This is a genomic window from Elusimicrobiota bacterium (assembly GCA_016218575.1).
Lineage (GTDB): Bacteria > Elusimicrobiota > Elusimicrobia > UBA1565 > UBA9628 > JACRDN01.
In genome coordinates, this window is sequence record JACRDN010000020.1 from 55,862 (window position 1) to 168,555 (window position 112,694).

The following is a 112,694-nucleotide window of genomic DNA, read 5'->3' on the forward strand; positions in this document are numbered from 1 at the left end:
TTGAGCTTGAGCGCGGCCCCCATGCCCATGCTCACGAAATCCTCCTTGTTGGCCGAGGTCGGGATGGAGTCCACGGAGGCGGGATGGGCCAAGACCTTGTTCTCCGAGGCCAAGGCCGCGGCCGCGACCTGGGCGATCATCCAGCCCGACTCAAGGCCGGGATTTCGGGCCAAAAATGGAGTTAATTTCGGGGCTTGCCCCGAAATTAACTGAAAGATTCTTCTTTCTGAAATATTTCCCAAGGTTGTCAAAGCTATTCCCGCCATGTCGAAGGCGAAACTCAGGGCCTGGCCGTGGAAATTGCCCCCGGAAACGGCCCGGCCATCCACCAGCAGGGGATTGTCGGTCACGCTCTGGAGCTCGATTTCCAGGGTTCGCAGAGCTTGATTCAAGAGGTCGAGGGCCGCCCCATGGACCTGGGGCATGCAGCGCAGGCTGTAGGGGTCCTGGACCCTGGGGTCGTTCTCCCGGTGGGATTCCCGAATGGCGCTTTCCTCCAGGAGCGTGCGCAGCTCTCGGGCGGCCTCGATCTGCCCGGGATGCGGCTTCAACCGCTGAAGCCCCTCGTTGAAAGGAGCGGGAGTCCCGGTCATGGCCTCGAGACTCATGGCCCCCGCCAGCTGAACGGCCCGGAACACGCGGAAAGCCTGGTGGAGGGCCAGGCCCCCCACCGCCTGCATGGCCTGGGTTCCGTTGAGAAGGGCCAGCCCCTCCTTGGCCCCGAGGTCGAGTGGCGCGGCATGGGCGAGCTTGAGGGCCGTGGCCGCGGGGATTCGCTTGCCCTGGCTAAGAGCCTCGCCCCGCCCTAAGAGGAGGAGGGCCATGTGGGCTTGCGGCGCCAAATCTCCGCTGGCGCCCACCGAGCCGCGGCTGGGAATCAGGGGGGCCACCCCCGCGTTCAAAAGCCCGGCCATGAGCTCCACGACCGCGGGGCGCACCCCCGAGCGTCCGCGCGCAAGCTCGTTGGCGCGCAGAAAGAGGATAGCCCGGGCCTCCTTGGGGCTCAGGGGCTCTCCCACCCCGCAGGCATGGCTCAAAACCAGGTTGCGCTGGAGGATTTTGAGCTGGGTCTCGGGAATGCGGCGGGAAGCGAGTTCCCCGAAGCCCGTGTTCACGCCGTAAACGGCCTTGCCGCCGGCCGCGGCCTTGAGGAGCGCCTGCCGGCCGTTTTGGAGCCTCTTGCGGATCTCGGGGCTTAGGGCGACCGGGCGGCCGGAAAAACAGACAGAGACAAGGTCCGATAGGGAAGTTTTGGAGCCCAGGACGAACGGCCTAGACTTTTTCGATGGCGACCGCAACGGCTTCCCCGCCCCCGAGACAAATTCCCGCCACCCCGCGCTTGAGGCCTCGCCGTACCAAAGCATGGGCCAAGGTGACGACGATGCGGGCGCCGCTGGCGCCCAAGGGGTGGCCGAGGGCCACGGCCCCGCCGTTGACGTTGATCTTCTCCAAGGAAAGGCCGGCGAGCTTGGCCACGGCCAAAGCCACGACGCTGAACGCCTCGTTGACCTCGAAAAGGTCCACCGACTCCTTGCTCCAGCCGAGTTTTTGGAGAAGCTTGTCCACGGCCCCCGCGGGAGCCGTGGTGAACCACTGCGGCTCCTGGCTGTGAGTCGCCCAGCCCGCGACGCGGGCCAAAGCCTTCTTGCCGGCCGCCCCCTTTGCGCTCGAAAGGACCAAGGCCGCGGCCCCGTCGTTGAGCTTGGAGGCGTTGGCGGCCGTAATAGTTCCATCGGGCTTGAAGGCGGGCTTGAGCTTGGCCATTTTGTCGAGCCTGGCCCGCCCGGGCTCCTCGTCCGCGGCGATCCCGTCCACCGGGCAAATTTCCGCGGCGAAATCGCCGTTTTTCTGGGCCTCGAGGGCTTTTTGATAGCTGCGCGCCGCGTACTCGTCCTGCTGGACGCGGGTGATCCCGTATTTCGCCGCGCACATCTCCCCGCAATCGCCCATGTGGACTCCCGAGTAGGGGTCCATGAGCCCATCCCTCAAAATCGAGTCGACTAGGACCGAGTTGCCGTAGCGGTAGCCCGAGCGGGCCTTGTCCAGGAGAAAGGGAGCCTTGCTCATGGACTCCATGCCGCCGGCCAAGCCGTAGTCCTCCTCCCCGAGGCGGATGGACTGGCTTACCATCATCACGGCCTTGAGGCCCGAGCCGCAGACCTTGTTGACGGTGGTCGCACCCACCGAGGCGGGGATGCCCGCGAAGATCGCGGCTTGCCTGGCCGGGGCCTGGCCGATGCCCGCCGAGATCACGTTACCCAGCACCGCCTCGCCCAAATCCTCGGGCTTGATTTGGGCCTGGGAGAGCGCCGCGGCCGCGGCCTTGGCCCCAAGTTGGGGTGCTGTGTAGCTGGCCAAAATCCCGTTAAGGGAGCCTATGGGGGTGCGGCAGGCCGAGAGGATCAAAACCTCGCTCATTTCAGTGATAGTATATCATACGGCCCGCCAGCCCGCAGAGCGCCGCGATGGAGCCCCCCAGGTAGAAGCTGACCCAGGAAAGATCGAGCAGGCGCTTGGCCCTCACGAAGTGCATGAAGGCGATCCACCCCAAAGCCAAGAGGAGGAAGGCTTGGCTCGGAACAAGGAAACACAGGCTCAGAACCAGGCGCTCGAGCATGGTCGCGCATTTCTCCTGCAGGCCGGGAAAAGCCCGGAATTGGATGTCCTTCTCGATGAAATAGACCAGGACCGTCGCCGCGTGAGTGGTCAGGACGAAAAGGCAGCCCAAAATCGGCCATTTCTCGGGGATCAAGGCGAATCCGGCACTCTTCAAGCCCATGGGGATCACCGCGAAAATCACGGCGTAGTGGATTATTTGATCCCAAAGAAAATAAAGCGTATTGTCGGGGGTGTTGTACTTGAATATGGTGAACACCCGCCACTGATCCTCCAGAAAATGGGCCGCGAAGACGATCAGGATGCAGGCCCAGCCCCTGAGCGAGAGGAAGGGGAGGTCCACCCAGACCTCATTAAGGTAAGGATAGGCCAAAGCCGCGTAGCACAGCGGATGCGTGGCGCAATGGATGAGCATTCCCCAAAGGCTTGAGCGCTTCCAACGGTTGATGAGGTCGGTCTGGAAGGTGAAATCGGCCAGGAGGTGGCCGAAGAGGAGCCGCCAGAAAATCGTCATTTGCCGGTCAGTTGGAAAACCCCGTTCCAGCCGGCGGGCGGGGGTTCTTGCCGGAATTGCCGCGATTTTTCAAGGTAAAATAGGCTCGGTCCATCATCCGGAAAAACCTCCAGGGCTCGCGCGAAGGCCGCCTCGGCCTGGACGTAGTCGCGAGCCTGGAAGCGAGACATCCCTTCCTCATACGCAGGCAAGGCCTTCTCCCATTCGGCGGAAAGACTTCCTTTCCTCGCCAAGAGCTCGTAGACCTGGACCGCGGACTCCTTACCCACCACCTGGATGCGGCCGAGCGGGCGGGCCTCGACGGCCTGCCGCGCGCCCTCGTACATGTTCTGGCTCGCCATGATCCGCGAGCCGAAGAATTTGTTGGCCCCCTCCAAGCGCGAGGCGAGGTTCACCTCGTCTCCAATGACCGTGTACTGCAGTTTCTTCTGGCTCCCGGTCAGCCCCACCGTGACCATCCCAGAATTTAAGCCGATGCGAATGGCCGGGGTCAAGGGGAAAGATGAGTCCAGGCCCTGGTTGAGCTTCTGGAGCACCTCCTGGCATTCCACGGCCGCCAGGCAGGCCTTGGCCCGATGGTCCTCCAAAGACAGGGGGGCGTTCCAGAAGGCCATGATGCAATCACCGATGTATTTGTCCACCACGCCCTGGTGATCGTGCACCACCTGGCTCAAGGCGGAAAGATAGCGGTTGAGGAACAGGATCAGGTCTTCCGGCGGCATTTTTTCGGAAAGGTCCGTGAAATGGGCTATATCCAGGAAGAAAATGCTCATGTCCCGCTTCTCTCCACCGAGACGCACCTTCCTCGGATTGCGGGCCAGATCGTCCACCACCTGGGGAGCCACGAACTGGCCGAAGAGGTTCTTGATGAATTTCTTCTCCTGGCCCTCCCGGCGCACTCGATGGACGGTCTGGGCCAGGAAGCAGGAAACCAGCGCGGTGAGCGGGGCCACGAAATCCACGCGCAGGCCACGCCCGAAGCCCCAGTAAGCCAGCGCAAACCAAGCAGAAGCCAGCGCGGCCGCCGCGGCCGCGCTGGCCGGGGGCGGCGTTCTTAGGAGAAAATAAGGGGCCCAAATCATCACCAAAAGGATGAGAAGAGTGTAAGCCCTCGGGACGGGCCTTAAGAAGTCGCCGTTGAGGATATTGTCTATCACGTTGGCATGGTACTCGGCCCCCGGAGCCTGGGGGAGGAAGGGCGTCGGATAATGGTCGAAATAGCCGATAGAGGTGGAGCCCACGATCACGAGCGCGCCCTTCAGGCCCGCTTTTTGCTCGGAGGAGAGCTCCCCGCTCAAGATATCCATGGCGGAAATCCTGGCGTAAGGGGAGGAGATCTCGGGGAGATTGGCCACCTCCCCCGCGAGCTTGCCATCCCGAAGGGGATGGGCCAGCCATTGGCGCGGGGCGCGGAAATTGAGCAGGAGAAGCCGCGGCCACGGAGAGGCGAACTCGCCTTCCAGCTTCTCCAGGGGCTTGTCCAAGAAGCTCGCCAGACCCGCCGCGTCCAGGCTCGCCGCCGAGCGGCCGGGGAATTGCGGATTGAAATAGCGCCGGTCGAAGAGCTTCGCCCGCCGCAAATGGCCGTCCTCGTCTAGGACTTCGTTCACGTCCGGGTAGGCCAAATACTGGGAAGCCTGGGCCAGGCCGCGGATGGGGAGGTTAAGCTTCACCACCTCCCCGGCCGTAGTCTCCTCGGTCTCGGTGTGGTACAGGTGGATGACCCGACCGAACCGCTTGGTCGCCGCGATCAGCTCCGAGTCGTCCTCCCGCGGCTCCAGGAACATCACATCGAAGACCACGGTTCTAGCGCCGTACGATTTCAGGCGGTCCAGGAGACGGGCGTGGATCCGGCGCGGAAGGGGGAAGCCGTATTTCTTCCCGGTCTCGGCGTCCAGGGCCGCGATTAGGAGGCGGGGGTCCCCGCCTCTGAGCTCCGAGCGGCGCATCTTGAACAGCCGGTCCTGCCACAAGTCTTCAAGGCGCCGAAAAGCGCCTGGATAAGGAAGCCCCAGCATGCCCGGCCAGTACAGGAGGAAGAAGAGGACGGTGAAGAGGAGGGAAAAATATAGAGGGAACCGGCTCTTAAGCCCGGCCTTGAGCGCCGCTGGGTTCACTCGGCGATTCTAGCAGATTACAGCCCGAGGACGGACCGCGTCTAGAACTGGGCCCAGGGCCTATCCGACATAGGCCTTAAGGCCGGAGACATCCTGGCCCGTCCTCCGTATAATAGTAGTAGTCGAAATTCGCGATTAAAGGAGCCCTTCATGTTGCGCGAGATTTTCTTCATGGTAGCCCTCTTTCCCATTTCGGCCCGCCTCGGCCACGCCGGCTCGCTCGAGCAGATCAAGGCGCAAGACTTCGGCCAAGGAGTCGCCGTTTCCCTGGCGCTCAAGAGAAAGCCTGTGGACGTGCCCGCGGCCTGGGTCGAGAGAAGCGTCTGGGGCGGATTCAAGACGGAAAAAGTCCCGGTCTACCTGGGCAAGCCTATAGGCCGCTACCGCTATCTTCCCTCGGCCCTGCATTATTTTGATTCTCCGAAGCCGGGAACCTTCGTCATCGTCAGGAACGGGAACAACGACTTTTCCCTCTACCAATCCTTCTCGGATCTTTCTTGGGTCGAGGGACATAGCCCCAATGGGGGTTGGCTCGAGCTCGATTCAAAGCGCTTCCCGGCTTCCTATGATCTCGCCGAAATCGTGACCATAGTCATCCGCAAGCCCTCCGCCCGCTACATCCTACGCTCTCCTTTCCGGCTCAAGCCCGTCGCCGAGAACGAACTCGAGGCGGCGGCCAAAAGCGACGTCAAGCGCGCCCTCGTCATGCTGGGGGATTCCCAGCGGGAAGACGACTACTATTTCGGCATCGTGGCCAAGGCCCTGGCTCGACAAAACCGCCTGGAGGAAGCCTTGGGGCTGGGCGCCGAAGCACGAAGAAAAGAAAACGTGATAGACGAAATCGTCCTTGGTCTCCTTGAAAGCGGCTCCATCGACGAAGCCTCATCCTTGATGTCACGCTACTACGCCCCCGACTCGATGAGATGGCTCACCGTCGCTCGAGCCTATATGGGCCGCGGCGACCTCGACAAGGCCGTCCAAGTCCTGGCGGACTACGAGGCAAGACTGCCTCGAGAATCCCTCCTGCGTCACTCGGACGTCGACGCCATCAGATACGACATTATCGAAAAGCTATTGGCCGCGGATAAATTCGACCAGGCCTATCTGCTCGCCCGCGCCATGGACGGCCGGGGCGATGGCACGATCAGCGGCGGCTCGGAGAGTTACACCGCCCATCCCCCGCACAAATCCCTGGCCTACGCCAATCTGATCAAATATCTGATCGCCCACGGCCGCGCCAAAAAGGCCAACGATATCTGGGAAGAAGCCCAAAAGCCCCGGAGATAAGTCGTCGGATATCGAAGCCGTCCCCTTGAGCGCCCTCCGATCAGGGTTTATTTGAACGACCCCAAAGCCGCGGAATTGCGCACTATGGTCTGCTCGCGGCTCTGGCCCACCGAGACGATGGCCACGGGAACGCCGAGCCACTTCTCGATGCGCTGGACGTAGTCGCGGGCCGAGGGCGGCAGGACCCCGAAGCTTCGCGCGCGGGAAACGTCACCGCTAAATCCCGGGAAGGTCTCGTAGACGGGCTCGACCTCGAGCTGGGCCCGGCGCGAGATCGGGAACTCCGCGAGGCGCTGACCGCGATAGCGATAGGCCACGCAGACCTTCAGGGGATGGATGTTGGCCAAGGTGTCGAGCTTGGTCATGGCAAGACTCGTCATCCCGTTGACCCGGATGGCCGCGCGCAGCTGGGGAATGTCGAGCCAGCCGATGCGCCGCGGACGTCCGGTCGTGGTTCCGTACTCCTTGCCGACCTCTCGGATGTAGGTCGCCACCCGCCCCTCCACCTCGGTGGGGAAGGGCCCGAGGCCCACGCGCGTGGTGTAGGCCTTGGTGACCCCCATCACGGCATCCACGGCCTGGGGGCCGATCCCGGCGCCCACGCAGGCCCCGCCGGCGATGGGATTCGATGAAGTCACGAATGGGTAGGTCCCAAAATCCAAGTCGAGCATCGCCCCCTGCGCGCTTTCAAGGAGCAGCCGCTTGCCGGCCTTCACGGCCTCGCTCAAAAGCTCGGAAGTGTCGCAGCAAAAGGGTGCTAGGTAGCGCCTGAGCTTGTCGTAGTCTCGGAAGACGTCCTCGCGGATGGCGGCCAAGGGCTTGGCCCGCGAAAGCTCGGCCGCGCGCACCTTCAAATTCTGGCCGACCAAAGCCTTGAAGGTCTCCGGCTCCAGGAAATCGCAGACCCTGATCCCGATGCGGGCGACCTTGTCCTCGTAGCAGGGCCCGATGCCCTTCTTGGTCGTGCCGATGCCCCGCCCCCCCTCCTCGCGCAAAGTGTCAAGGATGATATGGTAGGGCAGGATCACATGCGCCGACAGGCTGAGGAAGAGCCTTCCGCGCACCGTGATGCCCCGGCTCTCCAGGAGGCGCACCTCGGAGGCGAAGGCCTGGGGGCTCACCACCAGGCCGTTCCCGATCACGTTGCGCGCGCGAGGCAGGAGAATGCCGGAGGGAATGAGGTGCAGGGCGAAGGATTTCCCGTCGAAGACCACGGTGTGCCCCGCGTTGTTGCCCCCCTGGTAACGCACCACGAAATCCGCCTTGCGGCTCAAATAATGGACGATTTTTCCCTTGCCCTCGTCGCCCCATTGGGCCCCGACCACCACTAGTGCCATGCCGTTTATCCTTGGAAGAATCTCCTCCACCAAGGGAGGGTGTCTGTCTTTTGCCTGTGCAAAGTGTTGTGGAGAACCTTGAGCCGGCAGTCACGCTTGAGCTCCACGTCGCCGCAAACACCAAGGGAGAAACGGACCCGCGCCAATATCCCCGCCTCCGTGGCCTCGAGGGCCTCCACCGGGACCAGAATGGGAATGGGCCCCTTCTCGGAAATGCCGCCAAAGAGCTTGCCCAGGTACTGCGCGATGTCGCGAGAGTCATCGATGCGGGCCATCACCGTATCCCCGGCGCGCAGGTCCGCCGCGGCCGTGCCCTGGCCGTCCTCCTCCAGGGCGATCTTGAGGATGAGAAGATACTCGGCCCTGGGCTGGGAGCGGGGCTGGGGCCGCCTCAGGCCTTCCGGGTCGTTGCGCAGGGACTGGAATTGGCCGAGGTTCAAGATTTCTCGCTTCATGGATAAGCGAAGGTCGGAGCTGCGGAAAAAAGACTGGAACACGGCCAAGACCTCGGCCTCGAGAGCGTCCTCGGCCGTCCAAGCGAGCTCCGCCCCGTGAATTTCCAGGGCCTTGCGGAAATAATGAGAAAGCCGCTGTTCCATCTCCAGGCTCTCGGCCGGCAGGCTCCCTTCCCAGAGGCGGCAGCCGTAGAGCTGCTTCTCGAACTCGAACCAGTTTTGGCCGATGGAAGCGGTGTAGACCGCCGGGTTGAAGGACAGCACGGCGCGGCAGCGCATGAGGACGTTGGATTTCACGTTCAATATGCCCAGGATCAGGCCGTACTGGCTCTCTCCGTGGTGGGCGAACTTGCCCTTGACCACGACGATGTTCTTGATCAGGCGCGGGATGGCCTTGATGGCCTCCTCCACGACGTAGCCGCACATCTCCAAGGCCAGCTCGGCCTGGCCGCGGTCGCAGCCCGTCTCCTCCATCAGGAGGCTTATTTTCTCCTGCATGCTAATCCTCTTCGGGCGCGACGGCGGGATGGGCCTCCTGGTAGACTTTCTTCAAGTGATCCAAGGAAATATGAGCATAAATTTGAGTGGTCGCCAAGCTCCTGTGTCCGAGCATTTCCTGCACCGAGCGCAGGTCGCAGCCTCGGTTGAGAAGGTGGGTGGCAAAGCTATGGCGGAAGGCGTGCGGCGTGACGGACTTAAGCCACCTGGCGCCGCGCAGCCAGTTGCGCACGGCCAACGCCACGCCTTGGCCGCTCAGCCTCTCCCCGCGCGCGTTGACGAAGAGAGGCGCTGACCCGGACTCGGGGCGGCCTCTCGGGAGAGTCTTAAGGTAGTCCCTCAAGGCGCCCAAGGCGGACGTTCCCGCGGGAACTAGACGCTCGCGAGAGCCCTTGCCGAATACCCTGACGAAGCCCGCCATGAAGTCCACATCCCCCGCGTTGAGGGAGGAGAGCTCCGATCGCCGCAGGCCGCTCGAGTAGAGCAGCTCCACGATGGCCCGGTCCCGGGCGCGGGAAGGCGAGCGGGGATCCCCCCCCCGGGATAAGAGATCCTGCATCTCCCGCTCACTCAGGAACTTGGGCAAGCGACTCTCCTTCCTGGGCAAGGGAAGATTAAGGAAGGGATCGCTCTTCAAGGCACTCTGCCGGCGCAAAAATTGACAGAAGCTGCGCAGGGCCGAAAGACGCCTTAAAAGAGAGTTGCGCCTGAGACCCTGGTCCTGCTGCAAGCGGGCCAGGTATCCCCGGACATGGGAGCGGTCCAGGCGCTCGGTCTTGAGCTCGGGATGAGCCGCCAGGAAATGCGCCAGATCGGATTCGTAAGCCCGCAAAGTGTGGGGGGAGTAATTGCGCGAGGCGCGCAGGTCCGTCAAGAACTTTTGCATCCAGACTTTCACGGGCCTTAGGCCCTGTCAAGTAATAATATGATCAATTTGGAGGCCCGAGCTTGAGGCGAGTTCGAGGCGCGACGAGGGAGCATGGCGGTAGCTATGTGACCGAGGAGCAACGAAGAAATCGGCCAAGCTCGGGCCTCCCCGAAGGGGCCGAGCGCTTTTGGGCTGCGACCGCGTCGCTCGTCGCTCACATACCGCTGCGGGTATGCTCGCTCCTTGCTCCTTGTCTCGCTCCAAAATCGCTCGGCCAAATTGATCATATTATTACTTGACAGGGCCTTAAGTGCTTCTTTGCGCCTTGAGCTGGGCCAGAAGCATCTCGGCCTCGGCGCGGAGCTTGCCGCCCTCTTCCTTGGAAACGGGCCTTAGATTGCGGCACTTGGGGAAGCCCGAGCAGGCCAGAAAATAGCCCCTCTTGCCTTGCCTGATCCAAAAGGGGCGCTGGCACTTGTTGCAGGGCCGGGACGTGGCCAAAGGCCGGGAGCTCTCGATTTTCTTGCCCTCCGCATCCAAGGAAAACGTGGTCTTGCAGGCGGGATAGCCGGAGCAGGCCAGGAAGCGGCCCTTGCGGCCGGTCCGGATCACCAAGGGCTTGCCGCACATGTCGCAGAGCTCTCCGGTGGTCTCCAGCACGACTTTCTGGCCCTCGGCATTGAGCTGGATCTTGCCCTTGCATTTTGGGAAGGCCGAGCAAGAGAGATACTTGCCGAAGCGGCTCTCCCTGATGAGCATCATCTCCCCGCAAAGGGGGCACTTCTCGTCCGTCTTCTGAGGCTCCAGTTTTGAAACCTCCATCTCGCGCGACGCGGCCTCGAGCGACTTAAGGAACGGGGCGTAGAACTCCCGGACCACGCGGTCCCACATCTCCCGACCCTCGGCGACCGAATCAAGCCTCTCCTCAACCTCGGCGGTGTAGGTGAGGCTCACGACTTCCGGGAAATATTTCTTGAGCTTTTCGGTGACCAGGATGCCTAGCTCCGAGGGGAGGAGTTTGCGGTCCTTTATCCCGCGCCGGACGTAGCCCCGATCGACGATGGTCTTTATAGTCGGCGCGTAAGTGGAGGGCCGGCCTATGCCGTGCTTTTCCATGGCCCGGATTAGGCTCGCCTCGTTGTAATGGGGCGGGGGACTCGACTGGTGCTCCTCGGGCTTGAAGGAAACGAGCGAAACCACGTCTCCCTGGACCAGGAGCGGCAGGCGCCCCTCCTCCTCCTCGGCGGCCTCGGACTCATCAGTCTCCTCCTGGGAAGAGAAGTTGCCCATGAAAACGCGCAAAAAGCCGTCAAATTTCAGGCTGCGGCCGGTGGCGTGGAACAGGGCCGGACCGCTCTCGATGTCCGCCGAAACCGTGTCATAAAGGGCCTCTGTCATTTGGCTGGCCGCGAAACGCTTCCATACAAGGTCGTAAAGCCGGCTTTGGTCATGATTAAGATAGGGCCGCACCTGGTCGGGGGTGCGCAGAATGCTGGTGGGACGGATGGCCTCATGGGCCTCCTGGGCGCGTTGGGCCTTGGTCTGATAAACTGGAGGCTCCTTGGGCACGTAGGTTGGGCCGAACTTCTCGCGGAGGAAGCGGGCCGCCTCCTCCGCGGCCGATGTCGAGATCGAGAAGGAGTCCGTCCTCATGTAAGTGATAAGCCCGACCGGATCGGGAGTGCCCAAGTCCACGCCCTCATAAAGGGTTTGGGCCACGCGCATGGTGCGCTCGGCCGCGAATCCCAGCTTCTGGGAAGCGGCCTGCTGCAAGGTGCTGGTGGAGAATGGCGGCGAGGGTCGGCGGCGGACCTCTTTTTTCTCGACCTTGACGACCTTGAAGACGCCCTTGGAAATGACGTCCTGGATTTCCTGCAGCTGCGCTGGCTTCTGCAGCACGGTCAGGCGCACCCGGTATTGCTCCTCGAACAGGTCGAAGGTCTTTGTGACCTCGATTTTCTGTCCCTTCCAAAGGATGAGCTTGGCCTCGAAAGCGGGCGGGGTCCCCGCCTTCTCCAGAAGCGCGGCCAAGGTCCAGAATTTCTCGGAGGCGAAGTCCTTGATTTCCTTCTCGCGCTCGGTAAGCAGCCTCACGGCCACGGACTGGACTCTCCCTGCCGAAAGCCCGCTCTGGATCTTGGCCCAGAGAAGAGGGGAGAGCTTGTAGCCGACCAACCGGTCTATGACCCGCCGCGCCTGCTGGGCCTGGACCAGATGCTCATCAATGAGGCGTGGGCTCGACAAGGCCTCTGATATGGCCGCGGCCGTGATTTCATGGAAAGTAATGCGGCGTATCTGGTCCTCGTTTAAATGGAGCATTTCCACAAGATGCCAGGCGATGGACTCCCCTTCGCGGTCGGGGTCGGTGGCCAGATAGACGTACGGGGAGCGGCTGACCAAAGATTTGAGTTCGGAGAGGATTTTTTTGGCCCGGGGCAGGACCACGTACTCCGGGGCAAAGCCCTGGTCCACCTTGACTCCGATCTTGCGCACCGGCAGATCGCGCACGTGTCCGAAGGAGCTCTTGACCACGTACTCTCCCTTGAGCAGGCGTGAAATGGTCCTCTCCTTGGCCGGAGACTCCACCACCACCAAAGCCGGGCCCACCTTTCCCTTGGAAGGGGAGGCTTTGGGCTTGGTCGAAGTCTTCTTAGAAGGCTTAGATTCCTTTTTTGGCATAGCGCTGTCCCGGAACAGAGGAAACCAAATCCGCCAATTCCAACTGGCAAATTATATGGGATAGCCGGGATAAGTCAATACCCGTGGCGTTGCCCAGCTCATCCAGGGTGTAGGCGTCAGGACCGAGATATTGTAGGATTTTTTGGTGTTCCGGAGCCAATTCCTCGTTGGAACGGTGCCCCTGAAAGACTCGGCGAAAGCCGGCCCGGGCGGCCGGAGGAAGCTCTTCTTGGATGTCGTCCAAGGACCGGGCAAGCCTAGCCCCCTGGGAGATCAAAAGGTGCGGGGCCTCGCTCAGGGGCGAGTCGGCCGGCCCCGGCACCGCGAAAACCTCTCGCCCCTGGCTAATCCCCAAGCGCGCCGTGATCAGAGAGCCGGAATGCTCCCGGCCCTCGATCACCACCACCGCCCAACTCAAGCCCGAGACGATCCTGTTCCTTCGGGGAAAATGAGCGCCTAGGGGCGGGGCATCGAGCGGGAATTCGCTGATCACCGCCCCGCCGGAGGCCTCTATGGACCTGGCCAAGGCCTTGTTCTCGGGCGGATAGACCCGGCCGAGCCCGGAGCCCAGGACCGCCCAGGTAACGCCGCTTTCCTTAATAGCCGACCGATGAGCTTCCGTGTCTATGCCCCGGGCAAGCCCACTGACCACCGTATGGCCGCTGGCCGCGGCCTGCCCCGCCAGCCTCTGGACCATGCGCCGGCCGTAAGGCGTGGGGGTTCGGCTTCCCACGAAAGCCACTGGGAAGCCCTTGGCGCAGTCGAGATTCCCCCTCACGTAGAGGACAAGGGGGCTGTCCGCCGTGGATCGCAGGAGCTCCGGATACCCTGGCCGGCCGGAAACGAGGAGGCCAACGCCCTGCCGACGGCAGGCCTCGAACTCGGAGGCTGCGTCGAAGCCCCGAGCGCAATCCCGGAAACGCTCGATGGCATCCAATGAAAGCCCGGAAAGGCCCGCCAAATCCCGGGGCGGGACCCGAAAAATTTCCTCCATAGGCACGCGGCTCAGGAGCTCCCGGACATCGTCCGGGCCGAGTACGGGCTGGGCGTTGAGGCGCAGCCAGATTGCCAGCACCTCCTCCTCGGTCACAGAAGCTCCTCGCCTATATCATCCCTCAGCAGCCGGCGAGCTTGGCTCAAAATCCTAGGATTTCCCAGCAAAACCCGCCATTCGCTCGGCAGGCGCCCCGTGGAGAGGATGAGCTCGACCGGGTCCAATTGGAGCACCTCGGCCAAGCGCCTCAGAACCGCCTCGTCCCAGGGCGGGCTACGCTTGCCGGCCAAGACCTTGGAAAAGAACGACGGATCGAGATCAGCGGCCCGGCAGAGGCCCCGCAAAGTGAGCCCCTGGAGCCCCATGGCTTGTCCGACCTTTCCTTCAAAAGTGTCCGCGTTCATGGCTAAGCCTCATGGGTGGTGGTATTTGATGAGTTCCAGCTTCTTCTTCATGGTCTCGGCCTTCGGGTTGTCGGGGTTCTTATCAATGAAGCGGGAGAGCGCGGCCTTGGCCGCCTCCCAGTCGCTGTTGCGCTCCGCCACCTCGGCCAAGTAAAGCAGGGCCTTGGGGGCGTACTGCGACGTCGGATAATCCGTCAAGAGCTGGGTGAAGGCCTCCTGGGCCTGAGGATATTCGCTGCGCTGGTAGTAGGCCATGCCCACGTAATAATCCAGGCTCGGCGCCCACTTGGCCTGGGGATTCTTCTTGGCGTACTCCAAGGAGTCGTGAAACTTGAACTGGACCTTCCGCGTCGCGTAGTAGTAAGCCCCCCACAAGGACAACACGATTAAAACGTAGATTCTCATTCAAACCTCCGAAGCCAATCCCCAACCTGGACCGCGTCGCTGGACTTAAGTATGAGGAGCTTCCAACGCCCCCCTCCCAAGTCCTCCCGAACCTCGACCCGTCCGACCCTTTGCAGATACAGGGCGTCCTGGTCCTCGTCGAGCTCCTGGGGAGCGTCCCGGCGGTACACCCCGAGCCGATGTCCCTTGGACACCCCGGCCTTGCCAAGTAGCTTGCCGGTCACCATGTCTCCCTCCGCCGACATGGCCTCGCGGCCCTCGAACTCGACCACTTCCCCATCCCGTGCCCAGCCCGCAGGAGCCTTGAAGCGGTCCAAGGAGGGGTACTGGCCGGCCATGGCCGGCGGCATTTCGCTGGAGATGTCGTCCGGCGCGGCGGCGGCCGCGCCGGACTGGGCAATAGTGTCATCCTCTTCCTGCGCAAATACGGAGGATGCTGAAGAGGGCCTTTTTTCTCCTTTTTCTTCCACTCCGGGAACTACCAACATCTGCCCGGGAAATATCAGCTCGGGATTCTTCACCGTGACGTCGTTGGCCCGGGCGATTTCCTCCCAGAGGAAAGGGTCTCCGTAGTATTTTTTAGCCAGGTTCCAAAGGCACTCATTTTTCTTGACGGTGTGCCGCTGCGCCGGCCAGGCGGGAAGCGCCAGCCCTCCGGATAATGCCGCCGCTAAAACTATTTTTTTCATACCCCTCCTAACAGCCTTTCCAGACCCTTGAATTGCATGGCCTCGGCCAAATGACGGACCTCGATCCCGGGATTTCCCTCCAAGTCGGCGATGGTCCTGGAGACCTTGAGCAGGCGGTCGAGGCTGCGCGCGCTCAAATTCCACTTGCGGCTGGCCTTCTCCAGCAGGCCCAAGGCTTCGCCTTGCAGGCGACAGCGGCGCTGCAAGTCCTTGGCCGGAATGTAGGCGTTGAGGCCCCAGACGCCCGCGAGGCGCTCCCTTTGGATGTCCCGGGCCTTGGCCACGCGCAGGCGAACCTTCTTCGTGGTTTCACCTGCGGACGCCGTGGGCGATGAGGCCGCCCATTCCTCGAAGTCGAGAGGAGCCATCTCGACGTGCAAGTCGATGCGATCCAAAAGGGGGCCCGAGAATTTCGCCAGATACTTGCGCAGCATGGCCGGGGTACAGACGCATTCCTTCCTGGGATGGCCGCGCCAGCCGCAGGGGCAAGGGTTGGTGGCCGCGGCCAGCAGGAAGCGGGCCGGATAAATCAAGGCCTCCCTGGCCCGGGTCACGGTCACCTCGAAGCTCTCCAAGGGCTGGCGCAAGGCCTCCAGGGCCGGCCGGGAAAACTCGGCCAACTCATCGAGGAAGAGCACCCCGGCGTGAGCCAGGGAAGCCTCGCCTGGCCTGGAGGCCGGACCGCCCCCGGTCAAGGAAACCGCCGAGGACTGATGGTGCGGGGCCCGGAACGGCCTTTGACGGACAAGCCCCCCGCACGGGAGCTTGCCGCTGACGGAATAGATCCTGGAAACCTCCAAGGACTCCTGCCGGCTTAAAGGCGGAAGCAAGCCGATGAGCCTGGAAGCGAGCATGGACTTGCCGATTCCCGGCGGGCCGATGAGAAGCAGATTATGCCCCCCGGCCGCCGCGATCTCGAGGGCTCTCTTGGCCAAGACCTGCCCTTTCACGTCGGCGAGGTCGCCGCAGGGGCTCGCGGAGTCCTCCAGGGCGTCCTCCTCGGAGACTTCCTCCTGGGCCGGGGAATCCCCGGTCATGCGCGCCACCGCCTCGCGTAAATGCCTTATTGCGTAAACCTGGAGCCCGGAAGCGGAAGCTTCCCTCGCGTTCCCCAAGGGCACGACCAGGACCTTGAAGCCCTTGGCTTTGGCCTCCAGGGCCATGGCCAGCACACCCGGCACCGGCACCAAGGCCCCGTCCAAGCCGAGCTCTCCGATAAAGCAGTAGTCCTTGGAGCAAGGTCCCATCAAAATTTGACGCGAGGCGGACAGCAGGGCCAAGGCGATAGGGAGGTCGTAATGCGTACCTTCCTTGCGCGATTGGGCCGGAGCCAGATTCACGGTGATGCGCTTGGAAGGCATGCGGTAGCCGGAATTGCGCAAGGCGGAAACCACCCGCTCGCGAGACTCGCGCACCGCGTTGTCCGGCAGTCCGACCGTGGTGTAGCCCGGCAGGCCGTTGGCCAAGTCAAGCTGCACGAGGACCGAATAGCCCTCGACTCCCTTGACCCCGGCGGAATGCACGCAAGACAGCATCAGTAATCCTCGGGTGAAAGCTCTAGAATTCGGTAATCTGAATCCAAGGACCGCACGCTCCAATGGAACTGCCTGAGCTCCAGTATGGCGGCCGCAAGCTCATCGACGGACGCCCCGCCGGATAGAACCATGATCCTGGCCTGCCCGGCATCGCGCGATTCAAAGCGCGCCGAGGCCACCCGGGGCAGGGCTCGCAGAGCTTCCAAGAAGCGCCGTATCTTGTCGAGACTCGCCGGCCCCTGGACCACGACCGCCATGTCGCGCCGCTCCGGAACCTGCTCGGCCAGCAAAGCCGCGAGCTTGCCGCCCGCCAGCTCCCCGGCATTCGCCGCGGCCTTCTCCTGGGCCCCCTCCGCGGTGAGGTCCACGGCCGAGGCGGACTCGGTCCATTCCTTGAGGGGAACGGAAGGCTCAAGGCTCCGAACCTCGAGCCGAAGTCCGGCCTCCCATGAAAAATAGCCCTCGAGCCCATCCTTGCGGACGGATTCGGACTTGCCGGCCACGAGCCAACGCGCGCCGGCGCGCCGGGCCAGGGTCTCGGCCCCCTCTCGGCTGGACGCCCTGGCGGAGCCATCCGGGTCCTGCAGGTCCACGGCTTGATAGCCCCGCTCGAGCAGAGCCAGCCTCAAGGCCTCGCGCGCGCCGGGCTGCGCCCCTTGTATCCAAAGCGCGATCTTGGGCGAGCCCACGGCTCCGGCGCGCGCCAACACCCCCCAGCGCTCCAAGTCTCGCCCCAAACGGCCATAGGAGACCTCGAATATTCCCCCTCCGGCCTTTCGCGCGTAATCCCCGCAATGGGGATAAAGCTTCTCCTCCAAGGCCCGGGCCTCGGCGGGGCCGGGAACGGAAGGCAAATAAAGCTCGAGGGCGGGCTTTAAGGCCTGGCAGGGCTCTTGCGCTTTCACCATTTCCTTTTCGGGCCCGGCCTGCCCCCCGCCTCGCAGGCCCGCGCAGCCCGAAAGCTGGAGCAGGCACCAAAAACCGAGCAGGAGCATAACCACATCCCTTCTTATACGACGATCCCCCCGAAAAAGTTCCACTTCAAAGAAGGGGACGAGACATGAAGTCCAAATGAAGGCGCAGAAAATTGCTCAAGGACATGGTGCCGCGATGCGGGATCCAGCCCGGCCGGACGCCGAAGCTCTCCAGGACGTGCCCGACCGCGTGGGAAAACTCGACCTCCTTGGCGGCCAGGCTCGACTCGCCCGCAGGGCCCATGATCAAAGCGGCCTGGGCGCCCGCCTGGCGGCATTTTTCCGCGATTTCAAACGGCGCCCCAAAAGGCTGCTCCGAGTCGTAAACGTCGCAGAGCACGGTATGATAGGAAACCTTGAGCCCGAACTTCAGCGCGGACTCATGAAGGCGCTGGGCCAGCCACGGCCCCATCTCATCCTGGCCCTTGGGGAGCAGCCAGGCGAGCTTGACGCCCCCCCCTTGGGGCAGCGGCTCGTTTTGAGCCGCCGCGAGCTGAGCCTTGGAGGGCAGTTCCTGGTTGCCCTCGGCCAGGCCTAAATCGAAAAGGGGCGCGATGAGATCCTCGGGCCTCGGCGCTTGGGTGGCCGCGGCCAAGGCCACGAAGCGCGTCAGCCATTTCCGGATCTCCCCGAAATGGCCGCCCAGCTTGTCCTGGAAAACCTTGATGGAATCGCTCGGCAGCTGAAAGGAATGCCGGTCCAAAAAACCCTGTATGATGTCCTCCTGCGCGGAGACGCCGGGCACCTTAAGATCCACAGACCAGCCCCGACCGAAGGATATCTTGAGCGCCTCCTCCAAGGCGCTTAAGGCCTTGGGGGGATAAATCGAGGTGAACACCACCTGGAGGTTTTTGCCGAAAAAATGGCCGAAGATCTTGTCGAGCGCCGGCTTGTTCTGGTCCGTGATGGAAAGAAGATGTATGTCGTCCACCAGCAGAGCCTGGGCCTTGCCGATCAGGGCCGCGAGCTCCTTGGGCCTGCCGCCGGCCGGGCCGGCCACTCTCGACAGGAGACAGGCCGAGGTGAGGACCACGGCTTGGGGATCGAGGGGCTGTCCGAGACCGATTCCAATGGCGTGCAGCATGTGGGTCTTGCCCACTCCGGGAGGCCCGTGGAGAAAAAGCGGGTTGTACATGGCTCCGGGCGAGCCGACCACGGAGGTGGCCGCGGCATGGGCGAAACGGTTGAAGGGCCCGACCCGGAGGGAATCGAAATTGAGGCGCGAGTCTATAGGGATCAGCACCCCGGCAGAGGTGCTGTCCTGAGGCCCTTCAGGAGATGCGTTGGGCCTCATGGGCTCGGGAATCGTAGGCGGCGGCTCAACCGGAGCCGGCTCTGGCTCCATGCGCGGCGTCCCGGCAGGAGCGCTAGGCCCCATCTTCTCAAGAAACTCCTTCACCCGACCCAAGGAGGCCTGGGTAAGATTATGCAGGGGAATACTGATGTTGTAGCCCGCGGGATCCTGGACGGAGGCGGGGCGGCCGCACAAGGCCCCGAAAGTCTTCACCAGCCGCGCCACCTCCTTCTTGTCTCCCTGAAGGAGAAGGAGATGGCGGCGCGGGTCGAATCGCGTCGGGGCGGGGCGTATCTCCCATTTTTCCATGGGTTAGGCCCTGTCAACAATCTTGACGCCTTTCAAGACGAGCCAGTCTTGGGCCAGCGGGCTGATGATGGCTCCTCTCGGTATTTTAAGCTCCGTTCCCGCCGGCGTCAATCTCTTCTTAATTTCATGCTCGGAGAGAAACAGCCGTCCACGGGGCCCGCCGGCGGACGGGGCTCTAACCGGAAGCTCCCTCAAATGGCCCATGATGAGGTCAATGAGATCGTCCCGATTCAGCATTAAGGCCCCTTCAGCGCGCCAGCTTGATTGAGATCTGGTCGAGGTATTTCTCAAGGTCGTCATGAGGCCGCGGAATCACGTGCACGGCCACGAGCTCTCCCACCTTTTGAGCCGCGGCCGCGGCCGCGTCCACCGCCGCGCGCACGGCTCCGACCTCGCCCCGGCACAAAGTGGTCACTAGGCCGCTGCCCACCTTCTCGTAGCCCAAGAGCCTGACCTTGGCGGATTTGGCCATGGCGTCCGAAGCCTCGATCATGCCCACAAAACCCTTGGTTTCCACAAGCCCCAACGCCTCGCGAATTTCAGCCATATCAGCCCCCGGAATAGTTAATTTTGGTACCCTCGCTCTTCGTAAAACTGGTTGTTGCCCTGGGCCTCGAGGACGGCGTTGCACGAGCCGCACCTCTTGGACGGGCTGTAGGTTCGCAAGCACTCGTCCTCCTCCGGCCACCATTCCTCGAAAAACATGTCGGCCTTCTTGTGGCAGATGAGGCAGAACCTTTCCATGGCCGCGCCGCAGCAGGCGCAGAACTTTGGGAAAGCCCCGGCGGCGTGGTGGGTCAAGGAACCGCAAATCCCGCACTGTATGTCTATTCTGACGTTGAACTTCACAGGCTTGTTCTTGGACATAGGCTCAGTACCCCTTTTTCTCCCCCGAGTCTGCGGCATCCGTGACGATGGCAACACTGGCGGAGGTGCCCAAACGGGTCGCCCCTGCCTCCAGCATCGCCTGGGCCGCCTTGGCGTCGCGGATGCCTCCCGACGCCTTGACGCCCATCAAAGGCCCCACGGTCTGGCGCATGAGGCGCACGTCCTCCACGGAGGCGCCCCCGCCCCCGAAACCGGTGGATGTCTTCACGAAATCGGCTCCCGCCTTCTTGGCGAGAAGACAGGCCCTCGTCTTTTCATCTTGGGAAAGAAGGGCCGTTTCCAGGATCACCTTGAGCACGCGGCCCCGAGCGGCCTCGCGCACGGTCCGGATGTCCTCGAAAACCGCGGCGTCGTTGCCCGATTTCAAGGCCCCAACGTTGATGACCATGTCTATTTCGTCGGCCCCGTTGGCCATGGCGTCGCGGGCCTCTACGGCCTTGACCGTGGAGGTGGTCGAGCCCAGGGGAAAGCCCACCACCGTGCACACCTTCACCCCGCTGCCCCTCAGAAGCTGGGCCGCCAAGGGCACGTAGCTCGGGTTGACGCAGACCGAGGCAAAGCAGAATTCCTTGGCCTCGGCGCAGAGCTTGGCGATCTCCTCCTGGGTGGCGTTGGGCTTGAGCATGGTGTGGTCCACGCAGCGCGCCACCGAGGAGCAGGCCTTGGTCGGATGGCAGGCCGCCACGCGGTCGGCCCCCAAGGCCTTGAGGTCGCTCTCGCTGCAGCGGGCCAGGGGCTCGCAATGCGGGCAGCAGTCCTCGCGCTCGGCCGGTTTGGGCGCGAGGGAAGCGGGTTTACGTCCCATAGATGGCCATTCTTCGGAAAAAACCTTGCCGGAGGTGCCTACGGTCACCCGCACTTCCTTGGACGCATGGGCCTCTGCCCCGGCGTTGGAAGAGCAACAGCACCCATCCTCCTTTAGAAGCCCCTTTTCCGCCAAGACCTTCACGATTTCCTCGACCACTTTCCTGAGCGCTGCCTCACGCATAGCGTTTCACCCGCCCGCACGAGATCACCTGATCCACGATGGCGCAGATCACGGCCCGCACCGGGGCCTTGTCGTCCTTGATGATCGAACGGGCCGATCCCCCCTCGTCAACGACCAAAACCACGCTGCCCGGGCCGGAGCCGACCCCGCCGTCCAAGGCAAGGATGGCCTCGCCCAGGGGCTCTTTGCTGACGGGGTCTATGGGCCTGACCAAAAGAAGCCGTCTGCCGGTCAATGACTTGTGCTTGCGCGTGCCCCAAACATTGCCGATGACCTCTGCGATGAACATGAATCAGCGCCTGGCGCGCGAGCCCTTGGTTTGATGGCCGTCCACGATCCCCACGACGGCCGCGTCCACGCAGGGCTCGTCGTCGAAGGCGACGACGGCCTCGCGGGCCGCTACCCAAAAAACGTTCTCGCTGGCTCCCGCCCCGACCGCGTCCGCGGCCACCAGGGGCGGCCCGGAAACCTGCCCGTCCTCCCAGCGCAGGGGCTCGATGAGAAGGAGTTTCTTTCCCTCTATCTTGGGCTCCTGCCGCGAGCAGAACACTCGGCCGACCACGCGGGCGAGCTTCATCCGGCCCTCGCGTATTTTTTCTCGATCTCCGCGATCTTGGCCAGGCGCCTTTCGTGGCGGCCGCCCTCGAAGGGCGTGGAAAAGAAGACGTCGAGCATCTCCATGAGGGCCGCCTCCCCATGGGTTTTTCCCCCAAGACACAGGACGTTGGCGTCATCGTGGGCCGCGGCGAAGCGCGCCGAGACGGAGTTGTAGGCCGCCACCGCGCGAACGCCCGGAATCTTGTTGGCGGCCAGGGCCACGGCCCCGCCGAAGCCGTCCAGGAGCACGGCCTTGTCGAAATCCCCGCGCGCCACGGCTTCGCCTGCAAGCAAAGCCACGTCGGGATAGTCCACGGCCTCCAGGGAATGGCAGCCGAAATCCGAGACCTCGTGGCCGGCCTTCTGCAGGCGCCTCTTGACGAGTTCCTTGGCCGAAAAGCCCCCGTGGTCCGAGCCCAAGACGATTTTCACTTGCCCACCGCCGCCAGCATCTGGGAGTCGGCCTGGGGGATCACCACATGGCCGATGAGCATCGCCGCGGGCACCGCCGAGACCCCGGCCGCCACGGCCGAGCGCACGGCCGCCGGCTCTCCGGCTAGGCTCACGTAGCCCTTGCCTCCCCCCACCACGGTCTTGACCTCGAGGACATGGACCGCGGCGGCCTTGGCCGCGGCGTCCGCCGCGCGGACCGCGGCGATGGAGTCCTTGGTTTCGATGATTCCGACGGCTTCCAGGGATTCCACCGCGATCCTCTTGTCGAGGGCGGCCAGGACGGCGGCGTGGATATTGCGGATGATCACCTCGTCGATCAAAGCGCCCCCCGCCACGGCGCGGCCGGCCCTCAAGGCCGACTCGACCTCTCCCACAGGGCCCGAAACGAGGATCACGTACTTGCCGCGGGCCAGGACCTGGGTCCTGACGAGCTTGATAGAGGCGGCCTTGCACATGGCGTCGGCCGCCTCCACGCCCTTGGCGATCGAGGAGGCTTCGATGAGTCCCACCGCGATATTGGCTTGCATGTCTCTCCTCAACAGATGCGAAAGTAGCCGACCAGGCTGCAATGAAGCGGCCGGGCGAAATGGGAGGCCTTGGTGAGGCCGTCCCCCGTGGGCGTGCCTATGGACATGGAGGCGTAGCCCTCCCCCATGCCAAGCCCGTAAAAGGTCGGAGCGTTCTTGACGTAAATCGAGCACTGCATGCGCCGGCCCATGCGGGTCAAATGGTCCACGTTCATGGAGTGCATGGAGGCCGTATGGCGGTTGCCGCCCTCCGCCTCTCGGGCAAGCTCTATGGCCTTGTCCACGTCGGGGGCCGCGGTCACCGGCAGGACGGGCATGAGCTGCTCGGTCCAAACCAGGGGATGGTCGTTGGGGACCTCGGCCCAAAGGATGCGCACGCTTTCCGGGACGTCGAGGCCCGCGGCCCGGGCGATGACGCGGGCGTCACGACCCACGAACTCCCGGTTGAGCCTCGGCTCCTTGCAGCCGCGTCCTCCCTCCTGGATCACGAGGCGAGTCACGGCGTCCGCCTGGGAGGGCTTGAGCTCCCAGGCGCGTGAGTCCCGGCGCAGGGACTCGAGAAACCTCTCCCGCGCCGCGGCGGTCACGATCACTTCCTTCTCGGCCGTGCAGAGAACGTTATTGTCGAAGGAGGCGCCGGTCACGATGTCGGCGGCGCATTTCGGAAATTGAGCGGTCTCATCCACCACGGCGGGAGGATTTCCCGGGCCCGCGGCGATGGTCTTGCAGGCCTTCCCCGTGGTCATGGCGACCTTGACTATGGCCGGCCCCCCGGTCACGAGGTTGACGCTCACCGCGGGATGAGCCAAAAGGGCGCGGGTGAATTCCTGAGAGGCCGGGGCCACGGTCGAGATAAGCCCAGGGGGCGCCCCCGCCTCCACGGCGGCTTGGCTCAAGACCCTCATGGCCTCGGCCGAGCACTTGGCCGCGGCGGGATGGGGCGCGAACACCACGGCGTTGCCCGCCGAGAGGATGGAAATCGAGTTGTTGATCACCGTGGCCGCGGGGTTGGTCGAGGGGGTCACCGCGGCCACGACCCCGTAGGGCGCGTACTCGACCAAGGTCAGGCCCTTGTCTCCGGTGTAGGCCAGGGACTTCAAATCCTCCACGCCGGGGGTCCTCAGGGCGCAGACAAGGTTTTTCTGGACCTTGTCCGCCTCACGGCCCATTCCGGTTTCCTCTCGGGCAAGGCGGGCCAGGCGTTCGGCGGCGGCGACCGCGGCCTTTCTCATGGCCTCGATGACCTTTCGGCGGGCCTCCAAGCCCAGCTCTTGGAAGGCCTCCTGCGCCCTTTGCGCGGCGGCCACGGCCCCGTCCACGCTAGAGTGCGCCACGGGATCGCCGGCCGCGGCGGAAAGCACGGCCAAGGCTCCCCCGGAGGCGGAACCCGCCTCCAGACGCTTTAAGACCTCGCCCACGATGAGGGCTATCTCATCTGGCCGCATGGACGGGGTCGCTTGATTTCCTGAAGACGATCTTGCCGCCTTGCTCCACCGAGTCCACGATGGCGAAGATCACGGCGTCCACGGGACTCCCGGAAGTCCGCGAGGTTTGGCGCGCGCTCGAGCCCTGGACGAGCAGCACGAGTTCACCCTCCCCCGCTCCCACGGAGTCCACCGCCACCAAGGGGTTCCCCTTGGGATTGTCGGATAGGTCGACGGGCTGCGCCAGCATGAGCTTGGACCCGATGAGCTTCGGGTCCTTCAGGGTGCAGACGACGTTGCCGGTGACTCGTGCGAAAATCATTTCCTGCGGCTCAGGTTCTCGGCCAAGGAGATGGGCATCTTCCCCTCCAAGTCCGGATGCGGCTGGGGAATCACGTGCACGGCGATGAGCTCCCCGACCTTCTGGGCCGCAGCGGCGCCGGCGTCGCAGGCGGCCTTGGCCGCGGCGACCTCTCCCCGGAACAGCACGGTGACAAGCCCCGTTCCCACCTTCTCGTAGCCCACGATCCTAACGTCGGCGGCCTTCACGGCCGCATCCGCGGCCTCAATGCACGCCACCAATCCGCGCGTCTCGATCATTCCTAATGCAGTCATGTTTCCTCCATGTAAGTGGCGGGGGTCTCTTTCATGCGATGTTGACCTTCTCTCCGTTCTTGATCCAGGCCGCGTTGGCCTCGTCCGTGTCCAAATGGAACTCGAGGCTGAATTGGTCCGAGATCCGGCACAGCACCTGCTCGAAAACGAGCTCCCGGGGCCCGCCCACGCCGGCTCGGACCCGCACGACCTCCCCGTCCTTGATGCCCATGGCCTGGGCCTCGAGCGGGTGAAAATGAATGTGCCGCCGGGCGATGATGAGGCCCTCTTTGATCTCGAGCGTCCCTGCCGGGCCGATCACGCGCACCGGGGCCGAGCCCTCGAGTTTGCCCGAGTCGCGGATGGGAGGGCGCAGGCCCAAAGCCTGCGCGTCGGTCTGTGAAATCTCGATCTGGGTCTTGGGGCGGTGGGGGGCGATCAAGCGCACGTTCTCGATCTTGCCCTTGGGCCCCTCCACGGCCACTGTTTCGTAGCAGGCCCAGAACCCGGGCTGCTTGACCGAGCGGAATTTCCTAGGCTGGCGGGCCTTGCCGAAAAGCGCGTCCCAATGCTCCTGGGTGAAATGCGCGTGGCGGTTGGAGACCCCGACCGGTATCGGGCTCTTGGAGCGCTCCATGCGCGACACGATCTCGGCCGTGATCTTCTTGGCCAGCTCGGGATTCTGTTCCATAGTAATTCAGTGACAGTTACTTAATTATTCCGAAAGTGAACGATGCGCAAAAACGAGATGGGCTTCAAGCTCTCTCCCCCGACCAAGGCCCCATCGATATCGGGCTGGGCCATCAAGGAATCCGCGTTCTCCGCCTTGACCGAGCCCCCATAGAGGATGCGCAGGCCCGATGCGAAGCCTTCTCCGTAAAGCTTGGCCGCGTTCTTGCGGATGAAAAGGTGGGCTTCCTGGGCCTGGGCCGGGGTGGCGGTGCGGCCCGTGCCGATGGCCCAGACCGGCTCGTAGGCGACTATGAGGCGCGAAATTTCCTGTGGGGCAAACCCTTCCAAAGCCTTCATCTGGGCCTCGAGCACGCGGAAGGTTTTCTGAGACTCTCGCTCCTCCAAGGTCTCGCCGACGCAGACGATGGGGACAAGCCCCGCCGCCAAGGCGCTTTTAAGCTTCTTCTGCACGGCCTCGTTCGTGTCCCCAAAGAGCCTGCGGCGCTCGCTATGGCCTATGAGGACCATCTGGCAGCCGGCATCCACGAGCTGGGCAGGGGAAATCTCCCCGGTGAAGGCCCCCTGGCTTTCCCAAAAAACATCCTGGGCCCCCAGGCGCACGGAGCCTCCCTCGAGCGTTTCGGCGACGACCGAAAGCGCGGTGAAGGGAACGCAAAGGGCGACCTCTCCGGGAGAGCCCGCCGCCCCCTCCTTGACCGCGCGCGCCAGCTCCACGGATTGGGCCAAGGTGAGGTGCATTTTCCAGTTTCCGGCGATGAGGGGTCGGCGCAAAGAAGAGGTCATTTATTATCGGCTTGTGGCCAAAGTGGCCACAAGCATTCCGTCAGCGGGAGGTATTCTATCGGAATGCCGGGGGCTTGTCAAATTATGCAACGACTATTGGCGCCCGAGAGGAGCGGAAGCCGTGATCGCGCGGGAAAAGAATGTCGCGTTATAGCCTCGCGCAAGCTCGGGCTCCTTTAGGAAATAACTCGACCAGGGGACGGCTAAAGTGTAGCCGCTATCCTTTTGTTCAAGCGCGGTCTCTTTGCAGTCCGAGGCCGCGCCTCCCGAGCAAACCCAGGCGCTCCCTTTTTTATAGCGGTTGAGGACGGCCAAAATCTCGTCTTGGGAGAAGATCGCGCCGGGCCCCGCGTGCAGCAGGTAGCCCATGGGTCGATAATTCTTATCCCAAGAAGTCCCCCTGCCGATCGAGGCGTGCACGTTGCCCGCCAGAACCACCGCATGATCCTTGCGCAGGCGCAGGAAGGCGTCCTTGATATTTCGCGCCATGCCGCTGTCGCGCTCCTGCGCTCCCGCGGAGATTCCGGGATCGAAGCAAACGACCTCGACTCCGGGAATGGACCGCACCGCCTCCAAAAGGCCCGCCATCGCCCGGCTGGAGCGGCCGTCCTGGAAATCCCTGCTGAAAAAAGCCGTCTTTTTGAGAATATCAATTCGCCCGGTTTCAAGAAACGAATCAATCGCATGCTGCTCTCCGGCCGGAATCTCAACGGCCAAGAAAGCTGATCGGCCGTTTCTGGCGATCAATCTCAGAAGCCCCTGAACGAAAGCCGGGGCCTCGTTGGTCCCGTGCATTTCCCCCAAGATGATGACATCATAACCCTTGAGCTCCGGGAACATCCGGTCGGGCAGCTCGACCGGGCTCTCAAGTTTGATCGCGTTGCGTATGATGAATTCGGGAGAAGGGGCCGCCGCGGCGAGCCCGGGCTGAATGGCGGCGAAAGTTATCAACAGAACTTCGCCGCGAAGCATTGTGGATAACTTCCGCTAGTACTCCGAAAGCGGAATGACCAGTTCTCCCATGGTCCCGGGGTGGTAGTCGTCCTTGAACAGAGACTTGGGACTGCGCTTGACGCGGATGGCGAAGACCCTGGCCCGGCGGGCCTGCTGGATGTCGGAGTCGCTGTCGCCGAAAAAGAGGACGTAGTTGCCGCTTTGCAGGTATTGATGCTTGTTCTCGCGGCTCGTGAAATGGAACTGGCCGCGGCCGACCAGGTGCCGCCACTCCTTCTTCAAGGGCTCGGCATCCACCGCGGGGCGGGCGGTGAGGATGGCTACCCGGAAGCCGAAAACCCTGAACATCCAGGCCAGGACGTAGGGGATGAGCTTGGGCTTCTCCAAGTCGTAGGACTGGTTGACGACGGACCAGAAAGCCTCGGAGAAGGGCTGGGCCGTGTTGGCGAAGGCGCGGCTCAAGGCCGGGGTGGAGAAGACCAAGGTGTCGTCGTAGTCAAAGGCCACCCCCAGCCGGCAGATGGTGACCAGGCTAAAGACGAGGCCCCAGCAGCTCAGAGCCGCCAGGAACTTCTTGGTCCTCGTCCAGTAGGCGTCGGCTTTGGCTCGGACATTCTTAAGTACCATGGGAATCCCCCCGCCCCGGCCCCGAGCGCAGGCGTCCCCCGGAGGGGACGGCGATCAGGCCCTGTTTCCGGGCGCACTCGCGCAGCACGTCGCGCAAAAGCGTCTTGGTGTTCTCCTGCTTTTGGGCCAAGGCGAAGGGCGTGTAGCCGTCCCCCCCCTTGACCATGAAATCGATGGTGGCGACCTCGTAGGACGCCTCGTCGTCGAGGGGCCTGCCTCCCACCAGGACCGCGGCCGCGCGCCGGCCCTGGGCGCCGTCGCGGTCATAGGAAAATTCCACTCCGGACACCTGGAGCATGCCCTTGCTGCGCCCGACGCCGTAGTCGAGTATCTCCCGCACGAGGGCCCCCTTCATGGACAGCCTCACCACGTAGTTGTCGAAAGGCATGACGTTGAAGATGTCTCGCACCGTGACCGGACCGGCCTCGAGATCGGCGCGGATGCCGCCGCCGTTCTGGAAGGCGATGTCGGCCCGGGCCCAGGAGCGCTCGCAGTCCGTCATCCAGTCGCCCAAGGAGGATTCCCCCTCCCGATTGCGCGAGAGCCGGGCCGCGGCCGTGGCCACGACCACATCGAAGATCGCCTTGACCCGCGACTCGTATTTGCCGGAGAGCGCCAAGACCCCCGGGTCCTCGCCCCACTCGTCGGCCCACAGATCCAGGAGCTCCCCTCGGGAAGCCGCGACCTTCTTGGTCTTGGGGTCGATCTCGAGCGTTACCCGTCCCACCTGGCTCAAGGTGGAGCCCGCCTGGGTGATGAGGGTGCCGTAGGTCGCGTCGCGCACGGGGACCCTCAAAGGCGTATGGGTGTGCCCGCCCACGATCAAGTCGATGCCCTCGACCTGGGAGGCCACAGTCTGGTCTCCCTCGAAGGGACCCATGTCCGGACTCTCGAAGCCCACGTGGGTCGCGGCTATGATCACCGTGGCCCCCCGCGCCCGCAAAGCCTTGACCGCCTCGCGGGCGGCCTCGACCTCGCGGCGGAACTCCAGGCCAGCGAAGTTCTCCGGGAAGGTGAGCTGCCTCATGTGCGTGGTGGTCAGGCCGAATATCCCGACTTTCACCCCGGCTACTTCCTTGACGATCCAGGGCTTTAGGTAGGCGACGCGCTGGCCGTCCTTGCGGTAAATGTTGGCGGCCAGGACCGGGATCTTGGCCATGCCCGAGAGCTCCTTCAACCGAGCCTCGCCGAAATCGAAATCGTGGTTGCCCACGGCTACGGCGTCGTAGCCCAAGGCGTTGAATATCTCCACGGCGGACTCGCCCCGGCTCAAGCTTCCCTCGGGCGTGCCCTGGAACCAGTCGCCGGCGTCGATAAGAAGCTTGGGCCCGGCCTCTTTCTTCAGCACGTTCGAAAGGACCGCGGCGCCGCCGATGAGGCGGCTGGGGTCGGCCTGGTAAAAGGAGGCCGGGCGGGACCTGATCCAGCCGTGGATGTCGTTGGTGTGGTAAACGAAGATCTTGAGGCTCTCGGCCCCGGAGGCTCCCGCGAGAAGAAGCAGCCAGAGCGCCAGGAAGCGGATCGCCGATTTGCCCATCGGGCGCAATTCTACCACTTTCCCCGGGCCGACTCCAGAATCTCGACGACCTCATCATCGGAAGTCTGCTCGAAATCCTGATACTGGTTTCCCACCGCGATGAAGGGCTCCGGCTCGAACAGGCAGACGAAAGAGTCCATCTCGCGCCGGATCTCCGCGGCGACCTCGGCGCAGGCCACGGGAACGGCCAAAGTCACGGAGCTGGGGCCGCGGCTCCGCACGGCCAGAGCGGCGGCGCGGGCCGAGGCTCCCGTGGCCAGGCCGTCGTCCACGAGGAATACCTGCTTTCCCCGAAGCTGCGCCGCGGGCCGGCCGCCGCGATAAAGGTCCTGCCTGCGCCGGATCTCCGCGAGCTGGCGCCCGAGCTCCTCTTGAATATAATCCGGCCCGACCCCGAGCCGCGCTATGAGATCCTGGTTGAAGACAGGCCTTGGAATCTCCCACTCGGCCACGGCCCCGATGGCGAGCTCCGGATCGGCCGGAGCTCGAAGCTTGCGCGCCACCACGATGTCGAGGGGGATCTCGAGGGCCCTGGCCACCTCATAGCCCACCTCCACTCCGCCCCGGGGCAAGGCCAGGACGATAGCGGGACCGGCGCGCAAGGGCAGTAGCCTTTGCGCCAACTTCCGGCCCGCGGCCCGGCGGTCCCTAAACATTTTCCAAGGAGTCAAGCCAAAGCCCGAGAACCGCGATCCGGAAAAATAGCCCGGCCTCCACGCGCCGGCTTCCCCGAGCGAGCTCCCCGTGCCCGCGCCGGACGGCGTCCTTGTTGAAGAACCAGGCGGCGCCCTCTCCACCCAAGCCGAACCCGCGAAGAGCGGGATTTCCGGGGTTTCTGACCCAGGATTCCCATGGAACGATGAAGCCGTGCTTGCTTCTCCAGGCGATCTCCAGAGGCAGGTATTTCTCGGCCAAGCGCCTCAGAATGTATTTGCCCCGGAATCGCCGGATCTTGAAGCTCGATGGGAGTTTCGCCGCGAACTCGACGACGGGAAGGTTCAGGAAAGGCACCCGGGCCTCGAGCGAGGCCTTCATCGTGGCCTTGTCCGCCTTCATGAGCAGTGAATCGCAGAGAACCGTCTTGAAGTCAAACCCCAAGGCGCTGTCGAGGCGCCTCATGGGGAGACCGTCGTAGACACTCCAGAGCGGGGTCCCGGAGGAGCACAAGGCCCAAAAGTCGGGGGCCAAGAACTCGCGCAGTTCGGCAAGGCTCGATGACGCCGAGGCCCGAGCCCAGTCCCCAACGGAGGCGTAGGGCAGCTCGGCGAAAATCCGGCCCTTGCCCAAGCGCCGGGCCAAAGGGGCGGCTGTCAAGCCCAGGCCCGCAGGACACCAGACAAGCTTCTCATTGAGCCACGCCGCCTTGTGGCGGTTGTAGCCCGCGAACAGCTCGTCGGCGCCCTCCCCGGTGAGGGCGACCTTGACCTTGCCGCGGGCAAATTGGGCCAAGAGATACGTGGGCAGAATGGCCGAGTCCGCGATGGGCTCATCCAAGAACTGGATGGAGCCCTCGAGGCCCTCCAAAACGCCGGCTTTGAGTATCAACTCGTGATGGTCGGTGCCCAGGTGCTTGGCCACCCGCCGGGCATGGTTCGATTCGTCCACACCCGAGGCGGCTCCGGAAAAGCCCACGGAGAAGGTGGACACCTTCCCGGGGGAGTGGCGCGCCATGTAGGCCGCGATGAGGCTTGAGTCCACCCCGCCGCTCAAGAACGCGCCCAAAGAGACGTCGCTCAGCATCGCGGCGCGCACGGCCTCGGAAAGAACGCGGTCCAAGACCTCAAGAGCCTCCTCGAAATCGAGCTCGCTCTCGGCAGCCTCCCAAGGCCAGTCCCAGTAGCCTTCGAGGCGCGGCTCCCCCGCGCCGAGCTTGAGAGTGTGTCCGGGCGGGAGCTTCAAGACCCCCTCGATTATGGTCCGCGGGGCGTGGACTTTGCCGTAAAGAAGATACTCCAGAAGCCCCGAAGAGTTTACCCCCGCCTTGATCCCGCCTTTGAGAAGCGATCGGAGCTCCGAGGAGAAGAGAAGCCTCCTCCCGTCGAAATGGTAGTAGAGCGGCTTGATCCCGACCGGGTCCCGGGCCAGAAGAAGCTCTTTTGATCGGCCGTCCCATAGGCCGACCGCGAACATGCCGTTGAGCCTCTTGAAGGCCGCCGCGCCCTCTTGGAGGTAGAGCTCCAGCAAGGTCTCGGTGTCCGAGCGGGTCCGAAAGCGGACCCCTCCCCGCTCGAGCTCCTCCCGGAGCTCCGGATGGTTGTATATCTCGCCGTTGAAGACCAAAGCGACCCGGCCATCGCGGCTCAAGAAGGGCTGATGCCCGCCTTCCAGGTCCAGAATGGAAAGCCTCTGGAAGCCCAGGGCCGCGGGCCCGTCGCGATGCTCTCCCTCGTCGTCGGGGCCCCGGTGGAGGAGGGCTCGGCGCATGTTCCCGAGGTCTCGGCGATCCGGCGCTCCGCCCAGGTCAAGGATTCCGCAAATGCCGCACATGGCCCTTAGAAAAGGTCGAAGTCGGGCTCTCGGCGGGGCCTATCCATGGTTTCCGGCAGGAAGCGGGAGCAGCGGGCCAAGTAGAGGGCCAAAGCGAGGCAAGCCAGTCCATAAGCCAGCTCGAAGCCGGAATAGCGCAGCCATTGCTCCTGGGTGACGAAGGCCCACTTCTCCGGGGCATAGAGGTTGGCCTCGGGCTCCCCAAGAAATAGGTCGTAGAGGGCCTTGAGGGAAACCACCGCGCCCCACAAGCAAAAAAAACCCGAGGCCAGGCGAGCCAGGCCTCGGATCTTGATCCTTTCGGTGATCGGCGCCAATCAGCGCTTGGAGTACTGGAAGCGTTTTCGGGCTTTGGGCTGGCCGCTCTTCTTGCGCTCGACCATGCGCGGGTCCCGGGTGAGATATCCCTGAACGCGCATGAGTTTGCGGCTCTTCTCGTCGAGTTTGGCCAAGGCCCTGGCGATGGCGTGGCGGACCGCGCCGGCCTGGCCGGTGATCCCGCCCCCGCCCACCTTGAGGACGTAGTCGAATTTTTTGGCGGACTCCACGGCTTCTATCGGGGCGAGCACGCTCTGCACCTGGTGATCCAGGCCGTGGAAATAGGCCTCAACGGGCTTGGCGTTGACCATGACCTTGCCCTCCCCGTTGGGGACAAGCCGTATCTGGGCCACGGAAGTCTTGCGGCGGCCGGTCGCCAAAATGTGCTGTGGATTCTTAGGACTCATGAGGACACCGCCTGGGAAGAGTGAAGGCCATGGGGCTGCTTGTCGCCCGGATAAATCCTGAGCCTGGTGAGCTGACGCCCGCTCAAGCGGTTCTTGCTGAGCATGCGCTTGACGGCGAGGTAAACGACCTTGCGGGGGTCCTTCGCCATCATCTGCTTGAAGGTCGTGACCTTGGCCCCGCCCGCGTAGCCCGAGTGGCTGAAATAGAACTTGTCCACGGCCTTCTGCCCCGTCAATCGGATGTGCGCCGCGTTGGTGATCACGACGTAGTCGCCGCAGTCCACGAAAGTCGTGTAGGTGGGCTTGTGCTTGCCGCGCAATAGATTGGCGGCCTCGGTGGCCATGCGGCCCAGGACACGCCCCTTGGCGTCTATGATGTGCCAGCGCCTATCGGCCCCGGCTTGTTCCGGCTTATGGATATACGTATTCTGTGACATGATGAAAGATGTTACCAATTTTTCGGCGGCGGTTCAAGCTAGAATTTATTGACGCGGCGAAGGCGGGCCGAAATTCGTTCAGCGACCGAACCCAGCCACAGAACGCGGGTGAATGCCCCTCCCGCGACGGCTCCCAACGCCAAGAAGGCGCCGGCGACAAGCGTCGTGGTCCAGGCCTCGGGAAAATAGAAAAGGTACCAAGCCGCGGCCAGGATACAGACGACGGTGGTAGCGCCCAGCCACGATGCGTCCCGGCGCAGAGCCGCGTTCACCTCGGCGATTCGCTCTCCCCAAAATCGAGCTAAATGCCATGGAGAGGGCACCCACTCCGGCCAGGAGCCCCCATCGAAATGCTCTTTTAGAACCGCCAGATGCTCGGCCCCGCGGTCGGCGTCGGCCGCGCGGACAAGTCGGTCGTAATAGGCGGAAAGGACCGCGGCCGGCTTGATCAGGCCAAGGCCACGATTCTCCTCCAGATTCTCGGCCGCCGCCTGGATCCGGTCCAAGTCCCTGTCGGCCTTAGCTTGGGCTCGCCTCTCAAGACGCTCGATCTTGTCCCGAAACATCTTGACCGACATCTCGAAATCCAAGAACTCTCTATTGCGCTGGTAGCGTAAATTGCCGGCCGAGATGTTCCGGCGGATCGCCTCCAGAAAAACATCAAGCTCGCTTCGGTAATAGCCGAATTTGAACTTCGTGTAAGGATCCAGGGGCGTTTTCGCGATCCGGTCGAGGCCGTCGTGGCGAATAGACGTTTTGAGATCCCGAAAGGCCTCGCCGGCATACACCAGGAACGCCCCGGGCTGGGGATGGGCCGCGGCCAGGCTCAGCCGCGGGCCGTATTTCTCCAACGACTGTAGGGCCCCAGGGGGGCTTGGCTGCGAGCAAGCTTCTCATCCACGTCCGGAAGAGATTGATAGTTGAGGATCAATTTACCCGAAACCCCCTCTGTTCCCATTTTCTCCAGATCCCGCGTCGGAGCCTCAGGAGGCTTCGAGGAAGCGGCCAACCCCGCCAAGAGTTCCTCGCCGATCTCCTTGAGAAGCCTATCGGCATTGGCCTCGTTTCTGCGTTTGAGTTCGGCAAGCTCCATATCCATCTGAGTCAGGACTTGCATGAACTCGGCCCTGATTGGACTCGCCTCCAGATAGGGCTGCCAACTCCTCAATTTATCCATGGATGATGCTAACGCAAGCCCGCTGACATCCTTATTCCGGAATCTCTCAATCTCGATCCGAACAAAACCCTCGGCCTCGGGAATCACCTGCTCGACCGCCGCGATGATCATCTCTTGCTTGCGCAAGTCGAGCTCGGCCTCGGGCGAGAACTCGGTGGGCTCGGGATTGCGCTGTAAAACGCTTGCCAGAACGCTGAATTTCACCTGATCCTTCTCATAATGGGGATTAAGACGGCTCAAGGCCAGAAGGGCCGGGGGCAGGGGAGCCTCCCGGTTGCGGGCCTCCCAGACGGGACGGGCGTGCACGATAGTCATGGCCAAGACTTGATGCGGGAGGTATTGAGGCTGCGTGGCCCAAGCCGTCGCAGCCGACAGGAAGAGAGCGAGCCAATAAGCCATCATTTAATAGTAGAGGACTGGAACGAATCCTTCAGGGGTCTTAAGCCCCAACCCGGCATAGGCCGAAAGGCTCACTCCCAATTATCCCCAAAACTTCGCCGCGAAGTTTTGGGGATAATTATTCCGCGGCTTCCTCGTCCTCGGGCGGGGGAGGAGCGGCCGGAGGGGCGCCTCCGGGATCAGGCTCGGCCGTGGAAAGGCCCAGGGGCGGCGGGGGAGGCCTATAAGAAGGCGCGCTCTGCGCGGGGGGCCTACGGTTGCCGCGAATTTCCCCCGAGGAAGTACGCCAAAAGGCCTCCTTGCCGGCCAGGACCCGGGCATACAGCTCCTCTCCGGCCTCGGTGAGAAGACCGCGGCCGTCGAACAGGAGCTTGCCCTGCATCGTCCTCTGTTGAAAAGCCCACTTCGCCTCCACATCCTTGGAGTCGAAATACGCCAAGGCATCCTGGGACTTTAGAAGAAGATAACGCTCGAAGCCCTCCTTGGTCAGGCGCAGGCCTGTCTGGGGGTTTGCGGCAAATCTGTAAGGCACGGCAAACCCCTGGGAGAGTTCCTTCTTCTTCCTTAAATAGGACACGGCTCCAGACGCCTCGGCGTTGCGTATGCGCAAAAGCACCGCCATCTCGCTCGGGCTCCACTGGTTGGCCTCTGGAGGCAGGATGCGCCTCTGCCACAGCTCGGCGAGGAGATTCTGCCTCTCCCGGACGCCCTCGGAAGGGCTCTCGGCCAGGCTCGGGGCCGGGGCGCGGTGGGGGGCGATCGGCTCACCGGACGCGGCAAGGGCGGTCAAAAGAACCGCTAAAAGCCAGGCTCGGGCCATCCGTCTATTTGCCGTTCTGAAGGATGCGCGGCCCGACCACGCCGACCTGGCTCTGGTATTTGCCCTTGCGGTCCGCGTAGCTCACCTGGCAGACCTCGTCGCTTTCCAGAAACAGGATCTGGGCGATGCCCTCCCCGGAGTAGACCTTGGCGGGCAGCGGCGTGGTGTTGGAGATTTCGATGGTGAGATACCCCGTCCAAGTGGGCTCCAGGGGCGTCACGTTCACGATGATGCCGCAGCGGGCGAAGGTGCTTTTGCCCAGGCAAATGGCCAAGACATTGCGCGGAACATTAAAATGCTCGACAGAACGGGCCAAAGCGAAGGAGTTGGGCGGCACCACGCAGAAGGGGCCTTTGTAGTCCACGAAGGCCTTGGGATCGAAGGCCTTGGGATCCACGACCGCGCCATAGACGTTCGTGAAGATCTTGTATTCGTCGGCCAGGCGGATGTCGTAGCCGTACGACGACAAGCCGTAGGAGATCTTGCCCTCCCCATCCTGCCGATCCACGAAGGGATCTATCATCTTGCGCTCCTGGCACATTTGGCGTATCCAACGGTCCGATTTCAGCATGGCGGCTCCTCCAGTATTTTCTCGGCGGCCCTGTGCCCGCTGGCCACCGCGCTCTCGATGGTGGCGGGGAGATTGGTGCGCGTCCAATCCCCGGCGAAATAAAAACCGGGCAGCGGCGAGAGCGCGTCAGGCCTGGCCTGTTCCGAGCCTGGCGTGGGCGAAAGGGTGGCGAAAGGCTCCTTGATCACTTTCCAGGATTGTATTCTAGCTTTTTCAAAACCGTGAAAACAGTGGCCCAGGTCCCTCCGGACCAAGGCGAGCAGGGCCTTGGGCTCCCAGGGCAGGTGGCGGTGGGCGCCGCTCAAGACCAAGGAAAGATACTGCCCCGCCTGGTCCCCCAGCCCGAGAATTTTCGTCTTATTGAACACCCACTGGACCTCGGTCCCTATCATGCCCAAAAACGGCTCCGCCAGCACCGGGCGGTCGAGCCAGAGCGAAATGCCGATGATGGGGGCGGGCTTGAGCCCCTGCCAGGGCCCGCGCAAAACCGCGGGAAGCTCCAATGCCTTGAGATCCCAGGAAGGCAAGGTCGAGACCACGGCGCGGGCCGAGAATTTCTCTCCGGACTCGGAGACGGCGCCGGCCGCGCGGCCCCCTTCCTCGATAAGACCGGATATCCTGCGCGAGAGAAGAACCTCCCCCCCGCGGGCCTCGAGGTAGGAGCGGGAAGCCCCCGTGTAAAGCTCGCTCAAGCCGACGCTCGAAAGGCCGAGCTTGGTTCCCTCGACGCCGCGAAAGAAAATCTCCCGGAGCACCTGGACAAACCCCAGGGCGGAGGCGCGCTCCGGATCCTCGTTCAAGGCCCCCAGGGCGATGGGGTCGAAAACGCGCTCCTGAAGGCGCGCGGAAAGCCCCAGGCCCGACATCCATTCGCGAACCGTGCGTCTCTCGACCTCCGCGGGAACGGCGCCGCGCAGTCTCGCCATGCCGCGCCCGAGGCGCCAAAGTCCGGCCTTGTCCCGCAGGGAGAGCCCGCGCAGGCCCAGGACTCCCCAGGCCAAATGCCAGGGGCTTGCCAGGAACGCGGGGCAGCGCAGGACGTCTCTTTCGGCCTCGACATCGACGAAATCCACGCGGACTTCGTTCGGAAAGCGCAAGAGGGCCTCGGAGCCGATCGTCCTCAAGAACTTGCGGGTGTGGCGGTAGCAGCCCATGAACAAATGCTGCCCGTTGTCCACGGGGTGCCCGGTCTTGGGATCGATGAAGGAATAGGCGCGCCCGCCCAGGTGGCCTTTCTTCTCGACCACCAGGACTTTTTTTCCGGCCTGCGCCAGGGCCGCGGCGCAGGAAAGCCCCGCGAAACCCCCGCCCAGGATCAGGGCATCAAACGCCATACAAGCCGCGGCAGTACAGCCAGGCCTTGAAAGCCAGCCCGAGCTTGCGCCACGGCGGCAGGGATGCCTTCTGGAAAAGCACCCTGAATCCGCCTCTTTCGATCTCCTCCAAAACTCCCTCGTAGACATGGGCCATCATTTCAGCGGCCAAAAGCCCGGGCCGGTCCCGAAAATCCACCCGGCCGCGCGCGCTCCGGTAGAAGTCCCTGGCCCTGCGGCATTCGAGAGCCATCAGGCGCTCGAACGCGGCGTCATGGGCCCGTCCGAGCAGGCGCTCCCGGCTGTAGCCGACCTCCCGCATGTCTTCCTCGGGAATGTAGACGCGGCCCAGTTCCAAGTCGGACCCGACGTCCCGAATGATGTTGGTGAGCTGGAAAGCGTAGCCGAAATCAAGCGCGAACCGGCTCATGTCCTCCCGCGAGGAATGACGGTAGCCAAAAATTTCCACGGCAAGCGCGCCCACCGAGCAGGCCACTCCCCGCATGTAGGACTTTAGCTCCTCGAAAGTCCCATAGGGCGCGGGCTCCACGTCCATCTCGCAGCCCCGGATCATTTCGAGGAAGGGCTCCTTGGGAAGTCTAAAGCGCTCCACGTGCGCCGCGAGCTCCAAGGAAACCGAATGAGTAGGCGTCCCGGCGTAGAGGCGCTCGATCTCCTCTCGCCAAAAACCGAGCAGGCGGAGGGCCTCGTCACTGCGAAGGCTGCCAGAGTCCACGACGTCGTCGATGAGGCGGCAATAGCGGTACACCGCCCTCAAGGCCTCTCTCTTGGCCTTGGGCAGAACCCAGAAGCCTACGGCGAAATTGGAGCCTTTCTCGGCAGGCGGGGCCATAGCCGGGCTCATGTCTTGAGGAGAGCCCGCGCGACCAGGGGGATCCAGTCCCATTTGGAAAGCGCCGGACGGGACGTGATGGTATCAAAGCCGGCGCGCTGGATCTTGCGCAATATCTCCCGGCCGCCGAGCCAAGTCAGGCGTATCTCCCAGGACAGGGGCCAGCCGAGCTCCCTCGAAAGGCCGCGGCCTTCCTCGAAAAGAGCCCTGGTGCGCCCAATCTGGAACTTCATGAGGCCGCGGAAGCGCTCGTTGACCACACCCATGCGCAGGTCGGCCTCCGAATACCCGAAGGCCTTGAAATCCTCCTCGGGGATGTAAATCCTGTCCTTGCGCAGGTCCACGGAGAGATCCTGCCAGAAATTGGCGAGCTGGAGAGCGGTGCAGATGGAGTCGGAGGCCTTGAAGAAGTCATCGCGGCGGTATCCGTTGATCATGAGCACGATCCGGCCCACGGGGTTGGCCGAGCGGCGGCAATAATCCAGGAGCTCGGCGAAGGTGGCGTAGCGCTTCTTCTCGACGTCCTGGAGAAACGCGCTCAAGAGGTCGTCAAACGGCTCCACGGGAAGATCGAGGGTCCTGGCGCAGTGGCCCAAGGCGATGAAGACCGGATGGTCGGTGCTGCCGCCGAGCCAGGCCTCGTGCAGGCGGCGGCGCCAGTCCGAGAGGCGTTCTTGGCGCTCGCCCTCGTATTCTGGCTCGTCGGCGAAATCGTCGGCGATCCGAGCGAAGGAGTAGAGGGCCGCGGTGGGCCGCCGCAAGGCCTTGGGCAAGAGACGCGAGGCCACGGGAAAATTCTCATAATGCGAGGCGGCAAGGTTCTGGCAGAAGGCATAGGCCGCGGCGACGCTGGGAGCCTTCAACCGGGCCTCGCATGTCCTCTTGGTGTTCATCGCGCCCGCTTGCCGACTCCGATGCGGGTCCTGCGGCTGCGGATGCGGGGAAGCGCCCGAGCCGGGGCGTCCGACCATTCGAACTCGAAGCCCCCGCAGCGCACGCTGTCGCCTTCTTGGATGCCGGCCTTTCGCAGGGCCTTGTCCACGCCGATGCGCTTGAGCGTACCTTGAAAGCGCGCCACGGCCTCGGGAAGGCTCGCGTCGAGCATGGCCGCGGTTCGCTCCACGTAGGCCCCGGAAAGCTGGTAGACTCCCCCGCCCAAGGGCCTGACCCGGAAGCCGGCCTCCACACTCAAGGAACGGGAGGCTTCAAGCCTCGGCTCGAGGGATTCGCCACGGGGATGGCGCGAGAGCTCGAGGATCAAGCGGTCGAGCAAAACGTCCACCCCTTGGCCGGTGGCCGCGGAAATGCCCAAGACCCGGCCCCGATAGCGGGAGCGGACTCTCTTGAGGACGGCCTGAGCCTCGGGAAGATCCATTTTATTTACGACCAATATCTTCGGCTTCCGGGAAAGCCTGGAACTGAAAGCCTTGAGCTCCGCCTCGATGGCCTCGATTCCCTCGAGGGCGTCGCGCGCGTCGTAGCCCTGGGGATCGATCAAATGGACCAGCACTCGAGTGCGCTCGACGTGGCGCAGGAAATCCACGCCCAGCCCCTTGCCAGAGTGGGCGCCCTCGATCAAGCCGGGGATATCGGCGACCACGAAATGGACGGCCTTGTGGGAGGCCACCCCTAGTTGGGGGGCGAGGGTCGTAAAGGGGTAATCGGCGATCTTGGGGCGGGCCCTTGAGATGCGGGAAAGGAGGCTCGATTTTCCGGCGTTCGGGAAACCCGTCAGCCCCACGTCGGCCAGGAGCTTGAGCTCGAGGTCCAAGGTCGCGCGCTCGCCCGGCTCCCCCTTCTCGTAGAGGCGGGGTGCCGTATTGAAGCGGGTTTTGAAGGAGAGGTTGCCCCGCCCGCCCCTTCCGCCTCGCGCGGCGAGAAAGCGCTGGCCGGGCCGGGAAAGGTCCGCCAACAGGACCGTCTTATAGACGATCGTGCCGACCGGGACCTGGATCACGACGTCGACGCCGGACTCGCCGGTTTTGCCCCCGCCCTTGCCGTGGGAACCCGAGCGGCCCTCGATGTGCGGGCGGTGGGCCAAGTCGAGGAGAGTGGTCAGGCGGGTAGTGGCCTCCAAATAAACATCCCCGCCTTTCCCGCCGTCGGCCCCGTCCGGGCCGCCGAACTGGATGAACTTCTCCCTATGGAAGGAAAGACAGCCGTTGCCCCCATCGCCCGCCTTGATGAAAACGCGGACTTTATCGATGAAGTTCAAGCAAGGGGGCGGGTTCGGCTAAGCGGCCGCGGGATAAATGCTGATGCGCTTCTTATCCTTGCGTGCCCACTCGAAGGTCACGACGCCGGAGGCCTTGGCGAAAAGCGTGTCGTCCTTGGCGCGTCCGACGTTGAGGCCCGGCAGGAATTTCGTGCCACGCTGGCGCACGATCACCATGCCGGCGAGGACCTTCTGCCCCCCGTAGCGCTTGACTCCGAGTCGCTGCCCGTGGCTGTCTCGGCCGTTGCTGGAAGAACCTTGAGCTTTTGTGTGTGCCATGGCTAGTTGAGGGAAATGGACTTAATAAGGATATCGGTCAGGCTCTGGCGATGACCCTGCAGCTTACGGTACGCCTTCTTGGGCCGCCTCTTAAATACCAGTATCTTCGGGCCGCGCTTTTGGCGCACGACCTCCGCGGTGACTCGCGCCTTCTGGGAAATCGCGGGATCCTTGCCCTGCTCCGGGTCGGCCACCGCCCATAACGCGTCAAAGGCGAGCTCCTTGCCCGCCTCGGCCTCGATCTTTTCCACCTGGATGGTCTTGCCGGGAGTCACCCAGTACTGCCTTCCGCCTGTTTCGATGATAGCGTACATGAGCCTAAGATAGCAAATTGAGGTGAAAAATGCAAATCAATGACCGGGGAGCCCTCCAAAAAGGCTCCCTGGTGATGTAGGTCCTAAGTCCCATATTGATGTAGGACTTAAGGGTAATTGTCGTTGCCTCTCAAAAACAATTTCTCAACCATTTAATGTTATTAGTTATTATTTATTATATATTTTGTGTCATATTTAAGCTCTTACTGTCTTTAATTCAGCCCCACGGATTTTTCGACGGGAAATTTGACAAAAGAATCGAAGGCTGTTACACTACTAGCTGCGAAGGAGCGAGTCCTTCCATAATTGAACGCAGGCGGGAGAGTCACAGTGAAATCAAAATCAACCGACACGGCCACCATCCACCGGAAGCTGCCCAAAATCAGCGTGACCGAGAACCAGGCCAAGGTCATCAAGGATAAATACCTTCGCGACGCGCCGAGCATCGAGACCTGGCTGGACGGAGTGGCCCACAACATCGCCCTGGCGGAAATCCTATTCCACTCAGACGCCGAGAAGTGGGGCGTTTTCGAGGGCGTCGACCACAAAGTCCACGTTGCCGCCGGCCAAGCCGCGGCAGCCCCGTCGCGCATGATCCTTTTCCACGAGGGCAGCTCCGAATCCGGGCAGCGCGAGGCCAATTTCCTGCGCCTGGTCAAGAACCTCGAGACGGTCTATTCCAAAGTGCCGGAGGCCCGCAAACTCGCCGATGCCGCCGGCGCCAAGTTCTTCGAGATGCTCTCCAATTGGGACTTCCTGCCCAACTCCCCCACCTTAATGAACGCGGGCCGGGAGCTGCAGCAGCTTTCCGCCTGCTACGTCCTGCCCGTGCCGGACTCCATGGAGGCGATCACCAAGGCCCTCTCGGCCCAGTCCCTGATCCAGAAATCCGGGGGAGGGACGGGTTTCGCCTTCAGCCGTCTGCGCCCGAAAGGCGACATCGTCAAGAAAACCCAGGGCGTGGCCTCCGGCGCCGTCTCCTTCATGCAGATCTTCGACAAGCTGACCGACGTGGTCAAGCAGGGCGGAACCAGGCGCGGGGCTAACATGGGCATCCTCCACTATACCCATCCAGAGATCAAGGAGTTCATCACCATGAAGTCCCAGCCGGGAGTCATGGAGAATTTCAATGTATCGGTCGCGGTGGATGAAAAATTCATGAAGGCCGTGGCCGCCGACGCCGAGTACGACCTCGTCAACCCCCACAGCAAGGAGCCGATGGGCAAGGCGCGCGCCAAGGAGATTTTCGACCTCATGGTGGACTACGCCTGGAAGACCGGAGACCCCGGCTTCATCGTGATCGACCGCATCAACAACTCTGGCTCCAACCCCACACCCGCTATCGGGCAAATCGAGAGCACCAATCCCTGCGGCGAGCAGCCGCTGCTTCCTTGGGAGCCCTGCAACCTGGGCTCCATCAACCTCGCGAACTTCGTGGAAGGCGAGCTCATGAGGGGAAAGTTCAATTTCAAGCGCCTGGCCGCCACGGTGCACACGGCCGTGCGCTTCCTCGATGACGTGATAGAGGTCAACAACTACCCCCTGCCGGAGATCGAGCAGTTGGCCAAGGGCAACCGCCGCATCGGGCTCGGGGTCATGGGCTACGCAGAGGCCCTGGTCAAGATGGGGATCGCCTTCGACTCTCCGGCGTCCCTCGACTTCGCGACCAAGCTCATGCGCTTCATCAACGACACGGCCATGGCCGCCTCGGAGGCCCTGGCCAAGGACCGCGGGACTTTCCCCAATTGGAAGAACTCGATCTACGACCCAGAGAGCATCCACTACCGCAACGAAAACCGCGCCCCGCGCCACTGCGCGCGCACGACCATCGCGCCCACCGGCACGATCGCCATCGCTGCCGGGCTCCAGGGAAGCGGCATCGAGCCGTTCTTCGCCATCGCCTACACTCGCTACAACGCCAAGGCCTTGGACGCCATCAAGAAGGGCGAGACCCCGGCGCCCCAGGACGTGTTCTTCGAGGTCAACCCTCTCTTTAAGGAAGTGGCCGAGCGCAACAACTTCTTTGGGCTGGCAGAGGGTGAGCTTTGGAACCGCATAAACGAGAATCACAAGGCCGTGCGGGGCATCCCCGAGATCCCCGCTCCCATCCAAAAGCTCTTCGCCACGGCCCACGACGTGTCCGTGGACTTCCACGTCAAGATCCAGGCAGCTTTCCAAGAGCACACCGACAACGGAGTCTCCAAGACCATCAACCTGCCCAACTCGGCCACGGCCGAGGACGTGCGAAGCGCCTACCTCATGGCCTACAAGCTCGGCTGCAAGGGGATCACCATTTACCGCGACGGCTCCAAGACCCAGCAGGTCTTGAACCTCGCATCCACCCCGACCAAGAGCCGGCGGCGGGACCTCTCGCAGACTTTCGGGGTCTCCTCCGAGTACTACTTCATCAAGACCGGCTACGGCCCCCTCCACATCCACATCAACTACGATGAGCGCGGGCCTTACCAGGTCTTCACGAACATCCCGCCGCTGGGGACCGAGATCGCGGCCTTGACCTCTCTGGTCGGCATCCTCCTCTCCAAGTACCTGGCGGAGGGAGGCGACCCCTTGAGGATCCTCAAGCACCTGAACTCGGTCAAGGGAGACAAGACCATCGGCTTCGGGGACAGCCGGGTCAACTCCATCGCCCACGCGATCTCGATTGCTCTGCGCCAGCACTTGAAGAAGACCGGCTGGCTCACCGAATCCGAGGACGCGGCCCAGCAGAAGGACAGCTCGGAGATGGCGGCCCTGCCTCTGGCGGAGTTCTGCCCCAAGTGCTATTCCTCCAACGTGGCCCACGAGTCGGGCTGCTCAGGCCCCACCTGCCACGACTGCGGCTATTCGGAGTGCTCGTAAGGCCGCTTTCGATAGGGAATTCATAAAAAGAGCCGCCGCCCCAAAAAGGCGGCGGCTCTTTTTCTACTTTCCGATGTGATTTGGGTCACAATGTCATTTCCTTGATTTTACCTCTTAAACGACCTATACTTGCCGAGAGGCCGAGAATCGCTCTCCAACAACCGCCATGAGCCACTGCAAGCGCGGCATGACTTTGGTCGAAATTCTGGTGGCCATCAGTATTTTGACCGTCGGAGTGATCGGCTTCATGGGCGCCTTCAAGTACATCAGCAAGTCCATCCACCTTTCCCGGACCACGACCTTGGCGAGCAACCTCGCCCAGGAGAAGGTGGAGACCCTGAAGAACCTCAGCTATTACAAGCTTCTCATCTCCACGTCCTCGAGCGTGGACACTGACTTCAGCCCGGGCCTCACCTACGACAATTCGAACTACCCTCCAGAGACGATCTCGATCGGTGGGATCACCTTCACCCGCTACACCTACGTAGCCCTGGCCCAAATAGACAGCGACATCATCTCGACGGTCACCTACACCTACCCGGACACGGGGATGAAGCAGATCACGGTGCACGTCAAATGGAGGGAAGGGGCCGTCAACAAGAAAGTTTACCTCACCAACCTCCTAGAGAATCCCAATGTCAGCCCCTTGGACACCAGCATCTCGGGAACCATCAGCAAAACGGGAGGCGGAGCCCTCGCCGGAGCCGTGGTCCGCGCCGAGCAAAATCCCGACTACAACGCCGTGTCCGATGCCTCGGGAGGCTATTCCTTCCAAGTCTACCACGGCTCCTACACGGTGAGGGCCTCATCGGCGGGGTACTACGACGCGGTCTCGCCCCAGGTTTACGCCGCGCGGGGGACCCCGGCCTCGGCCAGCCTCACCCTCACGGCCATCGGCACCGGAACCGTGGCCGGCAACGCCTGGATCAGCTCCAACGTGGTGATAAGCCAGATAGTGGCCGGAACCAACACCGTGGTCGGCGACGGCTCGACTCAGGGGGTCGAGTACGTGGAGCTCTTCAACCCCACGACCCACTCCATCAACATCGGCTCGGGCGCCAGCTACAACCTCTACGTCGGCTACAAACGGCACGCGGCCGACGGGGGCAGTAACTTTTGCGGGACCGATGAGCCGATGACCTTTGTCTCGACGTATGTCGCCTCGGGAAAGTATTACCTCATCGCCAACGCGACCTCCTTCTACGTCGCGGGAGTCCAGGTCGCGGCCGACGCATATTGGGACAGCAGTCTCTACGACGACCGCATCAGGAGCGCGCAGAGCGGCTGCCTTTACCTGACGCTCGACTGCAGCGATTCGGCAAGCCGCATCGACTCGGTGGGCTGGACCAACAACGGGGGCTCCTCCCCTCCCTCCGACTGCACCGAGGGGACAGCCATCAGCCTGGCGGGCCAGGGGGGCCTGGCCACCGCAAATCAACTGGTGCGCATCTCGAGCCCTCTTCTGGTGAGCGACGACTACGGCAAGGCCTACGACTCCAACAACAACCTCACCGACTTCCTATACCCCTACGCAGGATTCTCCGGCATCAGCTATCGGCCCTACACCATGTCGAACTCCTCGCAAACCGTCATCTCCGGCATTCCCGCGGTCGGGGCCTCGATCGCGGCCAGCGACCCCTACTCGGGCTCGGCCATCGCCACGGCCGCCTACGTTTCGAGCGGCACCTTGAGCATCCTCTACGCCCCCTTCAGCTTCGTGGGAGTCACCACCGGGACCTGGAACGTGGTCATCGCCAGCGGCAGCTTCTACGCCGACGTCGCCACCGTGACCGTCGTCCAGAACAGCACCACGAGCATCCCGAACGCCGCCACCGTCAACCCCTGGCGGGTGAGCAACGTCTACGCCGTCATGATGGACACTTCGAGCTTGAATGGTTTCGTGAGGGGGCTTGTCACCGACGTCAACAACAATAAGCTCAGCGGCATCCAGGTCCTGGCCGGCGGGGTGACCAAGACCACTGGCGCCAACGGAACCTATTTCGCCTCGGTAGCAAGCGGCACCGTCATCGTCATCGCCAATCCCAACAATACCGACCCGGCCTACGTCCAGGTGATCGCCATGCCGACGGTCAACACCGGGCAAATCACGGACCAGGACTTCATCCTCACCAAGGGCGGGGCTTTGCAGGGCTACCTCACCTCAGGAACTTCGCCGCTCCCCAATTTCGTGGTCACGGCCAACATCTCGGGCAGCCAGTACGGCTCCGGGACGTCCAACACCTCGGGATACTTCACCATCCGCAACCTTTCCACGGCCACCTACACGGTCCAGCCGGTCCTGGAGGCGGGCCAGGACTCCAGCCCCAACACCATCACGGCCACGGTGAGCTCCACGGCCACGGTGTTCATAGGGACGTTCACCGTCTCCGGGGCCTTCGGAAATATCATCGGCTCGGTGACGGTGAACGGCTCGATTCTCACCTCGGGCTCGCTCGTCCTGGCCTCGACTGCGGCCCTGGCGAGCTCTCCGCCGCCCATCGTCGCCTCCTCGGCCCCGGCCCAAGCCCCGGTTTACGCGGTCTCGAGCCTGGCCGATGGGACCTTCGAGCTGCCGGTGCGCGGCAACTCCACGTATTTTCTGAGCGTGTACGTCCCCGTGGTGGCCACCAACGGAACTACCGTTACCATCACCACCAAGACCTACTCCACTATTTTCGTCAGCCCCAGCGCCGACAAGACCCAGAACATCTCCGTGCCATGAGAATGATGAGAGCCAGTCGCGGCTATACCTTGACCGAGCTCATGATGGTCGTGGGCATCGTGGGAATCGTGGCCAGCACCGGCCCGACCTTGATGACCAAGCTCGAGGATTTCTACCTCATGAGCACGGCCCGCAGCGAGATCCAGCGCGACGCCCGAGCCAGTCTCGATACCATCAACCGGTATCTGCGCCAGGCCGTCAACGGCACGATCGTGATCGACGCCGACTCAAGCCAGGGACCGTACTCGCGCATTCGCTTTAAGCACGTGGACGGGCGCTACATGGAGTTCCGGCAGAGCGGCAACCAGCTGATACAGGTGATAGACTCCAATTCGTCGGTGATCAGCAAGAATCTAACCTACATCGCCTTCAGTTTCCCGAGAACCGACGACCCCACCATCATCAGCGTCTCATTGACCATGAGCAAGGCCATCCAGCTCAGCCGCACCAAGGTCCTGGAGCTAACCATCGAAAAGGTCCGGGTGATGAATTGACATGAAAAAGAAACCTCTCTCCAGGCAGATCGCGAAGGGGCAGGCCGCGGAGCGGCCAGTCCTGGGACCCGTCAGGAATTGCGTTGGGTCCCAGGGACAGGCGCTGGCCATCGTGGTGATCATTCTCCTCGTCACCTCGATCATGGTGCCCTTGATGGTCTTCTATACCCAGAGAGAGGCCCTGTGGACGGCCAAGCAGTCCGCCAACACCTCGGCCTTCCACATGGCCGAGGCCGGGATCGAGAAAGGGTACCTGGCGGTCACCCAATCCACGGTCACCTGGGCCAATCTCCAGAACGGGACCTTGATCAGCAACTACAAATTCGACAAGGCCTTCACGGACTTGGGCGGCGGCTCCTACGCCATCTCGATCACAAGCGGCCCCGCCGTCCAGCAATGCACCATCATCAGCATCGGCCGGGATACCCGCGGCCGGGAGGTGCGGGCCATCAAGGCCGTCTACAGCAACTCCCCCCTGGGGGGCTTTGCCGTTTACTCCGGAGCCGGGCTCAAGGTGGATAATAAGGTCACGGTGGAGTGGGGAGCCGCGGTGAGCCCGCAAAGCATCACGCTCACGGGGGCCAACACCACGACTTACCCCCAATTCTGGTCCGCGGGGTCTATCGACGTTTTCGACACCAACCCCAATCCCCCCAATTGCGACGGCCCAAGCTGCTGCCAATGGCACACCTATTCCACCAACATCCCGCCCGCCCCCACCATTGACCTGGATTTCTACAAATCCTCGGCCACGGCCCAGACCGGCTGCCCCGCCGGCGGAAGCCCATCAGGAAGCTGCTACTATTCGGGCAATACGAGCTTCTCGGGAGTCACGGACACGGGAGGCAAGACCCTTTACATAGACGGCAATCTCACCGTGGGCTCCCCCGGCATAGACATCATCGGCAACCTCATCGTCATGGGCACTTTTTCAACAGGCAACGGCGTCTGGGGCAATGGCAACCACAGCATGGCGGTACCGCAAACCGCATGGAAGCAGTACTGCAAGAACTGGGCCCACTACCAGACCTTCGACGGCTCCGCCCCTTCGGCGTTCCCGGGGCTCAACTCAAGCTACACCTCGGCCGCGAGCCTCACCTCCTCGAGCAACAAGCTGGCGGTCAAGGGACTGCTCTACGTCCAGGAAAACCTCTCGGTCGGCACCGGGAACGGGAACACGGACGTCAACGGGGTCATGTACATCCTAGGGTCGAGCACCATGTCCGCCAATTCCAGCGTCACCTTGTACTATGACGAGGAAACGGGCAGGAACATGAAGACCACCAACGTCCTCTTGACGCGGCAATCCTGGCAGGATGTGCTCTACAGCTGGCCGTCGGCCCTCTAAAAGCGCTAGAATCTTCGGTCATGAAGAGAGGCGCTTTCATCGTCCTGGAAGGGCCCGACAAAAGCGGGAAATCAACCCAAGCGACGATGCTGGCCAGGCATCTACGCCGGGCGGGCATCCCCTTCGTCCATACCCGAGAGCCGGGGGGAACCTCCTTCGCCGAGGCCGTGCGCCGCGTGCTCCTCGACCCCAAGCATAAGGTAGCGCCCCTGGCCGAGCTCCTTTTATACGAGGCGGCCCGGGCCCAGCACACCGAGGAGAAGCTCCGTCCGGCCTTGGAGCGCGGCGAGCTCGTGCTTTGCGAGCGTTACACCTTGGCAACCTTAGCTTACCAGGGCTTCGCTCGGGGCCTTCCCATGGGCCTGGTGCGGGGCTTGAACCGGACGGCTACGGGGGGGCTCAAGCCGGATCTGACCATCGTCCTCGACATCCCCGAAGCCCAGTTCGCCAAGCGCGACAAGGACAGGAGGCACGACCGCCTGGAACGGGAATCCTCGCTTTTCAGAAAGAAGGTCCGCCAAGGCTACCGGGCCCTGGCGCGGCGCGAGCCGGGAGTGGTCCTTTTAAACGGCAGGCGGATCCTCGAAAGCGTCCACCAGGACATCCTGCGCCGGATCGCGAGGTTCCTGCCGTGATTTTTTCCGCGATAAAGGGGCAGGAGCGCGCGGCTCGCCTCCTCGAGGGCTTCCTCAAGAACCGAAGGCTCCCTTCGGCCCTCCTCCTGGCCGGTCTCGATGGCGTGGGCAAGGCCCTCATGGCCCGGGAGCTGGCCAAGGCCCTGGTCTGCGCCGAGCCCAAGGGCATGGAGCCCTGCGGCGCGTGCCCCGACTGCCTCATGGCGGACAAGGGAGTCCATCCCGACATCAAGTCGGTCAACGCCGCCTATCAAGCGAGCCTGCGTCAGGAGGAGGCCGGCAAGCAAAGGACTCTCCGCGTAGAGACGGTCCGGCACCTGCGCCGGGATATGGAAATGGAATCCATGAGCGGCGGCTGGAAAACGGCCATAATGGAGGAGGCCCACTCCCTCGAGATCGAGGCGGCCAACGCCCTTCTGAAAATACTGGAGGAGCCGCCGCGCAAAACCCTTTGGATATTGACCACTTCCCAAAAAGAAAGGCTTCCCAAGACCGTCCTCTCTCGTTGCTTCTGCGTGCGCTTGGCGCCGCTGAAGGAATCCGTCATAGAGAAAATCCTAATGGAGAGAGGGTTAGACTCCGACCGGGCCAAGAGCTCGGCCCGGTCATCCGAAGGCTCGGCCAGCCGCGCGATAGAGCTTTGCCAAGCCCAGCTCCCGACGCTGGAGGACCCTCTGGCGGCTTTCGCGGCGGCCGAGAGCCTGCCCAAGGAGCTTTACCAGGCCCGGACCTCGGCCGAACTCGCCCTGTTCGCCCTCGGCCAAAATCTTCGCCTGAAGATATTGAGCGGCCGAGCCCCTTTCTCCAAGGTGGAGAACGCCCTGCGCCGGATCCAGACCCTGCGCTCGGCCCTGCGCTCCAACGCCGACCCGAAAGCGGTCCTGGCCCTGGCCTGCCTGGAAGCCCAAGGATGCCTCTCATGAAAAAGTTTTACATCACCACTCCCATCTACTACATCAACGCAGCACCCCACATCGGCCACGCCTATACCACGGTCGCGGCGGACGCCTTGAGCCGATTCCTCAGGAGCAGGGGCCAACCTTGCCATCTCCTGACTGGGACCGACGAGCACGGAGCCAAGATCGAGCAGGCGGCCAAGGATTCGGGCACGACCCCCCAAGCCTACGCGGACCGGATTTCCGAGAAATTCCGGGAGCTCTGGCGCCACCTCGACGTGCATTATGACGATTTCATCCGCACCACGGAGCCGAGGCACGAGAAAAGGGTCCAGGAGGTATTCGCGACCCTGTTGAAGTCCGGCGACATCTACGCCGGGCATTACCGCGGCTATTACTGCATCGCCTGCGAGACGTATTGGACCAAGGAGCAGGCCGCGCAGCCACCCAAGGGCAAGGAGGGGCTTTTCTGCCCCAATCAGGACTGCGGTCGCGCCCTCCAGCTGGTGGAGGAGGACAGCTACTTCTTCCGCTTGTCCCGGTACCAGGAAAGGCTCCTGAAACATTACGCCGAGCATCCCGAGTTCCTGCGTCCCGCCCACCGAGGCAACGAGATACTGAGTTTCGTGCGTTCGGGCCTCCAGGACATTTCGGTTTCGCGGGCCAAGGTCAAATGGGGCATCCCGGTGCCGGGTGATCCCGGGCAGACGGTCTACGTCTGGTTCGACGCGCTTCTCAACTACGCCTCGGCCTGCGGGGAAGGGGCGACATTCCAGGAGCTTTGGCCCGCCGACGTCCACATCGTGGGCAAGGAGATTTACCGTTTCCACGCCGTGATCTGGCCGGCCATGCTCATGGCCTTGGGGCTTCCCCTACCGTCCCAAGTCTTCGCCCATGGCTGGTGGACGGTGGACGGCGAGAAAATGTCCAAATCCAAGGGGAACTTCGTCGACCCCTACGAACTCACCAGAGAGTTCGGGGTGGACGCTTTCCGCTATTTCCTCCTGCGCGAGATACCCTTCGGCCACGACGGGGATTTTTCCCGGGAGGCCCTGCGCAAGCGCTACAACGCCGATCTTGCCAATGACCTTGGGAACCTGGTGTCCCGGGTCGTGGAGATGGTGGACAAGTTCCTGGGCGGGACTTTGCCCAAGCGCCCCAACCCCGAGAAGGATTTTTTCCCCCGCTCCGTGGCCCAAAAAACAAAGGAGATCGAGGCCCGCATGAACGAACTCGACTTCAGCCAGGCCTTGAGCCTCATCTGGAGCGTGATCGGGGAGCTCAACCAAAGGATCAACGAGCAGGCTCCCTGGAAGGTCTACAAGACCGACCCAGAGAAGGTCAAGGTGATCCTCTTCGACTTGGTATGGTCCTTGCGCATCGTGGCGGGGTGGATCGAGCCCTTCATGCCCCAGACCGCGGCCAAGATCCAGGCTCAGCTCGGGGTGCGGCAGTTCCCGAGCCCGTTCACAGCCGATAAGATCCTGGCCGGAGAGACCTTCAGCTCCGGAAAAATCACTAAGGGCCCGGTTCTTTTCCCCCGGAAACAAGGGACCTGAGAAGCCCGACCAGCCAGCCCACCGGCCCCAGAAGGACATAAACCAAGGCCAGCAGGAACAAAGTGTTCTGCGGGTAGATGAATATAAGCCACGCCCCCAGAACGAAGCCCACCACGCCCACAACCGAGCGGAACTGGAAGAGATTGGGCTGCTTGAAGGCCGGGTAAGGAATGGTCGAGATCATCAAGAGCCCTATCAGCACGACCATGGCCGGGCCCAAGCCGTAAAGGAACGGAATCTGGTCCATGAGGAACTTCCAGGTCTGGGTGGGGCGTCCCTCCTCGACGATCTGGTAAAGGAGGACGAAGGCGGCCAGGAACCCGGCGCCCCCGGGAATGGGCAGGCCGGTAAAATGGGATTTGCTGCCGCCGCTGTCATGGGCCACGGCGTTAAAGCGGGCCAGCCTCAAGCCGCCGCAGAGGGCGAAGAAGAACGCCATGGGGTAGCCCCAGGCGCCGTAGTCCTTGAGAATGAAGGCGTACATCATGTGGGCCGGCGCGATGCCGAAGGTCAGGAAATCAGAAAGGGAGTCGAATTCGATGCCGAACTGCGACTCGCCATGAACCAGCCGCGCCACGCGCCCGTCCAGCGAGTCGAAGAATATGCCAAGGATGATGGCCGTGGCCGCGGGGACGAATTCCCCCCTTTGGGAGGCAAGCAGGGAGTAAAAGCCGCAGGCCATGTTCCCCACGGTGAAAAGGGAGGGAGCCAGGACCTGGCCGCCCCGCTTCAAGGTTATCTTGTCCATTCGCCGATCGGGGTAAGCCCCGCCCAGACCCGCTCCCCGGGCTTGACCGAGGCCCGCGCCGAGGCCGGCAGATGCACGGCCACCTGGGAGCCGAAATAGATGATCCCGTAGCGGGCCCCAGCACCCAGGCGTTCGCCGGGTTTTGGCCAGCACTCGATGCGCCGCGCGACAAGGCCCGCGATCTGCTCGGCAACCAGCGGCTCCTGGCGGCCATCCGGCCTCAAGGTCATGACGCAGCGCTCATTGACCTTGGCCTCGTCCCGCATCGCGGCCGCGAAGCTCCCCGGTTGGCTGTGGACCTTCTCCACGACGCCGGAGCAAGGCGCGCGCTGGACGTGCACGTCGAAAATAGAGAGGAACACCCGCACCGTGGTCACGTCTCCGGGCCCCTCCTGGGTCACGCTCAGGACCACGCCGTCGCCGGGGGAATAAATCTTGGATGGGTCAGCCGGGCAGTCGCGATCCGGGTCGCGGAAGAAATAGGCGCAAAAGGAAGAGAAGACCAGCCCCAGCCCGGCCAGAAGCAGCCCCGGCGCGCGCCAGCCTCCGGCACCGGCGAGAAGCACCCCCGCCAAAACCGCCACCATCCCGCACGCAATAAAGCCCCATCCCTGCCTGGCTATGCTCATCTTGGCTCCAAATAACAAAACACGGGCTAAGGACTCGATTGGGCAGGGCGGGACTCGAACCCACATGGCCTTGCGGCCGACGGATTTTACACGATACCCCCATATTTCCATGGGGCGTGGACTATCCCTTTCCGCCAGAGGCGGATCCCCCGTCTAGTCTCTACACCTTCCCGCTTCGCTCGAAGCGGGCTTGGCTCGGGATTAGCATGGCTTCCTAGTCTTAGGAAGATTTAGCCTTCCCCGAGTTTGAGGGATTTATTACCCTGAGGTTGCCCCCAAGGAGACCCTAATTGAGTCCGTTGCGTCTGCCAATTCCGCCACCTGCCCAATAGTGTTGCTGACAGCCCATCCATTCAAGGCGTCAACGCAGAGCCGTGCCAATTTCTGTTTTCTTTCCAGACTGAGGCAAGCGTCATAATAGCATTGCCTCAAGATTTGCTGTGCAGCCAGCTTGCCATATTTAAGTATGAAAAGTCTCCTATTTTTATGAATTCGACCTCTAGCAAGCATATGCCTTTCGGTTTCCTTGCTAAGCCAAAAAAGAAATTCGCGGGAGGCCGAATAAATCCTTAACGACCATTGAACATTTCATTAAACCAATTGAAAGCAAGTAGCTATAAAATTCAACCCCACCAGTTTGTATATGATAGCAAACCATGCCCTTACCATTGCGTTTGATGGATATTTTATTGGAAATTTTGAGCTCTCGCCTGATATTCGCGAGGAATCCCCGACCCTTGGAAGTAATGTCAATATGTCGGCCATCGGAACTGAGATTCCCATCGGTCGCGATAAGACCGATCAGATACCATAACTTTTCAGGAGAAATTGACCGATAATCAATCATATGCCCCTACAAATTATACGAGCAAACCCGCTAAAAAGTTCCATAGGGCCTATACGTGGTTAGGCCCTATGTCCAATCTCTTGTGGGCCTTAAAGCCCAAGGAAGGCCCTGAAGTTAAGAAATATAATTGCGCTCAAAGTATTCAAGAGAAGCTATCCCCCATGACATTTCTACCGTTGCTCCTGGCTCTAAGCTTCAGCGCCGTGCCCGTTTGCTCCAAAGACGGTCTCGAAGCCGTGAAGGCCGCTTCCGGGCTTTCGCGGCTTGGCGCATTCCCAACAAGCTCTGCCGGCCCGACGCGATTGGCGCTCGGCGACAAAAACAAAGACGCGGTCACGGTCCGCTGCGAGCCGGAGGTCACCGAGAATCAGAGGCTTGGGCCCGAGGGCACGTTTTATCCTGTCCTCGAAATAAAGATGGATGCCCTGCGGAGCGAAAGGGCCTCTTGGATAGCAACCGGCGATTTCAAAAGCGCCCGCTATATGGCGTCTTTCTCCGTTTATTTAGCCGAACCATGTTCCGGGCGCGGTTGCGAGGGAAACCCCGATGAGTACGAGGCTGAAACCCGTGTCGTCCTGCGCAGGCTCTCGAGCGGGAAGGTCGTCGGGATTGGAAGGCGCCGGGAATTCGGGACAAACAAAAGCCTTCCGGTCATTTCAGCCGAAGCCTACAACACGGAAGTGGCTCAAGCCATTTTAGACAGCGGGAAATCGCCTGAAAGCCAACTCCTGAACTGGGGCGATGAGAACGGATGGCAACTCGTTCCAAATGGGACCGTTTCCGTCGTTGAGTTAAGGTGCGAATTCGTTAAGCGCTGACCAATTCCATCGAGGATAAAAATGCCCAAATTCCATAGAAAGGCCGTCGCGTTGCTGGCTTTAATGGCGGCGATTCCGGCGACAGCCGAAAGCAGAACCGCCGGCAAGGTGCTGGTCGTCTTGTCCAGCGAGGACAAAATCACGCTGAAGAATGAGTTGGTTCACCCGACGGGATTCTTCCTGCCCGAGCTCATGGTTCCTTTGAAGAAATTGCTGGACGCCGGCTACGAGCCGGTATTCGCCAATCCCCATGGAAGCAAGCCTGTCATGGACAAGATCAGCGACACGCCTTTTTGGCTGGGCGACGCTCCCGGAGCGAGCCCTGAAGTCCGAGGCAGGGCCGGAGAAGAGTACCGCAATTTAAGACGGCTCTGCGAAAAGCTAGGGATCTGCGGCGAGGGTTTGGTCGGAACAAAAAACGCCAAGAGCTTCTCCCAAGTCATCTCCGAGGGCCTGGATATATACGCCGCGGTCCTGGTTCCCGGAGGCCACGCTCCCATGGAAGATCTATGGAAAGACAGGGAGCTGGGCCAAATCCTGCGCTATTTCCATCTCAACCGCAAACCAACCGCCTTGATTTGCCACGGCCCGATAGCGCTGCTCTCTACTCTGGATGAGGCTGAGGGCAAGGAAGGCTGGATTTACAAGGGCTACTCCCTCGCGGTCTTCACGACCGCCGAGGAACAGCAAGAAGAGCCCGGCCAGGACAACGCCCTCGGGGGCTACGTGAAATTTTATCCCGACCAGGCCTTGGAGACGGCGGGCGCCTCTGTCAAGAGAGCCCCGAAATGGACCTCCAACGTGGTGGTTGACCGGGAACTTATCACCGGCCAGAACCCGATGTCTGAAGAGGCCTTCGCAAACGCTCTGGTTCAATCCCTGGAAAACTATCGCCATAAATAAGCCTCCATGAAATCAGCTCTGCTGTTGTGCGCGCTGACGGCCCTCATCCATCAAACCGCTTGGGCGCAATTCCCCTCGCTGAGGGCCACGGACACCCGGACCTCGACCCCGGAAGCCGTGATGCAGGACCGCAAGGACTGGGGCTTGGACCTGGCCTTCGGCGGCAACTTCAACCGCGGCAACACCGACGTAGACTACATCAGCGGCGGGTTCTCGGCGTTCAAGGCCTGGTCGGACTCCAGCGCCTATCTCAACGGCTCGATGATTTACAACACCTTCGGGTCCCGGAAAATTCTAAACCAGGGAAGCCTCACGGCGCGCTACGACCGCGAAATCCAGCGGCCCTGGAAAATTTTCGCTTTCAACACAAATGCCTACAATGAATTCATCCGCCTGGACTACCGGAGCACCACCGGAGTCGGCCCTTGGTACGACGCCCAATGGGGAGAAGTAAAACACGGCTTGAGCCTGGCCATCACCCATGAGTACGAGAATTTCAAGGGAGGCCTGGCGGAGAGCGCCGCCCGGCTGTCCCTGCGCGACGTCCTGCGCCTGCCCCTCTCGCAGGCCGCCGAGCTCCGAGCGGACTTCTTTTACCGCCCCAAGATGGATGCGATCGGCGATTACCACCTTTTCGCCGAGATCGGCCTCGAGACGATTATTTGGAAGCGGAACCTTGGGCTCAAGCTCGCCTGGATCGACGAATACGACAGCCGGCCCCAGCCGGGCGTCAAGCCCAACGACGCCCTGTGGCTGAGCGCCGTCACCTTGCATTTTGGAGAATAAAAATGAACAAATTGTTCGTTCTGACGCGTATCTTTCTGTTAGTTCTCGGCGCGCGCCTGGCTGGAGCGGCCGAAGCGCCCTACTACCGCGTTTTCCGTGGAGTGAAGCGCCCCGATGTCACCCAAGAGTATTTCGCCCGGCAGTTAACCACGGTATTCATTCCAGCCTTGCCGGCCGCCCATGCCAAGAACGGGGCCGCGGCCTACCTTCCCGCCCTGCCGCCGGAGGGTCATCCGGCCTCCATCGTTGATGAATACGCTTTGGTCGCTTACGAGTCCGAGCCGGTCTATCAGGCGGCGAGGCGAACTCCCGAAGGCCAAGCCTACAGCGATCTCCACTGGACTATTTTTGACCGAGAGAAGTCCCGGAGCGACGGAGCCGTCCCTCTTCACGGCACCCTGGCTGAGGAAACGCCCTACGACGTTACGGGAAGGCCGGTGGACTGGCAATCGGGGCATTCCACTTTCTTCATCGGAACCAGGCACCCCAATCTTGAGCCCGCCGCCTTCAGCGAGAAGCTCCTCCGGCACGTCCAGGACGTCGAACAGGCCTTCCGGGTCTACGGCTTGGACGGCTACGTCATCATCGTCACCAAAGACAAATACGAGGCGGCGTTCCAGCATTGGCCCAATCCCGAGGCGGCCGGCGCGGCCTTCGCCTCCGCGCCAGGTCAAGCCATCATCGCGGGAGCCCGGGAGATACTGGTCCCTGTGCAATGGTCGGTAGTGGAACCCTTCAATGGGGAAATCAGGCCGGGGCAGGCCGTCAACGTCCTGTTCGAGCGAAGATCTGTCCCTTAAGACTTATTCTGTCTTTTCTTAATCTCGAATCCGATTCTACGCCGAGGCACCTCCGGCGGATCCATAAGATTACGGATTGCGTCAAAGACAATTCGGAACCTTCGGTTGTATTTCTTTTCAAGCCCATCAAGCCGCCGAGCCAAATCCTGATTAGAGGAAATCATCTCGCGCAGCCGCACGAAAGCCCGCATGATGGCCACATTGACCTGGATGGCGCGGTTGCCGCGCAGAACACTAGACAACATGGCTACGCCCTGTTCAGTAAAGGCATAAGGGGGATTCTTAATATGTTGTCCTCTCTTTAAGATCACAGTTTGTGATCTTAAAGAATTAGCTTCGCTGAGTGTCAGCCTGAACATAAAATCATCGGGGAAACGTTTAATATTACGTTTAACGGCCTGGACAAGCGCACGGGGTTCCACGCGGTAAAGCTTGGCCAACTCCGTGCTCAACATGACCTTATGGCCACGAACCAGATAAATGCGCCGCTCAATATGATCAATAGGCTGAAGCTGGGAATAATCCTGCATACCAACTATACGAGCGAACCCGCCAAAAAGTTCCATACGACCCGCTGGTATTGACAAAACAAGGGCATCTGTTATGCTTGAATCCGGCGCCAAGACGGATTATTTAGGGGAAGGAGAGTCGAGCTCGCGGGTCTTGAGCCAGGTGAGGCCATACCAGGCGCCGCCGCAGACAAAGAAGCCTCCGATGGAGACCCAACTGGACTCGCGGAACAGGGACCAAGCAAGAAACAGGATGGACAGGAAAAACAGCGTCCAGCGAAAGGCCCTGCTTTTCATGGCTTCAGGCCCAATGATACAACAATTTCCCCGCAGCCACGAGTGAAAGCGCCCAAGCCCAAGAGCGCTGTCCTGTCCAAGGTCGGGCTTCTCAAGCGCCTGGGGCGCGAGCTCGAGGCCGGCAGGCAGGCAAGCCTCATCGTTTTCCACCCCTACGAGCTCTCTGGCAACGCCAATAAGGAGCTCTCTCCGGCGGCGCGGCGGATTCTGCGCAAAATCTGCGACTTCCTGGAGCCGGAGCTGCGCTCTAGCGACCGCCTGGCGGCACTCCCTCCCGACAAGATCGGCCTCCTGGTCCCGGCCGGGCTGCCGGGGGCCCAGGAGGCGGCCCTGCGTTTGCACCAAATGATTCAAGAGAATTTGAAGATCAGCCTCGGCACCGGCATCTGCAATTCCGCGAATATTTCCGGCGGGGCCGCAGCACTCTGCCAAGCCGCTTGCCAGGCCGCCGAGGCCAGCCGAAACACGGCGGGCCTCAATATCTCCACTTGGGAAACAAACAGGATCATCCCCCTCCTAGAAACCCTGTCGGAGCCTCCCGTTTCCGATCCCTCGAGCTCGACTCTCTCGGCGCGCTACCATCGGCTCATGCTCCTCAACCGGATGTCGCTCGAGCTGTTCTCGGACAAGCCCTTCGCGGAAGCCTTGGTCTCGGCCGGGAAGCTCCTCCTCGCCCTGATGCAGGCCAAACATGTCTCCGTTTTCTTCTGCGACGACTTCGGGCTTCCCGTGGCGGCCCACCGGGACGGGGACAAGCGCTTCGAAAGCCCGGACGCCGCCCAGGAGGAGGCCGAGCTCGTGGCCCAGGCCCTGGAGGAGAGGCGCATCATCACGGCCGGTCGCTGGATGGCGGCTCCTCTGTTGTACTACCGTCGGATCGAGGCCACCGAGGACGGAGTGCTCCTGGTGGGTTGGCCAGAGGCGCAAAAGCACAGCGCCGAGCGCGACCAGACAATGCTCGAGATCACCCGGCTCCTGCGCAACGCCCGGCTCAACCAGAAAAATCTGCAGCAGCAGAAAACCATGGCCGCGGTGACCGACCAGGCGGCTGACGCCATCTTCATCACGGACCTCGACTCCCGGATACTCAGCTGGAATTCGAGCGCCTCGGAGCTTTTCCAATACGCCCGCGAGGAAATCATGGGCTGGCCCGCGAATCTCCTCACCCCCAAGGACAAGCTCGACGAGATCAAGGGAATCGAGGACCGGGTCCTGCGGGAGGGAAGCCTGCGCAACATCGAGACGGTGCGCAAGCGCAAGGACGAGAGCCTGGTCCCGGTGGAGGGAACCTTCACTTTGCTCAAGGACGAGTCGGGCGCCCCCTTCGGCATGGTCTGCTCCTACCGGGACATCACCCGCAGAAAGGAGATCGAGCGCATGAAGTCCGAGTTCGTCTCCTTGGTCAGCCACGAGCTGCGCACGCCGCTCACCGCAATCCGCGGGTTCGCCGAAACCATTTTCGACTTCTGGGATGAGGTCACCCTGGAGCAGAGGCGCTATTACCTCGGAATCATCCTCGAGGAGTCCAAGAGGCTCGGGGACCTGGTCACCGACTTCCTGGACCTCTCGCGCCTGGAGCAGGGCGGGGTCCCACTCAAGCCCAAGTCCCTGGACTTGAAGGCCCTGGCCCAGCGCCTCACGGCTCTTTTCCACGAGCATCCCTCCGGCGCCCAGTTCAAGACCTTTTTCGCTCCCGGAGGCGACCACGCCTGGGCCGACGAGGAGCAGGCCTACCGGGTCCTGGTCAACCTCTGCGGCAACGCCCTGAAATACTCCCCATCGGGCGGGACCATCACGATCTCGGCGCGCCCCGAGGGATCGTGGGTCGAGCTCTTCGTCCAGGACGAGGGTCCGGGAATCTCGCGGGAGCACCAGCAGAGGATATTCGAGAAGTTCTACCGCGTTCCGGACCCCGTCTCCAAGAAGACGGCCGGCACGGGCCTAGGCCTGGCCATATGCAAGAACATCGTGGAAAGCCATGGAGGCCGCATCTGGGTCGAGAGCGAGCTTGGCCGGGGTACCCGCTTCAAATTCACCTTGCCCCTCCTCAAGCCCGAGGCATGACGAAACCCAAACGCGTGCTCATAGTTGACGATGAGCATGCCACCAACGCCTTGGCCTCGGAATACCTGAGACTCGCCGGCTTCGAAGTGGCGTCCTGCTACGACGCCGAAAGCGCCCTGAAGGCCCTGGAGGCGGACTCCGCCTTCGACGCCGTGGTCTTGGACAAGCGCCTGCCGGGCATGGATGGCTTCGAGGCGGGCAGGAGGATAAAAGCCGACCCCCGCACGGCGGGCATCCCCATCCTGGCCCTCTCCGCCAGCTTCCATCCCCAACAGGAGCCGTCTCCCGCCTTCGACGCCTTCCTGGGCAAGCCCTTCAGCCCGCGGGACCTCTTGGTCGCCCTCAATAAAATAACCCAAAGGTCCTAAAACATATTTAGGACTTTCGGTCCATAAATATGCTAATAGGAGAGATTGGCGCGCCGTGGCGCCGGACCTAAATCGTGGGGAGGTGGCTATGAGAAAGTGGCTCTGGTTCTTAGGGTTATTGGCCTTGGCTTGGCCGGTTCGGGGCGACGCAGCCTTGACGGCGGAGGGCGCCCAGGACCGGCTCATCGTCGCGTTCAAGCCGGCAGTGGGCTTCTTGGAAAAGCAGAGAATCCTTGAAGCGGAGGGCCTCGAGATCGTGGACGAGATTCCGGCCCTGGGCCTGATCCTGGCCCAAGCTCCGGAAGGCAGGTCCTTCGCCATAAAGTCCAGGCTTTTTGCCGACCCGCGGATCGCGGCCGTGGAGCGCGACGTCTGGCGCAAATGGATCGAGGCTCAGCCCGCTTCCTTCCAGGAAATCGCCATGCCCAGCGTCGAGTCCGTGCTTGGACAGCTTCCCCCCCGCAAGATGCGCGCCTCCGATAGCGACGAAGTCCAGTGGGGCGTCAGACGAGTCAACGCCCCCGCCGCCTGGGCCTCGAACAGAGGCGACGGAGTCCGGGTGGCCATCGTCGACACGGGAATCGACCCGGAACACCCGGAACTCAAGGATAAGATCGCGGGCGGCTACAACGCCTTGGACAAAAGCGCGCCCTGGGCCGACGATCATTTTCACGGCACTCACGTGGCGGGAATCGTGGCCGCCAAGCTCGACGGCCAAGGGGTGGTGGGTGTGGCGCCCAAGGCCTCTCTTTACGCCGTCAAGGTGCTCAACAAGGAGGGCTCCGGCTCTCTTTTCGGCATCATAGGCGGTATTATGTGGTGCGCCCAGAACAATATCCAGGTGATCAACATGAGTCTGGGGGCTCCCCAGGAGATGCCTTTCATGCAGCAAGTCCTGCAGTTCGCCCAGCGGGCCGGCGTGACCATAGTGGCCGCGGCGGGCAACGACAGCAAGGCAGTGAATTACCCGGCCGCCTACCCTGAGGCCATCGCGGTCTCGGCCCTCGACCAGGAGGACAAGATCGCGACCTTCTCGAGCCGCGGGCCCGAGGTCGCCTTCATCGCTCCGGGCGTGAAGGTCCCCTCCTCGGTGCCGCGCTGGCATGAGGCCAGCGGGATAAAGGCCTACTCGGGCACTTCCATGGCCACCCCGCACGTGACGGGCCTGGCCGCTCTGGCAGTCGCCAAGGGAGCCTCGACTCCGGAAGCCGTGCGGGCCATGTTGAAAGCCTCAGCCTTGAGGATTCCCAACTTGGGCGACAGCGAGCAGGGAGCGGGAGTCATCGACGGGGGCCGTCTGGCGAGATAAAACAAGCGCCGATTCACGACAGACACCGTCAAAGAAAAGAGCCCAGTCCGCATTCGCGGACTGGGCTCTTTCTACTACTTACTGTTTAGCGGCGGCGGCAGGGACGGCTGCCTTCTTCTTGCCCTTCTTGGGCATCTTGGCCACTTTCTTGGCCGGCTTGGCGGAGACATGCTCCATCGGGACCGGGGTTGCGGCGGGCTGGGCCGCGGGAGCGGCGACGGCCGGCTTCTGGTCCTTGTCGGACGGCATCTGGGCGGACGCCACTCCGGCGGCCGCGACTAGCAACGCGAACATCATGAGCTTACGCATTGGGTTATTTCTCCTTTTATTTGCTGCATTGATTTCTCGATCGCCGCGCGATCGCGGAACGGTGCGTCTGTTTTAGGGGAAGATCAGCGCCGGGGAGGCGACAAGGAGCGCGGCTCGGGAGGAAGCGCGCTGGAAAGGCGAACTCTCGCTTCAAGAGGAAGCCGGACGAAAGAAGAGGGAGCACCCGGAAGGACCGGCGGAACGGAAGAAACGGCGAAAACCGGGGGATGATCCGCGCGGCCGCCCTCGTCCAGGATGCTGACGGCGGAATCATCCCCCAGGTCGAGGAGAACGGGCATGTCCAGCCGCAAAGAGCCCCAAGCCAGGACGATCGTGACTAGGGAGCAGAACAAACGGCTCATAAGCGCTAATCTACAAAAATACAGAAGCCTGGCGCAACGGCTCGGGACGAGCTCGCTCATTGAGGACTTTGGCAGGCCTCACCCTCCGAACATCGGGGAGGTTCCTTCTTCGGCGCGGCGCCGGCTTTTTTCGCCGCTTTTTTCTTGGGCGTCCGGTCCACCGGGCGCCCCTGGGCGTCGAAGCGGTACTGGCCCTGGGTCAGGACCTGGTAATCCTTGTACTTCGACTTCTCGTAATCCGGGCCCTTTTTAGCCGCCTTGGCCTTGGGGCGAGCCTGGGCGGCGCAAGCCCGGCCACGGAGGCCGGCGCCCGACAACGCCGCGAGAATGCCGACGGCCAATGCCAATCGCCGCATCTTCTAAGGAAGAACTCCGGACACCTTGGCGTTGCCCTGCACATTGCCGACCCAGTGTCCCCCTACGAAGGGAACCCTAACCCAATACGCCTGGCCCTCGACGCAAACCGGGCCCGACACCGAGGCCTGTCCGGCCGGCAGTCCCTTGGCGTCCTTGAGGCTCACCGAACCGATAACTTGACCGCAGCCCTTGAGCCGGTCCGGATTGATCGGCCAGTCGCCGCGGACTGGGATCGCCCCGCTGACGTCGCCTTCCCCATAAACCCCCATTCCCTGCACGCTGACCCGGCCCGCGACCGTCAAGGTCCCCTGCGGCTCGTCAAAAAACCCCTTTAAGAGAACGCCACCGCCCTTGACCAAGCCCCCGCCCTCTATCCGGATTTCATCCCGCGCCGCCCGCGGGAAGGCCTCGATCGAGGGAAGCTCCACGGAATGAACTGAAATTTTTTCAATGAGGCGTGCACCCCCGTCCCGCGACGAGCCGTTCCAGTCGACGGCTGGAGCGGCGGCTTGCGCGCCGACAGCAAAGGCCTCGGCTAAGGCCAAAAACAATCCCGCTTTTCTCATGGTCATGCCTCCTTGAGCGTTCTAACGGCAGGGACAGGCAAATATACCAAAACCAGGCTCAGTAAAGAAACATCTTCATGCAATAGACGCTGCCACCGGACTTGATGAACTCCGAAGTGTCCGCCTCGATGACCTGGAGGCCCACCACCTGCATGTGGCGGGCCACCGAGGTCGTCCCCTTTTGGACGATGGCGGTCCTGGAGTCCACGATGGCGGCGTTGCAGGCCAGGCTCCGGGAGGCCTCGGATTCGCTCGCGGTGAGCACGACGGGAAATATCTTGAGGATGACTTCCAGACTCGCCGAATCGAAAGCCGCGGGATAGATGAGCACGGCCTCCTGGTTGAGCGGGCAGAAGCAGGTGTCCAGGTGATAGAATTTCTCATTGACGAGCTTGAGAAGGATCACCGGGGCCTTGAATATCTCGGAGAGCTCCCCGTAAACCTCCGGCTCGGAACGGAATCCATGCCCGCCCCAGATCAGGCGCTTGCCGGGATGCCAGATCGCGTCGCCGGATCCCTCGAACGAGAAGGATGAATCCTTGAGGCGGGCCACCCGGTATCCTTCTTTTTTGAACCACTCCTCGAAGGCCGGGACCTCCCTCTTGCGGGAGGAATGCCTCATCTGGCCGAGCAGGCAGACCTTCTCACCCTCCGGAGTCAGGCCCGCGAAGGTTTGGTTGGAGCAGAAAACCATGTCCTCCAAGCCTCGGATGGGCTCTATCCGGCGCACGGACTTGCCGGCCCGCTCGAAAGCCGCGCAAACGTCCTCCCACTGCCGATGGGCCAAGGACTTGTTCACGGTTCCCACTTTGCCCGCCATGAGGGGGTTCTTCACGTCCACGACGTCGTAATAGTCCGGAGGGCACATGAGCACCGCCGCGGGCTCGGGCATGGCCGGGCAGCTCTTGAGGGAAAATCCCTTCAAGTCGCGCACGCCGCGGTAAATAGTGGTATTCATTTGAAATTCTCCTCTCCGAAGCTCCTGGCGAACGCCTCGGCTGTCAGCGACTCCGGCCCGCGGCCGGGCCTCAGGACTTGGACGCCCCCGAGCCCGCCCTCGGCCCAGCCCCAGGCGTTCCGGATTTCGACTCCCAATGGCTCGACGCCTCCCCCGCGATGAACCACGGGTAGAAATAGGATGGGCCGGCCTTTGGCGAGAACCCGGCCGGCCAGCAAGCGAAAGAAGCGCTCGCGGTAAGGCGTTTCCCGCGCCCACTCCCGCTCCAGATCGGCCAGGGCCCGACCAGCCTCCGGCTCATCCAAGGCCAGGGCTGCGAGGCAGGCTCTTAGCGCCTCTTCTCCCCCCGGCTCCAGGCGCCCATCGGCCGCCGAGCCCGCCAAGACTCCCAAGCACCAGGCCTCGAGCAGCCTCCAAGAGCTGCGCCAGGGCAGGGGCGCGCAACGCTCAAAGAAGAGGCGGAAATCGGCGTTCTTCTTGAGCTCCGACAGGACCTCGCCCGGCCTGCTCCGGCGGGGGCTTAAGCGCAGTTGGCGGCCCAGCCATTCCCTGAAAGCGTAAAGAGAGCGAGCCGTGGAAGGAACCCCTCCCGCCAAGACCATCCCTACCGCCTCTCCTTGGGAAAGCGCTCCCAACAAGCGATGGGGCATCGTAAACCACGCGGTTTTCCTCAAGAGCCGACGGCCGATTCCCTTGCGAAGGCGGATCATCCTGTCCAGGCCCAGGTGATAGCGGGCCATGAAGCCGGCGTAAAGCCCTTCCTGCCAAAGGGGCACGCTGTCCAAGGCGAAAGGATCCACGGCCACCACCAAGCGCGGCCGGCAGGGCCGCCGGCGCAGGCAGCACAGGGCCGAAACGCCGTGGCGCATCAACTCGAAATTGAGGTGCACGGCCTCTCCCAGCACGGGAGGATGGGAGATCACGGCTAGAAGCGCGGGCTCCTTGCCGCCGCGCGAGAGCTCATCCAGCAGTTGTCCGGCTCCGCGAAGAGCCGGAGAGGAGGCTGCGAAGGGGTAGCTGTTCGGGGAGGAGAGCTTTTCCAGGACGCATTCGTGGACGCGCAAGGCCCGGCCCTCCGGCATCTTCTCCAGCAGGGCGGCCGCGAGCATTCCCAAGGCGATTCCCAGGGGCTCGAGGCAGGCCCTTTGACGACGGGATTTGGCGGGCAGGGTAATCCCCCGCGCCTTGATGTCCTGCCCATAGGCTTGGGCGACTATGGACATCAAGTCCTGGGCCGTGGATGTGTCGAAACGGGGATAGATGTTTTCCATGAGGAGGAGCCCTGGGCGCGTGGCGCATTTTAACATAAAAATGGTAACCTCTCATTTGCTTGAGATTCCTTTCTATTCGCTCGTGGATTTTGGCCCTGGCGGCAAGCATGGCGGCTTGCGTCCTGGGGCAGGCGCAGGATCTGGAAGGCTACGTAGTGCGCGTGGAATCCTCCACCGTGTACCTCGATTTCGGCGAGGAAAGCGGAGCCTTCCCCTCCCAGCCCCTCGAAATTTACGCGTTGGGAGAAGAACTGCTTCATCCAATTACAAAAAAATCCCTTGGCAGGATGGAAGAGTGGGTCGCCCGCGGAACGATAAAAGAAGTCCGCTCCCAATATTCCGCGGGAGAAATATCCCAGGCCTCGGCCGCCGTGAAAGCGGGAATGCGCGTCCGACTGAAGGGCAAAGCCTCACCCGAGAAAATCGCGGCCCGGAACCAGCCCGCGCCGAGCCCGGCCGGACGCCAGCCGCGCTGGAAGGCGGAGCCCTTCCCATATCAAGCCGCTGGCATGGCCGTCGCGGACTTCCGGGGCGATGGGCGCCTGGGACTGGTCCTGGCGCAAAATCGCTCCGTGGCCCTCTACGACTATCCCCCCAAGGACGCCAAGCCCCTGGCCCTGTGGGAGCACCCAGGACTCAATCCCAGGATTCTCTCCCTCGAGGCCGCGGATCTCAACGGAAACGGCCGAGCCGAGCTTTTCGCCACGCTTTACAACGAAACCTTCTCCCGGGTGGAGACCGTCGTCTTGGAGCTCGAGGCGGGGCAATGGAAAAAAACCGCCGAGCTTGCCTGGGCCGTGCGGCGCTACCAAAACGAGAAGGGCCGGACTGCTCTGGCTATGCAGAAGCTGCTGAGCGACCGCACCTTCCCTTTCTCCAGCCTCTACCCTCTCTCCTATAAAGACGGCCGCTACATCCCCAGTGAGGAACCGCTGCGCCCCAGGCGCGTGGAGTGGCTGTACAGCTTCACTCTGGCTTCCCTGGGCGGCGGAACAGCCTCCGTCTTCGTGACCCCGAACCATCGGATCCGAGTCCAATTCGAGAAGGGCTACTGGAAGAGCGACGAGTCCTACGGCCAGACGCCCTTGAGGGTCCGCTGGATGGACCGCCTCCTGGAGTTTAATCCCCCCATGCCCGTCAAAGCCGGCGGCCAAACGCTCTATCTGGTGCGCAACACCTCCATGCTTGGGAGCCTCTCCGAGCCCTTCGGGCTCTTCAACAACGGGGAAATCCACAGGAAATCCTGGGACGGCCTGAGCCTGGTCACCGATTGGACCTCCGAGCTCGGAGGCTACTCCCCGGCCATCACCTTGGTGGACGGGCCGGATGGGGGGCAGGAGCTGGCCGTCCTGGTGGTCAGCCGCGCGGGCCAATCCTCCCTGTGGATTTACGATCCATGACGACCCAGAAAAAAATTCTGGTGGTGGACGACGACCCCGCGATCAGGGAGGTGCTCTCCACCCAGCTGGCCCGGCTGCATTACGACACAGTCTCCGCGGCAGACGGCCAGGAGGCAGTGGCCCTATTCAAGTCCGAGAAGCCGGACCTGGTGCTCATGGATCTGATGATGCCCAGCATGGACGGCCTGGCGGCCTGCCAAAAGATGCGTGCCCTGGAGAAACAAGGGCGGCGCACCCCCATTCTATTTCTCACCGCGCGCGAAAGCCACCAGGACAAGCTGAGCTCCGCCCTGAGCGGCGGAGACGACTTCATCTCGAAGCCCGTCAGCCTGCAGGAGCTGCGCGAGCACGTGGAGTCCGCCCTCCAGCAGTCGAAAAACAGAAGGTGAGGCTTTCCGGAATATTCGCCGCCGCCTCCCTGCTCCCGGCCCTTGCCGCGGGGACAGCCCCCCGCGACCAAGCCCGGCATCCCTTCGGAGTACTGCTCCTGGGGGAAGGAGGCAGCCGAGATTGGACCCAAGCCGTGGACTCGCTCAAGGAGGAGCTCGGCGCCAAGTTCCCGCTGGAGTTCGCTCCGGGGCTCGCGGAGGAGCCTTCCCTGCAAAGGGCCGCGCGCAAGCTCGAGGCCCGTTCCGTGAAAAAAATCGTGGCGATCCCCCTTTTCGCCTCGTCGTTCTCCGAGGTGATGGACCAGAACCGCTTCCTCCTGGGAATCCGGGAAAAACCCTCCTTGGAATTTCTGGGAATTTCCCCATCCCGGAAGTCCATCGGCCGCCAACCGCGGGTTCTCTTCAAGGTCCCGGTGGTGCTGTCCAAGGCATTGGACGACCATCCCCTGGCCGTGGAGATCCTCGCCTCCCGAGCCAAGGCATTAAGCCGTAAGCCCGCCGAGGAAGCCCTCCTCCTCATAGGGCAAAGCCCGTTTTCGTCGCAAGCCTCCCGGGACTGGAGCGATAGTTTGAGCGCCGTGGCCGAGAAAGTCCGCCAGAAGGCGGGCCTGCGCGCGGCCGGGGCCTTCATCTGGAGATCCGGTTCAGCGGCCGGAGAGCGCCAGTCGGAGGCGGAGCTGCGCTCAGCACTCAAGGCCCTGCGCCGGCGCGGCCAGGTCCTGGCCGTCCTCGTGGAGATGTCGCCCGCGGAAACCCCGCGCCGAATCGCCGGGATCCTGAAGGAGCATTTCGCGCGCTTCAACGCGAAAACCATCCTCCCGGATCCCCTGCTCGCGCGCTGGGTCGAGGAGTCGGCGCGCGAGTCAGCCAAGCTCCCGGACATGAGGATTTTTCATGGCGGTGGAAGACAATAATTGGAGGTTGCATGACTAACCTAGAGCGGCTTCAAGTGCTGGACAAGGGCTTCGTCAGGCTCATTGATTTCATGGGAGGGGATTCCGGGATCGTTGACGCGGCCCGGGTCTCCTACGGCGGGAAATCCAAGGGCGAGGAGGCGGACCGCAAGCTCATCTCCTATCTCCTTCAGCACTCCCACATGACCCCCTTCGAACACTCCGTGTTCAAGTTCCACGTGAGCTGCCCCATCTTCGTGGCCCGGCAATGGTTCCGGCACCGCTTCGCGGCCTACAACGAGATCTCGTACCGCTATACCGAGGTCAAGGACGACTTCTACATTCCCGCGGCCTGGAGGGCCCAGGACCGCAAGAACAAGCAGGGCTCTGTCGCGGCTTGCGAGCTCGACCAGGGGGCGCTCAAGGCCATGTTCTCAAAACAGGTCGAGGCGGCCCTTGAGACCTACCGCTCCATGGTGGCGGCCGGAGTGGCGCGGGAAATGGCCCGGATGGTCCTGCCGGTAAACCTCTACACGGAGTTCTACTGGACCGTCAACGCCAGGAGCCTCATGAATTTTCTCTCCCTGCGCGCCGACGCCCATGCCCAGTGGGAGATACAGCAGTACGCCGAGGCCATGGCCAGCGTCTTCAAGGACAAGATGCCTTGGACCTGGGCCGCCTTCCTGTCCCATGTCTGGAAAGGGATCAACCCGGAGATCAACGCCCAGCGCGGGGCGTTGATCTCGACCCCGGCCAAATAAGCCATGCACGTCCTGGCGGCCCTGATCGCGGTCCTGGGCTTGGGCCGCGCGGGCCTGGCCCAGCAGGCGGCACGGGCCCAGCGCGCCGACCTTAAGATCGTGGTGCCGGCCGAGGGCGCGGTCGAGGCCCGGGAAGTATTGAGGCTGCGCGCCAGCATGGAGGGGCGGGCCGAGGAGGTCACGGCCTCGCCCGGCTCCTGGGTCCTCTCCGGCAAAAGCCTCGGGAGCCTGGCCAACAAGGAGATGGCCGACCTCTTCGACTCCCGGACCAACGCCAAGGGAGAGCTCGAGAAGCGCTGGAAATCCGTCTATAAGCCCACTCCCATCCATTGCCCCGGGGACTGCTTTGTTCTTAGAGTCTTCATCAGCCCCAAGGAGTGGCTCAAGCCCAAGGCCCTCCTCTTCGAGGTGGCCCAAAAGCTCACCTTGACGGGGAAGGCCGCCGCTCAGGACGCGGCCTGGGTCAAGGACGGCCAAATTTTGGAATTTTGGCCCGCCGCCGAGCCCAATCGCAGGTTCAAGCTGCCCCTGCGCGGCTGCTCCGGAGGAACATTCGCCATGGATTTATCCCCCTCAAATTACCTGGAGCCGGGGACCGCTTGGAAGGGCGAGATCGTCCCGGCGCGCCGCAAAAATGTCTTGGCCGTGCCGACCCAAGCTTTGATCCGCCACGGCTCGGAGGTCTACCTGCCGGTGAAGGTCTCCGCGGGCCTCTCCACGGAGTCTTTGACCGAGATCACCTCAGGGCTCGAGGACAAGAGACAAATACTGGTTCTAGGCGACGTTCAGCTCGGCAAGGCCTCGCGGCACAAGCCCGGGCCGGAACGGGAGGAGCCCGTCCAAGTCATCGAATCCAGGCAAGACAAGGCCGCGGGCCCCCGGGGCGGTTTTTTGAGCCCGGTGCCCGAGGCGGACTCCTCCGAAGAGGATACTAATGCCCAATGACATCGCCCGCACGCGCCGAGTCCTCGCCATCATCCTGGCCGGAGGCAAGGGCGAGCGCCTGCATCCCCTGACCCACGAGCGCTCCAAGCCCGCCGTCCCTTTCGGCGGGAAATACCGGGTCATAGATTTCGTCCTCTCGAACTTCGTCAATTCGGGGATGCACTCGATTTACGTCCTGGTCCAATACCTCTCCCAAAGCCTCATCGAGTACCTGCGCACGAGTTGGCGCACCACGGGGCTCACCCGCGACCAATTCATCACCGTGGTCCCCCCGCAAATGCGCATCGGGACCGTCTGGTACCGGGGGACCGCCGACGCCGTGCGCCAGAACATGAACCTCATCCGGGACTTCGACCCGGACATCATCGCCGTATTCGGGGCTGACCACGTCTACCGCATGGACGTGGGCCAGATGATGCATTTTCACCTCGAGAAAGGCGCGGACATGACCGTGGCCACCCTCCCCGTCCCCATCCGGAGCGCACCCGCCTTCGGGATCGTGGAGACCGACGCCAAGGGGCGCATCACCGCCTTCGAGGAGAAGCCCGCCGCGGCCAAGCCCATGCCCAAGGATCCGGGCCGCGCCCTCTCCTCCATGGGCAACTACTTTTTCAACGCGGACGTGCTCATGAGCATCCTCGAGGACGAGGCCTTCCAGGCCCCGGACCTGGACTTCGGCAAATCCATCCTCCCCATCATTCCCAAGAAGCTCAAGGTCTACGCTTATGACTTCTCGACCAACGTCCTTCCCGGGCTCAAGCCCTACGAGGAAAAGGCCTACTGGCGCGACGTGGGCACCCTCCCGGCTTACTACCAGTCCAACATGGACATCCTGGGGGCCAAGCCCCGACTTAACTTGAACAACCGAAAATGGTTCCTCCACGCCGGACGCTACGACGGCCCTCCGGCCAAGATCCTGGACGGAAAGCTCGTCAACACCATCATCGGAGACGGGTGTTTCGTGCGCAACGCGACGATCAAGAACTCCATCCTGGGCCGCGGCGTGCACGTCCACGACGGCGCCGTCATCGAGGACTCCATCATCATGGATTTCTGCAAGGTCCGGGCCGAGGCGAGGCTGCGTCGAGTGATCGTGGACCGCTTCAACGACATCCCCTCCCGGGAAACCATAGGGCACAATCCCTCCAAAGACGCCCAGCGCTATTTCGTGGACCCTTCGGGGCTCGTGGTGGTGCCCCGTGGGAAAACCTTACCCGCATAACCCGCACCGGGAGGAATATGGTCACTAAAAGAATCCGCTTGGAAAGCCCCGAGGAGGCCCTTCAGCTCCTGGGCGAAAGGGACGCCGCCCTGCGCCAGATGGAGCGCGACTTCGGCGTCGAGATTTTCCTGCGCCAGGACGCGCAGACGGGGGAGCTGCGCCTCACCATCAAGGGCAGCGCCGGCCGAGCGGACAAGGTTATGCGCCGCATCCGCGAAAAGCTCGCTGTCATCCGGCAAGGCCTGGGCCAAGGCCAAGCCCAGGCCTCCATCCCAGAACCCATGGACCTGGATTCCCCTTCCGTTCCCGAGGACGGGATTTACCGCACGGCCTACGGGAAAATCGTCCGGGCCCGCACGCCCAACCAGCAGAAATACATAGACACGATCCTGAGCCACGAGCTGGCCTTCGGGATCGGCCCCGCCGGCACGGGAAAGACCTTCATCGCCGTGGCCTGCGCCCTGCGGGCGCTCGAGCTGCGGCAGGTCAACCGCATCATTTTGACCCGCCCCGTGGTAGAAGCGGGAGAGCGCCTGGGATTTTTGCCGGGAGACCTGCTGGAGAAGGTCAACCCCTACCTCAAGCCCCTCTACGACGCCTTCTTCGCTTTGCTCGGCCCCGAGCGCTTCCGGATGTGGCGGGACACCGAGGTGATCGAGATCGTTCCCCTGGCCTACATGCGCGGGCGCACCTTCGAAGACTCCTTCATCCTCCTCGATGAGGCCCAAAACACCACCCCGGAGCAGATGAAGATGTTCCTGACCCGTATGGGCATTGGCTCGCGGGCCGTCGTCACCGGCGACATCACCCAAACCGATCTCACTGAAAGGACCGTCTCTGGCCTGGTGCGCGTGACCGAGATATTGAAGGGGGTGGAGGGAGTGGCCTTCCATCGCCTCACCGAGGAAGACGTGGTGCGCCATCCCCTCGTCAAGCGCGTGATCCGGGCCTATGATCTCTGGGAGCAGAAGCAGTGACGGTCAACGTCTTCGGCGCCGGGCTCCTGCCCGCCTCGGCCCGGAAGCCCCGCCTTTTGAGGAAGGCTTGCCTTGCCGCACTTAAGAGCGAGAAGTTCCGCGGCTCGGGGGAGATCAGCATTATTTTAACGGATAGAAAAAAGATGCTCGCCCTAAACGAGACATTCTTGCGCCACGACCACGACACCGACGTCATCGCCTTCAACTACGACCCCCCGAACAGCCCCCGAGAGCCCTTCGGGGACGTTTACATCTCCGTCCCGCAGGCCCGAGCGCAGGCCAGTGAGCTCGGACACCCTCTCCTCCAGGAAATACTGACCCTCATCATCCACGGGACCTTGCATCTCCTCGGCCACGAGGATTCCACTCCGCGGAAAAAGGCGAGAATGTTCGCCAGGCAAGACAGAATACTCAGCTCCCTTTCACGCCCCAAGAGGCGAATAAGGCGTCCATAACCAAAGAATCGGGCCGCCGGAGGCTCATTGCTCGAACCGCCTCCCGGGCCAGGCCGCACTCATTATCAATACAGAGCTTTATAGCTGCCTCCCCGAAATAAAAGCCCTTAAGGTTGCTGACTACGGCCTCGTAGTCATTCCCCTGGGCTCCCAGGGCCGCAACGGGATGGAATTTCGCCTGAACCCCCTCAAAACCGGCCCTGACCAAAGCCCCGGGGATCTTGGTCCCGATGCAAGGATCGAGTCCCTTGCCGATCGCGGCCTCGTCCCATAGCCGCATCCATTTTTGAGCGGCGGGTTTTTGGGGCTGCCACTGTATCAACTGGTTGCAAGGCTCCAGGGCGTAGAAGACCCCTCCGGGCTTAAGCAGGCGCCTGACCTGTCTGAGAGTCTCTTCCCAAAGCGGGCCGATGCACCACAGCGCCAACTTGGTAAACACCAGGTCGAAACTGGACTCATTAAAAGCGATACCACCCCCATCCATGACGAGAAATTCAGCGCCGGGCTCCTGCCCGAACTTGGCCCGGGCCACGGCGACGGCCTGAGAGGCCTTGTCTATCCCGGTGTATTTGAGCCTTGGGTTGGCCCGCTTAAGCCAGGGCCAATTGGCCCCGGATCCGCAGCCGATCTCAAGGCAATGCCCGGCTTGGCTTGCCAGCGCCTCCAAGACGGGCTCGCGCAAGAGGAGGGCTTGAGACTCCAGCCGGACCACCTCCTCCAGGGAGTGTCCGAGCGGATATTCGATTTTATTCATGACCGAGCCTCCAGAGCTCTTGACTCAAAAACGCGACCGCCTCAAGAAAATCGGCCTTGGGCTTGAGCAAGGCAAAGCGCGCGCAGTGGGTGACCGCCCCGGGCCGGCTCCAGTAGAAAGGCCTTCCGGGCAGAAGCACCAGATTTTTGGCCTTGAAATGCTGGGCCAAATGCCAGTCGCTTTTAAAAGGCGGCCCGATCCGGACCCATTCCACGCTCAGCCTCGACTTCAAGGCCTCCGGGTGCACCGACAGCACCTCCCCGTCCAGGGCCTGCCTGAATTGGATCCGTCTCTCGGCGACCTCCTTCCATACGGCCTCGGCCAGGCCCCGTTCCAGCGCGTCTTTCAAGAACTCGCCCAGAACCGCCAGGGCAAAGTTCGAGGGGCAGAGGAATATCTCATCGTAGATAACCTCCATCTCCCGGATGATGTCTGGCGAACAGAAGAGGAGGCTGGCCTTGATCTCCTGGGTGGGCCAGACCTTGCCCGTGTCCTCGATGGAAATGAAGGAGACCCCCGAGTCCAAGAGGATCTGGTAATGGTCCGTGTCCTGAGGCATGAAGAACCGGAAGGTATTGTCCAGGACCAGGACTTTCTTATTTCGCGCGCACCACTCGACCAGGCCTTGGAATTGCTCCCTGGAAAGAACCTTGCCCGTTGGATTATTGGGATTGACGATGAAGACGGCACCGGCCCGGCTCCGGTCCAGGGCCTTGTCCCAGGCTCCCCCGTGAAGCTCGGGCTCGGGCAAAGCCTCCAAAGCCACGCCCCTTCTCTTAAGGATCAGGCAGAGATTGTCGAAGGTCGGCTCAAGAAGCGCGGTTTTGAGCTTTTTCTCGGCCAGCCACACCGCCGCCAGGTCGATGGAGCAGGACGCGGTCGGGGCTATCTTGAAATGCCCGTAGCCCGCCAAAGACGGGCAACTCGACAGCCTTCGGAACGCCTCCTTGAACCGCCTTTCGGCCTCTCCCGACCTGATTTTGGCGCCGCTCTCCCAAAGCTCGGGCAATCGCTTGACGATCGCCTGCTGAAACTCGGGCAGCTCCTGCGAGGCATGCCCGTTGGCCAAATCATGCCGGCTCTCGAGCCCCAGAGCCTCTATCTCCGTCAAAGTCTGTCCTGTCATAAATTCCTCCTGTTCCCCGGCTGACGCCTGCCCAGTTTTAACAGAAGGGTGATATGATGTAAAATAAATAGATTCTATTTATCCATAACAATTTCTTATGCCAATCCCAGCGCACGAGCTAGAGGCCTTCCACGCGACCGCGCAAACCCGGAGCTTCTCCGCGGCCGCCAAGCGCGTCAACATCACCCAGCCGGCCCTCTCCCAAAGGATTCGAAGCTTGGAGCGCGCCCTGGGGCTCACCCTCTTGGTGCGCGACAGAAAAGAGGCGCGCCTCACCGACGCCGGGACGAGGCTCTTGCGCTACTGCCAGGCCCAAGGACATCTCGAGGCCGAGCTTTTAAGCGATCTGGGCGGGACGCCCGAGGGCGATTTTGGAGGGCGCCTGCGCCTGGCCGGATACTCCACGATCCTGCATTCGGTCGTGGTTCCGGCCCTGGCCGGGTTTCTGAGGGAGAACCCCTTGGTTCAATACGAGTTCGCCGCGGCCGAGATGCGCGACTTGCCGGGGATGCTTGAGAGCGGCGAGGCCGATTTCGTCGTGCTCGACCGGATCTTGGAGCGTTCCGGCCTCGAATCCGTCCTATTGGGCCGCGAGGCCTGCGTCTTGATCGAGAGCTCCCGCTTCCGCTCCCCGGATATCTACCTCGACCACGACCCCAATGACCGCACCACCGAGCTCTTCCTAAAGAAGCAGGGCCTAAGGGCGTCCAAATCCCCGGCTCGGCGCTACATGGACGACATACACGGGATCATCAATGGAGCGGCCCTGGGCCTCGGGAAAGCCGTGGTGCCCAGGCACCTGCTCTCCAAGGCCTCGTCGGTGCGGGTCATCCCGGGGCTCAAGCCCCTTGAAATACCCGTCGTTCTCCACTATTTCAAGCAGCCCTATTACTCAAGGCTGCAGAAGGAAATCATCCAACGCCTCAAAAGCCACTGCGCAGAGCGGCTGGGGGGCTAGGGATTGGGGAACGGATTCTGCTCCGAGGCCCAACGGCGCAGAATGAGCGGGACCATGACGACCCCTCCGGCCGAGCGGTATTCCCCGGACAAGCCCTCCTTGACCGGCTCGAAGGCGGCGGCGCCATGGCGCGCCGCCGCGTTGCCGTAAAGGCCCGCGAGCACCAAGTAGACGATGGACGGCGGGTAATTCTTCCAATACCGGCGCGCTTCGATGCTGGTCATCCAATCCTTGGCCGGGTCGAATTTGGCGCCGTAAACGCAGGGAGCCCGCTCCTTGATGGCTTGGGCCGTCACGAACCTCGTCTCGCCCTCGCGCCGAACCACCTGGGACAAGACAATGGCGTCCGAGGCCGCCGCCAAAGAGGCCTCCGCCAGGACGAGCTTCTTGCCGTTCGGAAAGAAGACCAGGACCTCGCGCGCGGCCGGGTCGCTGACTAGTCTTAAACCGTTTTCAAAGGAGATGGAGTACGGGATCTCCCCCGCGACGGAATAAGCCCCCGGAACCAGGGGCGGGAGGGCCTTTACCTCGGTTATGATCTGCCGGAAGCACTCGGGCGGCTTGGAAGCGCTCCAGCCGTCGGCCGCCAATAAAGCCAATACCAGACCCGAGAGAGCGCTTCCCGCCCATTTCCCCATATAGTTATTTTAACCGCCCACTCACCGGAGTTCATGGGCCAAAAGGGCAGCAGTGAGGCACCCAAAGGGCCTATTTTATTATCATGCCTTCATGGCAAAAGCGCTTGAAAAGCCAAATTATGGACTGGACGCGCCCTTGATTGTCAAGCGCTGGGGATATTTCGGGGTCTTAGGCCTTGTCTTGACCACGATTCTCTTCAGGCATTTGCCTTCTCATTGGCTGTGCTCAATCCTGGCAAGCCTGGCTTACACGGCCTCTTTCTTCTTTCTTATGCCGGCTATAACCATTGCGTTCGGAAGTTTCTTCCTCAAATTTCGCGAACGCGACTGGCTTTTGGACCAGCTTCAATTGGAAGGGGACGAAACCGTGTTGGATGCGGGCTGCGGAAGAGGGCTGCTACTAATCGGCGCGGCCAAAAGGCTTTCCACAGGCAAAGCCCACGGCCTCGACATGTGGGCGCAGGAAGACCAGAGCTCGAATTGCCGCAAAGCAACCCGCGCCAACGCCGCGATCGAGGGTGTGGCCGGGAAAATAGAAGTCCATGATGGGGACATGAGGCGAATGCCTTTCGAGGACGCCCGTTTCGACGCGGTCGTCTCCAGCTGGGCCATCCATAATATTTACGATGCCCGGGAAAGGGAGAGGGCCCTGCGAGAAATCCTTCGTGTTCTTAAACCCGGCGGCAAGCTCGCCATCCTCGACATTGACCATGCCCAGGAATATCGCGATTTTTATGTCCAGGCCGGGCTCAAGGAGGTTCGACTTCTCGGCCCGCGCTACACGTTCGGCAAGAAAACCTATCTGCTCATGGCGAGAAACTTATCCACAAAAACTTCCCGCGAAGTTTTGTGAACAACTTCATCGAAAATCATTTTCGGCCCGGAAGAAGCATCATCCTTGTCCGAGAAAACACCCAAGACATCTTGGCGGCGGCTCTCGTGAAAAGTCCGGAAAACTTGACGTCCTTGATCCGCTTGGCCTCCACCCACTCGTCGAGATAGCTGGGGTCGTCGTAGCGGATTCGGTGGACGCCGCGGAAGTGCTTGAGGATGACGGCCGGCAGCCATTTCCCCTCGTACTCCACCAAGACCTTCTGGCCGATCGGGCGCATGGGCGGAGGCAGGAATGCCCGGGCCCGGGCCGCGTCTACCCATTCCTCGCGGGGCTGTCGCTTTTGCGAATATCGCACCTTGAGCCGCCCTCTCCGGGCCTCGATGACGCGCGCCCTCCGCCAAGAGCTTGCGTCTGGCACTTCCACATGCTCGCTTTCCCTGGGGGCAAGCTTGCGGGAGGTTCGGGCGATCTCCGCTCCAGGGCCGAAAATTCCCGTCGCCGCCGAGGCGGAGATCTGATCGTCGTTAAAGGCGAGTTCCGACTGGATGTACTCGGCCCATTCCTCGAATTTCACACGCCCATCCCTGTTCAAGTCCACGGCGGGCTCCCCGCGAAGGCCGGCTAGGAGGGCTTCCGTGAACGTCCATTCCCCAGTCGAGCCGCTGGTATTGTCCACGGAGGAAAGAACAAAATAAGACACTCTTCCAAACAACTTGCCGGCTTCCACGGCGAGGCCCCCGGAGTAGCAGCAGTCGGCGGCGAGAATGGCCCGGGCGCCCTTGAAATCCCTCTCGATGTCATGGAAAATGGACTGAACGGTCCAAGCGCCCCTGTCGCGGGCCATGAAATAGGACCGGCCGCGGGCGTCTACGTCCCCCTCCCCGGCGTAATAAAGGAAAAGGAAGTCCCCGGGCTTGGTCCGCGCCAAGGTCCGGCGGAACTCATCACGGATGCTGGCGGTAGTCGAAGCCTGGCGGTCCGTTAGGAAAACGATGCGCTCCCGCGAGACTCCCTTGGCCGCGAGAAATTCCATGAGCTCCCGGTCGCGGCGGCCGGCCTTCTGCTCCGGGGAGGCGGGAAAGGCGGGCCAGTCGATGATGCCGACCGCGAACACCCACGCCCGGGAGTAATCGATCTCCGAGGCGCGGGCCGGAGCGCCGGAAAACAGCACGGCCGCGGCTAAAAGGCCGTAAAAGGTCTTCATGCCCAGAAAATTACTATAATTTCCCAGTGAAAGTCGAGCACATCGCCTTTGGCGAGATCGAGGCCAAATGGCAGGCGCGCTGGGAAGCGGAGGGGGTTTTCAAGGCCCCGAGAATTCCCCGGGAGGGCCGGAAATTCTATTGCCTCGACATGTTCCCCTATCCCTCGGCCGACGGCCTGCACGTGGGCCACCCCGAGGGCTACACCGCCACCGACATATTGTGCCGCTTCAAGCGCATGCAGGGCTTCGACGTCCTGCATCCCATGGGCTGGGACGCCTTCGGCCTGCCGGCCGAGAATTTCGCCCTCCAAACCGGCACCCACCCGCGCGTCGTCACCGAGCGCAACATCTCCAATTTCAGGCGCCAGATCAAGTCCCTGGGCTTCTCCTACGACTGGGACCGGGAGGTCAACACCACCTCCCCGGACTACTACCGCTGGACCCAGTGGATATTCCTCCAACTCTTCAAGAAGGGCCTGGCCTACGAGAGCACGGCCCCCATCAACTGGTGCCCCTCGTGCAAGACGGGTCTAGCCAACGAGGAGGTGTTCAACGGGGCCTGCGAGCGCTGCGGGGCCACGGTGGAGCGCAAGAGCCTGCGGCAATGGATTCTGAAGATCACGGCCTACGCGGACCGCCTGGAAAACGACCTCGCGGCCTTGGACTGGCCGGCCTCGACTATGGCCATGCAGAGGCATTGGATCGGCCGCTCCGAGGGCGCCGAGGTAAGCTTCAAGCTCGCGGACAGCACGGAGCTCAAGGTCTTCACCACCCGACCCGACACGCTCTACGGGGCCACCTACCTGGTGCTGGCCCCCGAGCACGAGCTCGCCAGCCGCCTCGCAGCGCCGGCCCGCAAGTCCGAGGTGGCAGCGTATGTCGAGGCCGCCAAATCCAAGTCGGATCTTGAGCGCTCGGACCTGCAGAAAGACAAGACCGGGGTTTTTACCGGGGCCTACGCAGAGAACCCCGTCAACGGCAGGAAAATCCCGATCTGGGTCGCCGACTACGTGCTCATGGGCTACGGCACCGGGGCCATCATGGCCGTCCCGGCGCACGACGCCAGGGATTGGGAGTTCGCCCGCGAGCACGGACTCTCCGTGATCCAGGTGGTGAGGCCCGTAGAGGGCCCCCAAAACCCCGCGGAGGCCTTCGTAGAGGACGGGATCGCGGTCAATTCCCCCCTCTTCGAGGGCCTGCCCACGGCCTCGGCCAAGGAAAAGATCACCCGGCACCTGGAGCTCTCCGGCCAGGGGCGCCGCAGCGTGCAGTACAAACTGCGGGACTGGATTTTTTCGCGCCAGCGCTATTGGGGCGAGCCCATTCCCATCATCCACTGCCCGACCTGCGGCAAGGTCCCGGTCCCGGAGAAGGATTTGCCCGTGCTCCTGCCCGAGGTGGCCGACTACAAGCCGACCGGAACCGGGGAGTCGCCCCTGGCCGCAATCGAGTCCTGGGTCAAAACGGCCTGCCCCCAATGCCTAGCGCCCGCGCGCCGCGAGACCAACACCATGCCCCAGTGGGCCGGCTCCTGCTGGTACTACCTGCGCTTCATAGACCCCCGCAATCAAGGCGAACTCTGCTCCAAGGAGCTGGAGAATGCCTGGATGCCCGTGGACTGCTACGTGGGAGGGGCCGAGCACGCGGTGCTGCATCTGCTCTACGCCCGCTTCTGGCATAAGGCCCTCTTCGACGCCGGTGCCATTTCCACCCCCGAGCCCTTCAAAAAACTGCGGCACCAAGGCATGATTCTCTCTTTCTCGCACAGGGACTCCAAGGGTTGCTACCACCCTTACGACACGGTCGAGTACGACGAGCAGGGAAGCCCTCTCCTCGCCGCCACCGGCGAGAGGCTCGACTCCCAGGTCGAAAAAATGTCGAAGTCGAAGAAAAACGTGGTCAATCCCGACTCCATCCTCAAGAGCCACGGGGCCGACGCCTTCCGTCTCTACGAGATGTTCATGGGCCCCTTCGAGCAGTCCAAGCCCTGGGACATGCGAAACATCGAGGGCGTGGCGCGCTTCCTGCGCAAGGCCTGGTCTCTGATCCTGGCGGCCGAACCCGCCAATGGGGAAGGCTTAAAAAGCCTTCGACACAAGACCATCAAGAAAGTGACCGGGGACATCGAGCAGTTCGGCTTTAACACCGCGATCTCGGCTCTCATGATTTACTTGAACGAGCTCCAGTCCCAAAAGCCCCCGGCCCGGGCCGACCTGGAGGCCTTCCTGATTTTGCTCAATCCCTTCGCGCCACACTTGACCGAGGAGCTATGGGAGAGGCTGGGTCATGAGAAATGCCTGGCGCGAGAACCCTGGCCCGCCTATGACGAAGACCTCATCAAGGAAGACCAAGTCGAGTACGCGGTCCAGGTCAATGGCAAGGTGCGGGCCACCTTCCGGTTCGAGGCGGACGCGCCCGAGCGCTCGGTACGGGAGGCCGCCTTGGCCTTGGAGAAGATCCAGGCCGCGATGGCCGGCAAGGCCGTGCTCAAGGCCATCGTCGTGCCCAACCGCTTGGTCAATATCGTGGTAAAATAGGCTTGAATCCATGGCAAATCTACGGAAAGTCATCCTAGCCTCCCTGGCCCTTCTGGCATCCGGCTGCGGGCAGGACATCGCCTACCATCCCTCGCCCCAACTCCTTCCCAGCCACATCAAGCGCCTGGCCCTGCGCCCCGTGGTCAACAAGACCCAGCAGTTCGGCCTCGAGGACAAGCTCACCTTGCGCATGCGCGACGAGTTCCTGCGCGACGGGCGCTATCCCGTCGTGCCCGAGTCGGAGGCCGACGGCATGGTTTGGGTCACCATCGCCCGCTACATCCTGACCCCGGTCCAGTACGACGCCAACCTCATCCCCACGGCCTACAAGCTCCGCATCGTGGTGGACCTGCAGTTCGTGGACAAGGTCAACAACACCGCGCTCTGGGAAGAGAAAAACATGGAGGGGATACAGACCTACGCCGCCTCCACCTTGCCCGGAGGCATGACCGAGGAGCAGGCCCGGGAGGCCATCTGGGACGTGCTCGCCCGCGACATCGTCAAGCGCGTGGTGGAGGGCTTCGGCTCGGTCACGGGCACCTCGGAGAGGCGCATCACGGGCGACGCGCCCTCGACCCCGCCCGCGGTCCAGCCCGGCGCGCCCATCACGCCGGTGCTCCCCAACACCTACTGAGGGCGCGGTCATGGAGTTCAAGCCCGCCGAGCTCGCCAAGGAGTGGCGCTCCAAGAGCCTCAAGCCCGTCTACTATCTTGTCGGAGAGGAAAGCTCGGGCAAGGCCCAGGCCCTGGAGATACTAAAAACCGCCTTCAAGGAGGACAGCTTCAATTTCCGGGAATTCTCGGGAGATCCGAACGCCGAGGTCTCCGCCATTCTGTCAGAGGCCATGACCTTGCCGGTTTTCGCGGAGCGCCGGGTGGTCCTCGTGAGCAACCCAAAGATCCCGGCCGAGGCGCGGGAAGCCCTGGCCGAATACTTGAAAGAGCCTTTACCCAGCACCACCGTGGTACTGCTCTGCGATGACAAGAAACCCGACCCCAAGGACCGCTTGACGGCCGCGGTCCTTGCAAAGGGAGCCGTCTGCCTCTTTAGCCCCTTAAGGGAGGAGGAGGCCGCGGAAAGGCTCAAGGCCGAGGCGCGCAAGCGGGGCAAGGTCTTGAGCGAGCAAGCCTGCGCCACCCTTCTCTCCGAAGTGGGCACGGATTGGGGGCTCTTGAGCCAGGAACTGGAAAAAATCCTGTTGTTTGCCGCCTCGTCCCAGATCGGGACTCACGAGGTCCTGGAGTGCCTGGGCTACCATAAACTGGCCGACCCATTCCTCTTGACGCGCCTGGTCCAGGAGCGCAAAACCAAGGAGTCCCTCGGGCACCTCCAGCGCCTGTTCGCCACGGGAAAGCCCGAGGAACAGGCCTTCAAGGCGCTTTACCAGATCTCGGCCGCGGTGCAGAAGCAGCTGCGCGGCAAGCGCATGCAGGCCGCCGGGAAGGCTCCCGAGGAGATATTCCACAAGCTCCGCCTGCACAGCTACTGGGACAAGGACTATCTAAGCCGTCTTGCCAAGCTCGGCGAGAAGCGGCTCATCTCCAACCTCAATCGCTGCGTCCAGACCGAGGCGGATCTTAAATCCAAGCCCTGGCTAGACCCCAAAATCGAGATCGAGCAGCTTGTGATAGATATAGGCGCCTAGAGGAGCCCCCCGACCCCGGACCCTCCTCCACCCCCACCGCCGCCAGGGGGAAGAGGAGGAGCAAACCATGTCAGCAGCATGAAACCCCCCAGGATCACTGCCGCGATCAAAAATGAAACCACAGTAATGAAAGCAGTCGTCTCATAAAACAGCACCGGCTTTTGATAATCAATGATCGCATCGGGACTGCGCCCCTGGGGATTGCCGCGACTGAGAGCTTCCTTCAAAGACTTTGCTCCATATTTGAACCCGATATCAATGCCGAAATACTTCCTCATGATGTACGTGGCGGAAGTGGCGCAGGAGAGAGATTGGATGAATAATTTTTCCCCTTTTTTAACCAGAGGCCAGGCAAATCCGTTTTTGTCTTTGAGAAATACCTCGCCGTTTTCATCCACAATTTCCGCGCTTGTATTGACAATCCGTCCATCCAAGCTCAAACGGTCGTCTGGAAGCCGAGAAATCTCCAATTCTCTGGAATCAATATCAAAGAACGGCCGCATGGCCTCGTGCAGTCCATCAATTCCGCTTAGGACCTCTTGAATTCTTTCCTTGCCCACTTGGAACATGAACCCTTTTTCCTTTTTTATACGTGGGTTAAATTCTTTGGGAATATAATTCGGGAAACTATAACTCTTTCTTCCTATCCTCAAAAAAACATGCTCATAGCCGGGGCTATAATAGACCTCCACGCTGGAATCAAGGAAATCCTGGTAAGCCTTTGACTTTAAATCCAGCTCCCCGCCGTCCTTGTAGTAGACATATTCCTTGCCGTTGGAAAACTCCCGCATTTCGTGGGGATGCGCCATGACTTGGGAAATTGAACGCACGAAGGGCGCCGCCGCCAAGGGCGGCCCGCGCGCGCCGCCGGCCGTCAGAATATTGTTTTTAAACGTCTGGAAGTATTCCGAGAGATTGGCCTCATAACCCCATCGGGCCACGGCTGTCTGCAGCGGCTCGATAAGACCTTCGCTGGAGGCGCCGCCGTCCCTTTCCCTCTCGACAAGGCTGTTGACCCGCCTGATAAAGCCTCTGGAAGCCCTCTCAATGCGGAGCAAGGCTTGCGGCTTCTCAGTTGGGGGGAGATTTTGAATAACCGGGTGGCGACTCCAGTCCCTCAAGGGATAGAAGAATCTCTCGGCCAGCGGAGCTGCTCCTATCCTGATGGAAGGGTTGAGGACGCTGCGCTTGATTTTTTCTTCCGCCGCTTCCCCGATTCTTTGAAAGAAATCTCTCCAAGCCGCCGCATCAATGAAGATATCAAGCTCTCGGGCCCGCTGCGCGGGCAAATCCGGAGACAGAAGTTTGATCTCTGCAAACGGCTCAAAAGGCGTCAAGTCTCCCGAAACGGCCAATATCCTCGAGAACTCATCCATGGCGGATAGAAGCTCTTCATCTCTTTTATGGAATTGCCTGAACTCGTGGCCCTTATATCCTTCAGGATAAATGTCATCCCTAAATACCGGGGCATAGCTCAACCGGGCGCTGCCCGGCCGCCCCACTTTTTGCCCCCGCCCGGCTCTGCGCTCCAATTCCAAGAACAGCTCGCGATCCGCCTCCCCGAGCGGCCCCAAGGAATGATGGACGAGGTTCTTTCCCGGCAAAACCTCGGGACGCTTCAAAAATTGCCCATAATTTCTTTCCAGGCTTTTTAGCTGGGCGAGGTCCGACTCAAAAACGACATAGCCGGCGGTGCCTTGAACCTCATCGTAGTCCTTGTATGCGTCATGCCCCTGCAGGGAGATCGGGCCGTAGCGCCGGATGAGGAACCTTACGGAATCCCTCAACTTCCCCATGGAATCGAACACCAAGCCATTCATTTCAAAATTCCCGTCGCCCTCAAAGCGCAGCAAGGCGGGCAATTTCCGCGGCGCCGTCGAAAGCTTTCTAAGGGCAACCACCCCTTTTTTTTGCGTTTTTGGAAACGCCTGTTCCGCCGCGGCCAACCTCTCCCGGAAGGCCATTTTTCTCCACTTCTTCTCGGGAATGGAGGGAGGGCGGTAGTCCCATAAAACAGCCGGATTCTCACGGAGATTGAACTCCGCTTCAATGCCGAAGCTGATGGGGCGCCTTCTGTCGAAGCGAACATGCCTGCGCTCTGGAACAGGGACCTTGAAATCGAGGATGCTGTCCTCTCCCGATCTTTCATAGGCCTCGGCCAGGAAATGAGCGTCGGCTCGAGAGCGCACCGTGACGTAAACGATCCCGGAGGGATCCCTAAACGTGGCTCGCACGCCTTCTGGAACTTTCCGAAACTCATGCTTCTTGGCCAGGCGCCTGGCCTCAAGCGCGGTCCGGAGCATTCCCCGGCCGGCCTCGATCATCCCGTGAATCCGCGATTTTCCTGGCTCAACCCCATGTTCTGCGGGCGGGCGAGGGGGCTCCAACGCGGCCGGCTCTTGCCCGGGTCCGGAATATTTCCCAAGCCCCGAAAGAGGGACCGCTTTCGTCTCAAGGGGCGCGACCACGGGAGTAGGAGCTGGCACGACCGCCGCAATCGAGGCGTCAAAGAAGCGTTTTAAATTGGCGTCCAGTCGCGCGACGCTTTGCCAAGGAGCGCCGGCACTAATGCCCAATTGCCTTCGCAATATGAGGACGGTCCTCTCCAAACTAGCATCTTTTTGAGAAAACCTCTGGATTTCACGAGCCGCCGCCGCGATCGCGGACAAATTCTCAGGACCCAACTTTTGGCTGAGCCCCTGGTGAACAATGAACGCCCCCGGCATGGCTGGGAAGGCCCGGTTTAACAAGAGGGCCAACACCGTCCGGGCCGACTGACGCTCCCCCATGGAGGCGAAATCCATGGACGGCGCCCCAGCCAAGGCCTTCAGATACTCAAGCCCTCTTTTAGGCGGCAAGGACAAAAAATGATTCAGCTGGTTGGAGACGATTGAGCGGAATTGGGCCTCAGCAGGGTTCACGGCACGTACAACCCGCGCCTCCATGGGCGAGGCAATAGGCCTGGCCAAGCTTCTGGAAACAAAAAAGCCCAGGCTCAGAAACGACACCAGGGCCGATTTGGCAAGCGCAGCCATGCTCGTTTTTAGCCCGAAAAACCGTGGGAAACGAGGAGCAAAAGGCCCTCAGGAAGATGGGCCAAAGGACCTACACCCGCTGCATTCAGCGCACGGCTTTAACCCTGCGCTAAACCGTCAAACGGCCGAAGGCTGGACTTGGGCTTTCTGGACGAGGCGGGACTTCTTGCGGGCCGCCGCCTTCCAATGGATGGTGCCGCGCTGGGCGGCCTTGTCTATCGCCGCGGCGGCCTTGGACAGGAGGTCGGCAACCTTGCCGGCGTCCTTGGCCGAGACCGCGTCCATCACGGCTCGGACCGCGAGCTTGACTCCCTTCTTGACGGAACGGTTGCGCGCCTGATGCTTGATCGCCTGCCTGTCGGCTTTGAGAGCCGATGGGTGGCGCTTTGTTTTCTTTGCTTGTGCCATAAACTATATTAAATCATTTTACATCCGCACCGTCAACAAAATGGTAGAATGGCTTTGTCGCTTCCAGAACGGTGCGATACCCAAGTGGTCCAAGGGGACGGTCTGCAAAACCGTTACTCGCGGGTTCGAATCCCGCTCGCACCTCCACTTTCAGCCTTCCCCGGGCGATAATCGTCTGTTTAACAAATTTATCTTGACAATTCCAAATATCTATGTAAAATGGAATTATGTATTCCAGACTTATAAAAGTCCCGAACCAAAGTTTCTTCCTTTTCGGCCCCAGAGGCACCGGCAAGACCACCTGGGTCAGGAACTCGCTGCCACAGGCCGTTTATCTTGACTTGCTGGAATCTGAATTGTTCAACGACCTCACGGCCAATCCGCAAAGGCTCGAGAGTTTCCTGCCCCCTCAGCGCAACAGCTGGGTGGTGATCGACGAGGTGCAGCGCATACCGGATCTCCTCAACGAGGTCCACCGCCTCATTGAAGCACGCGCTTGCCGATTCGTCCTGACCGGCTCAAGCGCCCGCAAGCTGCGTCGCAGCGGAGTCAATCTGCTGGCGGGTCGCGCTCTGACCTATGCCATGCATCCCTTAACCGCCATTGAGCTCGGGGAAGATTTCCAAGTGGAGCGCTCTCTGGCCCTTGGCCAGCTACCCAGCGTCTATGTGGAGAGCGACCCAAAGGCTTATCTAGAAAGCTACGTCAAGACCTATTTGCGCGAAGAAATCCAGCAGGAAGGGCTCGTTCGCAGCCTGGGACCATTCGCCAGGTTCCTTGAGGCGGCGAGCTTTTCTCAGGCGTCCATACTAAATGTCTCGGCCGTGGCGCGCGATTGCGGCATCGAACGAAAGGTCGTCGAAAACTATTTCTCGATCCTTGAGGACCTCCTCATCGCGGCCCAAGTGCCGGTCTTCGCCAAAAGGGCGAAAAGACGCATCGTCGCGCATCCGAAGTTCTTCTTTTTCGATGCGGGCCTCTATCGAACCATCCGGCCCAAAGGACCCCTGGACAGGCCCGAGCAAATCGAGGGCCATGCGCTGGAAACGCTAATCTTCCAGGAATTGCGCGCGGTGAACGATTGCCTGCGTCTCGGATACTCGATCCATTACTGGCGAACCGCGGACGGCCGGGAAGTGGACTTTGTGCTTTATGGGGAAAAGGGGATCAGGGCCTTCGAGGTCAAACGCGCGGCCAAGCCCGCCACCTCTGATTTCGCTGGGCTGCAGGCCTTCCTCAAGGACTATCCAATGGCTAAGACCTTCCTGCTTTACGGAGGAAACCGCCGCAGGAAGGAGGGCAGGGTGAACTTGGTTCCATTGCACGAGGCCCTGCCCCGGCTGACGGAACTACTGGATTAAGCAGGCCTTTCGGGGCAAAACAACTAGGCCCTTTGGCCGCTTCCAGGGGGTGCCGAGAGGAACCCGAACATTCGGCCAAAAGTGTTATCTTTGCCTGAATGTTGCCGCGATCCCTTAGAAAGGCGGCGGCTTTGGCCGCCCTTTCCGGTTTGGTTTTTTGCCAAAGCCCGGTTCCGGCCCTGGCGGGATTGGGGCGCAAAGGCATTCCGGCAGGCATATCTCAGACTCCGCTCATCGTCCCGGCCCTTCCCTCGCCCCTGGCTCCCGCCTTATTTCAGGCCGGCCTTGATGATTTGCCGGGCCGGACCGACGCTCCGTTTTTCGCGTTGAGGCGCTCCGGACTCCCTCTATCTCTTCTGCAGAACACCGCCCTGCGCCGCACCCTCCGACGCCTGGTCCTCGAAAATAAGGCTCGCCGTCTCCCACCGGGAACTCCGGAATACGCCCGGCACGACCCGGACGGAACCTTCGACGGACGAGGCATCGAGATATTCCTCATTGACGAGCTCGATCCCGAGCTGGACGTGGCGGCCTACGGACACGCTCAGGACGGGCGGCCCCAGCTTTTCCTTTTCACCGAGCGCTTGCCGCAATTCATGACCGCGAGGGAACGGCGGAGGCTCGCCGATCACATCCGATTCTCTTGGCTTGAGGCGCCACCGGCCGACGCCGCAATTCCAGCACCTCCCCCATGGGAAAGCCTGAGCCCGGGGCGCCTGGCCCAGCGCCTAGTGGATCAGGCGCGGACCATGATCCGACTGTGGAGGGCCCACCGGGCCTTCGATCCTTTCATACGCCCCTTCAAAGGCGAGATCGCCGGGCTCATGGCCTTGTCCATCCTGGCGGCGTTCCTCGTGCCCGCCACGACGGGGGTGATGCAGAAAGTCATAGACACGGCGGTGGACGGGATCGCCAAGAATCCTGAGTCCCTGCTCTTGGCCTACGTGGGGGCCACGTTCGCGTTCAAGGCGCTCTACGTCGGGGTCGAGTGGTGGCGGCGCTGGCTCTCCTATCGCCTCGGAACCTTGTCGGTTTTCAAGCTGCGGGCCCATTTCATCGAGCGCCTCTCGCATCTGGACATGGCCGAGGCCCTGCGGCACACGCCCGAGGAACGGGCAAAGCTCGCCGCCGCCCTCCACAACAACGCGACCTTCCTGCCCGTCGCGACGATCGACTTCAAGACGCATCTTCCCGCCTATACTCTCCAACTGGCGTTGAGCGCCGCGCTTTTTTTTAAGGAGGATTGGGTTTTGGCGGCGCTGAGCCTGCTGGTCCTTCCCGCGTTCGCAGCACTGGGCTCCGACTTCGGAGGGCTCCATGCCCGCTACAATCTCAGGTATACGGAGCTCCACAACAGCCTCATCGCGGCGACCAACCGCCTGCTCTCGCTCCTGGACCTAGTCAAGGCATACGGCATAGAGAGCCACGCCTCCCAGGTACTCCTCGCCATAGCGCGGGCCCTGGCCGACGTCGCCCTCGAGCGCTCCAAGCTCTACGCCAATTACCGAACTTTCGTGGGCACGGTCGGGGAGGCCGCGGGCTTGAGCGTGGGCCTCTTGTGCGCCCTCAGCCTATTCTGGCACAAGACGCCCTCGGCCGGGGCCATAGTGGCCATGCAGGGCTACGCCTTCTCCATGCGGGCGGCCCTCGAGGGAATGATGAACGACCAGATGTCGGCCCAGGAGGCGGAGGGCGGCCTCAAGGCCGTGGCGGATATCCTGGCCATCCCATTGGAAAAGGACACGGCCCAAACCTTGCTGCCGTCAATAGAGGGCCATATAGAGGTCCAGGAGCTTTCCTATTCCTACGATCCGAAGGAAGGCCCGGCCTTAAACGGAATCAGCTTCAAGGTCAAGCCGGGGGAAGTGATCGCCTTGGTCGGAGACAACGGCTCCGGGAAAACCACTCTCATGAGGCTCCTGGCTGGCATCCTCCAGCCGACCGGCGGCCGCGTCCTGGTGGATGGACACGACCTTGCCGCCGTGAGCCGCGAAAGCCACCGGGCCCAGCAGGCCCTCCTCCCGCAGCGGCAATTCCTGATAGGCAGCGTCCGGCAGAATCTCCTGGCGGTCAAGCCCCAAGCCACGGAGGCCGAGCTCAACCTGGCTTTGGACCAGGCCGGGGCCCGCTTCGTGCTGGAGAAGCCCGACGGCTTGGACGCCGAGGTGTCCGCGCTCTCGGGAGGCCAGCAGCAGCTCATCACCGCGGCCATGGCCATTTTGCGCGCGCCGCGGGTGCTTTTCATAGACGAGGGAACCGGCGAGGTCTCCCCTCCCGCCGACGCGGCGCTTCAGGAAGTCCTCTGGGACAGGCCGGGAAAGAGAAACGTGTTCGTGTCGTCCCACCGCCTGGAGACTTTGAAAAAAACGGATCGCATCCTCTTCCTCGAGCGCGGCAAGATAGTCGAAAGCGGCACCTATGCCGAGCTCATGGCCCTTAAAGGGCGATTCTTTGCGTCCGCCAACTCCTACAAATAGCGCCCCGCCTGGCGTCGAATAGTTGAAAAGTTGTAGTCTGACACCAGATGAGACGCCCGCTCCTGTGGGGGTTGTTGGCTTTTGCCCTGGGGCCCTCCCTTGCTTGGGCGGTCCCGTCCTTCACGAAGGAAGCCGGGATACGGGTCTCCTCGGCCGCGGTGCAGGCCGCGACCGGGGCTTATCCCGCGCTTAGGCTCTATTACATCCGCGGAAGCTCTCAGGTTTACTCGGCCACCACCGACGCGGGCCTCGACTGGACCGAGGAGGCTGGCGTGCGCATCTCGAGCCTCACCGTCCCGTCTTTGGACATCGCGGTCAGCTCCATCACCGGCTGCTCCATCCTGCCCTTGACCGGCGGGGGATTTCGCATGCTCTACTCCGTGATCGGGAGCACGGGGGCCTACCGCATCTACAGCGCGACCTCGGCCGACGGCCTGGCCTGGGCCAACGACACCGGCACCCGGATCGCGGCGGCCGACGACACCACCTTCACGGGCTACCCGACCATGGTCAAGCTCGGCAGCGGGGACTGGCGGGTCTACTACATCCAGAACTCCGTGGCCGGCGACCAGATATCGAACCACCAGATCTTCAGCGCCCTTTCGACCAACCAGGGACGCAACTTCGCCAGCGGCTCGGTCGTGGTCTCGACCCAGGCCAGCCAAGCGGCGGCGACGCTTCTGAGCGATAACCGCGTGCGCCTTTATTACACGGCCCCGGCCAGCGGGGAAAGCACTCACACCGTGGTGGCGAGTGCCGTCTCCTCTGACGCCCTTGGAAGCGCCTTCTCCCTGGAGGCGGGGGTGCGGGTCTCGACTCCGAGCGCCACGGGAAGCCTCTCTTTTCCCTTCGTGGTTCGCTCGACCAACACCTTCAGCTGGCGGCTTTACTACAATTTCGCCCTGCCGGGGGTGAGCACGGCCGCGGTTTACAGCGCCGTGGCCGAGGTTCCCAATCCCCAGTCCGTGAGCCCGGCCACGGTCTACAAGAACCTCGCGGCCCGGCAGTTCACGATAACTGGAGAAATTTTCTCCGCCGGGCCCACCGCGGCCTTGACCCAAACCGGGCAAACCGACATAGCGGGGGCGGCTCTCACCAGAGTGGACGACCAGACGATCACGGTCACCTTCGACACCCAAGGCAAGAACCTCGGCTACTGGGACCTCGTCGTCACCAACTCCAACGGCCGGGCCTCGACCTTGTCCTCGGCCGTCAACATAGACTTCCAGGGAGGCAGCGTCGCGGTCACCGACAATCTTCTCCGCCCGCGGGCCGGCACCACCGCGCGCATAGACGCGACCATATTCAACTCGGGGCACGTCACGATCAAGCTCTACACCTTGAACGGCGCGCTCGTACGAACCCTCTACGACGGCTTCATGGCCGAGGGAACCACCACGCTCAATTGGGACGCCAAGACGAGCCTCGGCAACACCGTGGCGAGCGGCCTCTACCTCCTCCAATCCACCGGCCCCAAGCTGAGCGTCGTGAGCAAGATCATCGTGATCAAGTGAAATCCGCCAAAGCCCTTTTCGCGGCCGTTTTCTTTTTGGCCTTGGGCTGCGCCCCTCGGGCCTGGGCGGAGGCCGGACGCACGGGCGCGGGCACCTTGAGGAAAATCGGAGGCTCGCGGGCCTTGGCAATGGCGGAGGCCTTCTCGGCCGTGGACGGGGGTGTCGAATCCATGGGCTACAATCCGGCGGGAATCGTCGGCGCTCGGCCCGTCCTTGAGACCTTGTATACCCACGGCGCCATAGACGACCATTTTAGCTTCACGGGCTACGCCCACCCCCTGCCTTTCGGGACGCTCTGCGCGGGGCTCGCCTACTACGACGCGGGGACGGTGCGCATCAGCCTCTCGGACGGCACCAACGAGAGCCGCAAGGCCCAGCAGGACTTGGTGGCCCTAGCGGGGGCGAGCGTCCCCCTGGGCCTGGGTTTCTCCGCCGGGGGGCTCGTCAAATCCTACCGATTAGAACTCGCCCAAGCCGCCCGGGCCACGGGCTACGCCGCCGACGGCGGGGTCATCTGGCATTCACCCGTGGCGGGGCTCAATTTCGGGGCCTCCCTCCAAAACCTGGGGCCGAACGTCAAATACGAGCAGGAAGGAGACCCTCTCCCGGCGACGGCCCGCTATGGGCTGGCCTACGAGCTCAAACTCGAGCGCTTCGGACTCCTCAAGGATGTCCCCTATACGATCAACGAGTTCCTCTTCACGGCCGACCAGGTCAAGGTGAAGGACGAGCGATCAAGCGCGGCCCTGGGCCTGGAGATGGGCATGCCCCTGGGACAGGGAGGGCATGGGGCCGTGCGCTTCGGCTACGTCTTCAACCGCGACCTCGACTCCTTCAGCTTCGGCCTGGGATTCCGGGAAGGGCGCTTCATCTTCGACTACGCCCTGGGCGTCAAGCGCGCCTTCAACAACCTCCACCATTTCAGCGTCGGCGTTTATTTCTAAAATAATCTCTCATGAGGCTTAAAAGGGGCCGGACCTGGGCTTTGGCCGCTTTGCTCGCCCTCTCCTGCGCGGGGGCCGGGGTGGTGGGCCTGGTCCTCTACGCGGAAACCCGGCTCTCGGATCTCGTGCTGGGGGGCTTGGGCTTCAGCTTCCCGACCAAGGTCTACAGCGCTCCCTACATTCTAAGGCCTGGCCTCGAGGTCCCCGCGGCCGAACTCCTGGAGAGGCTGCGGCGCCTGAGATACGAGGAGTCGGACAATCCGGCCCCGGGGCAGTTTTCCTGGGCTCCCCCAGCCTTGACCGTGAACCTTCGGGGCTTTACGGCCCCCACCTTGAGACAGGAGGCCGGGATTTTTCGGCTGATCTGGAGTCCGGATCGAGGCTGGAAACTGGAAGCCCCGGCGGGCGAGCCCGCCTCTCTCGTCGCCCTGGAGCCGGAGCTCATGGCCGAGCTCTCGGGACCGCAAAAGGTCCGCCGGGAGCTGGCCCGGCCCGAGGAGTTTCCCCGAAAACTCAAGCTCGCGGTCCTGGCCGCGGAGGACAAGAGGTTCTACACCCACTCCGGGGTGGACCCTAGGGCCATCGCCAGGGCCCTTTGGAGCAACCTGGCACGCAAGGGCCCTTTCCAGGGGGCGAGCACCATCACCCAGCAGCTCTCCAAGAACATTTTCCTGAGCCCCCGCCGAACCTTAAGACGCAAGCTCGCCGAGGCCGGCCTTTCCCTATATCTCGAGCTGCGCTTTAGCAAGGAGAAGATACTGGCCCTCTACCTCAACCACATCTACCTGGGCCAAGACGGGCCCGTGAGCGTGGCCGGGATGAAGGCCGCGGCCAATTTCTACTTCGCAAGGCCCTTGAAGGAGCTGAGCCTGGCCCAAAACGCGGCCCTTGCGGGCCTCATCCGCTCTCCCCATCAATACAACCCGCGCCAAAACCCAGCGGCGGCCAAGTCGCGCCGGGACTGGGTCCTGCGCCAGATGAGGCGGGAGGGCTTCATTGGCCAGCAGGAGCTCGATGCGGCCCTGGCCGAGGCCTTGGCCCCGGCCAAGGAGGCCCCCGGCCGCAAGGACAAGAAAGACGAGGACTACTTCACGGCCGAGCTGGTGCGACAGATCTTGCCCCGCTACGGCGAGGACGCACTGTTCCGCCAGGGTCTCAGCCTCTACACCACTATGGACCCCCTCCTCCAGCGGGCCGCGCAGAAGGCGGTGTCCTCCTGTCTCCACCAGGCGGCCTTGGTGGCGCTGGATCCGGCCAGCGGCAAGGTGCTGGCTCTCTCGGGGGGAAAAGACTTCGCGCAAAGCCAGTTCAACCGCGCCACCCAGGCCCTCCGCCAGCCCGGCTCGGCCTTCAAGCCCTTCGTCTACGGCGCGGCCTTGGAGAAGGGCATGACCCCGGCCACCGTCCTAAACGACATCCTGCGCTCCTACCCCGGGCCGCGCGGGAAATGGAGCCCCGAGAATTACGACGGGCATTATAGAGGAACCGTCACCGTCCGCCAGGCTTTGGCCCAGTCCCTGAACGCGGCCACCCTCGACCTGGCCGAGAAGACCGGCATGGGGGCCATCCGGGACTTCGCGCAGAAAATGGGCGTCTCGAGCCCCCTCGACCCAAGCCTGGCCATGGCCTTGGGAGCCTCCGAGCTCAGCCTTCTCGAGCTGACCGCCGCCTACGCGCCTTTCGCCAACGGGGGCTTCCGCGTCCAGCCGGGCCTTGTCGCGGCGGTAACCGACGCCGAGGGCGCGGTGCTGGAATGGGCTTCCTGGGACCGCTCTCCCGTCGTCGATCCCGCTTTGGCCTACCTCGCGCACTCGCTCCTCGAAAGCGTGGTCAAGGAAGGCACGGCCAAAAGCCTCGAAAGCGCCGGCCTCCTGCAGCCCGCGGCCGGCAAAACCGGCACCACCAACGATGGCCGCGACGCGTGGTTTATCGGCTACACTCCGCAAATCCTGGCCGGGGTTTGGGTGGGCGAGGACAACCACAAGCCCATCCACGCGACCGGGGCCAAGGACGCCCTTCCCATTTGGGCCCGCTTCATGGAGGAAAGCCTGCGCCAATACCCGCGTGCCGAGTTTCCCAGGCCCCAGGGCCTGGTCTGGATGGACATAGACCCGGTCTCGGGACTCAAAGCCCACGCGGGCTGCCCCCAACGCCGCTCCGAGGTCTTCCTCGAGGGCAGCCAGCCCAAGGAATTCTGCCCCCTGCACCCCCGCGGCGTGGTGGGGTGGTTCAAGCGCTTTTTCGGGAAATAAAAAGTATACTCCTGGATTATGGGCAAGATACTGGTGGTAGACGACGAGAAGGACTCGGTCAAGCTCCTCAAGTACATCTTGGAAAAGTCCGGCCACCAGGTCCTGGAGGCCTACAGCGGGCAGGAGGCCCTGGCCACGCTCGGCATCGACTCCGGCGAGACCCCGGCCGAGGGTCTGCCCGAGCTCATCATCCTGGACGTCATGATGCCCAAGATAGACGGCTACTCTTTGGCCTCGCGCATCCGTGAGGCGGGGCCGTCCCGGGACATCCCCATCATCGTGGTGAGCGCCAAGGGGGCGACCCTCCAGCTTTTCGAGAACGTCTCGGGCGTGACGGCTTATTTGGAGAAGCCCTTCGACCCGGAGCTCATCAGGCAGGAAGTCAAGAAAGCCCTAGAAGGTCGGAAGAACCCTTAGGATCTCCTCGAGGCTGGTCAACCCCTGGGCCACCAGCTCCATGCCGTGCTGCTGCATGGTCTTGAATCCCATCTTCTTCGCGCTGAAGAATATCTCCGAGGGCAGCCTCTTGGCCATGATGAGGGAATTGAGCTCGTTGTCCATGGTCAAAAGCTCGTATATCCCGGTGCGCCCCCAATAGCCCTGCTGGACGCAGGCGGTACAGCCGTTGGGCTTGAACAGCTGGGTGTCGGGGTCTATCGAGGTGAGGCCGAGCTTGGCGATGATCTCGGGGGAAGGGCGGTAAGCGATCTTGCATTGATGGCAAAGCAGGCGCACGAGCCTCTGGGAAAGCACGGCTCTCAAGGCGCTGGCCACGAGAAATGGCTCGACTCCCATGTCCATGAGCCTGGCCACGGTCTGGACCGCGCCGTTGGTGTGCAGGCTCGAGAGGACCAGGTGCCCGGTGAGCGCCGCGCTGATCGCGGTCTCGACCGTCTCCTTGTCGCGTATCTCTCCCACCAAAATGATGTCGGGGTCCTGCCTCAGGCAAGCCCTCAGGCCCGAGGCGAAGGTGAGGCCCACCTTGGCGTTGATCTGGATCTGGGTGATGCCGCCCTCCCTTTTCCTGCCGCCCAAAAGCTCGTACTCGATGGGGTCCTCCAAGGTGAGGATGTTGAGCTGGGGCGAGCGCAGCTGCTGGATCAAGGCGTAAAGGGTGGTAGTCTTGCCGGACCCCGTGGGGCCGGTTACTAGGATCAGGCCGTTGGGTCGGGAAATAGCATCCTTCATCTGGGAGAAGGCGTCCGCGGGCATCCCCAGGAGGTCCAGGCTCATCACGAAATTGGTGCGATCGAGCAGGCGCAGGGCCATCTTTTCCCCGTATTGGCTTGGCACCACCGCCACGCGCACGTCTATGAGGTGATCCATCACGTTGTTCTTGAATTGCCCATCCTGGGGCAGGCGCGTCTCGATGATGTTCATGCCCGCCATGACCTTGATGCGGCGCACCAGGCCGTCCAAGACCGTGTGGGGCAGGACCTGGTGGGTCTTGAGCACGCCGTCTATGCGAAAGCGCAGGATCACGAGGTTTTCCTGGGGCTCGATGTGAATGTCGGAGGCGCGCTTGCGCACCGCCTGGAGCAGGATCGAGTCCAATAGCTTGCCCATCGGCTGGGACTTCTCGGCCTCGGTCCCTCCCTCTGGCTTGAGCGCGCCCTCTCTCTGGCTGATCTCGATCTCCTTAAGGATCTGGGCAATGGCCGTGTCCTCGAAGTAGCGGGAGTAGAAACTCCTAAATCCCCCTTCGAGTATCCCCACGGGCTTGAGCTTGTGCCCGGTAAGCGCGCTGATCCTGTCCAAGGACTGCTGGTCGCCGGGGCAGACCATGGCCAAGGTGAGGACCCCCTCCTCGTATTGGATCGGCACGGCCTCATACGCCTCGATGAGGTGCTCGGGGACCATCTTCAAGATTTGTATGTCCACCTTTTCGATGTGCGCGATGAAGGGGACCTTGTACTTCTCGGCGAGCAAGGTCACCATGGTGTTGCTGTGGACCAGCTCCTTGCGCACGAGGATCGAGTCCAGGGTATCGTCGGGCTTGGCGTCGGGGGAATGCTGGATCTGGGTGATTTGCTCGCGAGTGAGTATTCCCGCGTCCACCAGGAGCTGCGACAGGACTTCGGAGACCACTTGGGGCATTGATAATAGCTAACAGGAAAACCCATAAAATTCAAGGACATTTTTGTTGCGGAAATTGGGCCTTTACTTCCCCCGGTTTCGGCCTTATACTAATTCCGCTTGAGGGGAAACGCCTACCGACGGCTTTTATTTTGGGCGATGGCCTGCGCCTTGGCATTATCCTCCCCCGTCATGCTCCTGACAGCCAAGCGCTCAACCCGGGCCGCGGGCCCGACGGCTCTGCGCTTCAGCCTTGGGCAGGCCTGGACCGTGCGGGACAATTTCATGGCCCAGATCCCCGACCCGCAGACGGGGAAGGTGCTGACCCCGACGGCGGGAGGGCTTTTCAACTATACGGTGGAAAAGCTTTACCCCAACGCCTTCGCTTTGATTTCCATGGAAACCAAAGAGCTGCGCTCCGGCATTTCCCCGGAACAGCTAAAGCTCGTCCCCATTCCCGCCGATAAAAAACCGATCGTGAGCTTCCTCGTAATGACGCCCTCGGGCTTCGTCTACGGGCCGTATCCGAAAGCCGATGGAGCCGAGCTTAAAGAGACCTCGGACATCGAGGCCTGGCTCAGGCTCGCGGGCCGGTCGGTCAAGTTCTTCTTCTACAAGCTTCCGAGCCGCGGCCTCAAAGAGGGCGAGCAATTGCGCCTCCAGGCGGGACGGGATATCTGGGCCGTGCGCCGTATGCCCGATGAAAAGGGCCTCCAGATTTACCGGGCTTACACGGCCCGGGACAAGGTCCGGGTGGACGAGACCCTCTGGCTCGACGCGCGCCGCGGCGCTGTGGTCAAGCGGCAAGTCAGCGAAAAGCGGGGCAAGGGCCTGAACGCCGTCCTGGTTCAGCAGGTGGTCATGCGATGAGGCTCCTGCTTCTAGCGCTCGCCTGGCTCCTGCCCTCCTCCGCGCTCGCCGAGTCCTCGGCGGCGTCGCTGGCCGACGTCTTCAGCTTCGCGGGCCAGAACGCCATATGGTCCGGGGAAAACGGGGAGCTGGTGGACCAGAATCTGGCCGCGCGCATGCCCGGCCTCGGCGATCTCGTGGAGGCCTACGCCCAGCCGGACTCGGTTCCCTCCGCGGAGGTGGCCCCCGGGGGCGAGCTCGGGGTCGCGGCGGAGTCCGGGCAAGGTGCTGCGGACAAGGACGACTCGAGCGCCGCCAACCCCGCTCAAGAGCTTGAGCTCGTCGTTCCGCCGGTGGTCAGCCCATTCTCTCCCTAGCCGGCGCCCGGGCCGCCCGTGACGGGCAAGGTGAAAAAGAAGACGCTTCCCTTCTTCCACTGGCTCTCCACGCCGATCCGCCCGCCGTGGGCCTCCACGAGCTGCTTGCAGATGACAAGGCCCAGGCCCGTCCCCCTCTCGCGGGCCAAGCCCTTGGTTTCCTCCACTTGGGAAAAAATCGAGAAGAGCCGGGAGAGCTTGTCCGGCGGGATCCCCGGACCCTGATCCTGGACCCTCACCTCCACGAAGCCGTCCCCTCGCGCCATGGCCTCCACCGCCACCACGCCCCCATCCGGAGAGAACTTAAGGGCCTTGGAGACGAGGTTCTCCAGCACCCGCTGAATCTGCGCCGCGTCGGCCTTGACCAGGGGCAAGCCCTCGGGGACGGAGAGGGCGAGCGCCACTCCGTAATCGGCCGCGATGACCGAGAACTGGGGGCGAAGCTCATCGATCAAATCCTTGACGCGCAGGTCCCGGCGCCGCAGCGAGATGTGCCCCGCCTCCATGCGAGCCACGTCGAGGATGCTCTTGATCATCTGGTTGAGGCGGCGGGCGCTTTCCTGCACGATTTTGAGTCTGGCTTTCTCGCTCTCGGCCAACTGGTCCGACTCGAGGAGGAGAGTCACGTAGCCGCTGATGACGTGGAGAGGGCTCTTCAAGTCATGGGTGATGGTGTGGAAGAAAGTTTTCTTCATTTGGTCGAGCTCGGCCAAGCGCCCGCCCATCCGGTTGAATTCCCAAGAGACCTGCCCCAACTCGTCACGGCGCTCGGTCTGTATCTTATATGAGAGCTCTCCCTCCCCGATGCGCCGCGCGCCCTCCACGAGCTTGCCGAGGGTGCGCGTGAAGTGGAAAGCCAGGAGAGCCGAGCCCAGGAGCCCGGCCGCCAGGCACAACGCCCCCACCATGAGGAATCGCCGCAGCAAGGCCTTAAGAGCCCGGCGCATAGACTCGGCGCTGGCCGCCGCGTCGTAGTCCACCTCGAGAACCGCGGCGCGCCGTCCCTTTCTGTTGACGGGAACCAAGTATTGGAGGACCGCGCGGCCTTCAAGCTGACTGAGGCGCTTCGTGGGCGAGGATATCTCCAGAACCGCCTTGGGAACCGCTCCCCTCAATTCCTTCTCGATCAGATGCAAGCTGTCGCCGCTGGTCATATCGCTATGGAAGAGAATATCCCCATCGAGCCCTAGGAGCTCGACGCCGCGCAAAGGTTCAAGGTCGAGCAGGCTCTTGGCGTAGTTGACGAGGAGGGGAGAGTAGGCCAGTCGCCCAGTCCCAGGGAGCGCGCCGGCGTAGGCGCCGGACACGGAGTCGTCCCCTTCCGACAGGGCGTCCTCGCAGACCCGAACCAAATGATGGACCGTGCTCCAGCGATGGTTTTCCTGCTGGCTCCCGAGCTCCCTTTTCTCGGCCATATAGAGGAGAAACCCGGTCAGGAAAAGCACGGCCATGACCATGGCCGAGGCGTAAAGCGCGAGCTTCTCCCGGATTTTCATTCCCCAGGCCCAAGCTTAGCCCCTCCCGCGGTGCAAATCAAGCCCGGGAACAGCCGTTGACGTTCACCCCCAAATAAGGGAGAATGGCTTCTCCGCGTATGAATTCCTTTTTCGCCTTTGGGCTCTTCGCCTTGGCCCGGGACTCGGGGTTCTTCCCGAGGAAATTCGTGGAGCTTTGCCTGCGCGAGAACGAGAAGCGCCTGAGCGGCTACGACCCGCGCCTCCTGACGGCTTTGCCGCGTTGAACCCGCTTCTCTCCGCCGGACTCCGGATCCTCTTGACCGCGGCGGGACTGGCCGTCGCGTTCCTGCCGCGCTCCTGGGAGGTGCGCCTGGGAAGGTTCCTTGGAAGAACGCTCCTTGCCCTCGATTACAGGCGCCGGCCCATCGCGGAGGAGAACATCCGGCGCTGCCTTACGGAGCTCGGCCGAGCCGAGCGCGAAAGGCTTCTTGCGAAAAACTACGAGCACTACGGCATACTCGGCTTGGAGCTCCTCCATATGTTTTGCCCCCTCCCCGGGCATTACCGGCGCTACACGGAGAAAAACACGGTTTTAGAGGGCTTCGAGAATTTCGAGCGCGCCCAAGCCAAAAAGCGCGGGTGCCTTCTAATCACCGCTCACCTGGCCAACTGGGAAATCATGGGCATAGCCGCGGTCCGAGGCATTCCGGCGACCATGGTGACGCGGCGCTTGAAGCCCGAATGGCTCAATCGGAAAATCGAGGCGGCCCGCCTCTCGATCGAGGTCAAAACCCTCAGCCAGCGGGGCTTTCTCCCCACCTTGATCAAGCGCTTGAGGCAGGGCCTGACCGTGGGCTTCGTCATGGACCAGTACGCGGCCCCTCCCATGGGGGTCCCCGTCAAATTCTTCAAGGCCGTCACCGACACCTTGGCGGCACCCGCCATCCTCGCACAGCGCACCGGCGCCTGCCTCATTTCCGTCGTCCAATGGCGCGACGAGGCCGGGCTCGTTCATGTGGAGGTAGGGCCCGAGATAGAGCTCGGCGAAGCGCTCAAGGACCCGGTCCAAGCCACGCAGGCCCTGGTCGCCCGCGTGGAGGGCTGGATCCGCAGGCATCCCGATCAATGGCTTTGGGCCCACCGGAGGTTCAAGAACGCGACCTGGCATGCCTAACACGAACACGATTTCCATCTGGACCAACGATAGCCCGCGCCTGCATCTCTTGTGCCACGAGGCAGACGGCCTTCCCATCCTTTTGGCCCACGGCATGGCAGGGAACGCCCACTGGTGGGACCCCGTCGCCCCCTTCCTGGCCGAGGGCTTGAAGCCCGTGGCCTTGGACTTCCATGGCCATGGCGACAGCCAATGGCACCCGGAAGGGCGCTACGACACGGAGCTATTCGTCGAGAACATCGAGGAGGCGCGGCACGCCCTAGGCTGGACGCGCATGATCCTGGCCGGCCATTCCCTGGGCGCCCGAGTGGCCCTGGAGTACGCCCGCCGGCGCCCCGAGCGCCTGCTGGGGCTCATCGCGGTGGATTTTCTTCCCGAGCTCCACCCCGCCGGGGCCCGACGCTTCGAGAGGGCCCGCAGCCGCCCCCAGCCCCTCTACTCGGACGCCGAGGCCATGCTCGACAATTTCCGCCTCCAGCCGCGGGGGACGCTTCTGGGCAAAGAGGGCCTGCGCCGCCTGGCCGCGCACAGCCTGCGCAAGACCAACGAGGGATTTACCTGGAAATTCGACTGGAAGGCCTTCCTCTACCGCTACGAGCCGATTTGGCCGGCTCTGCCTCAAATCCGAGTCCCGTCCCTCGTCGTGCGCGGGGAAAACAGCGCGGTGCTCAGCCGCGAGGAATTCGCGCGAGTCGCTCGGGATATGCCCCGGGCTCGGGCCGCCGAGATCCCGCGAGCCCACCACCACGTGACCTTGGACGCGCCGGAGGGCCTGGCGCGGGAAATGCTGCGCTTTGCCCGAGAGTTGGGGGTCTCCTAGTGAAAGCAGCGCGCCATTTCACTGTGACGGGCTACGTGGTACGAGGCGGAAAAACCCTCCTCCTCCACCACAAGAAGCTCCGCATGTGGCTGGCTCCGGGAGGCCACCTAGAGGAGGGAGAGCTTCCCGAGGAAGCCCTGGTTCGGGAAATCCGCGAAGAAACGGGTTTGGAGGTGGAGATCCTGTCGCCCAAGGCGAGCCCGGGACCGGTCGAGACCGGCGTGAGATACCTCCATGTGCCGAGCCATGTCCAGCTCGAGGACATCCCCAACCATCCCCAGCACATTGATTTGGTCTACTACTGCCTGGCCAAGGACGGCGAGGCCGCTTTTTCGGCTCTCGAGCACGAGGGAATGCGCTGGCACTCGCCCGAGGACCTGGCGCGGTCCCACGTCCGCGACGAGGTGCGCCAGAGGGCGCTCGAGGCTATCGCCCTGGCCGAGTCTCGAGCTCCCCAATGACCGCCAAGGCGGCGCCCAGGACGGCCAGGGGTTTCTTGCCGAACAGAGCCAGGTCCACTGAACCCGTAAGGGTGCGCTGGCCGTTGAAGGAATAAGTCGCCAGGTGGACCCCACCTTGCCCCCAGACCATGAACTCCTTCTCCCGCTCCCGGACCAAGGACAGGGAAAGGCTCGCGGAATCGATGAAGCCGAAGAGGGAATAGCCGTCCCCCTGCGGCTGGATGGAAATATTGACGCCAGAACCTAGGAGAGAGTAGCCTTCTTCCGGCTTTTCGGGCGTCGCCGGATATGCGTCGAAATTCAAGAAATCCCTCTCCGCCCGCCCCGCGAACCTCCAGGCCCCGGAGCCGTCCTTCTGCCCGCCCAGGCTGATCCACAGAAAAGGCTCGGAAATTTCCCAATAGCCGCCCGTCCTGGACCTGACGTCCATGTTGACGTTGACCATATGCGGCAAAGCCAGCCCGAAGGGAATCTCCGGGGGCCAGCCGACGTTCGCCGGGAGAAGCGCGCAGGAAAGCGCCAAGAGGGTTTTCATGAAAATGGAGTATACTCAATTCTCCGCGTAAGAGCATAATGAGCGACTTGACCCCAGGAATGCAAAACAGCCACAATAAGGGCAATTCTAGGTCGAAAGGAGACACTATGGCAAGAAAACCGAATCCAGCGTTCATGAAGGAACTCAAGATCAGCGATGATCTGGCCAAGATCGTGGGACCGAAGCCCCTGCCTCGGACCCAGGTGGTCAAGAAGATCTGGGCCTACATCAAGAAAAACGGCCTGCAGGACGCCAAGAACAAGAGGAACATCAACGCCGATGACAATCTCAAAGTCGTGTTCGGCGGCAAAAAAACCGTCAACATGTTCGAGATGACCAAGCTCATCAGCAAGCACCTAAGCTGAGAAGCCCCGCCGGAAAACCCCCGCGCCCCGTCCCGGCGCGGGGGTTTTTTTGAGGGAAGGCGGGGGCTTGGCACTCAGGTCCCGATCAGCCTGCGAAAGCCGCCGAACCAAGGATCATTGGTGTCAGGACTCGTCCCGGGAGAAGATTCGGAATGCTTGTCCGGCCAATGTCCAGGATTGGCTTTTTTGTCCTCCTGGATCATTTCCTCAAGGATATTGGCGTAGATTTGCCCCGTCACTGGCCCCGGCATCTCCGTTTCCCTGGTTTTCCCGGATCGTTTCAAGGCTTCTTTAAGCTCGCGAGAAAGGGCTTGAATCTCCTCTTCCCATGCCTTGAATTGCGGCTCCTCCTCCGCAGAAGCCATCTGCCTCTTGAACCATTTATTTTCCTCAGCCCATCTTATCTGGCGCTTGAGTTTTTTTTCAGCTTCATCGGCCAGGCGCGGAATATCCTCACACATTTCCAATACGGAATTTATCTCTTCGCGCAACGCTTTAAACCGGTCCGCGGAGAGAGCATGGACCTTGATGAAATGCTCAGCGGCCCCGGATAATTCAAGAGCTCGCGCTTGGTAAGCCAGCAGTGTTTTCTGCTGGATCCGAAGATTGGACAACCGGGCCTTATAGGCCGCGACAGGATCACGCATTCCCTCGATGGACAGCTTGGTAAGATAAGAGCCCGAGCCGGCTAATTCCTCACTATAGGATTTCGGATTATCCATGTAGTCCCACAAGTCGGCATCCGCGAGCCTCTCGTTTAGTTCCACCGCTACGAGCCATGCAATCAATCGCGCGTGGATTTCATTTCCTTGGTATTGCAGGAAGGCTTGCTGCAGGAAATAATGGCTTCTAACATAGCTCCCCTGCAGGCTGTGTCCGAATATTTCATGGGCCAGGATCGGGGCCATCCTCGAATGCAGCTCTTCCCCATCGAGGCCGAGCGCTAGAAAAGCCGTATTAAGCTTGATCAAATCCTCATCGCCCGCCCAGCACGTCTGCGCTTCCCGACTTCCCATGATTACGGAGAGCCCATTGGCTTTGTAGATGAAGGTTCCCGGAAATCGGGAAAACTTAATTCGGACCCGGGTTTGCGCGTTGATCATGCGGGAGGCGTACCTCAGCGCCGTGGGGCTGTCGAGCATTCGACGCAGGGCCCCCTGTAAGGCCTCTTGCTCTTGCGGAATGGCCCCCTCGGCTATTTTCACCAATTGAAGGAATTCCTCGGCTACTCGCGAAGGATTCTTCTCATCAAGCGCGACGGTTTTGGGCCCGGGGACCGGAGGCGCGGTTATCCCGCGGCCCAGGCTGGAGAGCTCTTTAAAGGAAATTGATTCACCAATGCCCCCTTGAGACCAAGCCGGAAGCACACCATGACTGATAAGACAAACGGCAAGAAAAGTTCTCATCATTCCTCCAATCCGGAATGAAGCTAGTGTAAGCTGTTTGGCCTATAAATGCCTGGGGCCAAGGGCCCAGACCGAGAGCCGGGCCCAAAGGCCTAAGGTCTTGGACCTTTAGGCCCTGGAAGGCCTCGAGCCGGGGCGGTACAATAAGTCCATGCGTGAGAGGTCTCTCATGAGCATTGTTGCAGCCTTGAGTCTTTGGGCCGCCATCCCCCTTCCCTTAGCCGCGCAAAACACGCATAAAACCACCGCCTCCCAGCCCAGCCTCGAAACCATGGACACCCGCCGGCTTCTGTCCCAAATCCGCGAAGTCCTGGCCCAAGACCAAGGCGGAGTTCCCGGAACCCCCATTGCGGAACAAGGCGATCAAGTCGTCGAGCTCACTGGGCAGGTCAGCGCGGAAGGATTCGTCTGGACGGAAACTTTTTCCGATGCCGTGGAGGTTCATCTTGTCGAGGGGGAGCTTGGCGTTCCCAAACGCCATCCCTTGGATCCCCCAAGCGAAAAAACTGAAATAGTCCATTTGGAAGGACCCGATGGAATGACGGGAAAGGCGGTTATAAGCGGCTACGCTTTAGTGAGCGGCATCGCAAAATCCGCAGGGGGCCACATCGCAGGCACTGGGAATATCGTCGGCTCGGCGACTATTCTCACCAAAGACGGAACGACCTTGGGGCCTTTCCCCATTGACCAAGAATTGCGATTTGCAGGCAGTTACTTCTACGCGGAGTTATTGGAGAATCCAAATCCAGTGCAGCTGCAAATGTCGGGCTATTCCGTGAAAGAATACCGCGGCTTCGGAGCGAAAGCCTCCGCTCCCCTCAAGATCAAGATAGGCCTGCGGACCGCGCCCAAGACCCCGGCGGGCTCCACCAAGCCCCCGCGCTGCCCGTTCGGGGTGTGGACCCAGAAATACATCGACCTCCCCAAAAGGCGCTGCGTCTACGCCTGCGGCGAGCGGGAGTATTACTCGCCCCTGGTTTGGAACGGGGTCCAGCAGTCCTGCCAGGCCGACGCATTCTGGATTCTCTGGTAAGGCCCAGGGAGTTTTTGAAACTTTCCTCCCGGCCCCCGCGTATTCTTTAATACGCCATGCCCGGGATTTTGGCCGGGGTCGGGATAGGCTACCTTCTCTTGACGGGACTCTTCATGGTCGGCAAGCTCCTGAAGCTTATGGGGGGCGCGGGAGGCTTTTTGGGCGGGATCTTCGTCCTAGCCAACCTCATGCTCCTGTCCTGCGGGATGCTGGTCGGCCTCGGGGCCTCTTGGAACACGCGCCTCGGCAAAAGGGGAAGTGGTGGCGCGTACGGGATTTGAACCCGTGATCTCCGCCTTGAGAGGGCGATGTCCTAGGCCGCTAGACGAACGCGCCGAAAAACTTGGTACATTTTACCAGTTATGGCCCCCTAGAGGCAATGTCCCGCATTCCCCTCGAGAAGCTCACCGCGGCCCTTCTCCTGGCCGCCATCGCCCTTCTAAGCGTCAATTTGAAGCTCCGCCTGTCTTTGGCCCAGCCGCGCTACGACGCCCAGGACGAGCTCGGCTACTTCCGCTCCGAGAGCGCCATGCAATTGCGCTACGCCCGGATGGTGGCGCAAGGCCGGAACATTCCAGAGCTCGACCGGGACGCCCAATACCCCGAGGGGGCCCATCCCAGGCGGGAGCAGGCCCTCCTCATGGAATACGCGACGGGTCTCTGCCTGCGTCTCTTGGAGGCGCTCGGGCTCCCTGCCCCGAGCCTGCGCTGGTTCGTCCTGGTCTGGGCGGCCGCGGCCTCGAGCCTGTCCATCCTCGCCCTTTATTTCCTGTCTTATAGCCTTTCCCGGTCGCGGGCGGTCTCCCTTGCCGCGGCCGCGGCCTACGCTCTGTCCTGGGCGGGGCTTTCCAATCTCATCGGAAGCTACCGCTTGGAAAGCCTGGCTTTGCCCCTCATCCACCTGAGCCTGGCGGCCCTGTGCGGGGCTTTGGACCCGGCCGAAACACGCTTCAAGCGCCATGCCGCGGTTTCCGGCCTCTGCATGGCCATGGCCTTGGGCTCCTGGCACTTCGCGCCGTTCTACTGGGCGAGTTTTCTGGCAGCTTATGCCTGCGTTTATTGGCGCCGACGGCGCGAGCCGGAGGCCCGCCGGCGCTTGCGTTTTAGCCTGACCTGCCAGCTGGGGTCGGCCGCCGCGGCGGGCTTGATGTTTCCTTCCCTGCGCCATGCCTTGGCCGGCCGGCACGGCTCCTTCGGCCACGTTTACGCTCTGCTGTTCGAGAAGCTGCGCCACGGCCTCGTCAAGCCCTTGGACCCGGCCGCGCTTTCGCCCGAGGCACGGCTTTTGTGGACGGGCCCCTTCAATTCCCCGGAGCCGGGCTTTCTGGTGTTCTGCCTTTTGCCTTTCGCTTTCATGCTTCTTCCCCGGCTGCTCGCGCTCTTAAAAAGGGAAAAGAGCGAGCCACCGTCCCCGGCCGAGATGCTGATTGACGCGCTCCTCATCCTCTACGGCCTCGGCACGGTTCTGGTCTCAAGACTGCTCCCCTTCGCCGTTTTCTTGCTGCCGGCGGCGGCCCTGCGCCTGCCCGGGCGAAGGCGGCAAAGCGCGGGACTCGCGGCCTTTTTCGCCTTCGTCGCCTTGGCCGAGGGCTTCAAGGCCGCGGCCCCGGCCTCGCCCCTCAACCCGTTCATGAGGCTCTCGGCGTCGCTGTCCCGGGAGGAAAGCCAGCCCGGCCTCTCCTGGAACAACGAGAAGGATCTCCTCGACTGGCTCAAGGCCAGGAAAGGCGCGGAGCCCGTCCTAGCCTCCTATGGCCTGTCGGCCTCGATACTGGCTTACGCCGAGAAGCCCGTGCTCCTCCAGCCCAAGTTCGAGGCGCCGGAGATAAGGGCCAAGACCATGGAATTCCTAAAAGCCCTGTATTCGGGAGAGGAGGAATTCGCCGCCTATTGCAAAAAATACCAGGCGGCGCTGTTCGTCTATGGAGCGGACATGATCCTCGACGAGACCCCGGACGGCCCGCGCTACGCCTCCGGCAGCATGGGGCTCAAGCCCGACACGGCCGCGGTTCTTTTCCATTTCCATCCGGAGAGGCTCAAGCATTTCAGGCTTCTGTCGCAAAACGAGGACTTCAGGGTCTACGAGGCGGGACGGGGTTCCGCCGAGACGCCGGCCCCGGCTCCCATCTACGACATCTCTTACTATAATCCGCGAGTGGCACCCGACGGCGCGCTCAAGCTCGACGTGGCGGGGGTGCTGAGGCGCCGCAGGGCTCGAGAGCTCAAGCTTTTCCTGGCCCGGGTCCTGGTCCGGCTGGGCCGGCGGCGGGAGGCTCTCCGGCTTTACGAAGAAGCCTCCGCCGCCTGGCCCCGTTAAAACCAGGTCACGGGCACTTCGAGGTCCCCACAGTCGCCTTGAACACCGGGGCGAGGTAGGGGTAATCATCGGTCAGGACGTCCTTGGCCTTCAGCTCGTTTTGGCCGCAGTTGAAGTCGAAGTACTTTTGGATGTCCGACAGGCTCTTGGCATGCTCCACTTTGGTCTCCGCGGTCGTCTTCAGGTAGGCCCAGGCGAGCGAAGGCACCATATGCGTGGCCTCATAGTAGGTCTTGTGGAAATCGCTGATTTCCACCCCGGTTTCCTTGGCCGCCAGCTCGAGCCTCTCGGGAAGGTTCTTGATCCTCTGGGTCAGCAGGTCGGAATGCCTCCTTAGAAGCTGGGCCGCGGCGAGGTAGACGCGGGGGTCCTGGAGCTTGCGCACCTCGAAATCCCTTCTCAGGGCGCGGAACTCGTATTCGGCCTTTTGGCGCGTGTCCCCGATTCTCTCCGCGTCGCAGAGGCCTTCCGGACATTGCTCGGGCTTGGACAAGGCGTTGACGGGCTTCTCGACGTACTCCTTGGCGTGCTCTATCTCGTGCACCGCCACGCGATGGAAAAGATCGTCTATGGCCTGGACCGCCAGGACCTGCTCGTCCTGCCTCCAGCGCAGCTCGATGATTTTCCCCTGGAAATCATAGAAGGTCCCGGGGGCCTTTGCGGCCTGGCGCAGTTCCTCGGCGGCGCGCAGGGCTTCGATCATCCTCAAGCTGATGTTGACCTTGATGCTCCCGTGGGGATAAAAGGTCCGGCTCGGGTAGACGTAGTCCTGGTCATCCTCCGGCCCCCAGCCCAGAACCGTGTCGGCCAGATTCTTCGGGGAGCGCCCCACCACGAATTGCAGTCCTCGGGCCAGCATCAGCCGCTGGTCCTTGGGCAATAGAGTGACGACCCGGGCCAGGGCCGCATCCAGGACGGCCTCGTCGCTGATCTTGTCAACGCGGAACTCCCCCCGGAACTCGTTCTGCCGGTGGGGCGTGTGCTTGGGATACCAAGGACTCGGGTCCTCCCCGGTCTGGGCCATGGCCAGGCCGCAAAGGCCCAGCAAGGCCGCGGCTGTCGTCATGCATCGCGTCGCGCGTTTCATATTTTTCCTCCTCCCAAAGAGATGTTACCGGCCGCGGTCTATGCCTTGCGGCCCACGCCTGGGGTTGCTGAAAATTGGTTTCAGTTGGTCTATCAAATTCAAGGTCTGCTCATTCAAGGCCACGGCGGCCAGGGCCACGGCATCGTTGAGCTCCGAGGAAGGATTTGAATACAAAAGTTTGTCGCCCTTTTTCATCACAAGGACAGCTTTGGGACCGTCAAAATAGGTCATTTCCCCCGTCTTTATGTTGACGATGGATAGTGTCGGTTCGTCAAGCTGCGAACGGCCGGTTCCCTCGCTGCGAAGCTGGAATCCGTGATCCTTAACAAAACCAGCGGCCACGGCCTTGATCGGGTTCCTCAAGACGAAAGTCCGCGTCTTGTCGGCGTTGGAAAGCTCGGGCGTCATAATTTCAGAGATGGAACCGAGTATGTCGCCATGGCAATCACGGACCAAGGTAGTCCTTTCGGAGGATGCGACATCCGTATCTTCGGCTTGGGCGATAAGAACACCCTTATCATCCGTAATGCTGATCGCCCCGGAATCCCAGAACATCAAACCGACCTTTCTGCCGCTCTCCGACAGGCTGTAACGAACTGTAACTCTCTCATCGGTCGACTGCGTTATCGTCATCGTCCCGGGAAGCATGGGGCAGGGGATTTCTCGGCTCTGCTTTCTGTCGATGACCACGGCAACTTCGCGCGTGCCCACGACGGGGGCCTGCGCGAAGAGCTGAATCGGAACGAAAACGTTCAAGACGCCGAAACATAATCCTTTCATGCCTTTTCTCCTGGGAACCCCTCGGGGGTCCTATTAAGTTTCAATAGGGTAGCGTCAGGCATGACGCCGGACAGGTGTCTTTGGGCCCAAGCCTGGGCAAATCTTAAGGCCCATGGAGGCTGGGCCGAAAGGCCCACGGCTGGCCGAGTAATGTTACACTCTCTCCATGATCAGCCCCTGCGTGGAAATCTTCAAGAATTTAACCTCGGTGCCCACAGCCCCCTATTTCGAGCAGTCGGTCATAAAGAAGGCCCTGGCCTGGATCAAAGAGAATCTCGGCTCCCGCGTCAAAGTGAAGCGCCACCGCGGCGGGATTATCGCGCGCTACCAAAACGGGGGCCCGGGGCCGGCCTTGGCCTTGGCCGGGCATCTCGACCATCCGGCCTTCCACTTGTCCCGGGTGACGGCCCAGGGGGCCTTGGCCCATTTGAAAGGAGGGCTCCCGCCGCATCTTCTCCCCGGCTGCGCGGTGCAGGCGTTCACCAAGAACTCCGCGGACAATGTCCCCCTGGCCCGAGGGATTCTCGAGCGAAGCTCCGGCGAGGGGCTGTACCCCATCCGCTGGACCACGCCGCCCCCAGGACGGGAGAAGATCGCCTTCGCCATACTCGATCTCACTCCCTTCTCCATCCAAGGCCCTTGGCTGGCCTCGCGATCCATAGACGACCTGCTGGGCTGCGCCATGTCCTTAGAGGCCCTGCGCTGCGTGGTCGAGGCCGGCGTCAAAACCAATCTGACCGTCATACTCCACCGGGCCGAGGAGGTGGGCTTCATGGGGGCGCTCGCGCTCATCCATGAGAAGGCCGTGGACCCGGGCGACTGCGTGCTCTCGATAGAGACCTCCAGGGAGATGCCGGGGGCCGAGCCGGGCAAGGGACCGGTCATCCGCGTGGGAGACAAGGCCTGCCTTTTCGATCTCAATCTGACGGCCCTGTTGGAGGAGTCCGCCAAAATCCTCCTTAAGAAAGGCGTCGCCTCCCAGAAGCTCCGCCTGACCGGAGGCTCCTGCGAGGCCACGGCGTATCTCGCCTTCGGCTACGAGGCCTCGGGTTTGGCCATCCCCTTGGTCAACTACCACAACGGCTGGGGCGCCGAGACCATCGCCCCGGAGAAGGTGCGCCTGGAGGACGCGGCCGGGGCCGTCAAGCTACTGGTCGAGGCGGCCAAGCTCTTCCCCAACCACAAGCCTAGGGCCTCTTTGCGCCAATGGCTTGAGAAAAGCCTCAAGCAGAACCGCAAATTCCTTTAGGGCGAGCCCTTAAGGCCTATCAGGATATAGGCCCTTAGCCTGGCCGTCCACGTCCCGTTGGGCCTATGCCAGCCGGAAGCTTCCTTATCTAAAATAGCTCCGTTGATAGTTTTATTATCGAGGAGAAGAGTATGAATATAAAACATTTGAGTCTCTCGGCATGGCTCGCCGTCGCAGCCTTATTGATTCAGCCCCCATCGTCCCATGCCGCGCGCCAGGCGTCTCCAAAAGGAAGGCCTCTGCCGATCATGCTGGTGATCCAGCCCGGTACGAGCCTGAAGGGTCTCCGCAAAATCGAGCCGCAGAACGCTTTCGCGTCCCATCCCCAGTTTAAAACAACGGCCAAGGGTCTCCTGGCGGCGGGCCCTGTGGGAGCCATCCTTCATGAGAACCGCGTTGTTCTCCTTCCTCTGGTCCATATGCCTCGGCAGGCAGCTATGCTGACGCGCCGCGCAAACACGGGCATCACCCCTCTACCAGAGGAAATATCCTCGGCTTTGCAAGACGCCATGGTGGTCCACGACATCGCCGCGGCGCACCGCATCTTGGGGGCTTTCTTTGACAAGGCCGCTCTTGGAGTGAACACCGGCATTTCTAAAAATGTCGATTTCCCCGCCGTAAAACCGACCGTCCTCGCCCGCTCGCGTCCCGGCGAGGCGGCGGTGGTCTTCGAGGCCCTGTTGTCCGAGCGATTGGATCGGGCCCTGGAGCAGCATCCTGAAATCAAGACAGTCACCCTGGGCAATATCCGCGTCTTGACGACGTTGGGGCCGTCCTCTTTCGACCTATCCCTGGGAGAGGCTTTGGAGAAAATGCTGACCCGGCTGGGCCAGAAGCAGGCTCGGCCTCGAACCTTCAAGAGAATAGCCCGGGAATATGCCTTAAGCATTCTCTCCCAGGCCGTTGATCGCGAGGGCTACGTCAGAGAGGATCGGATCATAAGCAGCCATCTGCTGCTGGGAGAGGCCTTGTCCAAATCCAACGAGGAGAACGCCATGAAGGCCGCCCTCGACCCCTCGGGAATCAGCCTTAAGCAGATTCTAGCGCTCTGGAAGGACGTCCAAGAGGAAAGCGGCCGCGAGGATTCTCAGTTCCTGTATCCCGTGAGGCTAGGCCGAGACTCAAGCGCCAAAGCCGCGGCCCGCGCCCTTGGAATCGGGAAAAGAGCCGGCTTATCCTCCAAAGGGGAGCAGGCCGTCGCCGACTTCATGGCCGCCGGTGACGGCCCGGGGGATTTGTTCCAACCCGTCGCCAAGCAACTCAAGGCTCCTGGAATCAAGAACCTATTCTTCTTCCAGGGCAGCGGCGATGATTGGGCCACAAATATCCTCGTCGTTGTGGACGACAAGGGCCAGGCCTGGGGTTTTGAAATGGGTTATACGCAATAAGATCAGGGAAATAAACCATAGCCGCAACAGGCTCGCCCTTCGGGCGAGCCTGTTTTTTGCCTCTTGAATTTGGCAAAATTGAATTTGGTGAAAATCTATACAAAAACAGGCGACAAGGGCGAGACCGGGCTGTGGGGCGGGGGCCGCGTGCCCAAGCACAACTCCCGGGTCGCGGCCTACGGCGAAGTTGATGAGCTAAACTCCTGTCTCGGCATGGCCCTCGCCCATTTAGGCGCGGACCAAGGCGCGGCGGAGCTCCGCCGCAGCCTATCCCGCATTCAAGAGGAGCTTTTCGTGGTGGGAGCGCTCCTGGCCACGCCCCCGGACCGCCTGGGCAAGCTCTCCGCTCCGTTCGACCGGGGAATCCCGCCCGACGCGAGCCAGCGCCTGGAAAGCGAGATAGACGCCATGACGGCGGAACTCGCTCCTCTGGACAAGTTCATACTCCCCGGAGGCTCGCCTGCGGGCGCGTCTTTGCATTTGGCGAGGGCCGTCTGCCGCCGGGCGGAGCGAAGCGCCACCTTGCTCGCCTCGTCGGAAAGCCTTCCCGAGGGCATTCTCGTGTACCTCAACCGGCTTTCCGATTATCTCTTCACGGCCGCGCGCTGGGCCAACAAAAAAGCCGGACAGTCGGAGACTGTCTGGCAGGGACTGTGACCACTTCCACCGTCGTTTCCATTTCTGGTCTGTGCCACGTCTACCCAGCCAAGGGGAAAATCCCGGCCCGGCAGGCCCTTTCGGATGTTTCCTTCGAGGTCCGGACCGGGGAAACCTTCGGGCTGTTGGGGCCCAACGGCGGAGGAAAAAGCACTCTCTTTAAAATCCTCTCGACATATCTCACCCCCAGTTCGGGGAGCGTCTCCCTGTTCGGATTCAACCTGACCTCCCAGCCTAGGGAGATCAGGCCGCTCCTAGGCGTGGTCTTTCAAAGCCCGAGCCTCGATCCCAAGCTTACCGTAAGGGAGAACATGCGCCATCAAGGGCGCCTCTACGGCCTTTGCGGCGCAGAGCTCTCCGGCCGCATCGAGGAAATGCTTGAGCGCTACCGCTTGAAGGACCGGGCCGAGGACTTGGCCGAGTCCCTCTCCGGAGGGCTCAAGAGGCGGGTCGAGCTTGCCAAGGGCCTCCTGCACCGCCCCCAGCTCCTGCTCTTGGACGAGCCCTCGACCGGCCTCGACCCGGGGGCGCGCAAGGACCTATGGGAGCACCTAGGTGATTTAAAAACTTCGAGCAAAGTCACCATACTAGTCACCACCCACCTCATGGAGGAGGCCGAGCGCTGCGACAGGCTCGTCCTCCTCGACCAGGGAAAAATAGCGGCCCAGGGCGCTCCCTTGGAGCTCAAGTCCGAGATCGGCGGGGACGTGATCTCTATCGAGGCGGAAAACCCCCCGGCCCTACAAGGCCAGATACGGGAGCGCTTCTCTTTGGAGGCAAGCCTCGTGGACGGGCTCCTGCGCCTGGAAAAAAAGGAAGGCCACGCCTTCATCCCCCAGCTCGTGGAGTCTTTTCCAGGGGCGATCAAGACCGTGAGCCTGTCAAAGC

At 62.2% G+C, this 112,694-nt stretch carries 117 protein-coding genes, 2 tRNA genes and 1 pseudogene (2 of these 120 running past the window's edge); 50 read left to right on the top strand and 70 right to left on the bottom strand.

The genetic code is table 11. The features are described from left to right. The 4 genes in view from hutH to HY921_11050 are tightly spaced (at most 1 nt apart) and all read right to left on the bottom strand, a layout consistent with a single transcriptional unit that may run on beyond the window. Nucleotides 1-1,364: the 5' portion of a histidine ammonia-lyase gene (gene hutH / locus HY921_11035; GenBank protein MBI5631404.1), read on the bottom strand. Its footprint begins 217 nt before the window's first position; only the first 1,364 of its 1,581 coding nucleotides appear in the window; the start codon lies at nt 1,362-1,364; the stop codon falls past the left edge of the window. Next, entirely contained in the window at nt 1,273-2,418 is a 1,146-nt protein-coding gene (locus tag HY921_11040) for a thiolase family protein (GenBank protein MBI5631405.1), read from the bottom strand. The genes hutH and HY921_11040 overlap by 92 nt, the downstream gene beginning before the upstream one ends. 1 nt (nt 2,419) lies before the next feature. Beyond that, nucleotides 2,420-3,130 carry a DUF3307 domain-containing protein gene (locus tag HY921_11045; protein ID MBI5631406.1) on the bottom strand — a complete coding sequence of 237 codons (711 nt, stop codon included), beginning with the start codon at nt 3,128-3,130 and terminating at the stop codon, nt 2,420-2,422. Next, nucleotides 3,127-5,247 carry an adenylate/guanylate cyclase domain-containing protein gene (locus HY921_11050; GenBank protein ID MBI5631407.1) on the bottom strand — a complete coding sequence of 707 codons (2,121 nt, stop codon included), beginning with the start codon at nt 5,245-5,247 and terminating at the stop codon, nt 3,127-3,129. The genes HY921_11045 and HY921_11050 overlap by 4 nt, the downstream gene beginning before the upstream one ends. A gap of 150 nt (nt 5,248-5,397) precedes the next feature. Here HY921_11050 and HY921_11055 point away from each other — a divergent pair, with 150 nt between their 5' ends. Then, nucleotides 5,398-6,534: a hypothetical protein gene (locus tag HY921_11055; protein MBI5631408.1), complete on the top strand. Its 1,137-nt coding sequence runs from the start codon at nt 5,398-5,400 to the stop codon at nt 6,532-6,534. Between the two features lie 47 nt (nt 6,535-6,581). Here HY921_11055 and HY921_11060 read toward each other — a convergent pair whose 3' ends face one another. The 42 genes from HY921_11060 to rplU form a co-directional block, all read right to left on the bottom strand. Further along, nucleotides 6,582-7,871, bottom strand: a complete 1,290-nt coding sequence (locus HY921_11060; GenBank protein MBI5631409.1) for an adenylosuccinate synthase — start codon at nt 7,869-7,871, stop codon at nt 6,582-6,584. Between the two features lie 5 nt (nt 7,872-7,876). Continuing rightward, nucleotides 7,877-8,824: a hypothetical protein gene (locus HY921_11065; GenBank protein ID MBI5631410.1), complete on the bottom strand. Its 948-nt coding sequence runs from the start codon at nt 8,822-8,824 to the stop codon at nt 7,877-7,879. 1 nt (nt 8,825) lies between these two features. Beyond that, the gene (locus HY921_11070; protein ID MBI5631411.1) at nt 8,826-9,722 is read right to left on the bottom strand and encodes a tyrosine-type recombinase/integrase; all 897 of its coding nucleotides are present in this window, start codon (nt 9,720-9,722) and stop codon (nt 8,826-8,828) included. A gap of 276 nt (nt 9,723-9,998) precedes the next feature. After that, nucleotides 9,999-12,371 (bottom strand): type I DNA topoisomerase, encoded by a 2,373-nt coding sequence (topA, locus tag HY921_11075; GenBank protein ID MBI5631412.1) that lies wholly within the window; start codon nt 12,369-12,371, stop codon nt 9,999-10,001. Then, complete coding sequence (gene dprA / locus HY921_11080; GenBank protein ID MBI5631413.1) at nt 12,352-13,461, bottom strand: DNA-protecting protein DprA; 1,110 nt, start codon at nt 13,459-13,461, stop codon at nt 12,352-12,354. Before dprA ends, topA begins: the two co-directional genes overlap by 20 nt. Continuing rightward, nucleotides 13,458-13,769: a helix-turn-helix transcriptional regulator gene (locus HY921_11085; protein MBI5631414.1), complete on the bottom strand. Its 312-nt coding sequence runs from the start codon at nt 13,767-13,769 to the stop codon at nt 13,458-13,460. Before HY921_11085 ends, dprA begins: the two co-directional genes overlap by 4 nt. A 9-nt stretch (nt 13,770-13,778) precedes the next feature. Continuing rightward, nucleotides 13,779-14,174, bottom strand: a complete 396-nt coding sequence (locus HY921_11090) for a tetratricopeptide repeat protein (protein ID MBI5631415.1) — start codon at nt 14,172-14,174, stop codon at nt 13,779-13,781. Further along, nucleotides 14,171-14,863, bottom strand: a complete 693-nt coding sequence (locus HY921_11095) for a LysM peptidoglycan-binding domain-containing protein (protein ID MBI5631416.1) — start codon at nt 14,861-14,863, stop codon at nt 14,171-14,173. The genes HY921_11090 and HY921_11095 overlap by 4 nt, the downstream gene beginning before the upstream one ends. Beyond that, complete coding sequence (locus HY921_11100) at nt 14,860-16,398, bottom strand: YifB family Mg chelatase-like AAA ATPase (protein MBI5631417.1); 1,539 nt, start codon at nt 16,396-16,398, stop codon at nt 14,860-14,862. The genes HY921_11095 and HY921_11100 overlap by 4 nt, the downstream gene beginning before the upstream one ends. Then, nucleotides 16,398-17,399 carry a hypothetical protein gene (locus HY921_11105; GenBank protein ID MBI5631418.1) on the bottom strand — a complete coding sequence of 334 codons (1,002 nt, stop codon included), beginning with the start codon at nt 17,397-17,399 and terminating at the stop codon, nt 16,398-16,400. Before HY921_11105 ends, HY921_11100 begins: the two co-directional genes overlap by 1 nt. 40 nt (nt 17,400-17,439) lie before the next feature. Continuing rightward, entirely contained in the window at nt 17,440-18,975 is a 1,536-nt protein-coding gene (locus HY921_11110; GenBank protein ID MBI5631419.1) for a hypothetical protein, read from the bottom strand. A gap of 3 nt (nt 18,976-18,978) precedes the next feature. After that, on the bottom strand, nt 18,979-19,212 hold the full coding sequence (locus tag HY921_11115) for a hypothetical protein (GenBank protein ID MBI5631420.1): 234 nt from the start codon (nt 19,210-19,212) through the stop codon (nt 18,979-18,981). A gap of 10 nt (nt 19,213-19,222) precedes the next feature. After that, entirely contained in the window at nt 19,223-19,513 is a 291-nt protein-coding gene (locus HY921_11120; GenBank protein ID MBI5631421.1) for a BMC domain-containing protein, read from the bottom strand. Nucleotides 19,514-19,539: 26 nt separating this feature from the next. Then, on the bottom strand, nt 19,540-19,842 hold the full coding sequence (locus HY921_11125; protein ID MBI5631422.1) for a hypothetical protein: 303 nt from the start codon (nt 19,840-19,842) through the stop codon (nt 19,540-19,542). 4 nt (nt 19,843-19,846) lie between these two features. Further along, nucleotides 19,847-20,668, bottom strand: a complete 822-nt coding sequence (gene deoC, locus HY921_11130; protein MBI5631423.1) for a deoxyribose-phosphate aldolase — start codon at nt 20,666-20,668, stop codon at nt 19,847-19,849. A 175-nt stretch (nt 20,669-20,843) separates the two neighbouring features. Then, nucleotides 20,844-21,140 (bottom strand): EutN/CcmL family microcompartment protein, encoded by a 297-nt coding sequence (locus HY921_11135; GenBank protein MBI5631424.1) that lies wholly within the window; start codon nt 21,138-21,140, stop codon nt 20,844-20,846. Between the two features lie 3 nt (nt 21,141-21,143). Continuing rightward, nucleotides 21,144-21,428 (bottom strand): ethanolamine utilization protein EutN, encoded by a 285-nt coding sequence (locus tag HY921_11140; protein MBI5631425.1) that lies wholly within the window; start codon nt 21,426-21,428, stop codon nt 21,144-21,146. Beyond that, entirely contained in the window at nt 21,425-21,880 is a 456-nt protein-coding gene (locus tag HY921_11145) for an RpiB/LacA/LacB family sugar-phosphate isomerase (protein MBI5631426.1), read from the bottom strand. The genes HY921_11140 and HY921_11145 overlap by 4 nt, the downstream gene beginning before the upstream one ends. Continuing rightward, nucleotides 21,877-22,428, bottom strand: a complete 552-nt coding sequence (locus HY921_11150) for a BMC domain-containing protein (protein MBI5631427.1) — start codon at nt 22,426-22,428, stop codon at nt 21,877-21,879. Before HY921_11150 ends, HY921_11145 begins: the two co-directional genes overlap by 4 nt. An 8-nt stretch (nt 22,429-22,436) precedes the next feature. Then, on the bottom strand, nt 22,437-23,873 hold the full coding sequence (locus HY921_11155) for an aldehyde dehydrogenase (protein MBI5631428.1): 1,437 nt from the start codon (nt 23,871-23,873) through the stop codon (nt 22,437-22,439). After that, nucleotides 23,860-24,174 carry a EutN/CcmL family microcompartment protein gene (locus tag HY921_11160; GenBank protein ID MBI5631429.1) on the bottom strand — a complete coding sequence of 105 codons (315 nt, stop codon included), beginning with the start codon at nt 24,172-24,174 and terminating at the stop codon, nt 23,860-23,862. Before HY921_11160 ends, HY921_11155 begins: the two co-directional genes overlap by 14 nt. After that, entirely contained in the window at nt 24,171-24,467 is a 297-nt protein-coding gene (locus tag HY921_11165; GenBank protein MBI5631430.1) for a BMC domain-containing protein, read from the bottom strand. Before HY921_11165 ends, HY921_11160 begins: the two co-directional genes overlap by 4 nt. Nucleotides 24,468-24,498: 31 nt before the next feature. Continuing rightward, on the bottom strand, nt 24,499-25,083 hold the full coding sequence (gene pduL / locus HY921_11170) for a phosphate propanoyltransferase (protein MBI5631431.1): 585 nt from the start codon (nt 25,081-25,083) through the stop codon (nt 24,499-24,501). A 74-nt stretch (nt 25,084-25,157) separates the two neighbouring features. Then, nucleotides 25,158-25,910, bottom strand: a complete 753-nt coding sequence (locus HY921_11175; GenBank protein MBI5631432.1) for a triose-phosphate isomerase — start codon at nt 25,908-25,910, stop codon at nt 25,158-25,160. Nucleotides 25,911-26,015: 105 nt separating this feature from the next. Next, a complete protein-coding gene (locus HY921_11180) occupies nt 26,016-26,873 on the bottom strand; it encodes a hypothetical protein (protein MBI5631433.1) in 858 nt (285 codons plus the stop codon). Nucleotides 26,874-26,909: 36 nt separating this feature from the next. After that, nucleotides 26,910-27,503, bottom strand: coding sequence for a hypothetical protein (locus tag HY921_11185; GenBank protein ID MBI5631434.1), 594 nt, complete (start codon nt 27,501-27,503; stop codon nt 26,910-26,912). Beyond that, on the bottom strand, nt 27,493-29,040 hold the full coding sequence (locus tag HY921_11190; protein ID MBI5631435.1) for a bifunctional metallophosphatase/5'-nucleotidase: 1,548 nt from the start codon (nt 29,038-29,040) through the stop codon (nt 27,493-27,495). The genes HY921_11185 and HY921_11190 overlap by 11 nt, the downstream gene beginning before the upstream one ends. 11 nt (nt 29,041-29,051) lie before the next feature. Beyond that, nucleotides 29,052-29,696, bottom strand: coding sequence for a phosphoribosyltransferase (locus HY921_11195; GenBank protein ID MBI5631436.1), 645 nt, complete (start codon nt 29,694-29,696; stop codon nt 29,052-29,054). Further along, entirely contained in the window at nt 29,689-31,527 is a 1,839-nt protein-coding gene (gene asnB / locus HY921_11200; GenBank protein ID MBI5631437.1) for an asparagine synthase (glutamine-hydrolyzing), read from the bottom strand. Before asnB ends, HY921_11195 begins: the two co-directional genes overlap by 8 nt. Nucleotides 31,528-31,532: 5 nt before the next feature. Then, a complete protein-coding gene (locus HY921_11205) occupies nt 31,533-31,844 on the bottom strand; it encodes a hypothetical protein (protein MBI5631438.1) in 312 nt (103 codons plus the stop codon). Then, nucleotides 31,845-32,252: a 30S ribosomal protein S9 gene (rpsI, locus tag HY921_11210; GenBank protein ID MBI5631439.1), complete on the bottom strand. Its 408-nt coding sequence runs from the start codon at nt 32,250-32,252 to the stop codon at nt 31,845-31,847. After that, the gene (rplM, locus tag HY921_11215) at nt 32,249-32,689 is read right to left on the bottom strand and encodes a 50S ribosomal protein L13 (GenBank protein ID MBI5631440.1); all 441 of its coding nucleotides are present in this window, start codon (nt 32,687-32,689) and stop codon (nt 32,249-32,251) included. Before rplM ends, rpsI begins: the two co-directional genes overlap by 4 nt. A gap of 38 nt (nt 32,690-32,727) precedes the next feature. Continuing rightward, the gene (locus HY921_11220; protein MBI5631441.1) at nt 32,728-33,540 is read right to left on the bottom strand and encodes a hypothetical protein; all 813 of its coding nucleotides are present in this window, start codon (nt 33,538-33,540) and stop codon (nt 32,728-32,730) included. Then, a complete protein-coding gene (locus tag HY921_11225; protein MBI5631442.1) occupies nt 33,516-34,268 on the bottom strand; it encodes a hypothetical protein in 753 nt (250 codons plus the stop codon). Before HY921_11225 ends, HY921_11220 begins: the two co-directional genes overlap by 25 nt. Before the next feature lie 115 nt (nt 34,269-34,383). Then, complete coding sequence (locus HY921_11230) at nt 34,384-35,085, bottom strand: hypothetical protein (protein MBI5631443.1); 702 nt, start codon at nt 35,083-35,085, stop codon at nt 34,384-34,386. Nucleotides 35,086-35,089: 4 nt separating this feature from the next. Then, nucleotides 35,090-35,656: a dCTP deaminase gene (locus HY921_11235; protein ID MBI5631444.1), complete on the bottom strand. Its 567-nt coding sequence runs from the start codon at nt 35,654-35,656 to the stop codon at nt 35,090-35,092. Further along, nucleotides 35,650-36,990, bottom strand: coding sequence for an FAD-dependent oxidoreductase (locus tag HY921_11240; GenBank protein MBI5631445.1), 1,341 nt, complete (start codon nt 36,988-36,990; stop codon nt 35,650-35,652). The genes HY921_11235 and HY921_11240 overlap by 7 nt, the downstream gene beginning before the upstream one ends. After that, nucleotides 36,980-37,834, bottom strand: coding sequence for a squalene/phytoene synthase family protein (locus HY921_11245; protein ID MBI5631446.1), 855 nt, complete (start codon nt 37,832-37,834; stop codon nt 36,980-36,982). The genes HY921_11240 and HY921_11245 overlap by 11 nt, the downstream gene beginning before the upstream one ends. Then, nucleotides 37,831-38,715 carry a squalene synthase HpnC gene (gene hpnC / locus HY921_11250; protein MBI5631447.1) on the bottom strand — a complete coding sequence of 295 codons (885 nt, stop codon included), beginning with the start codon at nt 38,713-38,715 and terminating at the stop codon, nt 37,831-37,833. The genes HY921_11245 and hpnC overlap by 4 nt, the downstream gene beginning before the upstream one ends. Further along, a complete protein-coding gene (obgE, locus tag HY921_11255) occupies nt 38,712-40,037 on the bottom strand; it encodes a GTPase ObgE (GenBank protein MBI5631448.1) in 1,326 nt (441 codons plus the stop codon). The genes hpnC and obgE overlap by 4 nt, the downstream gene beginning before the upstream one ends. Before the next feature lie 18 nt (nt 40,038-40,055). Continuing rightward, nucleotides 40,056-40,316, bottom strand: coding sequence for a 50S ribosomal protein L27 (gene rpmA, locus HY921_11260; GenBank protein MBI5631449.1), 261 nt, complete (start codon nt 40,314-40,316; stop codon nt 40,056-40,058). Between the two features lie 2 nt (nt 40,317-40,318). Then, on the bottom strand, nt 40,319-40,630 hold the full coding sequence (gene rplU / locus HY921_11265) for a 50S ribosomal protein L21 (protein ID MBI5631450.1): 312 nt from the start codon (nt 40,628-40,630) through the stop codon (nt 40,319-40,321). A gap of 330 nt (nt 40,631-40,960) precedes the next feature. Between rplU and HY921_11270 the strand changes: the two genes are divergently transcribed. The 7 genes from HY921_11270 to metG all read left to right on the top strand — a co-directional run bounded on the left by HY921_11270 (nt 40,961) and on the right by metG (nt 51,143). Next, nucleotides 40,961-43,489: an adenosylcobalamin-dependent ribonucleoside-diphosphate reductase gene (locus tag HY921_11270; GenBank protein ID MBI5631451.1), complete on the top strand. Its 2,529-nt coding sequence runs from the start codon at nt 40,961-40,963 to the stop codon at nt 43,487-43,489. Between the two features lie 166 nt (nt 43,490-43,655). Beyond that, nucleotides 43,656-46,211 (top strand): carboxypeptidase regulatory-like domain-containing protein, encoded by a 2,556-nt coding sequence (locus HY921_11275; protein MBI5631452.1) that lies wholly within the window; start codon nt 43,656-43,658, stop codon nt 46,209-46,211. Then, a complete protein-coding gene (locus HY921_11280; GenBank protein ID MBI5631453.1) occupies nt 46,208-46,705 on the top strand; it encodes a type II secretion system protein in 498 nt (165 codons plus the stop codon). Before HY921_11275 ends, HY921_11280 begins: the two co-directional genes overlap by 4 nt. A 1-nt stretch (nt 46,706) precedes the next feature. Then, entirely contained in the window at nt 46,707-48,053 is a 1,347-nt protein-coding gene (locus HY921_11285) for a hypothetical protein (GenBank protein MBI5631454.1), read from the top strand. A gap of 20 nt (nt 48,054-48,073) precedes the next feature. Continuing rightward, nucleotides 48,074-48,688: a dTMP kinase gene (gene tmk, locus HY921_11290; GenBank protein ID MBI5631455.1), complete on the top strand. Its 615-nt coding sequence runs from the start codon at nt 48,074-48,076 to the stop codon at nt 48,686-48,688. After that, nucleotides 48,685-49,611: a DNA polymerase III subunit gene (locus tag HY921_11295; protein ID MBI5631456.1), complete on the top strand. Its 927-nt coding sequence runs from the start codon at nt 48,685-48,687 to the stop codon at nt 49,609-49,611. Before tmk ends, HY921_11295 begins: the two co-directional genes overlap by 4 nt. Further along, nucleotides 49,599-51,143 (top strand): methionine--tRNA ligase, encoded by a 1,545-nt coding sequence (gene metG / locus HY921_11300; GenBank protein MBI5631457.1) that lies wholly within the window; start codon nt 49,599-49,601, stop codon nt 51,141-51,143. Before HY921_11295 ends, metG begins: the two co-directional genes overlap by 13 nt. Here metG and pssA read toward each other — a convergent pair. The 3 genes from pssA to HY921_11315 all read right to left on the bottom strand — a co-directional run bounded on the left by pssA (nt 51,103) and on the right by HY921_11315 (nt 53,367). Further along, on the bottom strand, nt 51,103-51,891 hold the full coding sequence (gene pssA / locus HY921_11305) for a CDP-diacylglycerol--serine O-phosphatidyltransferase (protein MBI5631458.1): 789 nt from the start codon (nt 51,889-51,891) through the stop codon (nt 51,103-51,105). The genes metG and pssA overlap by 41 nt on opposite strands. Next, nucleotides 51,879-52,520, bottom strand: a complete 642-nt coding sequence (locus HY921_11310; protein ID MBI5631459.1) for a phosphatidylserine decarboxylase — start codon at nt 52,518-52,520, stop codon at nt 51,879-51,881. The genes pssA and HY921_11310 overlap by 13 nt, the downstream gene beginning before the upstream one ends. Before the next feature lie 529 nt (nt 52,521-53,049). Further along, entirely contained in the window at nt 53,050-53,367 is a 318-nt protein-coding gene (locus HY921_11315) for an LAGLIDADG family homing endonuclease (protein ID MBI5631460.1), read from the bottom strand. A 68-nt stretch (nt 53,368-53,435) separates the two neighbouring features. Here HY921_11315 and HY921_11320 point away from each other — a divergent pair, with 68 nt between their 5' ends. From HY921_11320 to HY921_11335, 4 genes are read left to right on the top strand one after another with little or no spacing between them, the layout of a single operon-like run. Further along, nucleotides 53,436-54,185, top strand: a complete 750-nt coding sequence (locus HY921_11320) for a hypothetical protein (GenBank protein MBI5631461.1) — start codon at nt 53,436-53,438, stop codon at nt 54,183-54,185. Between the two features lie 21 nt (nt 54,186-54,206). Beyond that, the gene (locus HY921_11325) at nt 54,207-55,088 is read left to right on the top strand and encodes a type 1 glutamine amidotransferase domain-containing protein (GenBank protein MBI5631462.1); all 882 of its coding nucleotides are present in this window, start codon (nt 54,207-54,209) and stop codon (nt 55,086-55,088) included. 6 nt (nt 55,089-55,094) lie between these two features. Then, nucleotides 55,095-55,874 (top strand): DUF481 domain-containing protein, encoded by a 780-nt coding sequence (locus tag HY921_11330; GenBank protein MBI5631463.1) that lies wholly within the window; start codon nt 55,095-55,097, stop codon nt 55,872-55,874. A gap of 2 nt (nt 55,875-55,876) precedes the next feature. Further along, entirely contained in the window at nt 55,877-56,674 is a 798-nt protein-coding gene (locus HY921_11335; GenBank protein ID MBI5631464.1) for a hypothetical protein, read from the top strand. On the opposite strand, the gene HY921_11340 is transcribed toward HY921_11335, so the two are convergent. Both HY921_11340 and HY921_11345 read right to left on the bottom strand, forming a co-directional pair. Continuing rightward, nucleotides 56,671-57,204 carry an ORF6N domain-containing protein gene (locus HY921_11340; protein ID MBI5631465.1) on the bottom strand — a complete coding sequence of 178 codons (534 nt, stop codon included), beginning with the start codon at nt 57,202-57,204 and terminating at the stop codon, nt 56,671-56,673. The genes HY921_11335 and HY921_11340 overlap by 4 nt on opposite strands. A 99-nt stretch (nt 57,205-57,303) precedes the next feature. After that, nucleotides 57,304-57,480, bottom strand: coding sequence for a hypothetical protein (locus HY921_11345; GenBank protein MBI5631466.1), 177 nt, complete (start codon nt 57,478-57,480; stop codon nt 57,304-57,306). Between the two features lie 42 nt (nt 57,481-57,522). Between HY921_11345 and HY921_11350 the strand changes: the two genes are divergently transcribed. From HY921_11350 to HY921_11360, 3 genes are all read left to right on the top strand, one after another. Beyond that, nucleotides 57,523-59,544, top strand: coding sequence for a PAS domain S-box protein (locus tag HY921_11350; GenBank protein MBI5631467.1), 2,022 nt, complete (start codon nt 57,523-57,525; stop codon nt 59,542-59,544). Next, a complete protein-coding gene (locus HY921_11355) occupies nt 59,541-59,912 on the top strand; it encodes a response regulator (GenBank protein ID MBI5631468.1) in 372 nt (123 codons plus the stop codon). Before HY921_11350 ends, HY921_11355 begins: the two co-directional genes overlap by 4 nt. A gap of 88 nt (nt 59,913-60,000) precedes the next feature. Beyond that, nucleotides 60,001-61,221, top strand: coding sequence for a S8 family peptidase (locus tag HY921_11360; protein MBI5631469.1), 1,221 nt, complete (start codon nt 60,001-60,003; stop codon nt 61,219-61,221). Nucleotides 61,222-61,299: 78 nt separating this feature from the next. Here the strand turns inward: HY921_11360 and HY921_11365 are convergent, their stop codons facing one another. The 6 genes from HY921_11365 to HY921_11390 form a co-directional block, all read right to left on the bottom strand. Then, the gene (locus HY921_11365; protein ID MBI5631470.1) at nt 61,300-61,530 is read right to left on the bottom strand and encodes a hypothetical protein; all 231 of its coding nucleotides are present in this window, start codon (nt 61,528-61,530) and stop codon (nt 61,300-61,302) included. 83 nt (nt 61,531-61,613) lie between these two features. After that, nucleotides 61,614-61,892 (bottom strand): hypothetical protein, encoded by a 279-nt coding sequence (locus tag HY921_11370; protein MBI5631471.1) that lies wholly within the window; start codon nt 61,890-61,892, stop codon nt 61,614-61,616. 56 nt (nt 61,893-61,948) lie between these two features. Next, nucleotides 61,949-62,239 carry a hypothetical protein gene (locus tag HY921_11375; GenBank protein MBI5631472.1) on the bottom strand — a complete coding sequence of 97 codons (291 nt, stop codon included), beginning with the start codon at nt 62,237-62,239 and terminating at the stop codon, nt 61,949-61,951. Between the two features lie 12 nt (nt 62,240-62,251). Continuing rightward, on the bottom strand, nt 62,252-62,821 hold the full coding sequence (locus tag HY921_11380; protein ID MBI5631473.1) for a hypothetical protein: 570 nt from the start codon (nt 62,819-62,821) through the stop codon (nt 62,252-62,254). Between the two features lie 52 nt (nt 62,822-62,873). Continuing rightward, nucleotides 62,874-63,773, bottom strand: coding sequence for a hypothetical protein (locus tag HY921_11385; protein ID MBI5631474.1), 900 nt, complete (start codon nt 63,771-63,773; stop codon nt 62,874-62,876). Next, the gene (locus tag HY921_11390; GenBank protein MBI5631475.1) at nt 63,770-65,080 is read right to left on the bottom strand and encodes a hypothetical protein; all 1,311 of its coding nucleotides are present in this window, start codon (nt 65,078-65,080) and stop codon (nt 63,770-63,772) included. The genes HY921_11385 and HY921_11390 overlap by 4 nt, the downstream gene beginning before the upstream one ends. 23 nt (nt 65,081-65,103) lie before the next feature. On the opposite strand from HY921_11390, the gene HY921_11395 reads away from it, so the two are divergent. From HY921_11395 to ybeY, 8 genes are read left to right on the top strand one after another with little or no spacing between them, the layout of a single operon-like run. Next, a complete protein-coding gene (locus tag HY921_11395) occupies nt 65,104-66,444 on the top strand; it encodes a VCBS repeat-containing protein (GenBank protein MBI5631476.1) in 1,341 nt (446 codons plus the stop codon). After that, nucleotides 66,441-66,833 (top strand): response regulator, encoded by a 393-nt coding sequence (locus tag HY921_11400; protein MBI5631477.1) that lies wholly within the window; start codon nt 66,441-66,443, stop codon nt 66,831-66,833. The genes HY921_11395 and HY921_11400 overlap by 4 nt, the downstream gene beginning before the upstream one ends. After that, nucleotides 66,830-67,747: a hypothetical protein gene (locus HY921_11405; protein ID MBI5631478.1), complete on the top strand. Its 918-nt coding sequence runs from the start codon at nt 66,830-66,832 to the stop codon at nt 67,745-67,747. The genes HY921_11400 and HY921_11405 overlap by 4 nt, the downstream gene beginning before the upstream one ends. Nucleotides 67,748-67,758: 11 nt before the next feature. Continuing rightward, nucleotides 67,759-68,487, top strand: coding sequence for an FAD-dependent thymidylate synthase (locus HY921_11410; GenBank protein MBI5631479.1), 729 nt, complete (start codon nt 67,759-67,761; stop codon nt 68,485-68,487). A gap of 3 nt (nt 68,488-68,490) precedes the next feature. Further along, nucleotides 68,491-69,432 carry a hypothetical protein gene (locus tag HY921_11415; GenBank protein MBI5631480.1) on the top strand — a complete coding sequence of 314 codons (942 nt, stop codon included), beginning with the start codon at nt 68,491-68,493 and terminating at the stop codon, nt 69,430-69,432. Beyond that, nucleotides 69,422-70,654, top strand: coding sequence for a glucose-1-phosphate adenylyltransferase (locus HY921_11420; GenBank protein ID MBI5631481.1), 1,233 nt, complete (start codon nt 69,422-69,424; stop codon nt 70,652-70,654). Before HY921_11415 ends, HY921_11420 begins: the two co-directional genes overlap by 11 nt. A 17-nt stretch (nt 70,655-70,671) precedes the next feature. Further along, nucleotides 70,672-71,631: a PhoH family protein gene (locus HY921_11425; protein MBI5631482.1), complete on the top strand. Its 960-nt coding sequence runs from the start codon at nt 70,672-70,674 to the stop codon at nt 71,629-71,631. Further along, nucleotides 71,628-72,086, top strand: coding sequence for an rRNA maturation RNase YbeY (gene ybeY, locus HY921_11430; GenBank protein MBI5631483.1), 459 nt, complete (start codon nt 71,628-71,630; stop codon nt 72,084-72,086). Before HY921_11425 ends, ybeY begins: the two co-directional genes overlap by 4 nt. Here ybeY and HY921_11435 read toward each other — a convergent pair. After that, the gene (locus tag HY921_11435) at nt 72,043-72,840 is read right to left on the bottom strand and encodes a class I SAM-dependent methyltransferase (GenBank protein ID MBI5631484.1); all 798 of its coding nucleotides are present in this window, start codon (nt 72,838-72,840) and stop codon (nt 72,043-72,045) included. The two genes, ybeY and HY921_11435, sit on opposite strands and share 44 nt — an antisense overlap. Beyond that, a complete protein-coding gene (locus HY921_11440; GenBank protein ID MBI5631485.1) occupies nt 72,833-73,966 on the bottom strand; it encodes an aminotransferase class I/II-fold pyridoxal phosphate-dependent enzyme in 1,134 nt (377 codons plus the stop codon). Before HY921_11440 ends, HY921_11435 begins: the two co-directional genes overlap by 8 nt. 97 nt (nt 73,967-74,063) lie before the next feature. Here HY921_11440 and HY921_11445 point away from each other — a divergent pair, with 97 nt between their 5' ends. Further along, nucleotides 74,064-74,924 (top strand): LysR family transcriptional regulator, encoded by an 861-nt coding sequence (locus HY921_11445; protein ID MBI5631486.1) that lies wholly within the window; start codon nt 74,064-74,066, stop codon nt 74,922-74,924. Here the strand turns inward: HY921_11445 and HY921_11450 are convergent. After that, nucleotides 74,921-75,562 (bottom strand): hypothetical protein, encoded by a 642-nt coding sequence (locus tag HY921_11450; GenBank protein ID MBI5631487.1) that lies wholly within the window; start codon nt 75,560-75,562, stop codon nt 74,921-74,923. The genes HY921_11445 and HY921_11450 overlap by 4 nt on opposite strands. Before the next feature lie 91 nt (nt 75,563-75,653). On the opposite strand from HY921_11450, the gene HY921_11455 reads away from it, so the two are divergent. Then, nucleotides 75,654-76,415: a class I SAM-dependent methyltransferase gene (locus tag HY921_11455; GenBank protein MBI5631488.1), complete on the top strand. Its 762-nt coding sequence runs from the start codon at nt 75,654-75,656 to the stop codon at nt 76,413-76,415. Nucleotides 76,416-76,431: 16 nt separating this feature from the next. Here the strand turns inward: HY921_11455 and HY921_11460 are convergent, their stop codons facing one another. Next, nucleotides 76,432-77,601, bottom strand: a complete 1,170-nt coding sequence (locus tag HY921_11460; GenBank protein ID MBI5631489.1) for a caspase family protein — start codon at nt 77,599-77,601, stop codon at nt 76,432-76,434. A gap of 41 nt (nt 77,602-77,642) precedes the next feature. On the opposite strand from HY921_11460, the gene HY921_11465 reads away from it, so the two are divergent. From HY921_11465 to holA, 3 genes are read left to right on the top strand one after another with little or no spacing between them, the layout of a single operon-like run. Further along, on the top strand, nt 77,643-80,138 hold the full coding sequence (locus HY921_11465) for a leucine--tRNA ligase (GenBank protein ID MBI5631490.1): 2,496 nt from the start codon (nt 77,643-77,645) through the stop codon (nt 80,136-80,138). Between the two features lie 10 nt (nt 80,139-80,148). Continuing rightward, the gene (locus tag HY921_11470; GenBank protein MBI5631491.1) at nt 80,149-80,772 is read left to right on the top strand and encodes a hypothetical protein; all 624 of its coding nucleotides are present in this window, start codon (nt 80,149-80,151) and stop codon (nt 80,770-80,772) included. Between the two features lie 10 nt (nt 80,773-80,782). After that, a complete protein-coding gene (gene holA / locus HY921_11475; protein MBI5631492.1) occupies nt 80,783-81,784 on the top strand; it encodes a DNA polymerase III subunit delta in 1,002 nt (333 codons plus the stop codon). Here the strand turns inward: holA and HY921_11480 are convergent. Further along, nucleotides 81,781-83,322: a hypothetical protein gene (locus HY921_11480; protein ID MBI5631493.1), complete on the bottom strand. Its 1,542-nt coding sequence runs from the start codon at nt 83,320-83,322 to the stop codon at nt 81,781-81,783. The two genes, holA and HY921_11480, sit on opposite strands and share 4 nt — an antisense overlap. Nucleotides 83,323-83,871: 549 nt before the next feature. Between HY921_11480 and HY921_11485 the strand changes: the two genes are divergently transcribed. Continuing rightward, complete coding sequence (locus HY921_11485; GenBank protein ID MBI5631494.1) at nt 83,872-84,306, top strand: hypothetical protein; 435 nt, start codon at nt 83,872-83,874, stop codon at nt 84,304-84,306. 630 nt (nt 84,307-84,936) lie between these two features. Here HY921_11485 and HY921_11490 read toward each other — a convergent pair. Beyond that, nucleotides 84,937-85,227 (bottom strand): 30S ribosomal protein S20, encoded by a 291-nt coding sequence (locus HY921_11490; GenBank protein ID MBI5631495.1) that lies wholly within the window; start codon nt 85,225-85,227, stop codon nt 84,937-84,939. Nucleotides 85,228-85,297: 70 nt separating this feature from the next. Here HY921_11490 and HY921_11495 point away from each other — a divergent pair. From HY921_11495 to HY921_11525, 7 genes are all read left to right on the top strand, one after another. Further along, nucleotides 85,298-85,374 (top strand) — tRNA-Cys (locus HY921_11495). Nucleotides 85,375-85,454: 80 nt separating this feature from the next. Next, nucleotides 85,455-86,588, top strand: coding sequence for an ATP-binding protein (locus HY921_11500; GenBank protein MBI5631496.1), 1,134 nt, complete (start codon nt 85,455-85,457; stop codon nt 86,586-86,588). 98 nt (nt 86,589-86,686) lie between these two features. Next, a complete protein-coding gene (locus HY921_11505) occupies nt 86,687-89,065 on the top strand; it encodes an ABC transporter ATP-binding protein (GenBank protein MBI5631497.1) in 2,379 nt (792 codons plus the stop codon). Between the two features lie 47 nt (nt 89,066-89,112). Beyond that, nucleotides 89,113-90,579 carry a hypothetical protein gene (locus HY921_11510; protein ID MBI5631498.1) on the top strand — a complete coding sequence of 489 codons (1,467 nt, stop codon included), beginning with the start codon at nt 89,113-89,115 and terminating at the stop codon, nt 90,577-90,579. Continuing rightward, nucleotides 90,576-91,523 (top strand): PorV/PorQ family protein, encoded by a 948-nt coding sequence (locus tag HY921_11515; protein ID MBI5631499.1) that lies wholly within the window; start codon nt 90,576-90,578, stop codon nt 91,521-91,523. The genes HY921_11510 and HY921_11515 overlap by 4 nt, the downstream gene beginning before the upstream one ends. Nucleotides 91,524-91,534: 11 nt before the next feature. Then, a complete protein-coding gene (locus HY921_11520; protein MBI5631500.1) occupies nt 91,535-93,775 on the top strand; it encodes a PBP1A family penicillin-binding protein in 2,241 nt (746 codons plus the stop codon). A gap of 18 nt (nt 93,776-93,793) precedes the next feature. Beyond that, on the top strand, nt 93,794-94,192 hold the full coding sequence (locus HY921_11525; protein MBI5631501.1) for a response regulator: 399 nt from the start codon (nt 93,794-93,796) through the stop codon (nt 94,190-94,192). Here the strand turns inward: HY921_11525 and tadA are convergent. Then, complete coding sequence (gene tadA / locus HY921_11530) at nt 94,169-95,863, bottom strand: Flp pilus assembly complex ATPase component TadA (protein MBI5631502.1); 1,695 nt, start codon at nt 95,861-95,863, stop codon at nt 94,169-94,171. The genes HY921_11525 and tadA overlap by 24 nt on opposite strands. Nucleotides 95,864-95,971: 108 nt before the next feature. Here tadA and HY921_11535 point away from each other — a divergent pair, with 108 nt between their 5' ends. Together HY921_11535 and HY921_11540 are read left to right on the top strand one after the other, a co-directional pair. Continuing rightward, complete coding sequence (locus tag HY921_11535) at nt 95,972-96,721, top strand: hypothetical protein (GenBank protein MBI5631503.1); 750 nt, start codon at nt 95,972-95,974, stop codon at nt 96,719-96,721. Next, the gene (locus HY921_11540; protein MBI5631504.1) at nt 96,718-97,077 is read left to right on the top strand and encodes a hypothetical protein; all 360 of its coding nucleotides are present in this window, start codon (nt 96,718-96,720) and stop codon (nt 97,075-97,077) included. Before HY921_11535 ends, HY921_11540 begins: the two co-directional genes overlap by 4 nt. On the opposite strand, the gene HY921_11545 is transcribed toward HY921_11540, so the two are convergent. Then, complete coding sequence (locus tag HY921_11545; protein MBI5631505.1) at nt 97,074-98,573, bottom strand: HAMP domain-containing histidine kinase; 1,500 nt, start codon at nt 98,571-98,573, stop codon at nt 97,074-97,076. The genes HY921_11540 and HY921_11545 overlap by 4 nt on opposite strands. Before the next feature lie 155 nt (nt 98,574-98,728). On the opposite strand from HY921_11545, the pseudogene HY921_11550 reads away from it, so the two are divergent. From HY921_11550 to HY921_11565, 4 genes and pseudogenes are all read left to right on the top strand, one after another. Further along, nucleotides 98,729-98,818: pseudogene (locus tag HY921_11550) on the top strand (ferritin-like domain-containing protein). Beyond that, complete coding sequence (locus HY921_11555; GenBank protein ID MBI5631506.1) at nt 98,815-99,708, top strand: hypothetical protein; 894 nt, start codon at nt 98,815-98,817, stop codon at nt 99,706-99,708. The pseudogene HY921_11550 and the gene HY921_11555 overlap by 4 nt, the downstream one beginning before the upstream one ends. Continuing rightward, entirely contained in the window at nt 99,701-100,528 is an 828-nt protein-coding gene (locus tag HY921_11560; GenBank protein ID MBI5631507.1) for an alpha/beta hydrolase, read from the top strand. Before HY921_11555 ends, HY921_11560 begins: the two co-directional genes overlap by 8 nt. Beyond that, on the top strand, nt 100,528-100,989 hold the full coding sequence (locus HY921_11565; protein ID MBI5631508.1) for an NUDIX domain-containing protein: 462 nt from the start codon (nt 100,528-100,530) through the stop codon (nt 100,987-100,989). Before HY921_11560 ends, HY921_11565 begins: the two co-directional genes overlap by 1 nt. Here HY921_11565 and HY921_11570 read toward each other — a convergent pair. After that, nucleotides 100,955-101,524: a hypothetical protein gene (locus tag HY921_11570; GenBank protein MBI5631509.1), complete on the bottom strand. Its 570-nt coding sequence runs from the start codon at nt 101,522-101,524 to the stop codon at nt 100,955-100,957. The two genes, HY921_11565 and HY921_11570, sit on opposite strands and share 35 nt — an antisense overlap. 59 nt (nt 101,525-101,583) lie before the next feature. On the opposite strand from HY921_11570, the gene HY921_11575 reads away from it, so the two are divergent. Beyond that, nucleotides 101,584-101,889 carry an SWIB/MDM2 domain-containing protein gene (locus tag HY921_11575; GenBank protein ID MBI5631510.1) on the top strand — a complete coding sequence of 102 codons (306 nt, stop codon included), beginning with the start codon at nt 101,584-101,586 and terminating at the stop codon, nt 101,887-101,889. Nucleotides 101,890-101,963: 74 nt separating this feature from the next. Here HY921_11575 and HY921_11580 read toward each other — a convergent pair whose 3' ends face one another. Next, nucleotides 101,964-102,797, bottom strand: a complete 834-nt coding sequence (locus tag HY921_11580; protein ID MBI5631511.1) for a hypothetical protein — start codon at nt 102,795-102,797, stop codon at nt 101,964-101,966. Nucleotides 102,798-103,446: 649 nt separating this feature from the next. On the opposite strand from HY921_11580, the gene HY921_11585 reads away from it, so the two are divergent. Beyond that, nucleotides 103,447-104,328, top strand: a complete 882-nt coding sequence (locus HY921_11585) for a hypothetical protein (GenBank protein ID MBI5631512.1) — start codon at nt 103,447-103,449, stop codon at nt 104,326-104,328. Between the two features lie 56 nt (nt 104,329-104,384). Next, on the top strand, nt 104,385-104,609 hold the full coding sequence (locus tag HY921_11590; protein MBI5631513.1) for a hypothetical protein: 225 nt from the start codon (nt 104,385-104,387) through the stop codon (nt 104,607-104,609). Here the strand turns inward: HY921_11590 and HY921_11595 are convergent. Then, nucleotides 104,588-104,664: transfer RNA gene (locus HY921_11595), tRNA-Glu, on the bottom strand. The genes HY921_11590 and HY921_11595 overlap by 22 nt on opposite strands. 43 nt (nt 104,665-104,707) lie before the next feature. Here HY921_11595 and HY921_11600 point away from each other — a divergent pair. Beyond that, on the top strand, nt 104,708-106,645 hold the full coding sequence (locus tag HY921_11600; GenBank protein ID MBI5631514.1) for a hypothetical protein: 1,938 nt from the start codon (nt 104,708-104,710) through the stop codon (nt 106,643-106,645). Nucleotides 106,646-106,652: 7 nt separating this feature from the next. Here HY921_11600 and HY921_11605 read toward each other — a convergent pair whose 3' ends face one another. Together HY921_11605 and HY921_11610 are read right to left on the bottom strand one after the other, a co-directional pair. Continuing rightward, on the bottom strand, nt 106,653-107,732 hold the full coding sequence (locus HY921_11605; GenBank protein MBI5631515.1) for a hypothetical protein: 1,080 nt from the start codon (nt 107,730-107,732) through the stop codon (nt 106,653-106,655). A 24-nt stretch (nt 107,733-107,756) separates the two neighbouring features. Then, nucleotides 107,757-108,512 carry a hypothetical protein gene (locus HY921_11610; protein ID MBI5631516.1) on the bottom strand — a complete coding sequence of 252 codons (756 nt, stop codon included), beginning with the start codon at nt 108,510-108,512 and terminating at the stop codon, nt 107,757-107,759. Between the two features lie 166 nt (nt 108,513-108,678). On the opposite strand from HY921_11610, the gene HY921_11615 reads away from it, so the two are divergent. The 4 genes from HY921_11615 to HY921_11630 all read left to right on the top strand — a co-directional run. Next, a complete protein-coding gene (locus tag HY921_11615; protein MBI5631517.1) occupies nt 108,679-109,761 on the top strand; it encodes a hypothetical protein in 1,083 nt (360 codons plus the stop codon). Between the two features lie 131 nt (nt 109,762-109,892). Next, nucleotides 109,893-111,149 (top strand): hypothetical protein, encoded by a 1,257-nt coding sequence (locus HY921_11620; protein MBI5631518.1) that lies wholly within the window; start codon nt 109,893-109,895, stop codon nt 111,147-111,149. A gap of 87 nt (nt 111,150-111,236) precedes the next feature. Then, nucleotides 111,237-111,806: a cob(I)yrinic acid a,c-diamide adenosyltransferase gene (locus HY921_11625; GenBank protein MBI5631519.1), complete on the top strand. Its 570-nt coding sequence runs from the start codon at nt 111,237-111,239 to the stop codon at nt 111,804-111,806. 29 nt (nt 111,807-111,835) lie between these two features. After that, nucleotides 111,836-112,694, top strand: the 5' portion of a protein-coding gene (locus HY921_11630) for an ABC transporter ATP-binding protein (protein ID MBI5631520.1). Its footprint extends 68 nt past the window's final position; 859 of the gene's 927 nt are visible here — the first part of the coding sequence; its start codon is at nt 111,836-111,838; its stop codon lies beyond the right edge, outside the window.

Coding starts and splice junctions, on each gene's coding strand:
- HY921_11560 (MBI5631507.1), top strand. CDS start 99,701: ATGCCTAACACGAACACGATTTCCATCTGGACCAACGATAGCCCGCGC.
- HY921_11605 (MBI5631515.1), bottom strand. CDS start 107,732: ATGAAACGCGCGACGCGATGCATGACGACAGCCGCGGCCTTGCTGGGC.
- HY921_11520 (MBI5631500.1), top strand. CDS start 91,535: ATGAGGCTTAAAAGGGGCCGGACCTGGGCTTTGGCCGCTTTGCTCGCC.
- HY921_11355 (MBI5631468.1), top strand. CDS start 59,541: ATGACGAAACCCAAACGCGTGCTCATAGTTGACGATGAGCATGCCACC.
- HY921_11285 (MBI5631454.1), top strand. CDS start 46,707: ATGAAAAAGAAACCTCTCTCCAGGCAGATCGCGAAGGGGCAGGCCGCG.
- HY921_11230 (MBI5631443.1), bottom strand. CDS start 35,085: ATGGCCCGAGCCTGGCTTTTAGCGGTTCTTTTGACCGCCCTTGCCGCG.
- HY921_11115 (MBI5631420.1), bottom strand. CDS start 19,212: ATGCTGAATCGGGACGATCTCATTGACCTCATCATGGGCCATTTGAGG.
- HY921_11085 (MBI5631414.1), bottom strand. CDS start 13,769: ATGAACGCGGACACTTTTGAAGGAAAGGTCGGACAAGCCATGGGGCTC.
- HY921_11540 (MBI5631504.1), top strand. CDS start 96,718: ATGAGGCTCCTGCTTCTAGCGCTCGCCTGGCTCCTGCCCTCCTCCGCG.
- HY921_11155 (MBI5631428.1), bottom strand. CDS start 23,873: ATGCGGCCAGATGAGATAGCCCTCATCGTGGGCGAGGTCTTAAAGCGT.
- pssA (MBI5631458.1), bottom strand. CDS start 51,891: ATGGACAAGATAACCTTGAAGCGGGGCGGCCAGGTCCTGGCTCCCTCC.
- HY921_11445 (MBI5631486.1), top strand. CDS start 74,064: ATGCCAATCCCAGCGCACGAGCTAGAGGCCTTCCACGCGACCGCGCAA.
- HY921_11135 (MBI5631424.1), bottom strand. CDS start 21,140: ATGTTCATCGCAGAGGTCATCGGCAATGTTTGGGGCACGCGCAAGCAC.
- HY921_11575 (MBI5631510.1), top strand. CDS start 101,584: ATGCAAAACAGCCACAATAAGGGCAATTCTAGGTCGAAAGGAGACACT.
- HY921_11340 (MBI5631465.1), bottom strand. CDS start 57,204: ATGCAGGATTATTCCCAGCTTCAGCCTATTGATCATATTGAGCGGCGC.
- rpsI (MBI5631439.1), bottom strand. CDS start 32,252: ATGAGTCCTAAGAATCCACAGCACATTTTGGCGACCGGCCGCCGCAAG.
- HY921_11280 (MBI5631453.1), top strand. CDS start 46,208: ATGAGAATGATGAGAGCCAGTCGCGGCTATACCTTGACCGAGCTCATG.
- HY921_11490 (MBI5631495.1), bottom strand. CDS start 85,227: ATGGCACAAGCAAAGAAAACAAAGCGCCACCCATCGGCTCTCAAAGCC.
- HY921_11505 (MBI5631497.1), top strand. CDS start 86,687: ATGTTGCCGCGATCCCTTAGAAAGGCGGCGGCTTTGGCCGCCCTTTCC.
- HY921_11045 (MBI5631406.1), bottom strand. CDS start 3,130: ATGACGATTTTCTGGCGGCTCCTCTTCGGCCACCTCCTGGCCGATTTC.
- HY921_11590 (MBI5631513.1), top strand. CDS start 104,385: ATGCCCGGGATTTTGGCCGGGGTCGGGATAGGCTACCTTCTCTTGACG.
- pduL (MBI5631431.1), bottom strand. CDS start 25,083: ATGGAGCGCTCCAAGAGCCCGATACCGGTCGGGGTCTCCAACCGCCAC.
- HY921_11160 (MBI5631429.1), bottom strand. CDS start 24,174: ATGATTTTCGCACGAGTCACCGGCAACGTCGTCTGCACCCTGAAGGAC.
- HY921_11410 (MBI5631479.1), top strand. CDS start 67,759: ATGACTAACCTAGAGCGGCTTCAAGTGCTGGACAAGGGCTTCGTCAGG.
- HY921_11315 (MBI5631460.1), bottom strand. CDS start 53,367: ATGATTGATTATCGGTCAATTTCTCCTGAAAAGTTATGGTATCTGATC.
- HY921_11095 (MBI5631416.1), bottom strand. CDS start 14,863: ATGAAAAAAATAGTTTTAGCGGCGGCATTATCCGGAGGGCTGGCGCTT.
- HY921_11090 (MBI5631415.1), bottom strand. CDS start 14,174: ATGAGAATCTACGTTTTAATCGTGTTGTCCTTGTGGGGGGCTTACTAC.
- HY921_11100 (MBI5631417.1), bottom strand. CDS start 16,398: ATGCTGTCTTGCGTGCATTCCGCCGGGGTCAAGGGAGTCGAGGGCTAT.
- asnB (MBI5631437.1), bottom strand. CDS start 31,527: ATGTGCGGCATTTGCGGAATCCTTGACCTGGGCGGAGCGCCGGATCGC.
- HY921_11450 (MBI5631487.1), bottom strand. CDS start 75,562: ATGGGGAAATGGGCGGGAAGCGCTCTCTCGGGTCTGGTATTGGCTTTA.
- HY921_11420 (MBI5631481.1), top strand. CDS start 69,422: ATGCCCAATGACATCGCCCGCACGCGCCGAGTCCTCGCCATCATCCTG.
- HY921_11390 (MBI5631475.1), bottom strand. CDS start 65,080: ATGTTAAAATGCGCCACGCGCCCAGGGCTCCTCCTCATGGAAAACATC.
- HY921_11585 (MBI5631512.1), top strand. CDS start 103,447: ATGCGTGAGAGGTCTCTCATGAGCATTGTTGCAGCCTTGAGTCTTTGG.
- HY921_11570 (MBI5631509.1), bottom strand. CDS start 101,524: ATGAAAACCCTCTTGGCGCTTTCCTGCGCGCTTCTCCCGGCGAACGTC.
- HY921_11185 (MBI5631434.1), bottom strand. CDS start 27,503: ATGGTACTTAAGAATGTCCGAGCCAAAGCCGACGCCTACTGGACGAGG.
- HY921_11335 (MBI5631464.1), top strand. CDS start 55,877: ATGAACAAATTGTTCGTTCTGACGCGTATCTTTCTGTTAGTTCTCGGC.
- HY921_11370 (MBI5631471.1), bottom strand. CDS start 61,892: ATGAGCCGTTTGTTCTGCTCCCTAGTCACGATCGTCCTGGCTTGGGGC.
- HY921_11455 (MBI5631488.1), top strand. CDS start 75,654: ATGGCAAAAGCGCTTGAAAAGCCAAATTATGGACTGGACGCGCCCTTG.
- HY921_11310 (MBI5631459.1), bottom strand. CDS start 52,520: ATGAGCATAGCCAGGCAGGGATGGGGCTTTATTGCGTGCGGGATGGTG.
- HY921_11245 (MBI5631446.1), bottom strand. CDS start 37,834: ATGAGCCCGGCTATGGCCCCGCCTGCCGAGAAAGGCTCCAATTTCGCC.
- HY921_11125 (MBI5631422.1), bottom strand. CDS start 19,842: ATGTCCAAGAACAAGCCTGTGAAGTTCAACGTCAGAATAGACATACAG.
- HY921_11165 (MBI5631430.1), bottom strand. CDS start 24,467: ATGACTGCATTAGGAATGATCGAGACGCGCGGATTGGTGGCGTGCATT.
- HY921_11620 (MBI5631518.1), top strand. CDS start 109,893: ATGAATATAAAACATTTGAGTCTCTCGGCATGGCTCGCCGTCGCAGCC.
- HY921_11470 (MBI5631491.1), top strand. CDS start 80,149: ATGGCAAATCTACGGAAAGTCATCCTAGCCTCCCTGGCCCTTCTGGCA.
- HY921_11580 (MBI5631511.1), bottom strand. CDS start 102,797: ATGGCCCCGATCCTGGCCCATGAAATATTCGGACACAGCCTGCAGGGG.
- HY921_11415 (MBI5631480.1), top strand. CDS start 68,491: ATGCACGTCCTGGCGGCCCTGATCGCGGTCCTGGGCTTGGGCCGCGCG.
- HY921_11040 (MBI5631405.1), bottom strand. CDS start 2,418: ATGAGCGAGGTTTTGATCCTCTCGGCCTGCCGCACCCCCATAGGCTCC.
- HY921_11065 (MBI5631410.1), bottom strand. CDS start 8,824: ATGCAGGAGAAAATAAGCCTCCTGATGGAGGAGACGGGCTGCGACCGC.
- HY921_11140 (MBI5631425.1), bottom strand. CDS start 21,428: ATGAAGCTCGCCCGCGTGGTCGGCCGAGTGTTCTGCTCGCGGCAGGAG.
- HY921_11380 (MBI5631473.1), bottom strand. CDS start 62,821: ATGACCATGAGAAAAGCGGGATTGTTTTTGGCCTTAGCCGAGGCCTTT.
- HY921_11510 (MBI5631498.1), top strand. CDS start 89,113: ATGAGACGCCCGCTCCTGTGGGGGTTGTTGGCTTTTGCCCTGGGGCCC.
- HY921_11460 (MBI5631489.1), bottom strand. CDS start 77,601: ATGAAGACCTTTTACGGCCTTTTAGCCGCGGCCGTGCTGTTTTCCGGC.
- HY921_11225 (MBI5631442.1), bottom strand. CDS start 34,268: ATGATGGCTTATTGGCTCGCTCTCTTCCTGTCGGCTGCGACGGCTTGG.
- HY921_11545 (MBI5631505.1), bottom strand. CDS start 98,573: ATGAAAATCCGGGAGAAGCTCGCGCTTTACGCCTCGGCCATGGTCATG.
- HY921_11365 (MBI5631470.1), bottom strand. CDS start 61,530: ATGCGTAAGCTCATGATGTTCGCGTTGCTAGTCGCGGCCGCCGGAGTG.
- HY921_11600 (MBI5631514.1), top strand. CDS start 104,708: ATGTCCCGCATTCCCCTCGAGAAGCTCACCGCGGCCCTTCTCCTGGCC.
- HY921_11435 (MBI5631484.1), bottom strand. CDS start 72,840: ATGAATAAAATCGAATATCCGCTCGGACACTCCCTGGAGGAGGTGGTC.
- HY921_11360 (MBI5631469.1), top strand. CDS start 60,001: ATGAGAAAGTGGCTCTGGTTCTTAGGGTTATTGGCCTTGGCTTGGCCG.
- HY921_11060 (MBI5631409.1), bottom strand. CDS start 7,871: ATGGCACTAGTGGTGGTCGGGGCCCAATGGGGCGACGAGGGCAAGGGA.
- HY921_11500 (MBI5631496.1), top strand. CDS start 85,455: ATGTATTCCAGACTTATAAAAGTCCCGAACCAAAGTTTCTTCCTTTTC.
- HY921_11330 (MBI5631463.1), top strand. CDS start 55,095: ATGAAATCAGCTCTGCTGTTGTGCGCGCTGACGGCCCTCATCCATCAA.
- deoC (MBI5631423.1), bottom strand. CDS start 20,668: ATGGGACGTAAACCCGCTTCCCTCGCGCCCAAACCGGCCGAGCGCGAG.
- rplU (MBI5631450.1), bottom strand. CDS start 40,630: ATGTACGCTATCATCGAAACAGGCGGAAGGCAGTACTGGGTGACTCCC.
- HY921_11325 (MBI5631462.1), top strand. CDS start 54,207: ATGCCCAAATTCCATAGAAAGGCCGTCGCGTTGCTGGCTTTAATGGCG.
- HY921_11425 (MBI5631482.1), top strand. CDS start 70,672: ATGGTCACTAAAAGAATCCGCTTGGAAAGCCCCGAGGAGGCCCTTCAG.
- holA (MBI5631492.1), top strand. CDS start 80,783: ATGGAGTTCAAGCCCGCCGAGCTCGCCAAGGAGTGGCGCTCCAAGAGC.
- HY921_11110 (MBI5631419.1), bottom strand. CDS start 18,975: ATGGAAAAATGGGAGATACGCCCCGCCCCGACGCGATTCGACCCGCGC.
- HY921_11345 (MBI5631466.1), bottom strand. CDS start 57,480: ATGAAAAGCAGGGCCTTTCGCTGGACGCTGTTTTTCCTGTCCATCCTG.
- HY921_11525 (MBI5631501.1), top strand. CDS start 93,794: ATGGGCAAGATACTGGTGGTAGACGACGAGAAGGACTCGGTCAAGCTC.
- HY921_11275 (MBI5631452.1), top strand. CDS start 43,656: ATGAGCCACTGCAAGCGCGGCATGACTTTGGTCGAAATTCTGGTGGCC.
- metG (MBI5631457.1), top strand. CDS start 49,599: ATGCCTCTCATGAAAAAGTTTTACATCACCACTCCCATCTACTACATC.
- rplM (MBI5631440.1), bottom strand. CDS start 32,689: ATGTCACAGAATACGTATATCCATAAGCCGGAACAAGCCGGGGCCGAT.
- HY921_11240 (MBI5631445.1), bottom strand. CDS start 36,990: ATGGCGTTTGATGCCCTGATCCTGGGCGGGGGTTTCGCGGGGCTTTCC.
- HY921_11400 (MBI5631477.1), top strand. CDS start 66,441: ATGACGACCCAGAAAAAAATTCTGGTGGTGGACGACGACCCCGCGATC.
- HY921_11385 (MBI5631474.1), bottom strand. CDS start 63,773: ATGAATACCACTATTTACCGCGGCGTGCGCGACTTGAAGGGATTTTCC.
- HY921_11190 (MBI5631435.1), bottom strand. CDS start 29,040: ATGGGCAAATCGGCGATCCGCTTCCTGGCGCTCTGGCTGCTTCTTCTC.
- HY921_11320 (MBI5631461.1), top strand. CDS start 53,436: ATGTCCAATCTCTTGTGGGCCTTAAAGCCCAAGGAAGGCCCTGAAGTT.
- HY921_11440 (MBI5631485.1), bottom strand. CDS start 73,966: ATGACAGGACAGACTTTGACGGAGATAGAGGCTCTGGGGCTCGAGAGC.
- tmk (MBI5631455.1), top strand. CDS start 48,074: ATGAAGAGAGGCGCTTTCATCGTCCTGGAAGGGCCCGACAAAAGCGGG.
- hpnC (MBI5631447.1), bottom strand. CDS start 38,715: ATGAACACCAAGAGGACATGCGAGGCCCGGTTGAAGGCTCCCAGCGTC.
- HY921_11610 (MBI5631516.1), bottom strand. CDS start 108,512: ATGAAAGGATTATGTTTCGGCGTCTTGAACGTTTTCGTTCCGATTCAG.
- HY921_11195 (MBI5631436.1), bottom strand. CDS start 29,696: ATGTTTAGGGACCGCCGGGCCGCGGGCCGGAAGTTGGCGCAAAGGCTA.
- rpmA (MBI5631449.1), bottom strand. CDS start 40,316: ATGGCACACACAAAAGCTCAAGGTTCTTCCAGCAACGGCCGAGACAGC.
- HY921_11615 (MBI5631517.1), top strand. CDS start 108,679: ATGATCAGCCCCTGCGTGGAAATCTTCAAGAATTTAACCTCGGTGCCC.
- HY921_11485 (MBI5631494.1), top strand. CDS start 83,872: ATGCCTGCGCTCTGGAACAGGGACCTTGAAATCGAGGATGCTGTCCTC.
- HY921_11150 (MBI5631427.1), bottom strand. CDS start 22,428: ATGCAAGCCAATATCGCGGTGGGACTCATCGAAGCCTCCTCGATCGCC.
- topA (MBI5631412.1), bottom strand. CDS start 12,371: ATGCCAAAAAAGGAATCTAAGCCTTCTAAGAAGACTTCGACCAAGCCC.
- HY921_11055 (MBI5631408.1), top strand. CDS start 5,398: ATGTTGCGCGAGATTTTCTTCATGGTAGCCCTCTTTCCCATTTCGGCC.
- HY921_11235 (MBI5631444.1), bottom strand. CDS start 35,656: ATGCTGAAATCGGACCGTTGGATACGCCAAATGTGCCAGGAGCGCAAG.